The organism is Streptomyces sp. NPDC002537, assembly GCF_053594975.1.
Genome location: NZ_JBSFWT010000003.1, coordinates 52,032 through 165,325 on the forward strand (window position 1 = coordinate 52,032; position 113,294 = coordinate 165,325).

Genomic DNA, 113,294 nt, shown 5'->3' on the forward strand with positions numbered 1-113,294 from the left:
CTGCAACCCCCGTGAAGACATGGTCCAATTGCTGCGTAATGTGACTACGGATTTGGTCCTGTTCGGGGATGCCTACCTTGAGGTCGTCTCGATGCTGGGCGAGCCGGTCGCGCTGTACACCCTGGATGCCACGACGATGACCGTGGTGGCCGACCAGCACGGCGAGGTCTCCGGGTACTTCCAGGACGTCGACGGCGTCCGCCGGGCATCATTCGGCCCCGGGCAGGTCATCCACATTTCGCTCGACGCGCCACGCGGCGGCCTGTACGGGGTTTCCCCGGCGCAGAAGTGCTTGTTGCCGGTAACCGCTTGGCTTTTCACGATGGCGACGCTGAAGGAATGTTTCCGGCGTGGTGACCCGCCGCGCGTGCATGTGGATTTGCAGCATTTCCAGGACTCGGATGTACAGCAGTGGCGCGAACAGTACCGGGTATTCAATTTGGGCCCGAAGGCGGTAGGCGAGCCGCTGTTGACGACGGGCGGCGGCATGGTGCAGGTCCTCGACCAGCGTAAGGTGGCCGACTACCTCGATGCCGACCGACAGCTGCGGGACCAGATCATCGCCGCCTTCGGAGTACCGCCGGCGAAACTCGGCATCATTGAGAGCGGCAACTTGGGCGGTGGCACCGGGGAATCGCAGGATAAGACGTACCGGGTCAACACGATCATCCCGGTGGCGAACCTGATCCTGGAGAAACTCAACTTCCACCTCTTGCAGCAGGGTTTCGGGGTCGACAACTGGCATCTGGAGTTTACGGAGATCGACTACCGGGACTCGAAGGTGGTCGAGGAGATCCGTGAGATGCGGCTGCGCGCCGGTGCCTACTCCCTGAACCGGTGGCGTGCGGAGATCGGTGAGCCGCCGGTGGATGGTGGGGATAACCCGATCTTCATGGAGCGGACGTTCATCGCCGACTGGGCCAACATGCAGGATCTCGCGAAGAGTTTCATCGTCCATAACCTCGGCGGCACCGCAGCCCAGCAGCCAGGAACTCCCGCGCGGGACCCGAACGGCCTGGCTTCGCCACCTACCGGCCAGGGCCCCCAGGACCCTGAGGACAAGCCGGGCCTTGTCAAGGATGCGGCCCAGGGAATGCCGCCCCTGGAGGTGTGGGATGACCTCTACCGGCGGTGCCTGGACGAAGTCCTCGCCCGGATCTGACCCAGCTCTGGAGCATCTGTGAGGTCAGAGCCATTTTCTGTTTCCTATTCGAACATGAAACGGAAACCCCTGGCGCCTGAGACGACCTGGTCCTCACACTCAGCTCCATGCAGACCACCGTCATTCCCGGGCTCACCGTCGACGAGCCGATGTACGAAACCGCTGTGGAAGGGCTCGCCTTGCGCGTACCCAGCCTGACGCTCGCATGGGAGCAGTTCATCGCTCCCACGTCCTGGTGGCTGGTGCCGGACGAGTCCGGGCGTGCCAGCCGGGCCGAGCTCACCCTCCTCGAGACGCAGCAGTCCACGATCAAGATCAATATCTGGCTGCGCCCGGACCTGCGTGGTCCGGACGGCACTCCGCTCCCGCACTCCCACCCATGGGATTTCGACTCCTACATCCTGACGGGCGGGTACGACGAGGACCGCTACAGGCTGGCTGGCGACGGTCAGGTCCATGCCGACCCCGGCGTGGCACACCAGCACGGCGGTACCAATCACGTCAATCGCGCCCTCTACCACGAGGTCACCCACGTCCATGCCCCCGGCGCCACCATGAGCCTGATGGTGTGCGGACGCGGCGAGCGGGGCGCCTGGGGGTACCTTGACCTCTCCACTGGGCGACACCGGCCGGCCGCACCTGACCCGGCCTTCAGGGCAAAACTGCGGGCCCTGAACCCTCAGCACCGCTGACGGGCGTCCGAGCAAGGGGGAGCTCTATGGGATCCGGGCATCCGACACGGGCGCAGGACGTGCTGCCGCTGATCGCGAAGCGCATCGGCTGAGTCCCGGCACACCGACGGGACTCTCCGGCCTGCGGGAAGCATGTTGAGGCAGTGGGGCCAGGGCCCGGTCCTGTCCCCACGGGTTGAACAAGGCTCTCAGCTCCACCACTTGTGCCAGAGCGCGTTGTCGGAGCCGCGGACGAAAGTGTCCAGGCGGCCGCTGCTCCAGGAGGACACGGCCGGGGCGGAAGTCAGGCCGCCGCCGAGGGACTCCCAGCCGGACCACGCCTTCACGGTCGGCGCGGCTGTCGCCGCGGCAGGGGCGAGGAAGGAACCGAGGAACAGGAAGAACGAAGCGAGGAGGACGGGTAACGTCTTCGCATGCTGGACTCCTTTCCAGGGGAAGTACGGGCGGTCAGACAGTAGGGGAGCGGACGGCTGCCGGACAGGAGTGAACCAGCCCTCCCCGCAGAGCGCCGGGCAGAAGGCGCCGACCATACCGCCAGGCGGCCAACAGACGCCCGGACACCCCGCCCCGAGGCTGCGCGGCACTTTCGTCGGTGCGCCGCAGTCTGTGGAGTGGATCGTCTGGCGGAGCGGTCGTTCCGCTGTTTTCAGGTCAGAAGCGGTGCCGGATGCGGTCGAGGTCTGCGCCGAGGACGGCAAGGTCGGGGTGGTCTCGAAGCTGCTGCTCGTGCGCCCACTCGTCAAGGTCGGCTTTGTGCGCGGCCTGCACGTCGGCAAGGGTGGCGCCGGTCAGGGCGGCGAGAAGAGCCCGATTGTCGCGACTCAGGCCGTTGTAGCGGTTGTCGGGCGCGTACAGGGAGGCGATTCCGACAGGGTCGATGTGACCGGCCTCACCAAGTTTCTCGGCCAGCCATCGCCGGAATGGCGTGTCCTGTGACTTCCAGGCGGGGTCCCAGGTGTCGTTCTCGGGGTCGTCGGGGCCGGGGCCGGTGATGGGCATGGACGATCACTTTCCAAAGATCAGCTGGGGTATGCGAGTCTGCTTGGTCCCGGCATCCCGATCGTCCTCAACGGGGGGACCCTCACCAGACTCCGCACCGACCCCGCCCGTGCCACCCACCTCCTGCGCGCCCTGCTCGTCCTGACGAAAGTCGAAGTCAACCGCTGACAGACGATCTGCTCCGCAGATTGCCGCCCACGATCAGCACGAGTACCCAAGAGCCGGTCACACCAGCCCACTGACCTGCGACTTCAAGTTGGCGGAAGCTCCTTTGAGTTTCATCGGTGTCCTGTCCCGGGCTGGAGGTGGCCATGTCCGATGCCACCCTCCAGCTCGGGGACCTGCGAGGCGTCTGGCGTCCGGTGTATGCCCGTCGCCTGGCCCTGCACGCCACCGCCGACGCCGTGGTGCTCACCGCGTGGAAGGCGGACCTTCGCGGCATCGGCCTGGGCCCGGCGGTCGCCGCCTGGCGGCAGACGGTGGGAGAGACCTCGGACCCGCTTGGGCCACACCGGCGGCGGGCCGCGGCCGCCGCGGTCCTCGCCTGTCTCACCGCCTGGTCGTGGCCGCGGACCCGTAAGGCTCTGGCCGGTGCTGCGCAGCGCGCTCACCGGGCCGGGTGGGCGGCCGGCCACCACCTCATCACCCGTGATCACACCGACGATACGGGCTACGGGGAGCCGGGTCCCGGGCACCTCGCGCTCGGCTCGCCGGACATGAGCCCGGACACCGCCGGGGCCACAGCGACCGCCGTCCTCACCGCCGCCCTGGGCGCCGCAGCGACACGTGCGGGCCGGGCCATGGCGGACAGCAGCGGTGACCCGCAACATGATGCCGAGGACGTCCTCAACATCGGCCTTGACCTGGCCCTGGCCGCCGACGTCGCGGTGTCCGCCGCCTACGGTGCCGGACTCCTCGCCGCCTACGTAGGAGGGGACACCAGGGCGGTGATCTGGCTGTCAGCGGGCGACGGCAGGGTCTGCGAGCGCTGCTCCGGCGCTGAGGCCGGTGGCCCCTACAGCCTGCTGGCCGCGCCCCGCCTGCCTCAACACCCTCATTGCCGCTGTGTTCTTGCTCCTGCCTGACCTGGAGGTTCTGTGCCCACCAATCCGGTCTTCACCCCGGTCGACGGAACCGGCAATGTCATCGGTGCTGCTGGTAGCCCTTCGTCGGTGATCGTGTCGAATTCACCGACGGTCTTCACGGTGGTTCAGCCGCCGGTCGCCCTGTACTCCGAGGCATCGCAGTCCCGCACGGCGAACGGGACCACGACGGCGCAGACATGGACCAACAACGTCAGCCAGGCGATCGTCGGCGTGAACATCACGGCCTTCGCGGGCGGCACCAATCTGGTGGTGGGCCTGCAACAGCTGGATGCCAACGGCGCGTGGCAGACGCTCGGTTCGTCGACGGCCATGACCACGACGGGAACGGCCACCTTCTCCATCGGGCCCGGAATGGGAGTCGGCGCCGTGCTGGTGTCCGGCGGTTCCTACCGGCTCGCCTGGACCCTCACCGGCACGTTCACCACGCTCACCTTCCAGCTCTCCGTGCAGGGCAGGTGAGCGTGTACGAGATCCCGAAACGGGGGCACGCGCCCCGGGGCTCCGTGAGCCGCCGGGACGTCGAAGAAGCCGCGGCCCGGAAAGCGTTTGTCGAGGACCTGGTCCAGGCCGTCGAGACCGATCCCCGGGTCCGCGCCGCGATCCTGCGGCTGGCCGTCGGCACCCGGCGCGCGCCACGGCTCACGACGATGGCCTCTGTTCGCCGAGGAGGCGCGGGATGACACAGCGGATCGCAACCGTCTCCGGCACCATGCTCACCCCCGGGGTCAGCCGCAACGGCCGCCTCTACAGCCGCGAGTTGATCGCCAAGGCGGCGCGACGGATGCAGGAGCGGATCGCCGACCCGGGCGGGCTGCCGATCGTCATGCGCACCCACCACGATGCGGGTGATGACTCCCGGCTCATCGTTGGCCGGCTCACCTCCGTCACGGTCGAGGAGGACGGGTCCGCGCAGTATCGGGCGGATCTGTATGACACGGCGCCCGGCCGGGACATCGCCGCCCTGGTGACCGGCAGGGAGCCGGCGTTGCGGTCGGTGTCCATCCACGGCTACTGGCTCGGCCCGCTCCAGCGGGTGCAGCACGAGGGCGAGACAGTCACGACCGCTGATGACCTGGAGATCCATGCCGTGGACTTCACCGCCACGCCCGGGGTTGCCGGGGCGACGGTGGCCGCCGCCTCCTATACGCCGGACGAGGCTCCGGCCGCCGAGTCGGCGGGGCGCGTCCCGATCAGCGAGTCCGTCCAGGCCAGCGTCGAGCCGGTCGACGGACCGCCGGCCGGTGAGGCGTATTCGGCGCAGCAGCGGCGGGTGATGGCGGCCCGGGGCCAGGCGATGACCGACGGCGCGTACCCCATCAGGACCCGGGCCGACCTGCGCCGCGCGATCCGTGCCGTAGGCCGGGGCGGCGCGGATCACGACGCAATCCGGCGGCACATCATCCAGCGCGCCACCGCCCTCGGTCTGGCGTCGATGATCCCCGATACCTGGAACAAGGACGGTTCGATGAAGGAATCCGCCGGGCTCCGGCTCGGAGAGGTCCGCGAGTACTACCCCAACAGCCCCGAGGGCGGCGCCGGGTTCTGCATCGACGCCTTCAACGGGCCGCTCTCCCTGACCATGCGGGCCTGCGGGATCGACCCCGCCGAACTCCGGGCCATCACCCAGGCCGCCATGGCGGCTGCCGTCGACGCGCTCCAGGCCATGGACCCGGACATGGACGCCGACATCGACGTCCCCGGCGCACCCCACGCCGACACCGACGACGACAGCGGGTCGGAGGCCGCGCATGTCGTCGACGCCGTCGCTGAGACCACCCCGGCCGTAGTCGCCGAGGAGACCACCACCGAGAAGGAGTCCGCCGTGAGCGAGACCGCAGCCCCGGCCGCCGAAACGGCGGCCCCCGAAAACACCACTGGCCGCACCCTGACCGACGCCGACATCGCAGCTCTCGGTGCGCTCTTCGGCGCCGCGCTCCAAGAGAACCTCGCGCCGGTCGTCACGGCTGTCACCGAGAAAGAAACCAAGGCGGTGCCGGAGGAGACGGCCGAGTCCGTGGCACCGGCCGACAGCCGCAAGGCCGGCAAGAAGGCCGGGCGGGCCCTGAAGGAGAGCCTGCGGACCGAGATCGGCCAACTCAGGGAGCAGCTGCGCGAGGAACTGCGCACCCAGGTCCGTGACGAACTCCGCGAGGAGCTTCTCAAGGAGAATGGGCTCCCGCCCCGCCAGGGCTTCCGCGTCCACGAGAACGACAAGGCCACCGGACCCACCGGCGACGAGCTGTTCGACAACCGTGCCGAAGTCCTCCTCGGTTCCTTCGGCCGTACCCCACAGCCCGCCCAGTAGGCAGGCAGCACCTCCCCCAAGGCCCCGCCCTGGCGGGGCCTTTGCCATACCCGTCCCCAGCCAGCCCCGTCCGGTGAGCACCCGACGGGGTTTTTGCACGAGAGGAGGTGCCTCTCGTGCCCACCGAGCTCGAAGAGGCCATCACCACAGCGGGAGCCGTCTCCCCGCTCATACCCAAAGCAATCGACCCCGTCCTGCTGGAGTATCAGCGCCGTTACGCTCCGCTGCTCGCCGCGATCCCGTCCAAGCAGTGGAACTCGACCCAGTATTTCTTCAACCGGCGCGTCCAGCGGCCCGACTCCGGCGGTGTTGTCGACGGCGGTGCCCGGCCGGTCGGCAACTCGACCTACGAGCAGCTGGTCTACAACATCCGCCTCTTCCAGGCCGTCGGCTCCGTCACGGGCTACGCGCAGACCGTGACCCGGGACATTGTCGGGGACCTGCGTCAGCTCGAACTCGACGGCACGGTCACCTCGATGCTCTGGTCGCTGGAGAACAGCTTCATCTGGGGCCACGACGGCGCCACCGCGGCAGGGCTGTACCCGATCTGCTCCGGCCTGGACTACCTGGTGTCGAACTGGTCGGCCGGTACCGGATCGAACAACTACGTCAACGCCCTCGACATCAACGGAAACTTCGCGTTGCACTACCTCGACCAGCTCATCGACCTGGTCGAGACGAACGCGGCGATGCCGATCGGCAGCCAGTACATGTTCGTGATGAGCCCCCGCATGGCCAGCGCGGTCTCCCAGGCGTTCGTTGCCCAGCAGCGGTTCGCCGCCCCGACCACCGCGCTCGGCGCGGGCCTGAACGTGCCGACGTACAGGGACGTGCCGATCCTCAAGTCGAGCTTCCTGTCGCCCCGCACACAGCAGATGAGCACGGTGTCGACCGCGACCGCGACCACCGGCGGCACCCTGGCCGCGGCCACCTACTACTACCAGCTCTCGGCGGTCGTGGCCCGCTTCGGTGAGATCGCGGCCTCCACAGAAGTCTCCCAGACGACCACCGGCTCCACGAGCACGGTCACGCTCAGCTTCTCCACCCCGACGAACCTCCCCGACGGCGCCAGCCCGATCCTGTACAAGGTCTACCGGTCCACCGCGACCGGCACCGAGACCCTGATCGGCACCGTCGACGCCTTCGACACCACCGGCGCGGCCGTCACCAGCATCATCGACAACGGCACCAACCTCCTCACCAACAGCACCGTGAACACCGGTCCGTCGGCCTACCAGGGCAGCAACACCGGCGCCAAGCCCCGCGCCGCCTCCGCGACCGCGGGCCCCGAGGACGTCTACCTGGTGCCCCGCGACCCGAACTTCATGGTCCGCCCCTACACCCGCGACATGCAGATCCTGCCGCTCGCCCCGACGGTGACGGCGCCCGACACGCTCCCGTTCGCCGTGCTCACCGACACCACGCTCGCCATTCGCGGGCCCCGTTATGTGGGCAGATTGTCCAGGATCACCGCCGCTCTGTAGCCCGTCGTCCCGGTTCCTACGGGCCGGGTCGGCACCACCAGTTGGAATGGAGGCGGAGCCATGGCAGCCCGATGGTGCTGTGTGTGCTTGTTCAAGGACGGCACGGAGACGACGGCGGACACCACGGTCAAGGGCTACCGCATCTGCCGGAAGCACCTCTCCTACAAAGAGGACTTCTTCCGGGACTGGGAGTCGGTGCAGGACCCGAAGAAACAGCCGAAAGCGAAAGGATGACGATGTGGCTCCGTAAGACACGACAACTCCCCGGCTCGGCCCCCGGCGGCTATGCCTGGTCCACGCACGAGGACGTCGTCGAAGTCCCCGACGGCCTCGCCACTGACCTGCTGGCCATCCCCGACGCCGGGTTCACCGAGGCCGCCGCCCCGAGCGGACCAGCCACCGCGAGCGCTCCCGAAACCGGTGACGCCCAGGCGGCCAAGCGCCGCCCGGGGCGCCCCAGGGCCGCGATCAGCGAATAGCCGCCGCGCACGCCCGGCCGGAGGACAAGGAGGTGCGGACATGGCCGCCGATACTCCGACACCCCTGGCCACCGTCGCGTCGTTCACCGAGGGACCATTCGCCAACCTCGTCTCCGGCTTCTCCGCGCAGGCGCAGACGAACCTGATGCTCCAGGCCACCCGGGCATGCGAATCGGCCTGCGACCGCCGCCTCGCCGCCTTCACCGGGGTGGTGGAGACGCAGCGGGCGGACGCCATGGACGTCGAGGACGCCCTGGACGCCTACGTCCCCCTCGACCCGACCAGCCAGCTCGGGTTCTCCCGCGCCCAGTCGCTCGGCTCCACGCTGCTGACCCGGCACTTCTGGGTACGGGAACACCCGGCGCGCTACCCGGAGCTGTGGGCGGGCAGCGTCGCCTCGATCGCTCTGTACCGGTCGTACTCCGGCGCCCAGACGGTCGCGGTGGGCACGGTCCAGTTCGAGCCGGACACCGGGCATTGCCGGTTCCAGCTCGGCACTTTCGTCCCGCCGGGCACGACGATCCAGGTCACCTACTCCGGCGGGTACGCGACCGTGCCGGCGGACCTGGTGCAGGCGTGCCAGTACATGGCCGCGAGCATGGCCGTGAAGCAGCTCGACCCCGTGGACGGCCGGTCCGGACACGATCCGGACGCCCTGCGGACAGATGCCCTGGAAATGCTCGCTCCCTACACCCGGCGCTGACCATGCGCCGGACGCCAGCTGGGGCCCGTCGCCGAAGGCGTGCTCTCCCTGGGGCTGTCCGGACGAAGCTGTCCGCCCGGCTCAAGGCCCGCCACCCCCGGCACCGGATCACCCAGCGCCGCCGCCTGCCAGGCCGCCCGCACCGGCACGGTCACCCAGGCACCCGCGTCGGCCTGCGGCATCACCACCGGAGCCCGCGCGGTGTCCACTACGTCCGCCACCGCCCCCGCACCGGCCGCGCCCGCCACTCACACCTCCGGCTCCCGCGTGCTCGCTGGAACCCCGGGCAGCGGAAGGGAAGGAGGAGACGGTGAGTACAGCGGACGCCGTTGACCGGGAAGTCGCGTGGCTGACCACCAGCGGTGACGGACTGCCCGCGCTGCTGACGAGCGCTGGGGGCCCGTGGGGCAACGTGCAGGCCTACCAGCCTCGCACCCCCGGCAAGCGCGGCACCAACCTGTTCGTCCTGCGCCGCCAGATCCACGACAAGCGGTTCGCGAACGTCCGCCGCATGCCCACCTACGAGTTCGTGCTCAAGGCGGTCTGGCCGCTGTCCTCCGGCCAGGGCGCCGCCGAGGCCGACCAGAGGGCTTTCGATACCGCGATCGACAAGACCCTCACGCGCATCGACGGGTTCCCCGGCGACAAGAGCCACGGTGGCCGCTTCCGGTCGGTAGCCGAAGATCCGGCCTATGTGACCGTCCGGTTCACTGACCCGGAGCAGACCTTGCAGACAGGCGAATTCCACGCGGAAATTGTCTACTTCGCCGATGATTTCGAGACTACGGGATGAGGGGCCTCATGCCGGGACTCGCGCACGGGCTCACTGGGGTGGGGCATGCATGTGGCACGTAATCTCAGTGTCCCCCGAGACGTAGCAGCATGACTTAGGCCTCACGGCGGTGTCCGATCCGCCGTCCGCACGCTTCTGCCATCCATGCTCCGGCGAATAGGCTTCGGCCCACTTGCACAGCGATATGCGACCCGCCGCCGAGGTGGGGAGGCCCGCCTCCTTCAAGAAGCGGTGAGGATCGGCAAGGAGCTGTGCCATCTCCTCCGGTGTCGCGTCGAAGTGGTAGAGCGGCGGATCGCCCTCCAGCCCCGGGACACCTTTGCCGGCCAGCTTGGTGACCTTGACCATGACTACCTCCAGCCAAGACGGCCTGCCCCCGCCCTTCCAGTTCACTGCCGAAGTCTGTGTGCCGCAAATTGATCTCACCGGCTTCTCAGCTGGAGACGAATTCGCGCGCGGCGACATCACGGCCGGCCCGTCCCGGCTGTGGGACCCTGCCGCCCGCAGGCCAGCTCTTGTCCCCACCTCTTCAGCTCTTATGGCCTCTTCCTGCACGGAGGCCTTCCCGAACGTCCGGAGCCCCCATGCCGCTGCAGAAAAGCACCCACGAGGCCGCCGTGGACATCCCCGCGATCCCAGCCACTGTCCAGCCAGGAGAGACCATTAACTGGCCCGACCCCATAGCCGGGTTTGTTGTCATCGATACCGTTCCGCCGATGTCATCTGAGCGATCGCCGCACCCGTCGAAGAGGAAGTCCCTCAGTCCCCTTCAGCCTGCTGAGGAGGTGACGTCGTGACGCAGATCTCCCGCCTTGCCACCCTCGGCCTCGCCAAGGAGAGCACCGCCGGAACCTGGGTGGCGCCCACCATCGGAATCCCCTTCACCAAGGGCGACTACGAGGACATGTTCACAGAGATCAAGGACGAGAGCATCAGGGGCAACGACACGGTCCTGCAAGGCATGTACCAGGGCGTCGTCCACGCCGAATGGCAGCTCGACGTGCTGGCCTACCCGGATCTGCTCGGGCACTTCCTCACCGGGATCATCGGCCCGGACACTGTGACTCCGGCCACGGCCAGCACACTGTCGGCCTCCGTCACGGCCGGGGCGACGTCCATCCAGACCGTCGCCGCGCTGCCCGCGTCCACGGTGATCCGTATCGATACTGGGGCGAACACCGAGTACGCCTGGACCGACGGCACCGCCACCGGCACCGGACCGTACACGTCCAATGTGACCACGGTGCTCGGCAAGACCGGCGCCAACCGGGTCGGCCTGTCGCTCGCGCACGCCTCGTCCGCGGCCGTGACGACCACGACGACGCACACCTTCAAGCAGTCGACTACGCCGCTGCCGACGTACAGCCTGACCCTGTACGACACCACGCAGACGGTCTCCTGCTCGTACTGCCGTCAGTCGGATCTCCAGGTGAAGATCGACCCGAAGGGCGCAGTCACCGCCTCCGTGAAATACGTCAGCTTCCCCAGCGTGGTCCAGTCACCGCAGACCGAAAGCTTCTCGACCTTCGATCCGCTGCTGGGCTGGTCGTGGAACATGACCAACGCCGGGGCGAGTTCGACTCGCGGCCTGTCCTACGACCTGACCGTCAAGCGCGCCACCGAAGCCATCGCGTCCTCGGACGGTACTCAAGCCCCGCGCGAGGTCTTCGTTGGCCCCATCGAGGTCGACGGCACCTACAAGGCGATCTTCGAGAACCAGACCGATATGAACCTCTACCTCGGGTACGTACAGTCGCCTGCGACCGCGACCTTGCAGCAGCCCATTGCACGTGGCGGCCAGTCCCTCAGCCTGACCATGAGCAAAAGTGGCTGGTACAAGGGCAAGCGCGACTTCGGCAGTGCCTACCTGCAGGCGGATTTCAGCCTGTCGGGGATCTACAACACGGTCGACGGCGGCGCTGCCCAGGCGACTCTGTCCAACTTCCAGACCGCGGCGTACTGACCGGTCAGCGCGGCTGCTGCGTCAGGCGCGATGGGGCTGGTTCGTCATCGACCACCGTACTGCGTGGGCGGTTGGGCAGGGCCAGGTCACGCGGCACGTCGCGCACTGCCCGTCCGGACCGGCTTCGTGCAGGTGCGCCATCGCGTAGCGGAACTCGGTGGCGCTCTTGGGCCATCGCGAGGTGTTGAGCCAGAGCAGCGACGCTCCCGTGAGAAGTCCGCCGGCGCCGAGGATGGCTCCGGCCAGCGACTGGGGCAGGCCCTGGTCCCGGCACAGAGGCTGGACCTGCCTGTTCATCTGGTCGGTGCCGTAGCTCGTGTGCTCGGACAGCGCGGCGTAGATCGCAGGCCCGCATGTGCCGGTGGTGCCCAGAACACTGATGGTGACCGGCAACGCCCAAAGCACCCCTCCCATGGTGAAGGTCGCGATAACACTGAGAGCAGCGGCGAGACGACGCATGTATAGCTCCTCTGAGAAGGGCCTGGGTATCGTGCGGGGCGGTGCGGGATGGGCCCAGGCATGGCGCAACGGACAGTTCCCCTCCCGGAGGCCTGCGGAGCAGGGGGGCTCGCAAGCGCTACCGGTACCAGTAGCGCACGCCTCGGTGGCGCGAACAGGTCCCGCTGAAGCGTGCGCTATAGGAGTAACTCCCGTCCTTGCACTGCGCGGTGGCCCCGTGCGGATGCCGACTTCTGGCCTTGCATACACCCGTGGTGTGGTGGGCACACGCCGCGGCCGCCTGGGCAGCGTTCCCCGAGGCAATGGGCACCATCAGCACTCCCGCCGTCATCAGCGCAGCCGTGGCCGCACGCGTCCTCTCCAGCATCATGAGTCTCCCCTCGCGTCGTTGGGTGGGGAGATTCTGGCTGGCGATTCTCCCGGCCAGGCGAGTACACCGTGTTCGTCACCGGTCCGGGACGATCGGGCTGCGGCGGTGACGGAACGTTCGAACCGGGTCGCACATGCGGTCCATGCGACGGCAACCTCGCCGGAGCACTCCCACTCCCTGGCCGGGCGGCGTGTGAGGGCGTCGCGCCCGGCCGGGGAACCCACGCCCTCAACACCCTTGCCGCAAGGAGACCCCCACCCATGTCCGGCTACACGAACCGCGTGATCCTGCTCGAATTCCCCCAGCTCGGCGACAAAGTCTCCGTATTGCTGCGCAATCCGGTGCTGCTGCCGCCCGGGGAGTTGACCCCGGACGACGTCGCCACGGACGCCGATGGCAAGCCCGTGGACCCGCAGGCGGCCAACGCCGCGATGTACAAGGTCATGGCGAACCTGATTGTCGCCTGGCACGTGTACGACGCCAGCGCCACCGGGGTCCCAGTGACCATCGACCTCGACGCGGACGACCTCACCGCCCAGTTGGCGGCCCTGGAGGCTGCGGAGCAGACGCGCCTGGTGGAGGTCACCCCGGAGAATGTGGCCCGGCTGCCGATGGCGATCATCACCCGGATCGGTGAGGAGATCGGCCGGGTCGCGGACCCTTCCTAGGCCCCGGCTCCGAATACTACGAGGACGTGCTGCTGCCGGTTGAGTCAATCCTCGACGGCACCTGGGCGTCAGGGAGCCCGCCGCCCGAGTGGGCCGACTTCATTCTGATGCGCCGCATGCGCTGGACTTGGGGTGACCTTCAGCAGACCCCCTTGTATGTGCGCCGGTACTGCCTCGACTTCCTCGGCCTCATCTCCGAGCAGGAGGAACGGGAGAACGAGCGGGCGCGGCGTGAGGCCGATCGGCGCATGGGGTGATCCGGATGGGGGTGAGCCGCGGTGCCGGAACTCCGTCCGGGCGCGTTCGCCCGGCTGTTCGCCGAGATCGACCGCGATGCCCAGCTCAAGGCCCGCACCGTCCTGACCCGGCTGGCGGGGGCCGTCGAGCGCCAGGCGAAGGTCAACGCCAGCAGCGGCTCCCACGCTTACGGCACCCCGACCCCCGCTCGGCCGGGAACGGGCCCGGCGGTGATCTCCGGGACCTTGCGCCGCTCGCTCACCCACACTCCCGTCGTGCGGACGGGTGGCGGCTGGGAGACCAGGGTCGGCACCGCGCCCGGACTCACCCCGCCGTATGGCAAGGGCCGCACTCCGGCCAACAGGTACGGGATGTACCTGGAGCGTGGCATGCTCCGCAACGGAGCCTCTTACCCGTTCCTGCTGCCCGCCTTCCGGTTCGGCATCACGCATGTGGCACCGCAGCTGTACCGGAGCGTCTTCGGCGGCGGGTGGGTGCGGTGACACCGTGAGGGTCCCGGCGGCCGGGGCTGCCGGGACCCTCACGGTGTCATGACTTCGGCCGTCAGGAGGAACCCTTGCGGTCCCGCAGGCGCCTGCGCAGGATGAAGAAGGCCATCAGGGCGATCACCGGGCTGAGGGAGATGAGCGTGGGAATGCCTGACGCCAGGTCCTGGCCGACGGTCATCGGGAAGGTCAGCGCGAGGATGAGCGGCAGGCCGGCGTAGAGAACCGCGCCGGTCCATCGCCACGCTTTCTCGGCCCTGGGCCACCACGGCCGGGCCTGAGCCCGGGGCTCGGTATAGACGATGGCGACCGAGACCGGCCACACGAGCACGGCACCAAGGAGCGGTGAGAGCGTAACTCCCTTCCAGCTCAGGAGCTCCCGTATGAACGATGCTCCGGGGTAGGAGATCATCAGGAAGAACAGCACGTTGAACGTGCCGTATCCGATGGCTTCTTTCACCGTTCCCGGGCTGTCCTCACCGACGGGCTTTTCGAATACTCCTGGCATGGCCTTCCCCTTTCACCGTCCCGCATAGCCGCCGGGCATGACGTCAGCGTGTCAGGCGCACGCGCTGGCCACGCCGCCGAGGCCGCTGACGGCCATGACGAATTCCGCGAACTCCGATCCGGCCTCCGGCGGTGCGTAGCCCTCCTTGAGGTAACGCCAGGCGTACTTGGCGAACTTGGCGTAGCCGCCGACCTTGCCGACGATCCGGGCCACCTTGGCGACAGGGATGGCGTTCTCGGCGGCGAACTTGCCCACGGCTATGGTGCAGCTGAACCAGTTGAAGCCCACGACCTTGGAGGCAGTGCCGGGGCTGATGCCCTGGCGCTCCATCGCCTTGGTCAGCTGCTGGACGACCTCGGGGTCGTTGAGGTTCCTGGACTGCAGTTCCGCGGGGAGGTTCTGGATGGCCTGGGCGAAGATCTCCAGGGCCCGGACGGCCTCGGCGCCCCCGGTCGTTCTGAGGGCCGCGGGGGCGGCGGCAGCAGCCGTGACGGTGGTGGACTGCGCGCGGTCGAATTCCACAGCGGAGGCCGCCGGGGCGGCCAGGCCGAAGGTGAGGGCCGCAAGGGCCGATATGCCAGCGGTGCGCAGGGCGCGGCGATTCATTACACTCCTGAGTGCGTATGCGGGAAGACGGCATGCGGGAGCGCCGGTGTTTGGTTGCGAGCCCACCCGGTTCCCGTGTGTCGTCTTCTCGCCTTCTCCCGGCTGACGGAGGGTCAGAGCAGGGCGGACCATCCGACGCTAACGCCGCAGATCGGCACGCTCAACGCAAGATCAAGTGACAAGAGTCACGACCGCGTTGGCGTGAAATGCGGTTGCCTCGCGCGGGCAAATAAGGACCCTCGAAAGGAGAGTTGGAAGCAGATCAAGCCACCCAATACCCGGCTGTATTCCACTGCGGCGAAACGTTTGCCGCCGGGTTGATCACTTCGCTCGCGTTCCTCAAACAGCCGGTGTTTTCCGTCAGTTGAGCGGCCTGCCGTTGGCCTGGCCATCTACTCGCTTCGGTCGCCTTTGAGGCGGGGAAGGCGGTGGCAGGTGGCCGAAGTCGCCGATCTGTGGGTGACGCTCCGCGCCGAGACCGCCCCGTTCCGCCGTGGCATGTCCGAGGCCGCCGCCACGGGCGAGAGCTTCACCGCCAGGATGGGCGGTATCGGCGGCGTGATGACGAAGCTCGGCAAGGCCACTACCGCTGTCGGGATCGGCGTGGCGGTCGCCTCCGTGAAGATGGCCTCGGACTTCCAGTCCGCGACGGTCCGGCTGGTCACCTCCGCCGGTGAGACCAACGACCATCTCGACCTGGTCCGCAAGGGCCTGCTGTCCATGGCCGGTGAGGTCGGCGTCAGTGCGACGGACCTGGCCAAGTCGATGTACTACGTCGAGGCCGCGGGCTATCACGCCGGCGACGGCCTGACGGTCCTCAAAGCGGCCGCGCAGGGCGCGGCGGCGGAAGGCGCCGACACCACCACGGTCGCGCAGGCGCTGACGGATGTGCTGAAGGACTATCACCTCCAGGCGTCGGCGGCGGGTGACATCACCTCCAAGATGATCACCGCTGTGGCGCACGGCAAGGTCAACTTGCAGGACTTCTCTGCGGCGTTCGCCAACATCGTCCCCACGGCGTCGGCGGCCGGGATCAGCTTCAACGACGTCGGCGCGGCTCTGGCCGAGATGACCAATCACGGCTTCACCGCGCAGCGCGCCAGCCAGAACCTGGCCCAGGCCTTACGGTCGCTGCTGAACCCGACCAAGCCCATGTACGACGCGTTCAAGCAGTTCGGTGTCTCGTCTGATGAACTGAAGGCCAAGTTGCATGGCCCCAACGGGCTGACGGACGCCATGGAGTACCTGTCGCAGGCGGCGACGAAGGCGGGCAGGGAGGGCACGCCGGAGTTCGCCGCGGCTTTGAAGCGGCTCATGGGCACGGCCCCGGGGGCGAATGCCGCGCTGACGACGGTGGGCGCCAACTTCAAGGACACCTCGGACACGATCCGGGCCATGGGCGGCGCCACGACCGATGCCCAGGGCAAGGTCAAGGGGTTCGCGGAGGTGCAGCAGACCCTCGGGCAGCGGGTGAAGCAGTTGCGCGCGGGGTTCGACAGCCTGCTGATCCAGCTCGGGACGGGGCTGATCCCCATCGTGACGGCTGCGATCGGGTTCTTCACCCAGCACAGGACCGCGGCCGAGGCCCTGGCGGTCGCGATCGGCGTCGTCCTGGCCGGCGCGGTGGTGAAGTTCGCAACCGGTGCGGTGCTCGGGGCGGTCACGGGTGTGAAGGACATCGGCACCGGGCTCGCCAGCGCGGGCAGGGCGGTGCGGGCCTTCGCCACGTCGGAGAGGGTGGCCGCCGCCGCGGCACGGGTCATGGCGGTAGCGCAGGCCGCGCTGAACCTGGTCCTCGACGCGAACCCCGTCGTCCTGATCATCCTGGCGGTTATGGCCCTGGTCGGTGCGCTGGTCTACGCCTATACGCATTTCGCCTGGTTCCGCGCGGCAGTGCAGACCGCGTTCCACGCGATCACGGCGGCCGTCTCCTATGTGATCGACTTCGTGCGGGCCCACTGGCAACTGCTGCTGATCCTGCTGCTCGGGCCGGTCGGGCTCGCGATCGTCGGCTTGGTCAGGTACTGGTCCCAGATCCGCTCGGCCGTGACCACGGCGGTGTCGTTCGTCGTCGGCTTCGTCAAGGCGCACTGGCCGCTCTTGCTCGCACTCCTGACCGGCCCGGTCGGCATCGCTGCCCTGCTGATCGTCCGGTACTGGAAAGACATCGCCGACGGCTTTGCCGCGGCGTACCACGCGGTCGTCGGCGTCGCGAACAGTCTGGTGTCGTGGGTGTCCGCGCTGCCGGGCCGCATCCTGAACGCGCTGGCGCCCCTGGGCGGGCGCCTGTGGGCGTGGGCCGTCAACGCCTTCACTCGGGCGACATCGGGGGCAACCAGCTCCGGCAGCGGCCTGCTGTCGTGGGTCTCGGGCCTCCCGCACCGCATACTCGCCTCCCTCGGGAACACGGGCTCACTTCTCTGGAGCTCCGGCGCGAACTTGATCAACGGTCTGGTCGACGGTATCTACGCCGAGTCCGGGCGCCTGTACTCCTACGTGCGAAACCTCGCGAGCAGCGTCTCGTCGGCCTTCTCCTCGGTCCTGCACATCTTCAGCCCCTCCCGGGTGTTCATGGCCCATGGCACGAACATCGTGGCCGGACTTGTCCAGAGCCTGCGGGCCGGTGCTCGGGCAGTCGTCGGTGCCTCGCGCGGTCTGGCCACCGCCTCACTCGACGGCTTCGGGTCACCGGCCGCCGCGGTGAGCATCACTGGAGGACTCAGGAGTGCCACGGGCGGCGGGGGAGGCCCTGGCTCCGGACCAGTGGTGATCAATGTGACGGTACAGGGCAGCGTCCTGTCCGAACACGACCTGCGCGATGTGATCGAACGGCAGATGCTGCGGCTCGGCATGCGTTCCTCCACCAGCTACACCCCCTACAAACGCTGAGGAGGCGAAGGTGGCGATCAACCCCAACTGGCCGCTGGTCGCCGAGGAATGGGGACCGTACTGGAACTGCGCCGGGGGCGACAGCCCATTGGATCGGTACGTCGAGGTCACCCCCCGTACCCGCGGGCGCTCCAGCATCCAGCGGGGGCGGCAGTACGAGCTGGACCAGGTCCGCGCGGGCGAGTATCAGGTCACCCTCGCCAACACCGACGGCGTTCTCGACCCCCTGAACTCCAGCGGGCCGTGGGCCGGGCACATCATGGCCTACCAGCCCTACCGCAAACGCGCCCAATGGCCGCCGACGGCAAATCTGCTGACGCAGGTGCAGGCCACCGGCGGCGACCTCGGCGGCTACAGCACCGGACCCCTCGACATTAGCGGCTCCGGCCAGGACATCTTCTCCCTGACCGACCCCTCCGGCGGCGGGCAGATCGTCGCGGACGCCACCGCCTGGCAGGGCAGCCGGGTCCTCGCCTTCCAGGTCCCCTCCGGCAGCACCGCCCCGACGCGGGTCTTCCACATCCCGCAGGTCGGGGTGATTCCGGGGCAGACGTACATGATGCTCGTCCAGGTCCGCGACGCCACCTCCGGTACCGCGCTCCAGGTCCAGCCCTTCATCGCCTGGTACCAAGCCGGGTACGGCAACGGGCCGTTCGCCTTTTCCTACGGCACCACCGTCACCCTGACCGGCTCACCGACCGGGACCTGGACGCAAGTGTCGGTGACCGCCACCGCGCCCTCCTACGCGGCCGGAATGGACATAGGCGTCGCCCTGGCCGCCACCGCGACCGCGACATGCACGGTGCAGGCCGACGGCGCCTACCTCGGCAAGGGCACGAGCGGCGCCTGGGTCGCGCCGGGCGTGTGGTACCCGCTGTACGCGGGTTTCGTGGAGCGCTGGCCCTCCCGCTGGAACTATCACGGGACATACGGGACCGTGGAGCCCGTCTGCGTGGACGCGATGTCGCTGCTCTCCCAGGTCAAACTGACCGACCCGCTCACCGCAGAGATCAACAACCACAGCCCGCGCTTCCTCTACACCCTCGGCGACCCGCAGAACGTCACCTCGCTCACGGACACCACCGGCACGTACCCGGCCGCACCGATCGGGGTGTCGAAGTACGGCGCCGGCTCCGTAACCTCCGGCACCCAGATCACATCGGCCACGAGCGGCGGCACCTACACCGGCAGCAGCGGCACCGTCGTCACCGTCAGCAACGCCAACCCCGGTTCGAACCTGCCCAGTCCGGCGAACTTCATCAGCCTGACGGCCGCGGGCATCAAGGGCCCGGCGAGCCCGAGCGGGACGTGGTCGCGCATGTTCGCCTTCCGCTACACCGGCCCCACACCCTCCACCTCGGCGGTCATGTGGTCGTGCTTCGACATGCGCTCGGGCGGCGGGTCCTCCCTGTACTGGCAGATCAACTCATCCGGCCTGCTACAAATGGTCATGACCGGACCAGCGAACAACGGCTTCACCTACCAGCCGTCGACCACCTCCGTCTCCGACGGCAACTGGCACCTGGTCACTACCAGTTACAGCCACACGGCAGCACAGCTCATCATCAGCCTCGACGGCGCCAGCACCATATGGACCAGCGTCGACACCACCACCGAGCCGACCGGGCTCGTCTCCGACTCCGTCGGCGGCTGGGTCGACCCCTCAGTCGGCAACGGCACCGCGTTCAACTACAAGGGAGACCTGAGCTTCGCCGCGGAGTTCCCCACAGCGCTCACCGCCACCGACTGCACCAGCCTCTACACCGCGTGGAAATCGGCCTGCGCCGGCGAGTCCACCGACGCCCGCTACGCGCGCATCCTGCGCTACGCCGGGTACACCGGCATCTCCTCCATCCAGTCCGGCCTGACCACCAGCATGGGCCCGATGGCCACCGCCGGGCAGGACGCACTCTCCGCCCTCCAGGCCGTGGTCGACACCGAGAACGGCGAGCACTACGCCGACCGGTCCGGGACCATCGTGTTCAAAAGCCGCGCGGCCCGCTACAACTCCCTCGCCCCCGCCTACGTCTTCGGGGAGAGGCCCGATCTCGGCGAGTTCCCTTACGAGGACTGCCAGCTCGACTACGACGCCACCCACCTGTCCAACCAGGTCACCGTCACCCAGGCCAGCTCGAACCAGGCCTTCTACGCCCAGGACGCCTCGTCCATCGCGGACTATTTCCCGCGCACCCTGACCCGCACAGTCAATTCGAGCTCCGCACCCGAATGCCATGACGCTGCGGGCTACCTGCTCAGCAGGTACAAGAACCCCGCCACCCGCGTCGCGGCCCTGAAACTGCACCCGGCAGCGAATCCCGCGCTCTGGCCGGTGTGCCTGTCACTGGAACTCGGGATGCGGGTACGCGTCATGCGCCGCCCGCCAGGTGTCCCGGCCGACCAGATCGACTGCTTCGTCGAGCAGATCGCGATCAGCATGGACGACCAGGGCGACGCCGTCTGGACCCTCCAGTGCTCCCCGGTCGACCTGACGCCATATGGCGCGTTCGCGAGCTGGCACACCACCCTGGCCTCCAGCCTCGCCGCCGGAGTCACAACCATCACTATCAACGCCTCGGCCGACACCACCAACCCCCTCACGGCCCAGCTCGCTGCCGGCCAGCAGCTCGTCCTCGGGCAGAACACGGCCAACCAGGAGACCGTGACAGTGGCCACCGTTGGCGCGACGAGCCCCGGCTGGACATCGGCCACGATCACCCTCACTACGGCCACCACCAAATCCCACACGGCAGGGGACACGGTGTGCGAGCCGCTCCCGGCCGGGATCACCGACCCGACCACCTGGGACGCCGTCGACCGCTTCGACGCGGTCGCCTTCGCTTACTGACCACCGGCCCGACCACGGCCCGCCAACCCCTTTCCGGAGGTGAGCCGTGGCCCGTACTGTGCCGTCCGCGGCGACCGTCGCACCTGGTCAATACGTGACCGGCGCCCTGTGGAACGCCAACGTCCAGTACCTCTCGTCCTTCCTCACCGGCCCGCCGGTCTTCTCCGGCTACCAGGCCACCTCGCAGTCGATCCCGACCGCGACCTTCACCAGCCTGACCATCGACACCACGGTCGTCGACAGCGACGGCGGCCACTCCAACACCGTCAACCCCAGCAGGTACACGGCCACCGTGCCCGGCACGTACCTCGTGATCGGCACCGTCGGCTGGACCGGCGCCTCCTCCGGCTACCGCCGCTGCCGCCTCACCCTCAACGGGTCCGCCATCATCGGCACCGCGGTCGGCTCCGACGCCGTCAACAGCGTCTTGTGCGGCCAGTGCACGAGCACCGTGGTCGCCCTCAACGGGAGCACCGACTACGTCGAGGTGCAGGGCCAGCAGAGCAGCGGCAGCGCCCTGGCCACCTACGTCAGCTCGGACTTCACCTCATCCCTCCGCGTCTACTGGATCAGCCGCTAACCCTTGTCCCCGACCCGTACCGCCCCGGCCATACCGGGGCTTCCTCTTTGCGCCCGGAGGCACCCTTGCCTGCCCATGACCACAGGCCCGTCCCCGCCCACGACCAAGCTGTCACCCACCGGTACCGCGTCCACTACCCCGACCACGCGCCCCGCGAAGACGACCCGCACTACCACCTCTTCGAGGAATACCGGCGACGCACCAGGGACAGCGCCCGCTGCGCCATAGCCGTCCGCTACGACACCGCGGCCCACTGCTCCGGCGGCCTCGAACTCCACCACGCGGCCGTCGAATTCGCCGCGGCCAACGAAGTCGACATGGCGTTGGTGATGAAGGACTTCCCCGAGGTCCACGACAGCGAGAGCTTCGAGCGATGGCTGGAATCGGGGGAGTCGCAGCTGGTGTGGCTGTGCACCCACCATCACCGCGGCAGCGCTGGCGTGCACGTGGTCTCGGCGGCTGACTGGTCCGCCGCGCAGTATGTCCCAGGCTTCCTGCTGTGAACGAGCACCCACGGGTTCGGCACCCCCACGAGTCGCTGAACAACGAGATCGGTGACCAGCTGAACATGGTCTTCGGATCGATGAGGACTTTCTGGGCCCTGGTCATCTGGCAACTGGGATGGATGACACTCGCCACGCTCGGCGCGCCACTGTTGCGTTCCGACCCGTACCCCTTCACGTTCTGCCTCTTCCTCAGCAATCTCATCCAGTTGTGGGCCTTGCCGGTGCTGGGTAATACCGCCAACCGCGCCGATCAGAAGCGCTCCCTCAAGGCCGACGCGGACCACCAGGCCCTGACCTACCTCGCCCAGCGAGTCGACGCGATCGCCGCCCGCGTGGGCGCCGCGGACCAGACGGCCAACGGGGGTCTCTGATGGGCATCTACGGGCAGGACTGGGCCTCCTACCAGCCGTCGCAGCCCGACACGAGCGGGTTGTCCTTCGCCTTCGTCAAGGTCTCCGAAGGGCTCGGCTACGTGAATCCGCGCTGGGTCTCACAACGAGAGCACGCGAAGACTGACGGCCTGGTCTGGGGCGCGTACCACTACCCCCACATGGCCAACAGCCCCACTGGCGAAGCCGACTTCTTCCTCGCCCAGGTCAACTGGCAGCCCGGCGACCTCGTCGTCCTCGACTGGGAGGGATACGACGATGCCAACCGGAGCGTGCCCCGCGCTGACCAGGCCACGTACAAGGAATCCTGGCTCCGGTACGTGAAGCAGCGCCTGCCGCACAACCCGGTCGGCATGTACGCGAACCTCGACTACTGGCGGAACGTCGACACCACGGGCTTCTACGGGGATTTCCTGTGGATCGCCACGGCGGGACGCAACGCTGGCGATCCCGGGATCGCCGCGGACTGGCTGTTCCACCAGTACAGCGACGCAGGTGTCGACCGTGACTACTGCCGTCTCGACAGCGCCGGCGAACTCCGCACCTGGACGCTTTCCTTCCAGCCCGCCCCACCCTCCCAGGAGAACGACATGCCCCAATGGATCACCGGCCCCGTCATCCCCGGCGACCAGCCCACCGTGGTCCTGGTGCCGAACGGAACGGCCTGGAGCGCGTACCCGAACCGGCGCCTCCACCTCGGCATGGACCAGATCGCCGCCACGTCACCCAGCGGCAGCGTCCGCGTCGCCATCCACAACGGCACGAACTGGCGCACCATCCAGGCCGTGTCCCTCGCCTCCGCCAAGGGCACCGTCGACGTTCCGCTCACCCCGGGCGACGTCAAGGTCAGCCTCCAGACGACGACGCCCGGCATCACCTACGCGCTGGAGACCTGGTGACCCCCACGCCGGGCCCGACGCCCCGGTAACCCCTTGATCAGCACGGTGATTCCCCGCCTCACAGAACGGACTCGTCATGCCCCGCTTCCTCCTCGACCTCGCCGAGAGAACCGCCGCGACCTACCTCGAAGCGTTCCTCGGCCTCCTCCTCGCCGGTACCGTCACGGACCTGTCCACCGCGAAGGCAGCGGCCGTCGCAGCGATACCCGCCGCCCTCGCCATCGCCAAGGGCGCCCTCTCGGGACTCCTCAATAGGTCCGGCACGGCCAGCGCCCTGCCCGCGCCCAAGACCACGGCTGCCAAGCCGACCGGTCCGGCAGCCTCCTGAGCACCGGAGGCACTCGATGGCCGATGACCTGTCCGTCGGCGAACTCGGACGCACCGTCGACGCCCTCCGAAGGGAGTTCCAGGACGGCATGGCCGGCATCAACGCACGCCTGGACCGCCTGGTCTCCACCGAGGTCCACGCCCTCCAGTCCGCCCACACCGACCGGCTGATCACCACCCTCACCCAGGGCCTGCAAAAAGAAGTCGAAGCCAGGGAAGCCCTGGAGAACGAAGTCGAACGTCACCAGCTGGGCGAAGCCGAACGCCGCGAACGAGAACGCCAAGCGCGCCTCTACCACGCCATCGTCCCCGTCGCCCTCGGACTGATCGCCGCCGTCATCGCCATCTGGGGCGTGATCGGGAAATGACCGCCAAGGCAACGCCTCAAGCCCCGCCCTTGCCACCCGGCAGGGGCGGGGCCCTTTGCCATCCCCCGGTTCGCTCTACGGGCGCAGGCGGAGTTGGGGCAGGCCGCCAATGCGTTCGACGTGGCGTGGCCCGTTCATGAGAATCGGCCCATGAGTCTCCTCGTGCACACCTTTGTCTACGACGCAGATGGCGGCCACGACTTCTTGGAAGACCTCGAGTACGGCGATACCCTGGCCGGTTTCGAGAGCACCCGGACCCGGCTGTGGGGCTCCGAGGCGATCCGGGCCTTGAGCTCCCGGTTCTTCCCGCGGCTCGACGGCGCTGACCTCTTCGTGGAGCCGGACGAGATCGATGACTTCCTCGCCGAGTGTGAGGCACTCCGCCCTCACCTCGACCACCTTGCCGAACAGAGCGGCTACTACGCCGACTACGTCACCCAGCGCTTCGACAACATCGTTGCCGCCGCGCTGAGAGCCAAGGCCAAGGGCGGTGGGATCGTCGTCTGGTAGCAGTCGTCAATCGATGGGTGTAGCGAGCCGCACCCAGCCCCGCATCCAGCCGTGCTGGTCCCGAAGGCCCCAGCTCAGCTGGGATTAGCGAATCAGCGGTCGCGGGCACCGCCTCGCCGGCCATCGTCGCCATACGCACATACCGTCCTTGGAAGCGATCCGCACCTCGTCAGCGAGCTTGGCAAAAGCTCAAACGTGGGAGCGGTTCATGTCAGAAAATGAGGCTGAGCCTGAGCCCGTCTGCACCTCCAGCAACGGCATGCTGGCTCAACTTCCATCAAATGCCTCATAGTTCAACAATCCAGGAGATCCCATGCCGCAAGATGGACTTAGGTGGCTTCCCCACTCTTTCCGCGAGGGGTTCTGTGTTTCTTTTGTTCGGGGTGTGACCCCTGATGGACTTCTTTCACGGCTCGGAGGAATTACCGAAACAGCCAAGGATCTGACACGCGCCGAAGCAGAGGAGGCAGAACTTTTCGATGAGGCAGATGGCTCAGTAATCCGTGCAGGCTCGTGCGGGGAGTGGGCATACGCCATCGAAAACTGGGGGGCTCACGGCATACAGAGTGAGATAGCTGAAGCAATCTCCCGAGGCACCGAGTCGGTTGTGATCGCGAACACGGCCGATGGGAGCATTTTCTTTATTCACGCAACGAACGGGCACATCGTTTGTGCATTCGATCCGTCCCTGCCTCACTTGAGATCTGGCACAGACCCGGATCATCTGATCGCCGCGATGGAGAACGTGGGCCTCGCCTCGAATAAGGAACCTGGCGGCCATGCGCTTCAGGCAATTCTGCAACTGGCCGAGGAGGAATTCCAAATAAGCCTTCCTCGCCAGCAAGTCGAACATGACACCCTACTAGCCATGCGGATATCTTCCTGACATAGGAAATGAGGGTGGGCAAGCGCTGGCGCTTGTCCACCCTCATCCATGAGCGACTTCAGTTAACTCCGCGATGGGCGAAGCTGGATCTCGCCGATGGAGTTGGTGCAGCTTTAGAAGCCCGGGGCGTGAACCCAATAGGCGTCACCGTCGAGCAGTCGGAACTTTGTAGTGAACCTTCCGAGGTCACCACCGGCTCCCGTGTTTTGCCCCTTGGGAATGTTGGCGCGACCGCAGACCTCGTTCCAGGTCGGAGGGGCGTATCGGTCATCATCGTAAAGCCTCCACGAGCCGTCAGAGCCCTTACTTGTGTACATCTGCACGCACTCCTTGCCTGAACTGATGTTGAGCTGCCCTCCACTTTCCTGAGATTTCGCAAAAGGATATTCATCGCAGGACGTTTCTGGCGTGTCTGGGTGGGGCTCAAAGCTGGAATCGCAAACTTTGTCCCGGTTTTTTTGAGCCGCATCGTCGTCTGCCAGCCGGTGCAGCGGCTTGTTGTACTTTTCGCTACCTGGGTGGCTAGCGAGCTTCTCTTGGAGAATCCAGTAGTAAGCCGCTGCTGACGGATACTTTGCCGTGTTGAGCGTGAAGGTGGATGTGTGGTTCGGGAAAACGCAGCCAGACGAGGCGCCGACCTGGTTATCGCAGCGAATCTTGAAGTCCTGCGCGTCCCACTCGGAAGTCGTTGTCTGCCCTCTCGGAGTATTCGCCCACATCTTCCAGGAGAGAGTCATCTCGTCAGACGAGGTTCCGGTCCATTGATGGGATCGCCAGACCTCGGATGAATGCAGGTCGGTGGCCGAAGTGTAGGCCGGAGACCCAATCCATTGAGACTTAGTGTCTGTGCATTTCCCCTTACAGACTCCCTCCCAATCGAGAGTGAAGGGCCCAAGCGCGTCATCGATCTTCGTTGGGACGAAATACATGGACTCGCTGAAGCCTGATGAGTTCGGGTACAGCTTGATGTCTTGCCTGATGGCAAATGTGGCGCTACCCAGCGGCATGCCGTCCGCTGTCACGAGAGCGACAACTGCTTCGCCTTCCTGAATGCACCCCTCGTACCGAGTGAAATGCCTGCCCATATAGGTTGGGCACCAGGTAACGAACCCGTCCCCGGGTGCCGCAGCTGCAAGAGCTCTCCTGCCTTCTGCGGTGGGGCTGGTTTGGCGGAGCTCAATGCACAGCGACTTCTTGGTCTTGGGGTCGACCACGGTACAGTTCTTCGTTTTGGGACTCGCCAGTCCCTTCTTGCCGCTGGACGGGGTGGACGTCGGCTCATCCGGGAAGTCGATGTCGGGAGCGTTCGGATCTTCAGCCGGAAGCTTGATGTCGACGGTGTTTACGGCATAGTCACCCGGTGCGACTGCCACAGCATCGAAGGCGACGTCAGCGTCCCCGGTCCCATTTGCTGCAAGTGTGTCGAGCTGAACCTTTGGCGCTCCATCGAACTTGAAGGCGCCAAGCGAGACCCAGCCCCCATTGCCGTTCTGCTTAATGGTGCGACGTCTTTTGCCGCGGGCGGTGTCGATTACATAAGTTACCTGCTGGGCATAGGCGCCATGGTCAGGTATATGCACGAACACTTTAGCGGCACTGCTGATCTTGTCAGTGAACTCCCAGGTGCCCGTGACCTTCATCCGCTGGCCGTCAGCGTCATCCTTACGAGTATGAGCGAACCAGAAGTGGCCTCCGTAGCCAGCGCCAAGCTGCTGGAAGTCAATCTGTGCCGAGTCGGATGCAAAGTCCAGAGAGAACTTGCCGCTTGACTTCTTTGCAGGGGTGCAGCCTGGACGATGCGTAGGCGTGCTGTCCGGTACGTCGTCCACAATGAGCGCGTTACTGGGAAGCCCATCAGTGCTGCAGGTGGGTGGGTAGGCGTCGCCCCAGGCCTCCTCTACGTAGGTGTCGTTGAACCGGAGGGTTTCCTGTCCGCATTGCGCCCCTCGATCACAGTTCTTCCATGACGCTGGCTGATTCCACCAGCATTTGAGGTCATCGCGCGTGCAGGCTCCCAGACCGGGTTCATTCTTGTCGTTCGGGCCGATCTTCGACGGGTCGCACTGGTTGGCCGAGGTGCAGAAGGTCCCCTCGGGCGCCTTCATGGCCGTGCGGTCCTTAGGCGTGGTCCACCCTGCCTGCCGGAACCCGGAGACCATTTTGCCGGGCGACTCGAGGGCCTCCAGCGGCCTGGCAGCCCACCCCATGATCTTTTCCTGGTAGGGCCAGTCCTGGGGATGTGCAGCCTGTTTGTAGTCGTCCTTCCCATCAGGGGATTCGAGGAACGGTGTGCGGTTGGCCTTCCACAGGGGGTTCGCAGGGTTGTTGGTGAAGCCAACACCCCACATCCCTCCGTTCTTACCCGCCTCATCCTTCGGGTAGTACCCCGAGTTATAGGCCCAAAGGGCGAAGTACCAGTTCTCGATGTATTGAGGCTTACCGTTGTTGATGGTGAGCCCGTCTCTGCGGGTTTGGTTCCACTTGTCTGCCAAGATGCGGATGCCAGCAGAAATGTTGGTGGCGTAGTCCAGGGCGACAGCCTCCTGCTGCAGCCCCGTTAAGGCTGTCTCGCCGGGCTTTTCCTTGCCGTGCATGCGCATGCCATCAGTGACTTGGGTGACACCGTAACCACAGTCTGCCTTGTCCCAATTGATGCCCCACGGATCAGTCTGCTGGCCGTTGGCCGCATACTTGATGCCGTAGTAGTTACCAATCAGGGGGTTTCCGGCTACTCCTGGCACCACGACGCGAGATGCCTGCCACATGTTGGATTCCTGGGCAGTGACACCGAGCATCACCTGAGCGGGGATCCGCCCTCCTCCATCCAAGGGGACAGGAGGGAAGAGCGTTTGGGGTTGATAAGCCGCCATCCCCAGGTTTCGCCAGTTCTCCGGCCTCGAGATGAGCTTGTTGAGGTTCCCAGTGATTGCCTGGTCGACCGCCCACTCCACCTGCCGGGGCTTGGGTTGAATCGCTTGCTTGGCAGGGTCGTTGCGAGGAACCGAGCAGTATCGCTGGTCCTCGTCCGTGACCGCCGATCGACCGACACCTTGTTTCTTGACCGCGGAAGACTGCTTCAGGGCCGGCGAAGGCGCATCGCCCTGCGTCGAGTTTCCCAGGTTCGATGCGCCAGGGGTGATCCTGAATCCGGGTTCCTTGTCGGTACCGAGGACCTTGAGGTCAATCTGCACCGGACGCGTGGCAGAGACAGCTCCTGGCGCTCGGACTCGAGAGTCCTTGCCATCAGCCCAGGCGGTCTTCGAGACGAGCGCCTCGCCACGTGTGGTGGCGATGGACTCCTTCGGAACATCGGTCCGTCGTCTCACCACCGTAGGCATCTTTGACGCAGCCTTGGTATCCCCAGTGATGAACACCTGCCCGTCAGCACTGCTGGCGAGGTCCATTCGGGCCAGAGTGCCCTTCGCGAGCACCGCGGGCTTGGTTTTCCTGTCGTCTTCCCTTGCGAGGTCAGTGGCGCTGACCCGTTTGACCTCGCCCTGCGCGGCAAGGGGAGCGCCGTCTTTGGACGTCGGCCGGTCCATGTAGACGAGCCCGCCATCTGCGTCAGGTTTGAGGAGGAAGGGAATCTGGTTCGTGCGGGCGACTGATGTGCGCTGTCCAGACTTATTTATCTTCACCAGCCGGGCTGCGTCGGCGGCGACGATACTGCCGCCGACGGGCACGGCAGAGGTGACCTGCCCCTTCACCTCGATCGGCTGGTCCAGCCGGCCCGTCGCAGCATCTATGGTGATTAGACGTGTCGCGTTCTTGTCCTCGCCCCCGGCTACGGTGAACACTGCGTTCTCACCAGTGCCGCATCCAGGGCTGAAATAAGCCAGTGATGCCTGACGGTCCAGTTTCGTTACGCTGCCAGAAGAGAGGTCGACGACGGCAGTGAAGGCTCCCCGAGCCATCAGCTCGGGGTGATTGGTGAAGGTTCGTGGCGCGTAGGCAACGACGGCACGCTGGCCAGAACCAGTTACGCAGGCGTTACCGATCCACATGTCGGCGTCGAAGCCCGGTTCTTTCAGCGTTGCTGCGGTGCGCCAGGAGTAGCCGTCCTTCTTGTCGGCCACGAGTACATGGAATCCCTCTACGTCAGCAGAGGTGGTCCAGGCTCGGTCTTTGGAATTACCCCAGTCTTCGCCTAAGATTCGGCCGCGCTGCGTTAGGGCGACAGAATCTGAACCAGCGTTCTTCCTATCTGGCGTTGTGTCGGGTCCGCTGGCAACTGCAGCTCCTTGCGGCAGGGTCGCTAAGACCGCTCCTGCCGCTGCGGCGGCAAGCGAAACCCGTATCTTTCTTCGGTGCCTCACCATTCTCCTCCTATGTGAGAAGCCATGAATTTTCAGCGCGAACGGCGGCCGGCAGAGGGTTTAGCTTATGAATCTTCAGTGATTTCGCTCCGCGACTGCCGTGGGCCCAGTACAGCCTGACCCTAGTTGTGCGCTTTATCGCCACCGCAAAGGCGGGTTGGCGGATCCTGTATCAGGTCGCAAAATAACCCTGTGCTCTACCGGTGAAGGAGGGCGCAGGGTTACTTCTTTTGCAGGAGTCGGGGCGCGTTTCAGAAAAAACGCGAATTCCGCCGTGTCAGCTGCTTACGCTACATGAGTCCCTCTTGAGGTGCGGAACTCTGGGATCGCTAATAAGTCGCACTTTTAGGCTCTCCGATAGTCGCTCAGGTATCGACGCTGATGGGTGGCTTCCATTAAAGCGGCTGATTCGTGAGCCGGAATTCGGCGTATCTCGCTATTTAAGGTCGCTTGGATGAAGCCGCGGTGGCGCTTGCCAAGAGAGATTCCTTGCTCTTCTTGACTTGCGCGAGGGCGTCGCTGTTCTTCTGGATGAGCTGCTTCTGTATATCAACTTCGGCGGAGTGCCAAATTCCGACGAGGTTTACCGAAGTCTTGCAGGCGACATCAGCAGTTGCAGTCTTGATCTCTTCGGCTGAGGAAACATTTGAGGCGAAGCGGGGGTCGTCGTTGGCCTGCATAGGATCTGAGTAGGAGTAGCCCTTGGTCTTCATGCACTCAGACCACTTCCCAAATGCTTGCTTGACCCGAGGGTCCTTCATCGACGCGCGGTAACTTTCGCCATTTAGGCGCTGGACGATGTTGGGGATCACCTGCTGTCCACCAGTGAGCTTCGTGGCGGACTCACCGAGGCAACCTCCTTCTGGAACAGTCAGGCCGCTACGCAACTTTGGCTTCGCGCTGAGGCCCTGCCGGCCATCACTACGTTCTTTGGGAGTGCCGGTCAGCGCCAGCCATTCTTCGTCTGTGCGTTCCGGTTCCGCCGGCGGGTTGGCGAACTTGTTGCGACCGGAGGCGACGAAGTCTGGCTTGTACCCAGTTTTTGCGGCCTGTCCTGCGTTGTAAGTTCCGTAGCGGAGGTCGTCGAGCTCGAGCAGGTCGTCCGAGCCGGAGCCGCTCAACTGCGCGGCTGCAGGCTTGAAGTCACTGAATCCGAGCTCCTTCATGCATTGCTGTACAAGGGAGTTCTTAGCCTGTCCAACCTGAGCGAGTTCATTGCCCGAAAGTCTGTAGGACATGATGGGGAGTGAGAGGTCTGGAACATTCCCACCCTTGCGCGCAATGGTGTCCAGGTCTTTCGAAACCTCCGGGTTCGTGACCGCCTTATGCTCCGGGGTGGACTGTTCCGGACTGTGAGCAGGCGAGGGTGTGGAACACCCAGACAAAAAAACGGCTGCCGCGGCTGCAGACGAGAAAACGCCTGCTGCGCTCTTGCCTATTACTTTGCTCACGCCTGTCTCCTTCACTTGAAGATCGCCGCCTTTACGGGCTCGCCAGCACTTCGGTGTTCGACATTCGAGATGGCCTTGAAATGGCCACCTCCCCCTTCATGGCGTGGATAATAATTACTGGAAGCGTTATTGTTGAAGCTCGCTTCGGCGCCCAGGAGTGCCGTATTTGCATAAACAACGTCATAGGCGCCTTTAGACCACATGTTGGTGTGGATGCAGTAGCTCACACTCTCGGAGCGGTTGTCGGCCGAAGCCGCCGCCCTCCATATTTTCTCACCCTGACCATTTCCGGTGCCCGGGTTAAATACTTGAACATCGTGATTGTCTGCCCCTTGATGAAGAGGTGCCACGGCGCCCATCATGGCGCGATTGTAGTAAATGCACGCCATCCCCGGATAGCATCGCATCGACGGAAGCGTCGGTCTAGGCGGGTTGTCGGCCGAAGCGCTGACCGACGGAATCCCGGAGAATATGGCAGCCACACACAGGCCAACCGTGGCCATCCTTGCAATTTTCATTCGCTGCATGAACCTTCCTTGAGGCTGTCGATGGGAGCTTGTTTCCCATCGTGCATTGACTAAATATCGCACTTCCGATGGATCCGGCCAACAAGGTGGTAAAGAGAATGAGTTGCTCGGATTTGCGAGCGGCTCGCCAATCGTGAGCCGGGTAAGCGGCGTCGCAAATGTCTGAGCCGCAGCCATCTTGCGTCCCCCCGAAACGCCCCTTGTTGAGCCTCCCTGGACTCCGATCATCAGTCGGTGCCCGGCTGTAGATGCGGCGATCAATGTACAGAGAAGATAATTAGCTTGTCTATGGCTGCGCAAAGAAAAGCGACATTCTGGCCATCCAGTGGAATTTTACTGGTAGGGGTTGGCTAAAACTGCAGCCCAGTTGGCGCATTTCCTGGTTTCGGATGGATATTTCATGGGTAACGCTGGCCGAATTCGATTGCCGTTGCGTTATGGGCTGGTTGGGCAAGGCGTGCGCTGCTGGCACAAGGCTCGGGGTGGTGCCCGTAGCTGAGAGCCTGCCGGAATCATCAGGTTTGGGGTTGCTGACCTGGCCGTATCCGCCGAGCCTGGTACGCCGGGGTCGCTACCGCGTGCGGCCGGGCCGAGCGGCGCAGACGGGTTTTGCCCGTGCGGCTGGCGGTGTACTTCGTTCTGGGATTGGCCTAGTTTCGCTGGCACCCTATCTGGAAGTGCTCCGGCATCTGGTCAAGGGCCTGTGCCAGGCTGAGATGCTGGGACCGTGGCGGATTCCGGCCAAGTCGTCACTATTTCAGGCCCGGGAGCAGCTAGGCCCCGAGCCGTTGAGGATCCTGTTCGCCGTCACGGGCCGGCCGCTGGCCGACGAGGGGACGCCGGGTGTGTTCTGGCGGGGCCTGCAACTGGTGACGGTGGGCAGCACACAGTGCCTGCTGGGATGCGGCCAGTACGACTGAGAACGGGAAGGCGTTCAATCGGCCAGGCAACCACCGCAGCCCGGAGGCGGCGACGTTCCCGCGGGTACGGATGGCCGAATCTGGGCCATCTGCTGATCCATCACGCGCTCAGAGCCTTGGCCTGCGGAACCGCCGTAACACCGGGCGCCCTCCCCTGGACGGCTGGTCACTGCGCTGGTTCGGCTCCGCGACGACCTCCTGTCCCAGCTCCGGCCACTGCGCCGATTACGTACTCAACCCCGCATGGTGACAGGCAAGATGTCCAACCACCACCCGAATCGGGCAGTCTGGAAGTAGCGGCGGAACGTGGAGGCGACAACTCTCAGTCCGCCGACAGCAATGCGTCGGCCCCCGTGAGACGGGGGCCGACCATCGTTCTCCTGGGCCTTGCCCAGCGCTACCGTTCTGGTGTCACCGCAGAACGGAGTTCAGTATGCCCCAAGGCACTGACGAGCACATCGGTAAGCGGGTGCGCATCGCCCGGAACGCCGCAGGGTTCACGCAGGCAGAGCTGTCCGGACAGCTGGGCCGGACTGAGAGCTGGATGCAGAACGTCGAGGCCGGCCGCCTGCCCCTCGACCGCTACTCGGTCATCACCGCCATCGCGGACGTCTGCGATGTCGACGTCGTCTGGCTTCTCGGGCAGCCCTACCGGCTCCAGAGGGCTGGCGGCTCCGCGGCCCACGCCCATATCCCCGCTCTGCGAACAGGGTTGCGCCGAGCAGGGCTCATCCTCTCCGGCCACCCAGGGCTCGCACCCACCGGAGCCCGCGTCGGCATTCAGGCCGTTCGCAAGCAGTACGCCAGGGCGGCCGCCGCCCGCCAAGCCGCCAACCTACCGCTGGTCGCCCACGTCCTGCCCGCGCTCCTGGAAGACCTCAACTCCCTCCTCCTGTACCAAGGCGACGATTCCCGCGACGAAGCACTTCGGCTGCTCGTCGACGCCGCACGGACCGCCCGCATGTGCCTCAACCAGCTCGGATACCCCGACCTCGCATGGGTGTCAGCCGAGGTGGCCGCCGGTGCCGCCACGAAACTGGACGACCCCCTCACGAAGGCAGCAGTCGCCTGGGACCGGTGCGGAGCACTACTCCACCAGGCCACGATCCCGGAGATGCACGCCGTCGCGGAAGCCGCCCTCCGCGACCTGGAGCCCCTGGCGACGGCTCGGAAGCCGCGGCCTGAAGCGCTCTCTCTGCGCGGCGCGTTGATGCTCCGGTGCGCCGTGGGATCGGCCCGGAATTCCCGGCCCGGCGATGCCTGGGCCCGCATCAACGCCGCCCTGGAAGACGCCGACCGGCTCGGCCCCGAGTTCCACGACCTCGCCAATCACACGGTCTTCGGCAGAGGGACCGTCGCTGTGCACGCCGCGGAAGTGGGCGTGGAAGTGGACCAGCCCAGCACCGGCTTGAACGCGGTACCCGAGGCCAACATCGCGGCGATCCCGTCCCGCGAGCGCCGCACCCACTACGACATCGACCAGGCGCGCGCGTTCAAGAAACTCGGCAAACTCCCGCAAGCCGTAACGACACTACGCAAAGCCGCCTCCGGCGCGCCGTACTACGTCTACGCGGACCCGATGGCCAGGGCGCTCGTCTCGGACCTCGTCCGGGCCGGAGTGCCGTCGCAGGCCGCAGCCCTGTCCTCGCTCGTACGGAACATGGAACTGGTGCACTGAGAAGCTGCTGACCTGCGCAGGTCCGAGCCCGGAAAGCGCCCCCTAGAAATGCTAGGGGGCGCTACCCATTTCGTGGTCCACACTGCCTGTCTGTCACGGACGGCACGCACATGATCACAATGGGGTATGGATGTTCGAGCTTGTGCACAGTCGCGACGCCGCGGCCTGCGCCCGCGCCTACGCCACACTCGGATGGACCGTCAGGCCAGGACACCGTTACCGGCCGCGCGCCGGCTGCACATGCCAGGACTCAGGCTCAGCGGACCCTTGTCCTGCCCCCGGCGCCCACCCTCTGGACGAGCGGTCTCCCGGGCATCCGTCTGAGGTCGCCCCGGAGGATCTCAACCTCGTCCCGGGCGTATCCCTGATCGCCGCGACAGCAACGTTCGACGCCATCACGCTGCCCAAGCAGATCGCCATGGCTCTCATGATCAGCATCGACGGAGATGCCGGTGGAGAGGCAGCCACGCCCTGTCTCCTCCACGGCGAACACGCCACCCTCTTCACCCAGCCCGGCAGCGGACGGCAAGCGATCGCGAGGGCCGCCGCCTCAGTGACGGAACTCCACACCGGGTCGGCGGGCTGGGTGGCGCTTCCTCCTTCCCATGGTGCTCGCTGGGACACCCCGCCGTGGGACTACCGGACCGGACGGCCGATGCCCCTGCCTCACGGCTGCGACATCCGTCCGCATCTGCTCGGCGCCGCGCGACAGATCCTGGGTTCCATCACCCGCGGCGGTCCGGCGTGCCCGTGACGCGCCCCACCACCCCACACACCACTCCGGACTGCCGAGGCGGTCACCACCGGAGGTGCCCGGGAGCCATACCCATTCGCCGGGTCGGAGCGCTGCCCAACGCGACCCAGACCGAATCCCTCACCTGCACGTGCACTTGCCACCGAAAGCCGGGGACACCATGACTGCCACTCCACCGACCATCATCCTGGACGCCGAGGCGGTCACCAGAGGCATGAGCCGCGGACTCACCCCGCGGGACGAGGAGGCATTGCAGGCCTTGGAGGAGGGGCTCCGCGCCCTTATCGAAGCCCTGATCCCGCTCGTGGAGGCCGCGGCCGAGAACCGGAGGAGAAGCGGGTTCGGGGACGCCGCACTGCACAGCGCGGTGGCGTGGGGCCGCAGACTCCTCACCGACCGGACGATCAACGCAGACCCGTCCCCCGCACCTGAGGCCGTCGTCCACACGCTCACCCAGGCGGCCAAGTCCCTGCTCTACTACGCGAGGCCCCGGTGACGCCGTCATCGGACGGGGCTGCCGTCGACGGAGGCTCCTCTGCCGCCAAGTGGCTCTCTCAGGCATTGCTCGTCCCCACCCGGGGGTGGTGGCTCCGCGGCGACCCGGCACAAGTCCTGACAGGCGTCCTGTTCGACGTCGTACAGATCCCCGTCGAGGTGATCCACTCTCAAGCCGACTCGGACGGCCGGGAAGCGGTCGAGGCGGTCTTCCGGGACGCCGCGATCGACAGCGCCGTGATCGCGGACACGACGTACGGCTGGTGCTACGCCCTGGTGCCTCCAGGAACCGTGCGCTCGTGGAGCCCGCCCTACGAGTGCTTCGGGCCGTCCCACAGCATCGCCGTACCCGCGCCCCATCACACGGATCCGCCCGGCATCCACTGGCTGCTGGCTCCCCCGGACAGCGCCACATCGCTCTGCGAACCGGAGGCCGTGCGCAAGGTGACGGCAGTCACCGGGGTTGGCCAGCAGATGGTGAGTACCCCCTGTTCGGGGGTGGCGGATATTCGAAAGGAATATGCATAATCCTGAGCGTTGAACCGCGGCCGCGAGTGAGGCCGAAGGCGGTTCCGTTCGCACGGTAGAGACTCAGGGGGAGTCGTGTGTGAGTTCATTTCGAACATCCGCGTCGACGGCTCCCCCTCTGTCCCGTGTTCGTCGAGCTCGACCCGGCGCAGCCATCCGCACCCCGGCAGCGGTTGGCAAGCAGCCCGCGGCAGCAGCCCGGCTCCCGCCCCCACCGTCGCCATGGACGCGCTCCGCGGGTCCGGCCTCCCGTTCTTAGCCGACACCACCACTGGCTGAGGGAGAGGGCTTTGGGCGGCCTGGTGAGCCCTACGGCTCACCCATGAGACCGCCGCCTGCCGTCGCGCACCCCGATAGCGTCGGCAGGCGGCCACCGGCACCCACTCGCGGATCGCAGGTACCGGGAGTGGGCCGCCCGCCGCTCCCCAGGTCGCGCCCAATCAACCTCCCAAGTTGGCGGCCTGGGGAGCGGCGGGTTCACACCTCCCGCCCACAGGGGGACTGGGAAAAAAGTGGGAAATGATCACGACATTCCCCTGCGCTCACACACAGGGAATCGCATGCAAGCGCGATGATCTGCGAGCAGCCCGATACGAAGCGCCCAACGCCCCCATGCCCCTACGCCAGCGCCCCGACTCCGTGACGGAGCCGGGGCGCTGGGGTGAAACCGCTTTTGACCTGCTCGGAAGCCGTTACGACGCGGCGGCGGCCTTCGGCGGTTCCGGGACGGCGTGCGGGGTGCAGGTCACGTCCTTGGGGTCGACCTTGCCTTCGAGGAGGTAGGCGTCGACACGGGAGTTGATGCAGGGGTTGACGAGGCCCGTGACGCCGTGGGAGCCCGCGCCGTTCTCCGTGATCAGGCGGGAGCCCTGGAAGCGCTTGTGGAGTTCGACCGCGCCCGCGTAGGGGGTGGCGGCGTCACGCGTGCTCTGGACGAGGAGGGTCGTCGGCAGGCCCTTGTGGGTGGTGACCTCGACCGGGGTGCCCTGGGAGCCGTGCCAGGTGGCGCAGGGGAGGTTCATCCAGGCGTTCGCCCAGGTCATGAAGGGGGCCTTCTGACTGATCCGGGTGTTGTCGCGGTCCCACTTCTTCCAGCTGGTGGGCCACTTGGCGTCGGCGCACTCCACCGCGGTGTAGACGGCGTTGCTGTTCTCCGCGGTGATGTTGCCCGCCATGTTGGACAGGTCCGGGCCGGCCGCCGAGACCAGCGGCTTGCTGTCACCGGCGACGTACTTGCTCCAGGCCTCGGCGACCGGGACCCATGAGGAGTCGTAGTACGCGGCGCTCTGGAAGTAGTTGATGAGCTCGGCGGGGCCGACGACACCACCGATGGGGTTCTTCTTGGCGGTGGCTCGTATCTTCTCCCAGCCCTGCTGGACCTCGGCCTGGGTGGCGCCGAGGTGGAAGACGGCGTCGTGCTGGGCGACCCACTTCTCCCAGTCCTTGAAGCGGCCCTCGAAGGCGATGTCCTGCTCCAGGTTGGCCTGGTACCAGATGTTGTCCTGCGCCGGGTTGACGATGCTGTCGACGATCATGCGGCGGACGTGGTTCGGGAAGAGCGTGCCGTAGACGGCGCCCAGGTAGGTGCCGTAGGAGACGCCCAGGTAGTTGAGCTTCTTCTCGCCGAGGGCGGCGCGCACGACGTCGACGTCACGGGCGGTGTTGGCCGTCGTGAGGTACGGGAGCAGGTCGCCGCTGCGCTCGGCGCAGCCGTCCGCGTACTCGCGGGCCAGCTTGCGCTGGGCGCGCTTGTCGGCCTCGTCGGAGGGCACCGGGTCGGCCTTGGGGGCCGCCACGAACTTCTGCGGGTCGATGCAGGAGATCGGGGCGGAGTGGCCGACGCCGCGCGGGTCGAAGCCGACGAAGTCGTACGCCTTCGCGGTCTTCGCCCACAGCGGGCTCTTGGTGGTGACCCGCTTCGGGAAGCGCATGCCGGAGCCGCCGGGGCCGCCGGGGTTGTAGACGAGCGAACCCTGGCGCTCGTCGGCGGTGCCGGTCGACCGGGCCCGGTCCACGGCGATCTTGATGGTGCGGCCGTGGGGCTTGCTGTAGTCGACGGGAACCGTGACATAGCCGCACTCGATGGGCTTCTCCAGGCCCCAGGAGGCGGGGCAGTCCTGCCACTTGATGCCTGCCTTGGCCGCCGTCGCGGCGGCGACCTGCACACCGCGCGCCTCGGCGGCGCCGCCCGGCACGCGGTCCACGGCGCCGGCTGCCGGGGCGGTCAGGAACCCGGCCACCAGCGCGCCGGTCACCACGGTGCCGGCCGCGCCGAGTACTGATGTAGGTCTCACGTCGGAAATCCCCCTGCTGGATACGCCGCTTGGCGCGGCGATGATCACAATCCTGCAGCTCGGATCCTTCCGTCTCCCCTGCCATAAAGGACAGGCCGTACGAGTGTTCTTTACTAATCCGTAAGAATGACGAAACAAAAGACGCCACTTGTGCCACCGTTCACCCCTGGCACATCAAATCGCCCGCATAGCACCATCTGCCATAAATACCTCTGTTTCGAGCATTCTTCGAAGGTGCAGACCGTCGGCGGCGACCGCGCTCAGTACGAAGGCCGGTCCGGCGAGGGGTGTCACGGCCGCGGTCGGCCCCAGGGGGCGCGGGGCCACCGGGGCGTCCTCGAAGTCCGGGTCCACGACGAGGAGTTGGCCGACGGCCCGGTGGCCGCCCAGCACGGCGCCGCCGTCCCAGCCGGGCACCCCGTCCCCGTATGCCAGCTCCTGGTCGAGCAGCGGGCGGCCCGCCCGGTGGACGGTCAGCCGGCTGGTCAGCCGGCCCGGCCGCTCGCCCGCGCGGCCGAGGATCTGCTCCTCGCGGAGCACCAGCCGTGCGGTCGGGGCGAGTTCGACGCGGGTGGTCATCCGCAGATCGCTGCCCCGCGCGGAGATCAGCGGTTCGGGCAGCCAGTGCAGCGCGGCCCCGTCACAGACCCTGATCCGGGTGTCGTACGTGGCCGGGGCGCCCGTGCGGCCGGGCAGTGCGATGGTGGCCGCCGTGGTGGAGAAGTGCAGGTCGGCACCGTCCTCCACGGCGACGGTGAGGGTGAGCCGGTCGCCGCCGAGCGGCGCGCTCATCGCGCCGACGAGGGCGACCCGGGCCCGTTTCCCGTACGGCCGCAGCCTGCGCGGCGCGAAGGGGCCCGCGCCGTCGAGTACGGGCAGCGCCGTGCCGCCCCTGCCGTCCGCCGAGGCGACGATCGTGGCGGCGGCCCGGATGCCGGTGGCAGGCACGGGCGCGGGCGCGGGCCGTACGGGGGCGGTGGTCATCGCGGCCCGGCGGTCCAGGCCGCGAGCCGCTCGCGCACCCAGTCGGCGACCGGCCGTACGCCGTCCTCGGCCACGAGGGAGGTGAAGGCCACGGGCAGGTCGCCGCGCTGGGCCTTGGCGTCGCGGGCCATGCCCGCCAGGTCCACGCCGACGTAGGGGGCGAGGTCGGTCTTGTTGACGACGAGCAGGTCGGCGGTGGTGACGCCGGGGCCGCCCTTGCGCGGGATGTCGTCGCCGCCCGCGACGTCGATCACGAAGATCTGCGCGTCGACGAGGCCCTTGGAGAAGGTGGCGGTGAGGTTGTCGCCGCCGGACTCGACGAGGATCAGGTCCAGCGGACCGACCGAGTCCTCCAGGTCCTCCACGGCTTCGAGGTTGGCGGAGATGTCGTCGCGGATCGCGGTGTGCGGGCAGGCGCCGGTCTCGACGGCGGTGATCCGCTCGGGCGGCAGCACGGCGTGCCGGAGCAGGAACTCGGCGTCCTCGCGGGTGTAGATGTCGTTGGTGACGACGGCGATGGAGAGCCGGTCGCGCAGTTCCCGGCAGAGCGCGGCGACGGTGGCGGTCTTGCCGGAGCCGACGGGACCGCCGAGCCCTATCCGCAGGGCGCGGCGCGAGCCGTCGCCGCGGAGCGGGTGGGCTGCGCTGTAGGTGTGGCGGTGGGGGTAGGCGTCGGGGTGGTCGAGGTGCATTTTCCCTCCCGGGAGGTTGGTGGTGATGCGGGCATCGGCTGCGGGCCGGTTCGCCGCCTGCGGCGGAAGCGCTCTCCGGGCGCGTCCTCAATCACCGGACGGGGTGGATGCGCGGACCGTGGCCTTGTGCCTGTGCGAGCCCGGCAAGTCTGCGGCCCGGCCGCGCGATCCAGCCCGTCCGGCGATTGAGGACACCGCGCGGAGCACGTTTCGGAGAAGTCCCTACGTCGCGAACAGCCGCACAGGCCACGCCGCATGCACCTCCGCCGTGATGTCGAGCAGCGGCGCCGCGCACGCGGGAAGCGCGTCCAGGCCCTGGCTCGCCGCGTCGGCGGCTCGCGCCGCGACGGCGTCCAGCTCCGGGGCCAGTCCGGCCAGCACCCCCGTCGCTTCGAAGGGATCGAGGCCGAGCAGCCGTACGACCGCCGTCGCGGGGCCGCTGACCGACTCGTAGACGGCGGCGTACGCGGCGTCCAGCGGGGTCAGTCCGGCGGCGCGGGCGGCCAGTCCAAGGACGATGGGCTGGTGGGCCCCGCGCGGCCGGGCCGCCACCAGGGCGTCCAACTCGGGCGAGGGCCATGTGGCCCGTACGGCACGGGTCATCTGCCGCCCGAGCCGGCGCGCGGCGGCACGCAGGGCGGGCGAGGGGGTACGGGCGTCGGCGGCCTCGTCGAGGGCGAGCGGGTCGAGGCCCGCGGCCGCCGCGGCGGCGAGCCCGGCCGCGGTGAGCCCGGCGGTGTGCAGCCGTCCCCGGCAGAACTCCTCCAGGGTGCCCGCGTCCCGGACCCGGCCCGCCTTGACAGCGGCCTCGGCCCCGCCGGAGTGCGCGTGGCCTCCGGCGGGGAACCGCCCGTCGGCGAGGACGAGGAGGGCGGCACGGGTGGCTCCCATCAGAAGAGGAAGTAGCGCTGGGCCATCGGCAGTTCCGCCACCGGCTGCGGGTCGACGGCTTCGCCGTCGATGGTGACGGTGAAGGTGTCGGGGTCGACCTCGACGTGGGGCCGGGCGTCGTTGTTGCGCATGTCCGCCTTGGTGACACCGCGGGTGCTGCGGATCGGGACGAAGCGTTTGCCGAGTCCGAGCCGCTCGGGGAGGCCGTCGTCGAGGGCCCACTGGGTGACGAAGTTCAGGGAGTTGGCGGCGGGGGCGCGCCCCATGGCGCCGAACATGGGGCGGGGCAGGATCGGCTGCGGGGTGGGGATGGACGCGTTCGCGTCGCCCATCTGCGCGTACGCGATCTGCCCGCCCTTGATCACGAGCAGCGGCTTGACGCCGAAGAACGCCGGTTCCCACAGCACGAGGTCGGCGAGCTTGCCGGTCTCGACGGAGCCGATCTCGTGGTCGAGGCCCTGGGCGACGGCCGGGTTGATCGTGTACTTCGCGACGTAGCGGCGGGCGCGCCGGTTGTCGGCGGCGCCGTCCCCCGGCAGGGCGCCGCGCCGTTTCTTCATCACGTGGGCCGTCTGCCAGGTGCGCAGGACGACCTCGCCGATGCGGCCCATCGCCTGGGAGTCGGAGGAGATGATCGAGATGGCGCCGAGGTCGTGCAGGACGTCCTCGGCGGCGATGGTGCTCGGACGGATCCGGGACTCCGCGAAGGCGAGGTCCTCGGGCACGGCGGGGTTGAGGTGGTGACAGACCATCAGCATGTCGAGGTGCTCGTCGACGGTGTTGACGGTGTGCGGGCGGGTGGGGTTGGTGGAGCTGGGGAGGACGTTGGCCTCGGAGACGACGGTGATGATGTCGGGCGCGTGCCCGCCGCCCGCGCCCTCGGTGTGGTACGCGTGGATGGAACGCCCGGCGATCGCGGCGAGGGTGTCGCCCACGAACCCGGCCTCGTTGAGGGTGTCCGTGTGGATGGCGAGCTGGGCGCCGCTCTCCTCGCAGACCGACAGGCAGGCGTCGATGACGGCGGGCGTGGCCCCCCAGTCCTCGTGGATCTTGAATCCCAGGGCTCCTGCGCGCAGTTGGGCGCGCATCGAGTCGTAGGAGACGGTATTGCCCTTGCCCAGCAGGCCGATGTTCAGGGGGTAGCCCTCCATCGCCTCGAACATCCGGGCAAGGTGCCAGGAGCCGGGGGTGATGGTGGTGGCCTTGCTGCCCTCGGCGGGGCCGGTGCCCCCGCCGACGAGGGTGGTGATGCCGGAGGCGAGGGCCTCGTCCGCGAGCTGTGGGCAGATGAAGTGCACATGGGCGTCGATGGCCCCGGCGGTGAGGATCCTGCCGTTGCCCGCGATGACCTCGGTCTCGGGTCCGATCACGAGGTCGGGGTGGACGCCGTCCATGGTGTCGGGGTTGCCCGCCTTGCCGATGCCCGTGATCCGGCCGTCGCGGATGCCGATGTCGGCCTTGACTATGCCCCAGTGGTCGAGGACGACGGCGCCGGTGACGACCGTGTCGGGGGCACCCTCGGCGCGGGTGGTCCGGGACTGGCCCATGGACTCGCGGATGACCTTGCCGCCGCCGAAGACGGCCTCGTCCCCGGCGTGGCCGGGTCCGCCGCTGCGGTCCTCCTCGATCTCGATCAGGAGGTCGGTGTCGGCGAGGCGGATGCGGTCGCCCGTGGTGGGGCCGAACAGGTCGGCGTACGCGGCCCGGTCGAGCTCAGGCATCGAGCGGCCCTCCGCACTCGCCGCGCAGCCCCTCGACGACGCGCTTGCCGCCGATCGGCACCAGGGCGACCTCGACGGGGATGCCGGGCTCGAAGCGCACGGCGGTGCCCGCGGCGATGTCGAGCCGGCGGCCGCGGGCGGCGGCGCGGTCGAAGTCGAGGCCGGGGTTGGCCTCGGCGAAGTGGTAGTGGGAGCCGACCTGTACGGGCCGGTCGGCGGCGTTGAGCACGGTGAGCCGGGTGCGCGGGAGGCCCTGGTTGAGGGGCACGGGCGCGTCGGCGTGGAGGATCTCCCCGGGAATCATGGCGCGGCCCTCCGTCAGCCGATGGGTTCGTGGACGGTGACGAGTTTGGTGCCGTCCGGGAAGGTGGCCTCGACCTGGACCTCGTGGATCATCTCGGGGATGCCCTCCATGACATCGGCGCGGGTGAGCACCTTGCGCCCGGAGGACATCAGCTCGGCCACGGTCCGGCCGTCGCGGGCGCCTTCGAGGATGTGCACGGTGATCAGGGCCACCGCCTCGGGATGGTTGAGCAGCACGCCACGGGCTCGGCGCTTCTCGGCTACGTCGGCGGCCACATGGAGAAGCAGGCGTTCCTGCTCATGCGGGGTTAGTTGCATGCGTCCACCTCACTGACGAACCAGGCCCCATAGCTGAACCCACTGGGGTCACACAAGAGTTCTACACAGTGTTGACCTGGGGTTCTTCATGGAGCGACCAGGGATTGCAGATTAGGGCGCAAGCTTTTCCACCGCGTTAACTGACTCTTTGCGTATCCATGGCCAGAGGTGGCACGCGGTGCCCCCGCCCCGTACGGGGACACCGGGCGAAGATCACGGAGAGGGTCGGGGCCGCTCCGGATTCCGGTGCTCCGCCGCGATCCCGAACCGGCGGCGTTCGCCGGGAGCGGACGGCAGCGGGCGCGCCGTGGAGACCGTGCTGATCACCTGCTCCTCGACGGCCTCCTCCGCCGTCCCGCTCTCCTCGAGTCGCCGCAGGTCAGCGGCGGACACCAGGGCGACGAGCGGCTTCCCGTGGCGCGTGACGACCACCCGCTCACCGCCGTAGACGACGCGGTTGATCAGATCCGCCAGCTCGGCTCGGGCTTGCGTCACCGGAATTTCGTAGGCCATGCTCACATTCTAACGAGGTGTACGTACTGTACATTTTTTACAGAGGAAGAGGGCAGTCATGAACCGACCCGTCGCCCGCCACGTCCTGCCGGAGTTCACCGAGCGCCTCGGCGCCGTGACCCGCACGTCGGACCCGTACTCCAAGCTGCTGTCCGAGCGCATCGTCTTCCTCGGCACGCCGATCGACGACGCCTGCGCCAATGACGTGATCGTCCAGTTCATGCACCTCGAACACGCCGCGCCCGACCGGGACATCTCGCTCTACATCAACTCCCCCGGCGGCTCGGTGACCGCGATGACCGCGATCTACGACACGATGCGCTTCGTCGGCTGCGACGTGGAGACGGTCTGCCTGGGGCAGGCCGCCTCGTCCGCCGCCGTGCTGCTGGCCGCCGGCACCCCCGGCAAGCGGCTCGCGCTGCCGAACGCGCGGGTCGTCGTCCACCAGCCGTCGCTCGGCGGGGCGGTCGAGGGCCAGGTGGCGGATCTGGCGATCCAGGCCACGGAACTGCTGCGGACGCGGGACACTCTTGAGGAGATGCTGGTCCGGCACACCGGGCAGAGCGCCGAGCGAATCCGTCGCGACATCGAGCGCGACAGGGTCTTCGACGCCGAGGGTGCGCTGGCCTACGGGCTCATCGACCGGCTCACCGAAAGCCGCAAGCAGCAGGCCACGCTCCGCCGGCCGGCCCGGTGATCCGCCGTGCTCCCTCCCGAACTGCCGCCCCTGCCCGCCCTGACGCGGGCCGAGGGCGAGGTGATCGACTGCTATCTGCACGTACTGGATCTGCTGGGCCGGATCAACCCGGCCCGGCCGCAGGGCACGTACGGCGCGCTACGAGCGGCGCAGACCCTGGCCGTCGCCGCCGCCGGACTGCGGGACGCCCTCGCTGTGATGTTCGAGCGCGGTGAGCGGGAGTTGCACGGGGGCACCCTGACGCGGGCGATGCTCGTCCTGGACGGAGAGCGCCGGGCGCGTCGGGTCGCCATTCCGCTCGCGCTCCCGCCCGCACCCATGGATCGGGGGTCGGCGGGCGAATAAACACCGCTCCCCCATACGCCGGACGATGTCGTAGACGACGCGCGGTGATCGATTTCAGCCGGGCACGCACGCCACGCCGGAGCGCCGCGGACGGGCCGCAGGCCAGCGGCTCAACAGGGTCCTGCCGAACCGGACAATCCCCGCTGTGTCCAGCGGAATTGCCCAGAAGTGATCAGCCTCACATAGCTCTGGATCCACTCGGAATCCGTACCCGGGCTGCGCCAAGATCCCGGTCGACGACAAGACCCCGCCATCCCGGTGGGGCGGTCCAGGCGGACGCCGAACCCCGCCGCTGTCTGGATGCCGGGTCGACTGAATGCACCGGTGGGGATGGAGGACCCGAGCACGGTGGGACGACCAGAGTAATGCGGTCGGCCCTTGGGGTGAAGCCGTTGACACGGCCGGGCATTCTTCGCCTGCCCGAACCCGACAGGTCATCCTTCACAGGCGGCTGACGAAGGGTTGACACATGGGCGCGCACAAACGTCCGTCGATGATGTCCAGGGCCGGAGCCGCTTCCGCCCTCACGCTCGCCGCCGTCGGCGCCACGGTGCTCGTGCCGGGCGCGGCGACGGGCGCGGAGGCCTCGACCATCGCCACCAACGCACTGCACATCGCGGCCTCGAAGGCGGGCTCGCCCTACCAGTGGGGCGCGACCGGACCGTACCGCTTCGACTGCTCGGGCCTGACGCTCTACTCCTTCAAGCGGGCCGGCAAGACCCTGCCCCGCACCGCCGAGGAGCAGTACAACCGGACCACCCACATCGCCCGCGCCGCCCGGGAACGCGGCGACCTGGTGTTCTTCGTGTCCGGCCGGGGCGTCTACCACGTGGGCATATACGCCGGTGACGGCAAGATCTGGCACGCGCCCAAGACCGGCGCGGTGGTGCGCCTGGAGCGGATCTGGACCAACAGCGTGCTCTACGGCCGGGTGGAGGACTGACCCCCTGACGCGACGGCCGGGCCCCGTACGGCGTGCGGGGCCCGGCCCGCGCCTCAGCCCTCGGCGCTCAGGGCGGGCACGGTCCAGGGCAGCGAGATCCACACGGTCTTGCCGCCGTCGGAGGTCGGGGTGAAGAAGAGTCTTCCCCCGCGCTCCGCGGCCAGGCAGCGGACGATGACCATGCCGCGCCCGTTGTCCTGCTGGACCGCGGCGGGCAGCCGCCGGGGGAAGCGCGGATGGCTGTCCGTGACCCCGATCCTCAACTGCCGGTCGTGGTCGAGCAGGACGTCGACGGTGAAGGTGGGCGACTGCCCCCGGGTGTGCTGCACGGCGTTGGTGGCGAGCTCGGAGACGATCAGCCGTACCGTTTCAGCAGTGTCCGTACCGCCCGGCAGCCCCCAGTCCGCGAGCACGCCCGCCACATAGCGGCGTGCCGTGGAGACCGAGGCGGGGGCGCTCGGCAGGGTGACGGTGGCTTCTTGGTGGTCTGCCATGGCGCTGTCCCTTTCCCGCCGAGACCGGACTCCGACGCAATGCGCCCTGAAGTCGAGAGCGCTCTCGGGCGGCTCTGCGCGACAGCCTGCCACTGAAAAGGGGCGTGATGCGTGCGATCCCCCGAGATATGCATATATCTGTCGCTCGAAGCGGTGAACTCTACGACGAGAGACCGGATTTGGACGGCACACTGGTCTATTGACAAGAAACACCATGTTCACCTCGCCAGAGAGACGGACCCATGCGATACGGACCCGCGGTACGCCGCCGCAAACTCGGCGGGGAACTGCGCCGGCAGCGCGAACTGGCCGGGCTGACCAGCCTGGAGGCGGCACAGGCGGTGGGCTGGCACCAGTCGAAGGTCAGCCGCATCGAGACCGGCAGCAGCGGCGTGAAGTCCTCGGACGTGGCGCTGCTGCTGGACGCCTACGGCGTGTCCGACCCCGAACTGCGCGCGCTGCTGGGGGCGCTGTGCGGTGCGGGCACCGCCGATGCGGAAGGCGGACGGCGTGGCTGGTGGTACGCCTACCGCAATCTGCTGCCCCCCGCCTACCTGGACTTCATCAGCCTGGAGTCCGAGGCCTCGCGGTTACGGACCCTGGAGACCACCGTGGTGCCGGGGCTGCTGCAGACCCCCGCCTACGCCCGCGCCGTGACCCGGGCGGCGCTCGACGACCCGCCGCCGGAGCAGGTGGAGAAGCTGGTGCGGGTGCGCATGGCGCGGCAGTCGGTGCTCCGCGGCGACCATCCGCTGGAGCTGTGCGCCGTACTGGACGAGGCCGTGCTCCGCCATCAGGTCGGTGGACGGGAGGTCATGGCCGGGCAGTTGCGGCACCTGGTGGAAACGGGTTCGCTGCGTCATGTGCGGCTGCATGTACTGCCGTTCTCCAGCAGCGGCCATATCGGCATCACCGGGCCCTTTGTTATCTTCTCATTTCCGCGCATTGCCGATCTGGATGTGGTTGTTCTCGACCACTTGACGAGTAGCCTCTACTTGGAGCGGAAAGAAGACCTCCTGGCGTACGGCGCGGCATTCACCGCGCTCCGGGCGCACGCCCTCTCGCACGAGAACTCGCTGGATTTCATCGCCGGGATCAATGACGGCGCGTAAGGAGGCACCATGTCCGCAATGCCTCGGTACGTACCTTCCTCATCGGCCCTTCGCGGCGCAGTGTGGCGCCGCAGCAGCTACAGCACCGGAATGAACAACTGCGTGGAAGCGGCCGGCCTCGTCCCCGGACTGCTGGCCGTGCGCGACTCGAAGAACCGGGCCGCTCCCGCCCTGTTGTTCCCCTCCGTCACCTGGTCCTCCTTCGTCGGAGGGCTTCGCGGCGGTTCCTTCCGTCCCCTCGACCTCCCGTCCCGCGGGCCCTCACGCGGGAACTGAGCCTGCCCAGGCGGCCGGTGCGGTCCGCACGACCGTGCCGACCGCCTCCTCGATCTGCCGGTCCGACAGGTCCGCGCGGGCGGTCAGCCGCAGTCGCGAGACCCCGTCGGGCACGGACGGCGGCCGGAAGCAGCCGACCGCGAGCCCTCCGGCCCGGCAGTCGGCCGCCCAGCGCACCGCCGCCTCGGGCGAGGGCGCCCGCACGGACACCACCGCCGCATCGGGCCGGACGGCCTCGAGGCCCGCGGCCGTCACCCTCCGGTACAGCTCACGGGCCACCTGACGGGTGCGGGCGGCGCGTTGCGGCTCGCGGCGCAGCACCTCCAGGCTCGCGAGGGCCGCGCCCACGGCGGCCGGGGCGAGCCCGGTGTCGAAGATGAACGTACGGGCGTTGCTGACGAGGTGCCTGATCACCCGGGCGGGCCCGAGGACCGCGCCTCCCTGGCTGCCCAGCGACTTCGACAGGGTGACGGTGGCGACGACGTCGGGGGCGCCCGCGAGCCCCGCCGCGTGCACGGCGCCGCGCCCTCCGTCGCCCAGGACGCCGAGCCCGTGCGCGTCGTCGACGAGCAGTGCCGCGCCGTGGGCCCGGCAGGCTTCCGCGAGTTCCCGGAGCGGGGCGGCGTCGCCGTCGACGGAGAAGACGGAGTCGGTGACGGCCAGCGCGCGGCCGCCGTGGGCGTCCAGCGTCTTGCGCACCGCGGCCGGGTCGGCGTGCGGGACGACGGCCGTCTCGGCGCGGGCCAGGCGGCAGCCGTCGATGAGCGAGGCGTGGTTGCCCGCGTCGGAGACGACGAGGGTGCCGTTGTCGAGGGGCCCGGTGAGCGCGGTGACGGCGGCGAGGTTGGCGGCGTAGCCGGAGGAGAAGACCAGGGCCGCCTCGAACCCGCAGAACGCGGCCAGGGCCTCCTCCAGCCGGGTGTGCAACGCGGTGCTGCCGGTGACCAGCCGGGAGCCGGTCGAGCCCGCGCCCCAGCGGCGTGCGGCGTCGGCGGCGGCCCGGGTGACCTCGGGGTGGCGGGTGAGCCCCAGGTAGTCGTTCCCGGCCAGGTCGACGAGCGACGAGTCGGCGGGGCGGGGACGCAGGTCCCGCACCAGGCCCGCGGCGAGGCGGCGCTGGTGGTGCCGGTCGATCCAGTCGAACGGGTCCTTCGGCATCGGCCGTCCTTCGCGTTCCGTGGGGTGGGGATCAGGGAGGGCCGGGGGCCCGCTTTGTATGCAGTGCATAGAACGTAGTCCCCGGCGCGCCCGGTCATGGTGTGGCAATACACACACCTCAAAAGGACGCTGTTGTGCGATATCTCCATTGGCCCGGGGCGGTGGCGTGCGTAAGGATCTCCGCCATGGACCTGCTGAACACGCTGGTGGACAAGGGGTTGCGGCGGGAGCTGCCGACCCGTGAAGAGGCGCTCGCCGTGCTGGCGACCTCCGATGACGAACTGCTCGACGTGGTGGCCGCCGCGGGCAAGGTGCGCCGCAAGTGGTTCGGGCGCCGGGTGAAGCTCAACTACCTGGTCAACCTCAAGTCCGGGCTGTGCCCGGAGGACTGTTCCTACTGCTCGCAGCGGCTCGGTTCCGACACCGGGATCCTCAAGTACTCCTGGCTGAAGCCGGAGGAGGCGTCGCGGGCGGCGGCGGCCGGTGTCGCGGGCGGCGCGAAGCGGGTCTGCCTGGTGGCCAGCGGCCGCGGCCCCACGGACCGGGACGTCGACCGGGTCACCAGGACCATCGAGGCGATCAAGGAGCAGAACGAGGACGTCGAGGTGTGCGCGTGCCTCGGGCTGCTCTCCTCGGGCCAGGCCGAGCGGCTGCGCGCGGCGGGCGCCGACGCGTACAACCACAACCTCAACACCTCCGAGGCCACGTACGGCGGCATCACCACGACGCACACCTACGCCGACCGCGTCGACACCGTGCAGCAGGCGCAGGCGGCGGGCATGTCCGCCTGTTCCGGGCTGATCGCAGGCATGGGCGAGACCGATGCCGACCTCGTCGACGTGGTGTTCTCGCTGCGCGAGCTGGACCCGGACTCGGTGCCGGTCAACTTCCTCATCCCGTTCGAGGGGACGCCGCTGGCGAAGGAGTGGAACCTCACTCCGCAGCGGGCCCTGCGCATCCTGGCGATGGTGCGGTTCGTCTGCCCGGACGTGGAGGTCCGGCTGGCGGGTGGGCGCGAGGTGCACCTGCGGTCGATGCAGCCGCTCGCGCTGCACCTGGCCAACTCGATCTTCCTCGGCGACTATCTGACCAGTGAGGGCCAGGAGGGCAAGGCCGACCTGGCGATGATCGAGGACGCGGGCTTCGAGGTGGAGGGCGCGGACACCACGACCCTGCCCGCCCACCGCGCGGACGCCCTGGCCGGCGGCTGCGGCGGACACGGCGGCGGTGGCTGCGGCCCGTGCGGGGACGGCGGCGCCGCCGACGGGCCCGCGGTCACGGAGAACGTCGTCGCGGAGAACACCGGGAACACCGTCGCCGACGCGGCCGGCGCCGCCGAGGCCGGTGAGGTCCGTCCGGAGCTGGTCGCCGTCCGCCGCCGTGGCGCGGGAACGGACCTGCCGCCCAATGCCTGAGCCGCTCACCCCCGGTGAACTGCTCGCCCTCGACCGGCAGCACGTGTGGCACCCGTACGGCCCGATGCCGGGCCGCCAGGAGCCGCTGATCGTGGAGTCCGCGTCGGGGGTACGGCTGCGGCTCGCGGAACCGGCGTACGGCGCACGCGAGTTGATCGACGGGATGTCGTCGTGGTGGTCCGCGCTCCACGGCTACAACCACCCCGTGCTCAACGCGGCCGTCCAGGACCAGTTGGGGCGGATGAGTCATGTGATGTTCGGCGGGCTCACCCACGAGCCCGCCGTGCGGCTCGCCGCCCGGCTGGTGGAGATCACCCCCGAGGGCCTCGAGCACGTCTTCCTCTGCGACTCCGGTTCGGTGTCGGTCGAGGTCGCCGTGAAGATGTGTCTCCAGTACTGGCGCTCGCTCGGCCGGCCGGAGAAGCACCGGCTGATGACCTGGCGCGGCGGATACCACGGGGACACCTGGCAGCCGATGGCCGTGTGCGACCCCGACGGAGGGATGCACGAGCTGTGGTCCGGGGCACTGCCCCGGCAGGTCTTCGCGGACGCCCCGCCGCACGACTACGACACGGACGTGGTGCCCGCCTACTCGGCGCACCTCCGGGAGGTCGTCGCCCGGCACGCGCACGAGCTGGCCGCCGTGATCGTGGAGCCGGTGGTGCAGGGCGCGGGTGGCATGCGCTTCCACGACCCGGTGTATCTGCGGGTGCTGCGGGAGGCGTGCGACGAGCACGGCGTGCTGCTGGTCCTGGACGAGATCGCCACCGGTTTCGGCCGTACGGGCAGGCTGTTCGCGGCGGAGCACGCGGGGATCGCCCCTGATGTGATGTGCGTCGGCAAGGCGTTGACCGGCGGTTATCTCACGATGGCCGCGACGCTGTGCACGCCGCGGGTCGCGGACGGCATCTCCCGGGGCGAGGTCCCGGTGCTGGCCCACGGCCCGACCTTCATGGCCAACCCCCTCGCCGCGGCCGTCGCGTGCGCCTCCATCGACCTGCTGCTGTCACAGGACTGGCAGACGGAGGTCAAGCGCATCGAGTCCGCCCTGCGCGACGGGCTCGCCGACGCGGCGGCGCTTCCTTCGGTACGGGACGTCCGGGTGCTCGGCGCGATCGGCGTGGTCGAGCTGGACCACGAGGTGGACGTCGCGGCGGCGACGCGGGCGCTGGCGCGGGAAGGGGTGTGGCTGCGGCCGTTCCGGAACCTCATCTACACGATGCCGCCGTATGTGACGGGGGACGAGGATGTGGCCCGGATCTGCGCGGCCGTGTGCGCTGCCGCGCGGGTGGCGTAGGGGGTCCTTCCCTTTTTCTTCGGCCGCGGGCCGTCTTGCCGCCTGCGGCGGTGGCGGCCTGCGGCCGCGTCCTCAATCGCCGGACGGGCTGGATGTACGGGCCGTGGGCTTGAGCCTGCGGGTCTCGGTTTCGATGCCACGGTCCGCGGGACTCAGTCCGTCCGGCGTTTGAGGACGCGGCCCGGAGGCCGCCACCGCCGCAGGCGGCAGAACCGACAACGTAACGGAGGCAGAGAACATGACCGTCACGGTCGTCACCGGCACCAACACCGAAGTGGGCAAGACAGTCGTCACCGCCGCCATCGCGGCAGCGGCCCTGGCGGCGAGCCGCACGGTGGCCGTCCTCAAGCCCGCGCAGACGGGCGTCGCGGCGGACGAGCCCGGTGACATCGCGGAGGTGCAACGGCTCGCCGGCCCGGTCACCGGCGCCGAACTCGCCCGGTTCCCCGACCCCTTGGCCCCGGCGACCGCCGCCCGCCGGGCGGGCCGCGCGCCCGTACGGCCGCGCGAGGTGGAGCGGGCCGCGACCCGGCTCGCGGGCGATCACGACCTGGTGCTGGTCGAGGGCGCGGGCGGGCTGCTCGTCCAGCTCGACGAGGCCGGGTCGACGCTGGCGGACGTGGCGGGGCTGCTGGCCGCCCCCGTACTGATCGTGGCGCAGGCGGGCCTGGGCACGCTCAACGTCACCGCGCTCACCGCGGAGGCGCTGCGCGCCCGCGGCCTGCGCTGTCAGGGTGTCGTGATCGGCAGTTGGCCCGCGGAGCCGGACCTCGCGGCCCGCTGCAACCTCGCGGACCTCCCCGAGGCGGCGGGCGCCCCGCTGCTGGGTGCCGTGCCGGAGGGCGCGGGCCGCCTGCCCGCGGCGGACTTCCGCGCCGCGGCCCCGGGCTGGCTGGCGCCGGAGCTCGACGGCACCTGGGACGCGCACCGTTTCGCGGCGGCCCAGCGCGGCCGGTAGCGGCGGCGCCGCCGGGAACCGGGCGGCGCGCCGACGGTGCGGGTGGGCGGGGCGGGGTAAGAATCGCGGTAACCGCCGTATCCCCGGGGAGGGGTGTGCCATGCCGCTTCGGTCCACCACCACACCGCACGACACCGTGCACCATCCGGTGTTCGCCCGGTTCTACGCCAAGGTGAGCCCGGTCATCGACGAACGGGCCGGGGTCGGCGCGCACCGGCAGGAGCTGCTGGCCGGGCTGTCCGGGCGGGTGATCGAGATCGGCGCCGGGAACGGTCTCAACTTCGCGTACTACCCGGGCACGGTCGCCGAGGTGGTGGCGATCGAGCCGGAACGGCTGCTGCGCAGACGGGCGGTGGACGCCGCGGTGCGGGCGGGCGTGCCCGTCGACGTGGTGCCGGGGGCGGCGGAGGCGCTGCCGGTGAAGAGCGAGGCGTTCGACGCGGCGGTGGCATCGCTGGTGCTGTGTTCCGTACGAGACGTGCGGCGGGCGCTGGCGGAGCTGCGGCGGGTGCTGAAGCCGGGTGGCGAGCTCCGGTTCTTCGAGCACGGCCGGGCGGAGGGCGCGGTGCTGGGGACGGCGCAGCGGGCGCTGGACGGCACGGTCTGGCCCCTGTTGTTCGGCGGCTGTCACACGGCGCGGGACCCGCTGGCGGCGATCCGGGCCGCGGGTTTCGAGCTCGGCGCGTACCGGCGGCTCCGGGTGCCGGAGACCAGGTTCCCGACCCCGGCCTCGTCCTGTGTCCTGGGGGTGGCCCGGCGCCCGGCCGAACAGGGGCCGGCCGTGCCGGGCGGGGGTGCGGCGGCGTAAGGCCGGTCGCTAAACGGAGACAACCTCCGCTATGGTTCCGGGCAACCGGATGATCAAGGAGCCCGCCATGGCACGTCCCTTCCGCTTCGCCGTCAACATGCTCTCGCCCGGCTCCGCCGCCGAGTGGCGCGAGAAGTGCCGCCGCGCCGAGTCGCTGGGCTACGACGTGATCCTCGTCCCCGACCATCTCGGGATGCCCGCGCCGTTCCCCTCCCTGGTCGCGGCCGCGGAGGCCACGGAGCGGCCGCGCCTCGGCACCTTCGTCCTCAACGCCGGGCTGTGGAACCCCGCCCTGCTCGCACGCGAGGTGGCCACCACCGACCAGCTCACCGGCGGGCGGCTGGAGATCGGTCTGGGCGCCGGTTACGTGAAGGGGGAGCACGACAGGGCGGGGCTGCCGTTCGGTTCGCCGCGCGAGCGGGTGGACCACCTGGAGCACCTGGTCACCGAGCTGACCCGGCTGCTGGGCGACCCGGAGCACGTACCGCGGCCCGCGCAGGCGCCGCGCCCGCCGCTGCTGCTCGGCGGCAACGGCAAGCGCATGCTGCGGCTGGCCGCGCGGCACGCGGACATCGCGGCCTTCACCGGGGCCGTCACGACCGACTCCGGCGCCCTGCGGCTGCTGAGCCCGGCCGTCATCGAGGAGCGGATGGCCGCCTACCACGGCTTCGCCGCCGACCGCGGGACGCCCGCCGAGCTGAACTACCTGTCGCAGGTCGTGGCCGTCGGCGCGGACCGCCGGGCCACGGCGCGCAAGCTGGGGGAACACGCCCCGGACCTCACCGAGGACGAGCTGATCGAGCACCCGGCGCTGCTGGCGGGCTCGGTCAAGGACATCGCGGACCAGGTGCGCGGTCACCGTGAGCGGTTCGGCTTCACCTACTTCACGGTCCTGGAGCCGAACATGGAGGCCTTCGCCCCGGTGCTGGAGGAGCTGCGGGGCTGACGCCCCGGTCCGGCCGGGGGCGCTTCCGCCGGGCCCCGGCCATCGGGGGCGCCCCCTGACCACTTCCACTTTTGCTCATCCTTTACCATGGATGGTCACCCGTACCTCCATTACCCGAAAGGTGTGAGCGTCCGCCCATGGGCGAGCCTCCCAGTAGCCGACATCGCGTTCCCCTCTCCCCTGTCCGATCATGGGACGGAGGTGTGAACCGATGACCGAAGTGCTGCTCCTGGTGGTGGCCCTGCTGCTGACGCTGGCGTGCGCCGTCTTCGTCGCGGCGGAATTCTCGCTCACCACCGTCGAGCGCGGCGAGCTGGAGCGGGCCGCCGCGCAGGGCGACCGCGGCGCGCGCGGCGCGCTCAAGGCCGTGCGCGGCCTCACCTTCCAGCTCTCCGGCGCCCAGCTCGGCATCACCGTGACCGGCCTGGTCATCGGCATGATCTCCAAGCCGTCCATCGCGGCGCTGCTCACCGGGCCCGTCGAGGCCCTGGGCCTCTCGCGCGGTGCCGCCTCCTCTACCGCGCTGATCCTCGGCACGGTGCTCTCCACCGTCGTCCTGATGGTGATCGGCGAGCTGGTCCCCAAGAACTGGGCGATCTCGCGCCCCCTCCCGGTGGCCAAGAAGGTCGCCGGGCCGCAGCGCGCCTTCAGCGCCGCCTTCCGCCCGCTGATCAGGCATCTCAACAACACCGCCAACCGCAGCCTGCGCCGGATGGGACTGGAGCCCGCCGAGGAGCTGGCCTCCGCCCGCGGCCCGCAGGAGCTCGCCGCGCTCGCCCGCCACTCCGCGAAGGAGGGCGCGCTGGAGGCGGACACCGCCGAGCTGTTCATCCGGACGCTGAACCTCGCCGAGCTGACCGCGGAGAACGTGATGACCCCCCGCGTCCAGGTCACGGCGCTGGACGCGCACGCCACCGCCGAGGACGTCGTCAACGCCACCCGGGCCACCGGCCTCTCCCGCTTCCCCGTCTACCGCGGCAGCCTCGACTCCGTCATCGGCACCGCCCACGTCAAGGACGTCCTGGCGATACCGGCGGACCAGCGCCCCCGCCACCCCGTCACCGCGCTGCTGCGCGAGCCGCTGCTCGTCCCCACGTCGCTGACCGTGGACCGGCTGCTGGACCGGCTGTCGGGCCGCCGCACCATGGCCGTCGTCATCGACGAGTACGGCGGGACGGCCGGGGTGGCCACCCTGGAGGACATCGTCGAGGAGGTCGTCGGCGAGGTCCGCGACGAGCACGACCCCCACGAGCTCCCCGACCTTGCCCCGGCGGGCACCGACGCCGAGGGCAGACGGCTGTACGACGCGGACGGCGCGGCCCGCACCGACCAGTTGGAGATCATCGGGCTACGGGCGCCGGACGGCCCGTACGAGACCCTCGCCGGCCTGGTCGCCACCGAGCTCGGCCGGATCCCGGCCGAGGGCGACACCGTGGAGGTCGCGGGCTGGCGGATCGACGTCGTCGACGCCGCGGGGCGGCGCGCCGCCCGGGTCCGGCTCACGGCCCCGGCCCCCGGCCCGCGCACCGGCGAGGAGGCGGGCCGATGACCCTCGTCCAGCTCCTCATCGGCCTGGCGACCCTGGTCGTCAACGCCTTCTTCGTGGGCGCCGAGTTCGCGCTCATCTCGGTGCGCCGCAGCCAGATCGAGCCGTACGCCGACCGCGGCGACCGGCGGGCCCGCAGCGTGCTGTGGGGCCTGCGGCACATCTCGGCGCTGCTGGCCGCCGCCCAGCTCGGCATCACGCTGTGCACCCTGGTGCTCGGCATCGTGGCCGAACCGGCCATCGCGCACCTGCTGGAGCCGGTGTTCCACGCGGTCGGCATGCCGGACGGGCTGATCACCCCGGTGTCGTTCGTGATCGCCCTGGCCGTGGCGACCTATCTCCACATGCTGTTCGGCGAGATGGTCCCCAAGAACATCGCGCTCGCCGAGCCGGTGCGCACCGCCCTGTTCCTCGGGCCGCCGCTGGTGACCCTGGCGCGGGCCCTGCGCCCGGTGGTCTTCACCATCAACTCGCTGGCGAACAGCCTGCTCAAGCTGTTGCGGGTGGAGCCGAAGGACGAGGTCGCCGCGAGCTACTCCGACGACCAGCTCGCCCGGATCGTCGCCGACTCCAGCGCGGCGGGGCTGCTCGACAAGCGGGCGACCGAGCGGCTGCGGGACGCCCTGGAGCTGGGCACCCGGCCGGTCGAGGACGTCGTCACCCCGGTCGAGCAGGTGGTCTCCGCGCCGCTGGGGGTCACGCCCGAGGAGCTGGAACGGCTCTCCGCCGAGTCCGGTTTCTCCCGCTTCCCGGTGCTCGACGACACCGGCCGCCTCATCGGCTACCTGCATGTGAAGGACGCGCTGGACACGACCCCGCGCGACCAGCCGTTCCCGCTGCAGCGGATGCGCCGGATCGCGACCGTGCGGGCGGCGACGCCACTGGACGACGTGATCACGACGATGAGCGGCACCGGCACCCACCTCGCCGCGGTCATCGGCGCGGACGACCGGCCCGTGGGCCTGGTCACCCTGGAGGACGTGCTGCGCGAACTGGTCGGGCAGCAGCCGTAGCCGGGCCCTCCCCGGGGAGCCGACGGGCCCCTCCCCGGGGAGGAGTAGGATCGCCGCGCCATGCAGATGAATGCCACATACAGCAGTTTCGTCGCGGTCGGTGACTCCTTCACGGAGGGCATGTCCGACGAACTCCCCGACGGCTCGTACCGCGGCTGGGCCGACCTCCTCGCCGCGCGGCTGGCCGGCCGCGCGCCCGGGTTCCGCTACGCGAACCTGGCCGTGCGCGGCAAGCTCATCGGCCAGATCGCCGACGAGCAGGCGGCCCCCGCCGCCGCACTGGGCGCCGACCTGGCGACCCTGGTCGGCGGGCTCAACGACGTGCTGCGCCCGAAGTGCGACGTGGACCTGGTCTGCGCCCGGCTGGCCGAGGCCGCGGACCGGATCGCGGGCGGCTGCGGACAGCTGGTGCTGATGCGCAGCCCCGGGCGGCACGGTCCGGTGCTGGAGCGGTTCCGGCCGCGCATGGACCAGCTCTTCGGCTTCGTCGACGAACTCGCCGCCCGGCACGGGGCGATCGTCGTGGACCTCTTCGGCGCGGACGTCCTGGGCGATCCGCGGATGTGGGCGGAGGACCGCCTGCACCTGAACGCCGAGGGACACCGGCGGGTGGCAGAGGCCGTGTGGCAGGCGCTCGGCCACGAGCCCGAGGAGGACTGGCGCGCCCCGCTCCCGCCGTTCACGCCCCCCGGCTGGGCGGCCCGCCGCGCCTCCGACGCGCGGTTCGCCCGCGAGCACCTGCTCCCGTGGATCGGCCGCCGTCTGACGGGCCGCTCGTCGGGCGACGGACGGGTGGGGGCGCACTTCGACGCCGCCTCGGGCCGGGCCCGGCCGGTGGTCCTCAACCCGCCACCGGAGCAGGGCTGACGGCTCGTCAGATCTGGCGGCCCCGCCCGCCGCAGGGCCGCGGTCCGAGGGCCGACGACCGGTCGCGCGACCGGTCACCGGTGCGTACGGCCGAAGAACGGCCCTCGGTCAGCAGGACGCGTCCAGGATGACGCGGGCGACCAGCGCCGGGTCGTCGTTCATCGGCACGTGCCCGCAGCCGGTGAGCCGCAGGAGACGGGCGCCCGGGATCGTCTTCTTGGCCCGGATTCCCTGCCGCGGGATCAGCAGCCGGTCGCGGCTGCCCCAGGCGAGGGTCACCGGGATGTCGGGGATGTCATGGGTGAACCGCGTCGACCGCCCCTCGGCGAGGACCGCGTCGAAGCCGGTGGCCTCGCGCATCGCCCGGGTCTCGGCGATCACCGCGTCGGGCGAACGGCGCGCGGGCCGGGCGTAGATGGGGCCGACCAACATCGCCCGGCCCGCCGCCGTACGGGCCAGCCGGGACACCACCTGCGGGGGCATCGTCAGCGCGCCCAGTCGCATCCCGCGCAGCACCCCGACGGCATAGAGGCCCTCCGCCTCGTTCCAGAACCCCGCCGGGGAGAGCGCCGTGACGGAGCGCACGAGCTTGTCGTGGCCGAGCTGCAGCGCGAGCAGCCCGCCGAGGGAGTTGCCCGCGACGTGCGGCCGGTCCAGGCCGAGCGCCTCGAACAGGGCGCCCAGGACAGGGGTCACGCCCTGGAGGTCGTAGCGGATTCCGTCGGGCAGCGCCGGGGAGCGGCCGAAGCCCGGCAGGTCGACGGCGATGACGTCGCGCTCGGCGGCGAGGATGCCGGCCACCGGGTCCCACGCCTGGAGGTGATGGCCGATGCCGTGCAGCAGGACCAGGGGCTCCCCGCCACCGAGCCGTTCGTAGGACACCTCGACGGTCCGCTCTCCGGCGGCGGTGTCGATGGGGAAGGCGACCGTGTCGGCCATGGGGCGGCTCCTCGTCATCCACGGGTCACTGCTGAGGTATTGAGACAGGATGTCAGCAACGATTACCGATAGGTAGACCCTGTTCGATCGGGGTTCGTCCGGGGCGTCGGGCCGGGTATCGCACCGGGGCATCGCGCCGAGTGGGAGCCACCTCATATGGACAACTCCGCTCCGGTCACGGTGGGATGGGGAGCGTGACCGTACGTGATGCCGAGCCCGACGTCTTCGAGGCACACCGCGACGTCCTGACCGGCGTGGCCTACCGCATGCTCGGCCGCGCCGCCGACGCCGAGGACGTCGTGCAGGAGGCGTGGCTGCGCTGGTCCCGCGCCGACCGGGAGGACGTCCGCGACGTCCGCGGCTATCTGGTGCGGATCACCACCCGGCTGGCGATCGACCGGCTGCGGCAGGCGCGGTCCCGGCGCGAGACCTATGTCGGGCCGTGGCTCCCGGAGCCGGTCGCCACGGACTTCGGGGACACCGTCCCCGACACCGCGGAGCGCGCGGTGCTCGCGGAGTCGGTCTCGCTCGGCGTGCTGGTCGTCCTGGAGTCGCTCTCCCCGCTGGAGCGCGCGGTGTTCGTGCTCCGGGAGGCGTTCGCGTTCCCGTACCAGGAGATCGCCGGGGTGCTCGACCGTTCGGAGGCGGCCGTGCGACAGCTCGCCGCGCGGGCCCGCCGCCACGTCGACGAGCGGAAGCCGCGCTTCCGGGTGGATCCCGCGCAACAGCGGGACCTCACCGAGAAGTTCCTCGCGGCCGCCACCGGCGGGAGCATCGAGGGCCTGCTGGCGCTGCTGGCCCCGGACGTGCGGCTCATCGGCGACAGCGGCGGGAAGTCCAAGGCACCGCTGCGGGTCCTGGAGACCGCGGACAAGGTCGGGCGGTTCCTCTTCGCCGTGGCACAGTCGGGCGTGCCCGAGCCGGACTTCCGCTTCCTGGAGCTCAACGGGCGGCCCGCCCTGCTGGTGCTGTCCCGAGGGCGGCCCGACTCCGTCGTCAGCCTGGAGCTCTCCGCGGACGGGCGGATCGCGGCCGTCTACATCCAGCGGAACCCCGACAAGCTCACCGGGCTCGCGCCGTGACCCCGTGCGGCCTTTACAGCCCGCCCGCCACGCGCAGCACCGCGCCCGTGGTGTACGACGCCTCCGGCGACAGCAGCCAGGCCACCGCTCCGGCGATCTCCTCGGGCTCGGCGGGGCGGCCCATCGGCACCCGGTCGGCGACCCGCCACGGCCGCTCCGCGTCGCCCATCGCGGCGTGGATGTCCGTGAGGACCATGCCGGGCTGTACGGAATTGACGCGTATGCCCTCGGTGGCGAGCTCCTTGGAGAGCCCCGCCGTGATCGTGTCGACGGCCGCCTTGCTCGCCCCGTAGTGCACGTACTCGCCGGGGCCGCCCAGGGTGGCCGCGGCGGAGGAGATGTTCACGATGGCGCCGCCCGCGCCGCCGTGCCGGGTCGACATCTCCAGGGCGGCCCGCCGGGCGCAGATCAGCGCGCCCATCACGTTCACGTCGACGACCCGGCGCATCCGCTCGACCGGCGTCTCGGTGAACCGGCCCAGGAGACCGGTGATCCCCGCGTTGTTGACCAGCCCGGTGACCGGCCCCAGTTGCTCCCGCACAGTGGCGAACAGCCGGTCGACATCGGCCTCGTCGCTGGTGTCGGCCCGCACGGCCGCACAGGCGACGCCCTCGGCACGCACCTTGGCGGCCGTCTCCTCGGCGGCCTCCCGGTCCCGTTCGTAACCGATGCCGACGGCGTGCCCGGCGCGGGCGAGGCGCACCGCCACCGCCGCGCCGATCCCCCTGCTGCCGCCCGTCACCACGGTGACCTGAGCCATACGTCCGCCTTCCCCAGCACACTCCGATGATCGACGACCGTAACCGACCGGTCCGACAATCACGGCATTGGTCTTGACCAAGTCTGTGTGCCGCCTTATGGTCGCAGGCATACTGCAACAACCTTTAATAAAGAAGCGCGCGAAAAGCCTTTGCGGAGGATCAGGGTGGGGACCACGCAGCTGGACACGGTGCCGGAGCCCAAGTACTGGCACCTGAAGACCGTGCTCACCGACGCACTCGACTCCGAGTTCGCGGTGGGCGAGATCCTGCCGAACGAGCGCGAACTCGCGGCCCGCTTCGGCGTCGCGCGGGCCACGCTCCGGCAGGCCCTCGAACAACTGGAGCTGGAGGGGCGGCTGCAGCGGCGCCGCGGCGTCGGCACCACCGTCGCCCCGCCGCGCGTGGGCGTGGCCGTCGGCGACGCCGGGCACTCCTGGCCCGGTTCCGGCCCCGACGCCTGGCAGGCCGCCGACTGTGCCACGGTGGCCCCGCCCGCGGCCGTCGCCCGCCTCCTCGGCACCGGCGGCGGCGAGCCCGTGCACACCGTCCGCCGTACGCGCCGGACCCACGGCCAGCCCGTGGCCGCCGAGTTGCTGTACGTGCCGCTGAGCAGCGTCCCCGGTCTCACGGGCATCGACGCGCCGTCGGGCGCGGCCCGTGCCCGCGCGGTGCTCCGCGAGTTGCAGCGCCTGGAGCTCGACGGGCAGGACCGGGCCGTGGAGCTCGGCTCCGCCCGCGCCGACGACGCGAAGCAGCTCGACCGGCTGCCGGGCGCGCCCGTGCTCGTCGTCACCACCCGCTATGTCACGGAGGGCCGCACGGCCGCGCTGTCCGTGGCCACGTACCGGGCGGACACCTGCCGGCTCACCTTCGGCGACTCCGCGGAGCAGCTGCTCGCGGGCTGACCCGGGGCGGTCCCCGGGTGCCGCCCGTCAGCGACGTGCCGTCACCGTGCTCTCGACCGCGAAGAGTTGCTCCTCCACGTGGTCGAGAGCCAGGCGCAGCGCGCCCGTCGCCACCGCAGCCTCGCCCAGCAGCGACTGCGCCACCTTCGGCGGGCGCAGGCAGTAGCGGGCCAGTTCCGCGCGCAGGGGTTCCAGCACGCCGTCCAGGCCCGCGGCCCAGCCGCCCACCACGACCAGCTCCGGGTCGAGGGCCAGGACGAGCGCCGCGACGTCGTGCACGAGCCGCCGCATGAACCGGTCCACGGCCTCCCCGGCCCGCTCGTCGCCCTCCCGTGCGAGGGTGAAGACCCGCGCCACCTGTGCCTCGTCCAGCGGGTGCAGGGGCTCGCCCGTGGTGGACAGCACCTCTTCCGGGGTGGCCTCCCGGCCCAGCAGGTGCAGTGCGCCGATCTCCCCGGCGGCGCCCCCGTACCCCCGGTGCAGCCGGCCGCCGATCAGCGAACCGGCTCCCGGGCTCAGCCCCGCCAGGACGAAGACGATGTCGTCCGAGCCGGTGGCCGCGCCCTTCCAGTGCTCCGCCACGGCCGCCGCGTTGGCGTCGTTCTCGACCAGCACCGGGCAGCGGAACGAGCGCTGCAGCCGCTCCCCGAGGGGCAGTCCGGTCCAGCCCGGCAGGGCCGTGCCGAGACGCACGGTGCCGTCGGCCTCCACGATCCCCGGGCTGGCCACGCCCACGGCCCGCAGCCGGCTGCGGGGCACGCCGGAGCGCTCCAGCAGGTCGGCGACCGCGACCCGCACGCACCCCAGGCGCTCGTCCGCCGAGGCGGTCTCCGAGACGTCCAGGGACGCCGAGCCCATGACGCGCCCGCCGAGGTCGGCCATCAGCGCCGCGATGCGGTGCGGGCCGATCTCGATGCCCATGAGGTGACCGGCCTCGGCACGGAAGCGGAAGCGCCGGGCCGGCCGGCCCTGGCGCCGGGCCTCGCCCTCCTCGGCGGGCACCTCCACGACCAGGCCGGACTCCATCAGTCCCTCGACCACGCCCTCGACGGTCGGCCGGGACAGGCCCGTCACCTTGGTCAGGTCGGTGAGCGTGGGTGCGGCGGGCGGCGCCGCCGCGCGCAGCGCGTGGAGCACCACGGCCGAATTGATCCGCCGCAGCAGGGACGGGTCCCCGCCGGTGAGCCGCCCCAACGTGCCGCCTCCTCGCTTTGCGCGCTCTTTGCTGTCGGGTCGGATGGTATCCGGTGCGGTCGGGGGCGGCGAGCCTCGGGACCTCACCGGGGGTGACGGATCCCGGGCTCGTAGCTCGGCACCGACGTATGTCTTCACCGTCCCGGCGGCAGGCCCGTGGTCCCCTCGTCAGCCGGAGGCCTCGGTGGCGGCCCGCAGTCGGCCGAACTCCTCGGCCATCTTCGGGAGCGGCCAATGGGCATTGAGGCCGCTGGGGTTGGGGAGCACCCAGATCCGGGTGTCGCCGATGGTGCGCTCCTGGCGGCCGATCCGGGCGCGCTTGTCGTCGAAGGCGACGCGGTACGCGGTGACACCGACGACGGCCAGCCACTGCGGGCGGAGCCGCCGGACCTTCTCGGTGAGGACGATCCCGCCCTCGCGGAACTCCTCGTCGCTCAGTTCGTCGGCCCGCGCCGACGGGCGGGCGACGACGTTGGTGATGCCCAGGCCGTATGTGAGGAGTTCGTCCTGCTCGGCCGGTGCAAGGCGGCGCGGAGTGAAGCCGGAGAGGTGGAGGACGGGCCAGAACCGGTTTCCCGGGCGGGCGAAGTGGTGGCCGGTGGCCTCCGACATCAGCCCCGGGTTGATGCCGCAGAACAGCACGCGCAGATCCTGCGCGATCACGTCGCCTATCACTGTGCGCCCCTCCGTCACGTGCGGGGCTCCTCCCCCGTGCCCCGTACAGCCTAGACGGGCCGCGCACCGCCCGGCGCCGGCTGGTCCGTGCCGCAGTACCTGCACTTGCGCGCCGCTTCCGGGATGTCCTCGGAGAGGCAGGCCGGGCAGGTCTTGAGGGGGCCGGGCTCGCCGAAGACGACCTGGCCGCGCCGGGCCTGGACGTGCTTGTAGGGGACGACGATCAGGAAGTAGACGACGGCCATGAAGATGAGGAAGTACACGACCGCGGAGAGGAACGAGCCCAGGTCGAGATAGGTGGACCGGTTGCCCGGCCTGCCGAGCTGCCAGCCGAGCCCCATCGAACGGCCGCCCTGGGCACGCGTGATGACGGGGTTGACCACGAAGTCCGTGAACGCCTTGATGAGCGTGCTGAACGCGAGGGCGATGATCAGTCCCACGGCCACGGTGACGATGTCACCGCGCATGATGAAGTTCTTGAATCCCTTGAGCACGGCCGCCTCCTGGTGTCGGACATCCGATGAGACCACGCAGAACGGTACATTCCGGACTTCTTCCTCCGGTGGTACGGCGCGGCCGGGCCCGGAACGCGGGCCGCCCGTGGCGGTGTCCTCCCGGAGGAGGGCACCGCCACGGGCGGCAAGGGCGTGACCGAAGGGGTCGCCGGGGCTAGAGGATCGCGCCCGGCGTGTAGGCGGCCGCCTCCGGGTGCCGCTTGGCGATCTCCTCGATCCGGGCCACGACCAGGCCGACCTGGTCGGCGGCGGCGCCGCTGAAGGAGAGCTTGTCCGCCATCAGGGCGTCCAGACCGGCGCGGTCCAGCGGGATGCGGTCGTCGGCGGCCAGCTTGTCGAGCAGTTCGTTGCGCTCGGCTCCCTGCTCCCGCATGGCCAGCGCGGACGCGACCGCGTGCTCCTTGATGGCCTCGTGCGCGACCTCCCGGCCGACCCCGGCCCGTACCGCCGCCATCAGCACCTTGGTGGTGGCGAGGAAGGGCAGGTAGCGGTCCAGCTCGCGGGCGACGACCGCGGGGAAGGCGCCGAACTCGTCGAGGACGGTCAGGAAGGTCTCCAGCAGGCCGTCGAGCGCGAAGAACGCGTCCGGCAGCGCGACGCGGCGCACCACCGAGCAGGACACGTCGCCCTCGTTCCACTGGTCGCCCGCGAGCTCGCCGGTCATCGAGGCGTAGCCGCGGAGGATGACCATCAGGCCGTTGACGCGCTCGCAGGAGCGGGTGTTCATCTTGTGCGGCATCGCGGACGAGCCGACCTGGCCCGGCTTGAAGCCCTCGGTGACCAGCTCGTGCCCGGCCATCAGCCGGATCGTCTTGGCGAGCGAGGAGGGGGCGGCGGCGAGCTGCACCAGCGCGGTGACCACGTCGTAGTCGAGGGAGCGCGGGTAGACCTGGCCGACGGAGGTGAAGGCGTGCGCGAAGCCGAGGTGGCCCGCGATCCGCCGCTCCAGCTCGTCCAGCTTCGCGGCGTCGCCGCCGAGCAGGTCGAGCATGTCCTGTGCGGTGCCGACCGGGCCCTTGATGCCGCGCAGCGGGTAGCGGCCGAGGAGCTCCTCGAGGCGGCCGTAGGCGACCAGCAGTTCGTCGGCGGTGGTGGCGAAGCGCTTGCCGAGGGTGGTGGCCTGGGCGGCGACATTGTGCGAGCGGCCCGCCATGACCAGCTCGGCGTGCTCGCCGGCCAGCTTGCCCAGCCGGGCCAGCACGGCGACGGCACGGTCGCGGACGAGCTCCAGCGACAGCCGGATCTGGAGCTGCTCGACGTTCTCCGTGAGGTCGCGGGAGGTCATGCCCTTGTGGACGTGCTCGTGTCCGGCGAGGGCGTTGAACTCCTCGATCCGGGCCTTCACGTCGTGGCGGGTGACCTTCTCGCGCTCGGCGATCGAGGCCAGGTCGACCTGGTCCAGGACCCGCTCGTAGTCGGCGAGCGCAGCGTCCGGCACCTCGATGCCCAGGTCCTTCTGGGCGCGCAGTACGGCGAGCCAGAGCTTCCGCTCCAGCGTGACCTTGTACTCGGGGGACCACAGGACGGCCAGCTCGGTGGACGCGTAGCGGCCGGCGAGGACGTTGGGAATGCGGGGCTTCAAAGACGCAGCTGTCACGCGTCCAGAGTCTACTGGCGGTTTACGCAGGCCAGCGCCTCAGCACGGTTCGTGCGTTGCTACGAGACGGGGATCACCCGGCGGTGCGCGGGAAACCCGCCCGGACCGAGGGGTCCCCGGTCCTGGGTCCCGAAGGCGCTCCGGCCGGGGCGCGTCGGACGGTGACGCCGTCGCGGGCCGGTGGGAAGGTGGTGCCCACACCCGGGGACGCTAGCGGAGGTGCGGTGCCATGGCCGGACAGGTGGATGCCGAACAGGTGGATGTGGTCGTCATCGGCATGGGGCCGGGCGGCGAGCACGTGGCGGGCCGGCTCGCCGAGGCCGGGCTGGACGTGGTGGGTGTCGAGGCGGAGCTGGTCGGCGGCGAGTGCCCGTACTGGGGGTGCATCCCGAGCAAGATGATGATCCGGGCCGGGAACCTGCTGGCGGAGGGGCGCCGCATCCCCGGTATGGCCGGGGACGCGCGGGTGACGCCGGACTGGGCACCGGTGGCGGGACGGATCCGCGACGAGGCCACCGACGACTGGAACGACCGGGTGGCGGCCGACCGCTTCACCGGCAAGGGCGGCACGCTGGTCCGGGGCCGGGGGAAGCTGGCCGGGCCCGGCCGGGTGGAGGCCGGTGGCCGGGTCTTCGAGGCCCGCCGCGGGGTGGTGGTCGCGACCGGTACGAAGCCGTCCGTGCCGCCGGTGCCGGGCCTGGACGGTGTGCCGTACTGGACCAATCGCGACGCGATCGCCGCGAAGGAGCCGCCGGACTCGCTGCTCGTGCTCGGCGGCGGGGCCATCGGCCTGGAACTCGCGCAGGTCTACGCCCGGTTCGGCACCCGGGTGGAGGTCGTGGAGGCCATGGCGGGGCTGCTGCCCGCCGAGGAGCCGGAGGCGGGCGAGCTGCTGGCGGAGGTGCTGCGCCGGGAGGGCCTGACCGTCCGGACGGGCGCGCGGGCGGCCGGGGCGCGCCACGACGGGGACGCGTTCACGCTCGTGCTGGAGGACGGCGCCGAGCTGACGGCCCGTCAACTATTGGTGGCCACGGGCCGCCGGGTGGACCTCTCGGAGCTGGGCCTGGAGACGGTGGGACTCGACCCCGGGGCACGGTCGCTGAAGGTGGACGGCAGGCTGCTGGCCGCGCCCGCGCTGTGGGGCGTGGGGGATGTGACGGGGCACGGCGCGTTCACCCACATCGCGATGTACGAGGCGGAGATCGTGATCCGCGCGGTGCTGGGCGAGCCGGGGCCCGAGGCCGACTACCGGGCCCTGCCGCGGGTGACGTTCACCGACCCGGAGGTCGGCGCCGTCGGCCTGACGGAGCATCAGGCCCGGGAGCGGGGTCTGCGGGTGCGCACGGGCCTGGCGCGGGTGCCCTCCTCGACGCGCGGCTGGATCCACAAGGCGGGCAACGAGGGCCTGGTCAAGCTGGTGGAGGACGTGGACCGGGGGGTGCTGGTCGGGGCGACCACGGCGGGCCCGACGGGCGGCGAGGTGATGTACGGCCTCGCGGTGGCGGTCCAGGCGGAGGTGCCGGTCGAGGCCCTGCGTCACATGATCTACGCCTATCCGACGTTCCATCGCGGGATCGAGGAGGCGCTGGCCGACCTCCGCTCGGGCGAGGGCCAGTGAACGGCGATCGGTGAACGACGCCCAGTAAAGGTGCCCGGTAAAACTGGACAGTTGGCAACAAGAACGCACTTAACCCATCGGTCACAAGCCGTTCGTGATCACGCAACACCACTCGGTCAGGGTGGGCCCATGACTGACGAGACCCGTGCGAAGGGCGCTCACGCGCCGCACCGCTGGCGGCGGGATCTGGCAGAGCTGGCCGCCGTGTTCACCGCGGTCGCCGCCGCCGACTCCGTGGCCAACGCGGTCGCGCACGGCCCGGACGGTCCGGTCCTGCTGGTCGCGTCGGCCGCCGCGCTGCTGGCCACGACCGGCTTCCACACCTGGTGGGCGCGGCGGCACGGCCACGCTCCCCCGGCCCCGCCCGGCGGCACCCCGGCGACCGCGCCCGCCGCCGGACAGGACGGCGCGGGAACGGACACCGCCCTCTGGCGGATGCGCACGACCGTCCGCGACGAGCCCGGCAGCCTCGCCGCGCTGTGCGTGGCCCTGGCCCGCCAGGGCGTCGACATCCTCTCCCTCCAGACGCACCCGCTGGCCGACGGCGCCGTGGACGAGCTCCTGCTGCGCGCCCCGGGCGCGCTGGCCTCCAAGGAGCTGTCGGACGCCGCCACCGCGGGCGGGGGCAGCGGCACCTGGCTGGAGCGCGCCGACGCCCACGACCTCGTCGACGCCCCGACCAGGGCGCTCACCCTCGCCACCCGCACGGCCCTCGATCCGGCGGAGCTCCCGCTCGCCCTGCGGCAGTTGTTCGGCCGCTGCACCATCCGCTCGGTACCCGCGCGCGACGGCGGCCCGGACCCGGCGGTGCCGCCGGAGGGGCAGTGGGAGGAGACGGTGATGCGGCTGCGCGACCCGTCCGGCGGCTCGATCACCATAGAGCGCCCCTATCTGCCCTTCACCCCCACCGAGTTCGCGCGGGCCCGCGCCCTGGTCGAGCTCGACGCCCGCCTCGGGCCGCGCGTCCCGCCGCGCAGCGACGTGCTGACGCTGCCCGAGGGCGATGAGATCACCGTGCGCCGCGCGGGCCCGGAAGACCTCGCGGCCGCGCGGGAGATGCACGAACGCTGCTCCCCCCGGACGCTGTCCCTGCGCTACCACGGTCCGGTCGGTGACGCCGACCGCTATCTCCGCCACCTGCTGAGCCCCCGCTTCGGCCGCACCCTGGCCGCCTACACGGCCTCCGGCAGGCTGGTCGCCCTCGCGCACCTGCTGTGGGACGGCGAGGAGACCGAGGTGGCCCTGCTCGTCGAGGACGCGTGGCAGCGCCGCGGTGTCGGCGGCGAACTGCTCGGCACGCTGGTGGCCATGGCCGCCGAGGCCGGGTGCGAGAGCATCTACGCCGTCACCCAGGCCTCCAACACCGCGATGGTGGCGTCGATGCGCGCGATGGGCCTGCCGCTGGACTACCTCGTCGAGGAGGGCACGCTCGTCATCACGGCACGGCTCTCCCCCGCGCCGGTTCCGGCCGTCGCACGGACCCGCGCGGACAGGTCGGCGGACGACTGACCGGACCCCGCGCAGGCCCAACTGCCCACAAGCACCGACAATTCGGCCCCCGTCTCCCGATCCGGAACCGAGATGCCGATGACGCGACGGCCCCGGCCGTACGAGGATGAGCGCATGCCGAAGAACACCACTGAACTCCTCCCCCGTCAGGTCGCCGACGCCTACGTCGACGCTTTCGTCGCACTCGACCCGCTCACCGGCACCTATCTCGGCGTGGCGGAGTCCGCACAGCGGCTGCCCGACTTCTCGCCCGCGGGCCGGCGGGAGTTCGCGGACCTGGCCCGCACGACCCTCGACCGGCTCGCCGAGGCCGAACGGCTGCCGGGCGCGGACAGCGACGTCGAGCGGCGCTGCGCCCGGCTGCTGCGGGAGCGGCTGACGGCCGAACTCGCCGTGCACGAGGCGGGCGAACACCTGCGGGCGGTCAGCAACATCCACTCGCCGCTGCACGAGGTGCGGCACACGTTCTCCATCATGCCGACGGAGAGCGCCGAGGACTGGTCGGCGATCGCCGAGCGCCTGCGGGCCGTCCCGGCCGCGCTGGAGTCCTACCGCCGGTCGCTCGCCGAGGGCCTCGACCGGAAGCTGCCCGCCGGCCCGCGCCAAGTGACCACCGTCCTCGGACAGTTGGACGAGTGGATCGGAACGGACGGCGGCTGGTTCGCGGAGTTCGCCGCGCAGGGCCCCGAGGAGCTGCGCGGCGAGCTGCGGGAGAGCGCCCTCGCCGCGACGGCGGGGCTGGCCGCGCTGCGCGACTGGCTGCGCGACGTCTACGCCCCGGGCGTCGAGGGTGCCCCCGAGGTGGTGGGCCGCGAGCGCTACGCACGCTGGTCGCGCCTGTGGAACGGCACCGACCTCGACCTCGACGAGGCGTACGCGTACGGCTGGTCGGAGTTCCACCGCCTCCTCGGCGAGATGCGCGGGGAGGCGGAGAAGATCCTGCCGGGCGCGCGGACCCCGTGGGAGGCGCTGGCCCACCTCGACGCCCACGGCCCGCACATCGAGGGCGTCGACGAGGTCCGCGAGTGGCTGCAGGGGCTGATGGACGAGGCCATCGAGGCGCTGGACGGCACCCATTTCGAACTCGCCGAGCGGGTCAAGCGCGTGGAGTCCCGCATCGCGCCCCCCGGCGGCGCCGCCGCCCCGTACTACACCTCGCCGTCGGAGGACTTCTCGCGCCCCGGCCGGACCTGGCTGCCGACGATGGGCGAGACCCGGTTCCCGGAGTACGACCTGGTGTCCACCTGGTACCACGAGGGCGTGCCCGGCCACCACCTCCAGCTCGCGCAGTGGACGCATGTGGCGGACCGGCTCTCCCGCTACCAGACCACGGTCGGCCATGTGAGCGCCAACTGCGAGGGCTGGGCGCTGTACGCGGAGCGGCTCATGGACGAGCTGGGCTTCCTCACCGACCCCGGGCGGCGGCTGGGCTACCTGGACGCCCAGATGATGCGCTCCACGCGGGTGATCGTCGACATCGGCATGCACCTGGAGCTGGAGATCCCCGGGCACTCGCCGTTCCACCCCGGCGAGCGGTGGACGCCCGAGCTGGCGCGGGAGTTCTTCGGGATGCACAGCGGGCGCCCCGCCGCCTTCGTCGACAGCGAGCTGGTGCGCTACCTCGGCATGCCGGGCCAGGCGATCGGCTACAAGCTGGGCGAGCGCGCCTGGCTGGCCGGGCGCGACGCGGCCCGCAAGGCGCACGGTGACGCGTTCGACACGAAGGCGTGGCACATGGCGGCGCTGTCGCAGGGGTCGCTGGGCCTGGACGACCTGCTCGCGGAGCTCTCGGCGCTCTGACGCCGCGCGGGGGCGGGCCCCCGGGCCCGCCCCCGTCAGATGCGCCAGGTGCGGATGCGGTCGGCGCACTCGTAGACGTCGACGCGGTACTCCTTGATGTCGCGGGCGAGGTCCACTATGGACCCGTAGGGCGGGTCGATACCCTCGCCCGCGGCGGCCATGTAGGCGACGACGACCATGCAGGCGTAGAGGCTGCTGCGCACCGGCAGCGGCTGGAGCCGGACCAGGGTGTGCATCAGGGCGGCGGCGCGCCAGGCGGCGTCGGGCTCGTGGTCGAACTTCGCGACGTCGAAGGCGTGCCGGGAGACCGCGGCTTCGAGGGCGGTGTAGTCGTGGACGGCGGGCTCTTCGTACAGCTTCTGCTCCTGTACGCCCAGGAGCCAGGGCAGATCGATGAGCAGCGTCATCAGGCAGCCGCACCGCCCTCGGACTGAGGGGCCTCCTCGGGGAAGGCGGCGTCGAATTCCGCTATGTGTTCGTTCCAGAACTTGGCGGCACGCTCGACGAAGCGGCGTCGCTGCTGTTCGCGCACGGAGAGATCGTGCACATACGCCTTGATGCTCTTCCCGTCGGCGGCGGCGGCCTCACGGATCGCCGCGAGCTCCTCATCCGTGAATTCAATGCTGAGAGCCGGCATGGCTCCACGGTACCGGCCGGATACCGGCCACGGCAGGGTCCGGTCACGGCCGGTCCGTGTCGGACACACCTTGTCCTCCGGGCGCCGCCGGGCGGTCAGCCCGCGGCGAGCAGCACCGTGCCCACCAGCGCCAGCCCGGCACCGGCCGCCTGCACCGTGCGCAGCCGTTCGCTGAGTACGCCCCGGGCGGCCAGCGCGGTCACCACCGGGTAGAGGGAGGCGAGCACCGCGGCGACGGTCACCGGCCCGCTCCGCGCGGCCAGGTTGTACGTGCCGTTCGCCGCCACGTCCGCGAGTCCGACGAAGGCCAGCGCGGGCAGCGCGGCCCGCAGCGCCCCGAACCCCCCGGCCGGGAGGACCGTGTCGCCGCGCCGCACGGACGCCCAGAGCGCGGTGCCGCCCACCAGGACGTTGCAGACGCGCTGGACGAAGAGCGCGAGGAAGAGCCCGGTCAGCGTGGTCGACGCCTCCGCGATCAGGGCCATGACCGCGCCGAAGCCGAGGGCGGCGCCCAGGGTGAGCACCAGCGTCTGCCGCTGGACGGGCGCGCCGCCGCGCGCCGGGCCGCTGGAGAGGACGACCCCGCCGACGGCCACCGCGATCCCGGCGAACTGGAGGAATCCGGGCCGCTCTCCGACGGCGATGCCGACACCGACCGGGACCGCGACGCCGCCGAGCGCGCCGAGGGGCGCGACGACGCCCATCGGCCCGAGGGCCAGCGCGCGGTAGAAGGCGAGCATCGCCGCCGGGCCGATCAGGCCGGCGGCCGCCGCGAACCACAGCCGGGGCCCGGTCTCGGTCCAGCCGCCGGTGGCGACGACGACCGCGCCCAGCACGCCGACGGCCAGCAGCTGGGAGACGAGGACCACCGTCAGGGCGGGGATGCGGCGGGTGAGCAGCCCGCCGCCGAAGTCGGCCAGCCCCCAGAGGAGACTGGTGGTCAAGGCGAAGACCGCTGTCATGGAAGAGACCTCGCAGTACAGTGTGCTGAACAGTGCAGTACAGCGCACCGTAGTGCAATACATTCGACCACGCCAAGAAGATATTGAACTTAGGGACTCAGGGGAAGACTGGAGACGGTGACGGACCTCGATCAGCTCACACAGTCGCTCGCCCGCAACCTCAAGCGCTGGCGCGGCGAGCGCCACCTCACCCTGGACGCCCTGGCGGCCCGCTCGGGGGTCAGCCGCGGCATGATCATCCAGATCGAGCAGGCCCGCACCAATCCCAGCGTCGGGACGACCGTGAAGCTCGCCGACGCGCTCGGCGTCAGCATCACCACCCTCCTGGACCAGGAACGGGGAGCACGGGTCCGGCTGGTGCCCGGGGGCGAGGCGGTGCGCATGTGGTCGACGGCGGCGGGCAGCCACACCACGCTGCTCGTCGGCGCCCAGGGCCGGGGGCCGCTGGAGCTGTGGGACTGGCGCATCGTCCCCGGCGAGAGCAACGACTCGGACCCCCATCCGCCCGGCACGGTCGAGCTGCTCACGGTGACGGCCGGTGAGCTCACGCTCGTCGTGGACGGCGAGGAGTACGCCGTACCCGCCGGGACCTCCGCGACCTTCGACGGCGCGGTCCCGCACACCTACCGCAACAGCGGCACGGAGGACGTGACGATGACCATGGCGGTGGCCGTCGCCCCCGCCCACTGACCCCGCCCACCGACCCCGTACCGGTGGCCCCGTACCGGTGACGGCCCGGCGCCGTTGGTGCGCCGGGCCGTCGCCGCGTCAGCGGAGGCGGGGTATCTCGATCGCCGGGCAGCGGTCCATGACCATGTCCAGGCCCGCCGCGCGCGTGCGCTCGTAGGCCTCCTCGTCGACGACGCCCAGCTGGAACCAGACCGCCTTGGCGCCGATCGCCACCGCCTCGTCCGCGATCCCGCCCGCCAGCCCGCTGTTGACGAACACGTCCACCACGTCGACCGGGAACGGGATCTCCGCCAGGGAGGCGTAGCCCTGCTCGCCGTGGACCGTCTCGCCTCTGGGATGGACGGGCACGATGCGCTTGCCGTGACGCTGCAGCACCCCGGCGACGCCGTACGCCGCCCGGTCCTGATTGGCCGACAGACCGACGACCGCCCAGGTGTCGCCGGTCTCTTCGATGATCTTGCGGATGACCCCCGCCTCTGCATACATGACCCCCTCAACGAGCATCCCCGGCGGACCATTCCCGGCGTTGCGCATAGGGTTACGGGATGCACGACCAGTACCGGACAGTGGCGCGCGAGGGCGTGCACGAGATCGAGATCAGCAAGTCGCGCTTCATCTGCGCGCTCGCGCCCGCCGCGACCGAGGAGGAGGCGCAGGCGTTCATCGCGCGCGTCCGCAAGGAGCACCCCACCGCGCGCCACAACTGCTTCGCCTACGTGCTCGGCGCCGACGGCTCCGTCCAGAAGGCGAGCGACGACGGGGAGCCCGGCGGTACGGCGGGCGTGCCCATGCTGCAGATGCTGGTGCGCCGCGAGGTCCGTTACGTGGTCGCCGTCGTCACCCGCTACTTCGGCGGGATCAAGCTCGGCGCGGGCGGGCTGATCCGCGCGTACGGCGGTGTCGTCGGCGAGGCACTCGACGCCGTCGGCACGGTCACCCGGCAGCGCTTCCGGCTGGCCACCGTCACCGTCGGCCACCAGCGGGCGGGCCGGCTGGAGAACGACCTGCGGGCCACCGGGCGGGCCGTGCGCGGGGTGACCTACGGGGCCGACGTGCGGATCGAGGTCGGGCTGCCCGAGGCCGAAGTCGAGGGCTTCCGGGCCTGGTTGGCCGATACCACGGCGGGCACGGCGGGCCTCGAACTCGGCGGCGAGGCGTACGGCGACGCCTGAGACGCCCCGCCGGCGCGCGCCCCGCCCGTACCGCCCGTACCGTCAGACGTAGTCCTCCAGCCGGGCCAGCGCGAAGCCCTGCTCGGTCGCCGCGCGCAGGACCGTGCGCAGCATGTCCGGCATGGTGGCGTTCCACGCCTGGGGGCCGTTGAAGTGGGTGAGGATGATGTCGCCGGGGTGGAAGTGCGGGTCGTCCTCGCGCCAGTCGATCCGGTCGGGGAACGCCTCCTCGTTCCACAGCGGCGCGGCGCGGGCCCCGCACTCCTCGGCGGCGGCGAGGGTGCTCGCGTCGAAGTCGCCGTAGGGCGGGCGGAAGAGCCACGGGCGGACGCCGATCTCGTTCTGCAGGATGTCCTGCTGGCCGCAGATCTCCACGCGCTCCTCGTCCTCCGGGATCGTGATCATCTGCGGGTGGTGCAGGGTGTGGTTCTGGATGGACGCGCCGAGCCCGTGCAGGTCGCGGAAGTAGCCGTAGTCGTCGGCCGCCGACTCGTCGGTGAGGAAGGCCGTGACCGGGACGTTCAGGTCCTTGAGCATCTGAAGGAACGAGTGGTCCTTCGCGGCGCCGTCGTCGATCGTCAGGAAGACCACCTTCTCGGTGGTCGGCACGCCCGCGAACACGGGTATCAGCCCCGGCCCCTGGTCCGCCCATTCCGGCGTGGTCAGCTGCGGTTTGACCTTGGGCGGGGGCGGGGCCACGAGGGGCGGCCGGTCGAGCCCCCACTTCTGCGCGGCGGCCAGCCGCTGTTCCCGCGTCTGGTTCTGCGCCCGGTCCGGGCCCGCCTGCGCGTGCGCGTCGTCGTGGGTCTCGGTGGCGGGCAGCTCCCAGCTGGCGCACGCGGTGCCGCCGACGAGGAGCAGGGAGGCGGTCAGCAGCAGGCCGGCGGCCCTGCCGCCGCGGCGCCGGGCCGAACGGGTGGAGCATATGAATCGCATATTCCGGATCCTGGCAGCGCCGTCCGGCGGCCGCGCGCCCGGTTACGCCAACGGGGCCCGAGCACCGCGGCGGATTCCGCCGGCCGGCGCCGTCCGCCCCGCCCGCGGTGCGCGGACGGGACGGACGGGGCGGGTGCCCGGTGCGTCAGGCGCGCCGCCCGAGCAGGTCGAGGGCCTCCCCGAGGCGCTGGACCGCCTCGACGACGGTCGGGGTCCCGAAGGCCGTGAAGCACAGCCGGAAGTAGCCCGGTTCGGGGCAGGACAGGGTCTGGCCCGGGAGCAGCAGCACATTGGCCTGCTCGGCGATGTAGCGGCGCAGCCACTCCTCCGCGCTGCTGATGTCGGAGAACAGCACCGGCAGGCCGCTCGCCCCGGGCTTGCCGGTCTCCGTGGCGAGCCGCTCCGGGACGCGCTCGGCGTCGGGGAAGTGCGGCCCGAGCCCGTAGGGGATCTCCTGGGCGTCGCGCGGCAGCCAGTCGCGCAGGTCGAGCCAGAAGAACTGCGCGGAGTTGGCGCCCTCGCGGTGGAGGTACGGGACCTTCGCCGTGTCGAGGGCGGTCCGTACGGTCCGGAACGCGGTGGTGAGGACGGAGCGGTACTGCTCCATCAGGGCGAGCGCGTAGCTCCTGCCGTCCTCACGGACGGCCAGCAGTTCACCGATGACGAAGTGCTTGAGCGAGTCGAAGGGGCTGAACCAGGAGGAGGTCTCCCGGGTCGGAGTGCCCTTCATCGCCTCCTGGACCGCCGGCGACCTGGAGATCACGACGCCGGCCTTGAACCCGGAGAGGCCGAAGTCCTTGGCGAATCCCCACACCACGTGGACCCGGTCCTTCGCCGCCTCCAGCCGGTAGGCGTCCAGCGCCAGCGCGCTGACGAACGGCGGCGCGGCGTCGGTGAGTTGGGAGTGGGCGTACATCTCGTCGGAGATGATGTGCATCTCCGTCTCCTCCAGCGCCCAGTGGTGGATCCGCTCCAGGAGCTCCTTGTCGTAGTTGACGCCGAGCGGGTTGTTGGGGTTGGTGAGGACGAGGAGCCTGGGCGGCTCCGGCTGCTGGTGGTACGCGCGCTGGAGGTCCTCCAGCGTGAGCTCGAACCGTCCCGCCCCCTTGGCGGTGAGGGCCACGGGCACGCAGACGAGCTCGGGCCGTTGCTCGAAACACCACTTGAAGCCCTGCCAGAACGGGGCGGGCAGCAGCACCCGGTCCCCGCTCCGCAGGGGGTTGTCCTTCCGGTCCTTCAGCGCGAAGGCGAGGCACTCCAGCGCGGCCGACACCCCGGACGTGCCGAAGATGTCGTCGTGGTCGAGGGACGGGGAGAGGACCGGGCGCAGCATCTCCCCGATCTCCAGACGCAGATGGTCGGTTCCGTAGGCCGTCGCGTAGCGGACGTTCTCCTCCGCGATGGTGCCGAGCTTCGCGAAGACGTGTTCCCGCAGCGACGGGTAGAGGAGCACGTTCTCCGCGGTGGCGAGGTTGAGGGCGTCCGGGAAGAGGTCGGCGTGGGCGGCCAGGCGGCGCTCGGGGTCGGCGATCGCGGCGAGCAGGCCGGTGATCTGGTCCGGGGTGCGGGCGGCGCCCTTCGCGCTCTTCGCGTCCTTCGCGTTCTTCGCATGCGAAACCATGGGTTTCCTCCCTTTGCGGGTGTTTCCACCGAGGGGGACGATTCTTCGCGCCGCACGCGGACGACGACAGGGCGCCGACCGGCCAAGGTCACCGGCCCGGGGGCTCAGACCTCCAGATCCGTCTCTATGCGCTTCAACTGGTGGCGGGCCATCGCCAGATTGGCCCGCTGGGAGTCGAGCACGAGGTAGAGGAAGAGTCCGTTGCCGCCACGACCGGTGAGCAGCCGTATCAGGTGGTACTGGGAGCCGAGGGTGATGAGGATGTCCTCGATCCGGTCCTGGAGATTGAGCATTTCCATGGCCCGCAACTTGGCCCGCACCACATCGGTGTTGGCCGCCGCGGCGACATTGAGGTCCAGCGACTGGGATCCGCCGAGGGTGCCGAGCGCCATGCCGCTGCCGTAATCGACGAGCGCCGCCCCGAGGGCCCCCTCGATCGAGCTCATCGCGTCCTTCAGTGCCATTTCGGTGTTCGCCATGACAATTCCGTTCCGCTTTCGCTGTCGGTGATGCTTTCGCTGTCGGTGTGGTGCCGGCGGTGCTGGATGCGGTACTGGATGAAGGCGTGCGGGCGTACGGTCACGCCTGCCGTCGGCGCTCCATCGCGCCGTCGATCAGCGCGGCGATGCGGGGGCAGGCCCTGCGGGCCTCCAGGTTCAGCCGCCCCACATTGGCGTCGGCGGCGGCCAGCAGCGTGAGCACGCTGGAGGACCCGGCCGCGTAGGTGGCCACATAGCCGAACTCGCCGCCGACCAGCAGCTCACGGAAGCCGCCGTGGCCCACGGCGTCCGTCAGCCGGGCGCCCACCCCCAGCGCCGCGGCGGTCAGCGCGGCCACCCCGTCGGGTTCCGCGCCGGGCAGAAGGTGCGCGATCACCAGTCCGTCCGTGCTCGCCACCAGCGAACCGGTCAGATGCGGTACGCGGACGCGTAACTCCTGGAGCTCCGCGAGCACTTCGGGTGGAGCGGACGTCATCGACTGTCTCCTTCCGGCGAACTGCCTCAAGGCACGCCTCATCATGGGATCGGTCGGGATTCGCGGCTGCACGGCACGGTCACATTCCTCTCGGGCCCATGGGCGATTACCAGTGGCGTGTCCGTTGCGACGGAAGGTAACCGATCGCGGGGGCGTGACGGGAGAGTTTCGGCATTTCCCGCTGGCACATGTACGCGATGTCCGACCCGGGTGCGAAAATGGCCGGGGCGGCACCGGCCGGGGGCGGCCAGGGCGGGACGATCGGCGCGGGATGCCTACCCCAGAGCTGGAGGAATGAAAGACATGCAGGTCGGAGTCGCGACATGAGAATGCTGCACACCTCCGACTGGCACCTCGGGCGGTCCTTTCACCGCATGAGCCTGCTCCGGGCGCAGCGGGAGTTCATCGATCACCTCGTGGCCGCCGTCCGCGAGCACGAGGTCGACGTCGTGCTCGTCGCCGGGGACGTCTACGACCGCGCGGTGCCGCCGCTCGCCGCCGTCGAGCTGTTCGACGAGGCCCTGCACCGGCTGGCCGAGGCCGGGGTGCCCACCGTGATGATCTCCGGCAACCACGACTCGCCCCGCCGCCTCGGCGTGGGCGCCGGGCTGATCGGGTTGGCCGGAATACATCTGCGCACCGACCCGGCGGCTTGCGGCACCCCCGTCGTCCTCGCCGACGAGCACGGCGACGTCGCCTTCTACGGCCTGCCCTATCTGGAGCCCGCCCTGGTGCGCGAGAAGCTCGGCATTCCGCGCGGCGGGCACGGGGCCGTGCTGACGGCCGCCATGGAGCGGGTCAGGGCCGATCTCGCGGCGCGGCCCGCCGGTACCCGGTCCGTCGTCCTCGCCCACGCCTTCGTCGCGGGCGGCGCCGGCAGCGACAGCGAGCGGGACATCACGGTGGGCGGGGTCGCCTCCGTGTCCCCGGCCGTCTTCGACGGCGTCGACTACGCCGCCCTCGGTCACCTCCACGGCTGCCAGAGCATCACCGAGCGGGTCCGCTACTCCGGCTCCCCGCTCGCCTACTCCTTCTCCGAGGCCGACCACCGCAAGACCATGTGGCTCGTCGACCTCGGCGCCGACGGGGCCGTGACCGCCGAGCGGCTCGACTGCCCCGTACCGCGCCCGCTCGCCCGTATCCGCGGCCGCCTCGACGAGCTGCTGGAGGACCCGCGCCTCGGCCGGCACGAGCAGGCGTGGGTCGAGGCCACCCTCACCGACCCGCACCGGCCCGACGAGCCCATGGCCCGCCTCGCCCGGCGCTTCCCGCACGTGGTGAGCCTCGTCCTCGACCCGGACCGGGCGCCGGAGGACCCCCTCGCCTCGTACGCCCAGCGGCTCCGCGACCGCACCGACCACCAGATCGCCGAGGACTTCGTGGCGCACGTGCGCGGCGGCCGGGGTCCCGACGCCGCCGAGCGCGTGGTGCTGACCGGTGCCCTCGACTCCGTACGGCTGGCGGAGGCCGTCGACGAGGAGGCCCGATGAGGCTGCACCGGCTCACGATCGACGCCTTCGGCCCCTTCGGCACCGCCCAGCACATCGACTTCGACGAGCTGTCGGCCGCGGGGCTCTTCCTGCTGCACGGGCCCACCGGCGCGGGCAAGACCTCCGTCCTCGACGCGGTCTGCTACGCCCTCTACGGCGGGGTGCCCGGCGCCCGGCAGGGCAGCGGCCTCGCCCTGCGCAGCGACCACGCCGACCCCGACACCGTCACCCGGGTGACCCTCGACCTCACCGTCGGCGGCAGGCGGCTGGAGATCACCCGGCTGCCCGAGCAGCTCCGCCCGAAGAAGCGGGGCGAGGGGTTCATCCGCGAGCGGGCCCAGAGCGAGCTGCGCGAGCGCGGCGACGACGGGCAGTGGCAGGGCCTCAGCCGCTCCCACCAGGAGATCGGCGAGGAGATCGGCCAGTTGCTCGGCATGAGCCGGGAGCAGTTCTGCCAGGTCGTGCTGCTGGCGCAGGGCGACTTCGCCCGTTTCCTGCGCGCCGAGGACACCGCCCGCGGCAAGCTGCTGGGCAAGCTCTTCGACACCAGCCGCTTCGCCGCCGTCGAGGAGCACCTCGCCGAGCTGCGCCGGGGCGCCGAGAAGCGGGTCCACGCCGGGGACGAGCAGCTCCTCGCCCTCCTCCACCGGATGCGGCAGGCCGTGGGCGATCCCTCGCTGCCCGCCCCCGCGGCCGTGCCGGAACAGCGCGCCTCCTCCCGTACGGCCGGGGCGCCCCTGTCCCCCGGCGACGCCGGGCTCGTCGAGGCCGTGCTGCGATGGGCGGCGCTGGCCCGGTCGAGCGCGCGGGAGCGGTACGACATCGCGGCCGTGGCCCTGCGCACCGCCGAGGGCGCCCACGGCGCGGCGCAGCGGCACGCCGAGGCCACTCGCGAACTGGCCGCGCTGCAGCGCAGGCACGCGGCGGCCCGGCAGCGGGCCGCCGAGATCGACGGGCACCGCGCCGAGCGCGAGCGGCTCGGCGAGCGTCTGGAGCGGGCCCGGGACGCGGCGGCCGTGGCCCCCGCCCTGGAGCTGTCCGACGAGGCCGGGCGCGCCCACCGCGCGGCGGCGGCCGCCGAGCGGAAGGCCCGCGGTCTGCTGCCCGCCGTCCACCGGGACGCCGGCGCGGACGGGCTCGCCGCCCTGGAGCGGAAGCAGCGCGAGGAGCTGGGCGGGCTGGCCGCCGCCCGGCGGGCCGAGCGGCGCGCCGCCGAGATCGTCGCCGAGCGGGCGGCCCTGGAGCGCGAGGCCCGCGCCGACGAGGAGGCCCGCGCCGAGGCCGCCGAGTGGCTCGCCGGCTGGGAGTCCCTGCACGCCCGTCACCAGCGGCGCGTCGAGGATGCCCAGGAGGCGGTCACCCGCGCCGCCCGGCTGGAGGGCGAGCTGGCTCCGGCCCGGCGCCGTCTGGAGTTCGCGCGGGAGCGCGACCGGCTGGCGGGCCGGGCCGACGAGGCCGGGGCCCGGCTGCTCGGCGCCCGCGAGGACGCCACCGCAGCCCGCGAGCGCTGGCTCGATCTCAGGGAGCGCCGCCTGCTCGGTATCGCGGCCGAGCTCGCGGCCGGACTCGGGCCGGGCGAGGCCTGCAAGGTGTGCGGGGCCGTCGAGCACCCCGCCCCCGCCCGCACCGCGGCGGGCCACGTCGACCGCGCCGACGAGGAGCGGGCCCTCGACGCCGCCCAGCACGCCGACGCGGCCCGCGAGCGCGCCGAGCGGGAACTCCAGACGCTGGGCGACGGCCTCGCGCACGCTCGGGCCGAGGCGGGCGAGGCGACCGTCGCCGAACTGGCCGCGGCCGCCGAGGACGTCCGCCGTTCCTTCGCCGAGGCCCGCGCGGCGGGGGCCAGGGCCCACGCCGCCCGGGAGGCCCTGGAGAGCGCCGAGCGGGAGTACGAGCGCAGGCGCGCCGGACAGCAGGCGGCGGAGCTGCGCATCACCGCCCGTACGGCTCGCGGCGAGCACCTCGACGGTGAACTGCACACCCTGGAACAGGAGTTGACCAAGGCTCGCGGCGGCGCGGAGAGCGTCACCGCGCACGCGGCGCTGCTGGAGCGCCGGGTGACCCTCCTCGCCGACGCCGCCGAGGCCGTACGGGCCGCGGAGCGCACGGCGGCCGCCCTGGAGCAGGCCGGGGCGCGGCTCGACGCGGCGGCGGCCCGCGCCGGGTTCGCCACGCCCGCCCTCGCGGCCGCCGCGGTCCTGCCGGACGCCGAACGGCAGGCGCTGCGGTACCGCCTCGACGCGTGGCGGAGCGAGGAGGCCGCCGTGGCCGCCGAGTCGGCCGACCCGCAGCTCGTGGCCGCCGCCGCGCGGCCCGCCGCCGACCCGGCCGCCGCGGACGGGCTGCTCGCCGCCGCGACCCGGCGGCTCCGCGACGCCTCCGCCGTGGAGTCCGCCGCCCGGACGCGCTGCGAGGAGCTGGACCGGCTGTCCGCGGAGGCCGCCGCCGATGTGCGCCGCCTCGCGCCGCTGCGCGCGGATCACCACCGGGTCGCCGGCCTCGCGACGCTCGTCGCGGGCACCTCCGCCCAGAACGAGCGGAAGATGCGCCTGGAGTCCTATGTGCTCGCGGCCCGGCTGGAGCAGGTCGCGGCCGCCGCGAGCGTCCGGCTGCGGAAGATGTCGTCCGGGCGTTACACCCTCGTCCACTCCGACGCCCGCACCGGCACCCGCCGTTCGGGGCTCGGGCTGCACGTCGTCGACGCCTGGACCGGGCGCGAGCGCGACACGGCGACGCTCTCCGGCGGGGAGACCTTCTTCACCTCGCTGGCCCTCGCCCTCGGGCTCGCCGACGTGGTCACGGAGGAGGCGGGCGGCGTCCGGCTGGACACCCTGTTCATCGACGAGGGCTTCGGCAGCCTCGACGAGCAGGCCCTGGACGAGGTCATGGACGTCCTGGACTCCCTGCGCGAGCGGGACCGCACGGTCGGCATCGTCAGCCATGTCGCCGACCTCCGGCAGCGCGTGCCCGCCCAGCTCCGGGTGGTCAAGGGCAGGTCGGGTTCGACCGTGCAGCACCGCACGGCCGGGGCCGGCGGCTGATCCCGCGTGGTGTCCGGCAGGCCGTGGCCGTGGAACGGCTCGCGGTTCCCGCTCTCCGGCAGGCGTGCATAGCGCCTGCCCGGCCATATGTGGCGACGCCGCCGAACAATGACATACCGACGACGCGCCGCCCGCATTCGCGGGCCGCTCCCGGGAGAGGAAGCGGGCGGTCCAATTCCGGCCGCACGGTTCCGCCCTTTGTGTCTGTTTCCGCTGTGTCCGTTTCCGCGCCTTACCCCGTCTCCCGTTCCCGTGGACTATTCAAGTCAGCCCGCCGGGCCAGGCAAGAGCCGGGATCCAATCGACGAGAGGCATGCCATGATCAAGCTGACGACGTCCAACTCCTCCTCCTATGTAGGCGAGAAGAACGGCGTCTGCGGGCACGGGTGCTGATCCGCTAGCGGAGCGGATCTCCCGCGCGGTATGCCGCGTGACGGCCTTTCACCTGTCCAGGCGTGACGCTGTCACGCGGTAGCGGAGCCTGTCGGAGGACCTCATGTCGTTGCCGGAAACGGCACCAGCGACCGCCCTTGAGCGCGTGAGCGATTACGTGCGGATGAGTGGGCGTACATATCTGCACGACGGCACTCAGCGCATGCGCATGCTGTACGCCACCCGCACGGGCTCGATGGTCTGCGTCCCGGAAGAGGCCGCGGCACGGCTGGCCGAAGGGCGGCTCGAAGGGATCGACCCCGAACTGCTGGAGGGGCTGAGAGAGATAGAGGCGGTGGTCGACGCGGGCCCGGACGCCGCGCCGGAACTGGACGTCGTACTCGCCCGCCAGCGCGCCGCCTCGGCGGACCGCGGCGCCCTCCGCTATGTCCTGCTCCCCACGACGTACTGCAACATGGGTTGCTCCTACTGCGGCCAGGAGCACACCCGGGGCCGGCTCTCGGGGCGGCACCGGGACGCGGTCGCCCGGCGCGTACTGGCGGGCATCGAGGCGCAGTCCACCCGTTCCGTGGTGGTCAGCTGGTTCGGCGCCGAGCCCATGGTCGGCTATCCGATGATCCTGGACCTGAGCGCGCGGTTCACCGCCGCGGCGCGGGACAGGGGTGTCGAGTACGTCTCCCGCATGGTGACCAACGGTTCGCTGCTCACCCTGGAAAAGCTCCGGAGGCTGCGGCGGGAATGCCAAGTGGTCAAGTTCGACATCACTTTGGACGGGCCCGCCCGCATACACGATGCCCACCGGCCGCTGCGCAACGGGAAGAAGTCCTTCGACCGCACCACGCGACTTCTGCTCGAAGCGCTGCGGGACGACGACCTCGCCGATGTGCTGTTCATTCTCCGCACCAATATAGATGTGGAGAACATGGAATGGGTCGACGAATATCTCGACACCATGGCCGGCCTGGGATTCTCCCACGAGCAGGTGCTCTTCAACCTCGCTCCGGTGTATCCCTGGGGCAACGATGTGTCACGGGTCGAGATCGACCGGCGCGTGTACGCACGTCATGAGGTCGACTGGATGCGGCGCATGAACCGGCTCGGCCTGCGTTTCACGGCCCTGCCGAACGAGCCGGAAGGCGTGCTGTGCGCCGCCGTATCCCAGTCCGTGGAGATCCACAGCAGCAGCGGCGCGATGTTCTCGTGCTCGGAATATCCTTTGGTGCCACAGCACGAAAAGGGCGGCGGCCTCGGCCTGATCGAGACGCTGCCCGTGGGCGCGCCACGCCCGCTCGGACCGTTCGACGACTGGCACGACGCCGTGGCGACCGGTGAAACGCCCTGCCACTCCTGCTACTTCTTCCCCGTCTGCGGCGGTGCCTGCCCCAAACAGTGGCGTGAGGGCGCGGTCCCCTGCCCACCGTACAAGTTCACGCTGGAGGAGCGCTTCGACCTCGTGGCCGAGATGAACGGGCTGACGCCCACGGCGTGTTGACCGACGGCATGCTGATCAACAGAAGCTTCCGGCTGCTCTGGGCAGGGCAGGCCCTCTCCCTGGTCGGCGACTACGCCTTCGGCACCGCGTTGCTGCTGTGGGTGAGCACGGAGCTGCTGCGCGGCGAGGCCTACGCCCCGGCCGTGACGGCGGGGCTGCTGACGACCATGTACGTCGCGGGGATCGTGGTCGCACCGCTCGCCGGAACCCTGGTCGACCGGTGGCACAAACAGCGGACCATGCTCCGGTCCGAGCTCTTCCGGGCCGCTGTCATCACGGGCGTGGCCCTGCTGACCTTTGCGCCCACCGGGTCCCTGCCGCCCTTGGTGCTGCCGCTCTGTCTCGGCGGGGCGCTGGCACTGACCGCCGCGGCGGCACAGTTCTTCCGCGCCTCACGATTCGTCATGATCAGCGATGTGGTGCCCGCGGAACAGCACGGCCGGGCGTTCAGCTACACCCAGACGGCTTCGGCGCTGGCGGGGATGGCCGGGCCGGCGGCGGCCGCGCCGCTGGTGATGACGTTCGGGGTGCGCTGGGTCCTCGTCTTCGACGCGCTGACCTACCTGGTGTCGTACGGGGCGATCCGGGCGGTGCGCTACAACGAGCCGGAGCGGGCAGCGCACCCGCGGGCACCGGACGGGCACGCGCCCACGGGGCGGCCCCGGGTACGGCGTGAACTGCTGTCGGCGGCACGGCTGCTGTTCGGCAACCGCGTGCTGCGGACCATCCTGACCACCGCCGCTCTGATGACCGCCGGCACCGGGGCGCTCAACACCCTGGAGGTGTACTTCGTCCCGGAGAACCTGCACGCCTCGCCCAGTTGGTTCGGGACGCTGGAGGCGCTCTTCGGCGCCGGTACGGCCGTCGGGGCGCTGCTCGGCGGACGGCTCGGCGACCGGGCCGGACACGCCCGGGTCTTCCAGGGCAGCGTGCTGCTCTTCGGGCTGCTGCTCGTCGCCTACTCACGGGCGACCGGCATCCTGACCGCCGCGGCCGTCTCGCTGCTGTTCGGACTGGCGCTCGGCGCGCTCAACGCGGTCTCGTCGCCGTTGATCATTCAGCAGAGCCCGCGCGACCATCTGGGACGGATCATGTCGGTCTTCGACCCGGTCGCCCAGCTCGCCTCGCTCGTCTCCGTCGCACTGTCCGGGGTGCTCGCGGGGACCGTGCTCGACGGCTTCCACGGGCACTGGGCGGGCATGGACTTCGGCCGTATCGACGTCGTCTTCCTGGTCGGCGGAGTGTGCACCGTGGCGACCGGCCTCTACACACTGATCGCGCTCCGGCGCACGGTGGCGCCCGCCGCACCCCCGTCACCCGTGCCCTCGGGGAGCCCACCCGGTGCGCGGGACGAGAGCCTCCCGACCCACCGGTCCGGCGATCAGGCGGGCTGACGTCCCACGGCGCAGGGGCTACCGGGGCCCGGGCCCGGAAACGCGCGCCGGGGGCACGTGATGCCCACCGGTGATCTCCGTCGCTCTTCGGACATCCTCCGGGTCGCAGAGCGACGCCGCGCTGTCCGGTGGCGTCAGGAGCCAGTGGATACCGGGTGGGCCCGTGCGGTGGGGTGGGGGTACGGCGATGCTGTGGGACGGCCCGAGGCACTCGAGGGGCGGTCTCCATTCGCGTGCGGTGCCCGGAGGGACGAGGGCGTAGTACCAGCCGTGCGATGGTTCGGCGATGACGGCGCTGGTGATCGCGGCCTTCCGGAAGGCTCTTTCGACGGCGCCGCGGTCGCCCGAACCGGCCTGTGCGTGGATCACTTCGGCGGGGATCTCGACGGCGTCGAAGAGGACGCCGGTAAGGACGTGCGCCGGGTCGCCGCGGAGCCACCAGCCTTTGGTGGGGACGAGTAGCACCTGGGAAAGCCACTTGGCGGCCGTGAGCGTCATCGGATGTCCGCGTAATGGAGGAGCGTCCTGGCCGCTCGGGCGAGCGTGAGGACGGCCGACTCCGGCGCCGGGGGCGGCCCCACGCCGACCATCCGGCTGTCGAGGAGCCGACGACCGCACGCCACCGCGACGTCCCGTACGACGTCCCCGAACTGGCCGCACGTTCTCAGCTTCTCGGCTGCGGCCGCCACGAGTGGGATCAGGGCTTCGATGACGGCGCAAAGCGTGTCTTCGAGCTCCGGCACGTCACGCTCGTCGCACGGCGCGAGTCCTTGATTGATCACGGTGACGATCGCCTCGACGTTCGTGATGTCACACGGTGGCGTGGTGGTCATGGTGTCCCCGTCTTTCGGTGGCATGCGCACGTGCAGGTGAGGGATTCGGTCCGGGGTGTGTGGGGCGGTGCCCCGATCCGGCGGATGGGGGTGGCCTTGGGGCACTTGCCGTGATGGCCGACCCGGCACTCCGCCGTGGTGTGTGAACGGGACCTTCTGATCACGGGCACGACGCATTCCGGGGGACATCAGACAGTACGGAGAGCAGTACTTGCGGGTCGACGAGGTCCCGTCCCGACGGGCAGCAGGTGAGCCAGTAGGGGCCCGGAGGGGCTGTGCGGCCTTGCCCCGGAAGCGCCAGAAAAGATCCTTGGCCCAACGCGCGGGTGCCCGGCAATGCCCAACGGGCTGCTGCGCCCACAGGTACCAGAACGTACAAGCGGCGGGCGCCCGGATCGACGACGACGCTCCCGACGGCGTCCCCGAGGCGACCGACCGCCAGCAGCCCAAGGTACCGGGGCAGACGTACGGCATCCCAGTCCCGGCCGACTGAGGTGATTCTCATGCTCGTGGTGTCCATGTCGCGTCCTCGTCGTCGGATTGCGGGTGACGACGACGCTAAGAGCCGGGATTCCGAGGAACCCGGTCTGTCAGACCGGGTTCCTCGACAGACCGGGTGGTTCGTCGGTGCCGAGACGGGCAGCAAGGTCTTCTACTTGGTGCCGATAGGTCGGCCGAACCCTTCGGCGTAGATCGCACACCATCCGCCGCGCAAGACGGCTACGGGTCAGATCCTCCGGGGCGAGCTGTTCGATGTCGAGAAGGTGGACGAGGACAGCAGCGTCTTCTCGTCTGAGGTCGTAGCACCTGGCCACATCGAGCAAGAAGGTGAACTGCCTTTCCACGGAGGGCACACGAGTGATGTCGATCTGGTCGGCGCGGCGCAGTCCCTCGCCGGCCTCCCCCGCGAGCATCTCGACACCGAGGGCGTGCAGACGGACGTTGGTCGGTCCGAAAACTGTCCACTGAATGTTGCCTTCACCGACTTTCCGTGCCCTGGCTTCGACTTTTCCTTCAAGACGCTCGCGAGCAGCCCACCAATCCCGGCGGCGTGCTGCGGCTGTCGACCGGACCAGTTCGAGGGCACCGATCAGGGCCTCACGTTCCCTACCGGAGGGGACATCGGCAAGAGCCTCGGCTGCCTGCGCCGTGACCTGCTCAGCCCCTTCCGGATTGTCCTGGGCCAAAAGCACATGGCCGAGGTTCCATTGCGCGGCAGCGATGCGCAGAGGGTCATCCGCATCTTCGGCGGCTCGGACGGCTCGGTCAGCCACGAGGAGGGAGAGATCGACTCGACCCGTGCGTCGGCAGTAAGAGCGCAGCAGCCCGTACAGGTCCGCAGCGGTACGAAGGGTCTCCCGTCGCGTTGGGATGTCAGCGCCAGAGCGGTGCACTCGTACAGCATGTTCAACATCGGCGAGCAGAGCGGGCAACAGCCGGGTGGTGTCGGTGTATCGCTGCGGTGAGGTCTGCCAGATACGCCAAGCTTCCTCAACCCGTTCGCGAAGGGCCTCCGCGGATGCCGCCCCGCATGCACTCGGGGGCGAGTAGCCCATCAGGACGTGCGCGACATCTGATGAAGTGCGCTGAGCCGGTTGCTCCGTAGGCGGTTCGGAGTCGACCAGGGCCGCGACAGGCACACCGATCTCCCGCGCCAAGGCGACGAGGACGTCCAGAGCAGGGGTCTTGCGTCCCCGTTCGATCTGTGAGAGGTAGTCCTCGGTGATCCCGCACAGCCCTGCTACGGCCGCCTGGGACCGGTTGCCGTTGCGGCGGCGCCAGTAGCGAATGCGCTCGCCCACACGGAGTTCGCTTGCCATCATCATCCCTTTGCTGGACAGCGAGTTCACCGTACGCCGTGGCTGCGGTAGCAGGCAGGCTCTCGTAGCCGATCGTGTGACAGCCTGTGGGCCAAAGCTTGGGAGGGAGCCGCATGGGCTTGCGCCGGATCGTGTTGTGGGACATCGATCACACCTTGATCGATACACGGGGAGTAGGCCGAGAACTGTCCGCTGTCGCGTTCGAGCGGACGACAGGCATGCGCATGGAGCGGCAAGCCAAGATCGACGGCATTACCGAGCCTGTGATCTTCCGGGAGACAGCCAAGCTGCACGGGCTCCGCACCGACCGCCAAGACTTCGAGCGGTTCGCCCAGGCACTTACCGAAGCACACGCGCTGAGGGCCACGGACCTACGCGAGCAGGGGCACGCCTTGCCGGGGGCCGCAGCCGTGCTGGACGCCGTGGCGGCCCAAGCGGGTTGGGAACAGAGTGTGGTGTCCGGCAATGTGCGAGCAGTAGCCGAAATCAAGCTCCAGACCTTCGGCCTTGACGGGCACATCCGCTGGGCCCTCGGAGCGTACGGCGAAGACGCCGACGAGCGCGCCGACCTCGTCCACCTGGCCCTGGAACGTGCGGGGTTGTCGGCGAAGGACGCCGTGATCGTCGACGACACCCCTGCGGGTGTCAAAGCCGGCACGGCTCACGGGGTTCGGACCGTCGCGGTCGCGACCGGGCGAAGCGGCATCGAAGATTTGAGGGCGGCCGGGGCCGACGCCGTTCTGGCCGATCTCACGGACACTTGTCGGGTCCTGGCCGCCCTTGACGGACAAAGGGAGGCTCAAGGCCGCTGATGTCGGGGTCGTGCGCGGCGTCGAGCGCCGGCTCTTGCAGTTCTGGCCTGCAGGGCTCGGCAGTTGCGCGCGACTCACCAGCTCTCCACCGCATAGGCGACACCCGCCACCGTCGTCTGAAGGCTGACCTTGACGTCGTCCGGGGCGAGCGGGACGTCGACGATGCCTCTGGCGGCGGCGAGTTCCACGGACTGGATGCTGCGCCAGCTCGTGCCGTTGTGGATGGCGACGCGGACCGTTCCCCCGGGTGACGTCGGGGCTATCTGGTCCATGCCGAGGTGGAGGCGCCGGTTCGGGTAGGCGCTCCAGGCCGTTCCGCTGGGCACCAGGACCACGGTGGGCTGGTCGCCGGGTGTGATCTGGCCGCTCTGCCATTGGGGCATGTCGTCCTCCGGGGAGGGTGGGGCGGGCTGGAAGGAGAGCGCCCAGGCGCGGAGTTCGCCGGCGCTGTCGAGACGGCAGTAGTCGCGGTCCACGCCGCCGCTGTCGCTGTACTGGTGGAACAGCCAGTCGGCGGCGATCCCGGGGGATCCGGCGCGCCGCCCGGCGGTGGCGATCCAGAGGAAGTCGCCGTAGAAGCCCGTGGTGTCGACGTTCCGCCAGTAGTCGAGGTTCGCGTACATGCCGACCGGATTGTACGGAAGGCGGCGTTTCACGTACCGCAGCCAGGTCTCCTTGTAGGCGGCCTGACGGGCGCGCGGCACACCCTGGTTGGCGTCGTCGTACCCCTCCCAGTCCAGGGTGACGAGGTCACCCGGCCGCCAGTCGACCTGGGCGAGGAAGAAGTCGGCCTCGCCGATGGGGCTGTTGGCCATGTGGGGGTAGTGGTACGCGCCCCAGACCAGGCCGTGCGCCTTGGCGTGATCGCGCTGCGCGACCCACTTCCGGTTGAGGAACGACAGGCCCTCGGTCACCTTGACGATGGCGAACGAGAGGCCGCCGACATCCGGGGCCGAGGATTGGTAGTCGGCCCAGTCCTGTCCCCATATGCCCATGCCGGTCCTCCTCACAAGCCGGGCGGCCGACCGGCTGTGCGCCCAGCATCGGCCCGGTCGGCGCGGTTGCCCATACCCTCGGCGGCCCGGACCTCGCCGCGGTCACTGCTCCAGGGACAGGAGCTGCTCCGGAGTGACCCCTTCCGGGATCGGCACCGGTGCCGGGGTGCGCAGCGGGGGGATCCAGCCCGCTTCGGGGTCCCAGTGGCGGACCACCTTCGCCGGGGCGCCCGCCACCACGGAGTGGTCCGGGAACTCGCCGCGGACGACCGCGCCCGCCGCGACGACGACGTTCCGGCCGAGCCGCGCCCCCGGGAGGATCACCGCGCCGGTGCCCAGCCAGCTGCCCGACCCGATGGTGACGGGCGCGCTGCGCGGCCACTGGCGGCCTATGGGCTGGTCGGGGTCGTCGTAGGAGTGGTTGTCGCTGGTGACGTAGACGTACGGGCCGCAGAACACGTCGTCGCCGAAGGTCACCGGCTGGGAGGCCACGACGTGGCTGCCCCGGCCGAGCACCACGCCGTTGCCGAGGCGCAGCACGGGTTCGGGCCCGAGGTCGAGGCCGGGCATCATGCCCGCGGTCAGGGTGACCTGTTCGCCGATGATGCAGTGGTCCCCCAGTTCGATCCACCGCTCGCCGAACACGGTGCCCAGGGGGAACGCGAGGCGGGTGGCGGTGCCGATCCTGGCGAAGCGGTACGGGCCGGGGCGGTCGGCGGTCACCGCGCCGGCCTGCTGGATCCACCGCCAGCCGCGGTGGACCGCACGCGACGCGGCGCGACGCCCCCAGGCCCTGAGGGCCGGAGGGGCGTCGAATGAGAACGTGTTCCGGTTCTTCGGCACCCGTTCACCGTACTCAGCCGGGTCCGCCCCGGAGCCGGCGGTGGCCTGTGATCTTTCCCCCACCGCCGCCTCCAGCGCCGCGGGTCACGCGCGCAGGGCCCGCCGTACCTCCTCCGCCAGCAGCCCGGTGTAGTCGCGCGTCCAGCGCTCCACGGTGGCCCGGTCCCAGAGGTCGTCGCTGTACTCGGCGAATCCGGTGAGGGCGGCCCCGGCGGGGACGAGCCCGAGGCTGAGCTCCGCGCGGGACGCGGAGGGCGCGAGGTCCTCGACGGCGACGGTCACGCCGGGCAGTTCGATGTCCGTCTCCAGGGAGTTCTGGTAGGCGAAGCCGAGCGGCAGCCGGGCGGGCACGTCGGCGCCGAGCCGTTCGCGCAGGGCCGTCGCGACGGCCGCGGGCGGCAGGAGGTGGTCGACGCCCCGGACCGCGGTCCGGCCGACCCGGTCCACGAGGTCGGCGAAGCTCCCGTCGGTGCGGACCCGCAGGGCGAACGACAGGACCGTGCAGGCGACGAGCGCTTCGTGCTCGTGGCGCTCCCGGTTGGCGTAGGGCACGTTGAGGACGACGTCGGTGCGGCCGGACTTCCCGGCGAACAGCAGGGCCGCGGCGGCCGCGGTGACCGCGAAGGGCGTCGTGCCGCGGGCGGCGGCCAGCCGGTCCACGTCCGCCCGTACGTCGGCCGGGACGGTGAACGTCACCACGCCGCCCCGCCCGCTGAGCGCGGCCGGGCGGGGCCGGTCGAGCGGGAGGGCGTGCCGGAGCGGGGCGCCGTCGAGTTCGTGCAGCCAGTACGCCGTCCTGGGCGCGGTGTCCGTCTCCAGGGCGTGCTTCCGTTGCCATCGCGCGTAGGCGGTGGGCTGCGGGGGTGCCGCCGGGAGGGTGTCGGGCGCGCCGGTCGTGGCGGCGGTGTAGAGGGCGGCGAGCTCCTTCAGCAGGACGCTGACCGCCCATCCGTCGCACATGGTGTGGTGGAGGACGAGGAGCAGCGCCCATCGCTCCGTGCCGGTGCGCAGCAGCCGGAGGACCGGTGCGGTGCTCCGTGCCGGGTCGAAGGGGGTGTTCGCGGTCCGGGCGGCGATCCGCTCCGCTTCGGCGGCGCGGGCCTCGGGGGCGTACGGGGTGAGGTCCTCGACGGGCAGGTCCACCGGCCGGGGGCGGAGCACCTCCTGGTGGGTCTCCCCGGCGTGTTCGGCGTAGCGGGTGCGCAGGCCCTCGTGGCGGGCCACGAGCCGGGTCAGCGCGGTGCGGAGCGCGGGTACGTCCAGGGTTCCGGTGAGGGTGACGCGCAGGGCGACGTTGAACACCTGGGGCAGGGCGTGCTGTCGGTGTGCGGCGAGGTGGGCGGTCTGCTGGACCGTGACCGGCGCCCGCCCCTCGACGTCCTCGGCGTCCTCGGCGTCCTCGCCACCGTCGTCCCCGGACAGCCGGGTGGCCATGGCCCGGAGGGTGGGTTCCCGGTAGAAGTCGGCCATCGGGTAGTCCGTGCCGAATTCCGCGCGGACCCGGTTGAGGAGCCGGATGGCGGTGATCGAGTGCCCGCCGAGGTCGAAGAACGAGGCCTCGGGCCGGACGCGTCCGGGGTCGGCGGCGAGCTGGTCGGCCCAGAGGGCGCGCAGCCGTGGCTCGATGCCGGGGAACGGCCCGGGAACGGGGCCGGGTTCGGAGACGGTTTCAAGGATGGTTTCGGGGACGGGTTCGGGGGCCGGGGCTCCCGTCGTGAGGTCGGCCGGCGGCAGGGCCGCCCGGTCCAGCTTGCCGCCCGGCGTGTACGGCAGGGCGCCGAGGACCGCCCACGCCCGCGGTACGAGGTAGTCCGGCAGCCGCGCGGCGAGTTCGTCGGCCATGAGGTCGGCGAAGGCCTGCCGGTCGGCGGCGGTCTCCCCCACCGGGTCGGCGGGGACGGCGAAGGCGGCGAGGTGTGCCTCGCCGCGGCCGTCACGGCGGGCCAGCACGGCCGCTTCCCGTACGCCGTCGAGCGCCTTGAGCGCGCGGACGGTCTCCTCCGGCTCGACCCGGAAACCGCGGATCTTGACCTGGTCGTCGGCGCGGCCGCGGAATTCCAGGCGCCCGTCCTCGGTCCACCGGACGAGGTCGCCCGTGCGGTACACGCGCCCGGCCACGGGGTCGGTGCGGAAGCGCTCGTCCGTCGCCGCGGGCCTGCCGAGGTAGCCGCGGGCGACGCCCGGTCCGCCGACGTACAGCTCCCCCACGGTGCCGACCGGGACCGCGTCGCCCGCCTCGTCGAGCACCCGCAGGCGGACGTTGTCGACGGGGCGGCCGATCCCGATCTCGCCGTGGCCGTCGGGGGCGACGGTCTCCGTCGTGCACAGCACGGTGACTTCGGTGGGCCCGTACACATTGACGGTCTCGTACGGTGTGCCCGGTCGTGGGCGGGTCCGGAGGACGTCGCCGCCGAGCAGCAGGTGGCGCAGGGGCGGCTGGTCGTCCGGGGCGAGCTCCAGGACGGTTTCGGCGAGGGCCGTGGGCAGGACGGAGAACGTGACGTTCTGCTTCCGGTACCACCGGGCCAGGGCGAGGGGGTCCTTGCGCACGGCGTCGTCCTCGGCGACGGCGACGGAGGCGCCCGTGGTCAGCGCGGGCCAGATCTCCATGACCGACGCGTCGAAGCTCTGGCTGCACACGGCGGCGCTGCGGTCGGCGGGGGTGAAGGCGAAGCGCCGGCGGTGCCACTGGCACAGGTCGAGGACGCTGTGGTGGGACACAGCGACACCCTTGGGGCTGCCGGTGCTGCCGGAGGTGTGGATGACGTAGCAGAGGGACTCGCGGCCGGTGGTGGCCGGAGCGGTGGCGCCGGTGCCGGCCGGGGTGTCCTCGGGGGTGACGACGGCGACGCCGTCGGGCAGGCGCAGCGCCGCGGTCTCCGCCGGGGCGCCGATCACCGCCCTGGTCCCGCACTCCGCGATGACGGCTTCGGCGCGGGCCCGCCCGAGGGCGGGGTCGAGCGGCAGGTAGGCGCGGCCGCTCTTGAGGACGGCGAGCATCGCGACGACGAGGTCGGTGGAGCGGGGCAGCCACAGGGCGACCGTGTCGTCGGGACCCGCGGGGCCGGTGCGCTCCAGGATCACGGCCGCCAACTGCTCGGCGCGCGCGTCGAGTTGACGGTAGGTCAGTACGGTGTCGCCGCAGACCACGGCGGTGCGGTCCGGCCCTTCGGCGGCCTGGCGGGCGACGAGCCCGTGGACGGTGGTGCCGTCGTCCAGGGGGCGGGCCGGGCCGCGTTCCCAGGACTCCGGTACGGCGTCGCCGTGCGCGACCGGTGCGGCGAGCCGGGACAGCGGGGTCGCGGGCGCCTCGGCGGCCGCTTCGAGGAGCGCGCGGAAGGTGTCGAGGAATCCGTCGACGGTCTCCGCGTCGAACAGGTCGGTGTTGTACTCCACGTGGCAGCGGATGCCCTCCGGCCGGTCGGTGAAGTAGACGGCGAGGTCGGTGAGGGCCTTGTCGGGGCCCTCGTCCAGCGGGGTGGCCCGGATGCCGGGCAGGTCGAAGCGGAACGGCTCGTCGCGCTCGAATTCGGCGAGCGTCTGGAAGACCGGGGTGCGGTCGGTCGCGCGCGGCGGCGCGAGCTCGCGGACCACGGTCTCGAAGGGCACGGCGGCGTGGTCGTAGGCGTCCAGGGCCACGGCGCGCACCCGGTTCAGGAGGGTGCCGAAGGCCGGGTCGCCGGAGAGGTCGACGCGCAGGGCGAGGGTGTTGACGAAGAAGCCGAGCAGGTCCCCGGCGTCCTGCGGCCGGTTCGACATGGGGGTGCCGATGACGATGTCCTCCTGCCCGGTGATCCGGTGGAGCAGCGCCGCGTATCCGGTGAGCAGGGTCATGAACAGGGTGGCGCGGTGGCCGCGGCCCAGCTCCCGCAGCCGCGTGGACAGTTCCGCGTCGAGGGTGCGGAAGACGGCCCGGCCGTTGGAGGTCATCGTCGCGGGCCGCGGCCGGTCCGTGGGCAGGTCGAGCACGGGCAGGTCGCCGCCGAGCGCGGTGCGCCAGTACGCCAGGTCCTCGGCGGTGCCGGACGGGGCCGCGAGCTGCGCGCGGGCGTGGTCGGCGTAGCTCCGGGCGAGTTCGGGGAGACCGGCGGGGGTGCCGTCGCGCTCGGCGCGGTAGAGCGCGGACAGGTCCCGGGCCAGGACGGCGGCGGAGGCCGCGTCGACGACGATGTGGTGGAGGGAGAGGACGAGGACGTGCCGCTCCTCGTCCTGCCGCACGAGGCGGGTGACGAACAGGGGCCCGTCCACGAGGTCGAAGCGGCGTGCGCTCTCGGCGGCCAGTACCTCGCGCACGGCGTCCCCGGTGCCCGTGCCGTCGACGACGGCGAAGTCCGGTTCGCCCGGCTCCCGTACGAGCTGCCGGGGCTCGCCGTCGATCTCCCGGAAGACGGTGCGCAGCCCTTCGTGGCGGGCGACGAGGCCGCGCAGCGCGGCGCGCAGCGCGGGCACGTCGAGCGGCCCGTCGAGGCGGACGGCCTTGGTCTCGTTGTAGGCGGTCCGGCCCGGAAGCAGTTGTTCCAGGAACCAGACGCGCTGCTGGCCGGGCGAGAGCGGGGCGTGTTCGGCCCGTGCCGGTTCCCGGTAGCGGCGGCGCAGCGCGTCGAGGCGGGTGAGGGAGGCCCGCAGGGCGTCGGGGGCCACCCCGAAGTCCACGAGCGAGACGATCTCGTCGGCGCCCGCGGCGGTCACCGCGTCGATCACGGGTGAGACGGTGTCGACGGTGCCGATGAGCGCGCGCTGGTCGCAGTAGCGGCCGTAGGCGCGGCGGAAGACGGTGTCCAGGTCGTCCTCGTCGAGGGCGGCCAGGTCGACGTTGTGCCCGAGGCTGTTGGCGACCCCGCCGAACAGCGACAGCGACGCGCGCATATAGCGCGACAGGGGCGCGTAGGCGTCGGCGCGCGCGGTCTCGTGGCTGTCGGCGAGGTAGGTGTGCAGGAGGACGGCCACCCGGCCGGTGTCCGGGTCCAGGCCGTGCGCGGCCCGGGTGCGGCGGTAGCGCGCGATGTTCTCCCGGAGCTGGTCGACGGTCTGGGTCATCAGATTGGTGACGATGCCGAGGCCGTGGCGGGCGGCGAGCTCGTACGAGGCGGGGTTGCCGACCACGGCCGTGTACATCGGCGGGGCGTCCTGCACGGGCCGGGGGAAGAGCCGTATGCCGGTCTCGCCGTCCCCGGTCCTGCGGGTGAGGCTCTCGCCGCGCCAGAGCCGCCGGACCTCGTCCAACTGCTCGTACATCGCCTCCTTGTGGCGGCCGAAGCGGTCGGGGAAGAAGACGAAGTCGTGGGCGTGCCAGCCGCTCGCGACGCCGATGCCGACCCGTCCTCCGGAGAGGTTGTCGGCCATCGACCACTCCTCGGCGACCCGGATCGGGTCGTGGAGGGGCAGGACGACGGAGCCCGCGTTCAGCCGGATCCGCCCGGTCTCGCGGGCGAGGGCGGCGGCGAGCACGGCGGGGTTGGGGAAGAGCCCGCCGAAGGAGTGGAAGTGCCGCTCGGGCATCCACAGCGCGTGGAACCCCTGCCGGTCGGCGAACCGGGCGGCCTCCATGAGCAGTTCGTACTTGCCGTGCCGGGGGGACTCGTCCTGGGGGTAGTCCCCGAAGAAGTAGAGGCTGAAGTCGGGGGCGGTGTCCCTACGGGGAACGGGGGCGGCTGCCGCCGCGGGTCCCGTAAAGGGTGCGCTCGCGGCTGACGCTGCAGGTTCCTCGCTGGGGGCTGCCGCCTGCGCGGAGCCGTTCCACGGCATGGCCGTGACAGCGCCGGGCGCCTCGACGGGCGCGGCCGTCACGAGAGATGCCGACGGTCCGACGGCCGCGGCGAACACCACGGGCTCTGTACGGGACGCGCTCACGGCTGACGCCGCAGGCCGCGCGGGGGCGGCTACCGCCGCCGGTCCCGTACGGGGCGCGCTCACGGCCGACCGCGTGGCCCGCCCCGTGCCCGGGAAGAAGCCCGCCCCGCGGAGTTCGCGCAGCGAGCTTCTGACGGCGTCCGCGATGAACTCGAGGTCGCCGTCCGTGTGCGCGGTGGACAGGAAGAAGTTGCGCCACTCCCAGACGTGGACGCCGCGCAGCATGAGGTGGTGGTAGAGCAGCTCCATGTCGGCGCGGTGCTCGAAGCGGAACTGCGAGCCGAAGTGGCTCATCCGCAGCGGGAACTCCTCCTCCTCCTCGAAGAAGCCGTTGAGCTCGGCCGCCAGCCCTGCCGTACGGGCGTTGAGCCGCTCCTGGAGGGTGGGGCTGTGCTCCTTGAGGTGGGTGAGGACGGCACGGGCGGCGACCATCGACACCGGGTGCTGGATGTACGTGCCGCCGAAGAAGGTCGTGTCGGCGGGCGGGTAACTGTCGTCGCCGTACTGCCAGAAGCCGCCGTCGACACCGTCCATGATGTCCGCGCGGCCCGCGACGGCGCCGATGGGGAAGCCGCCGCCGAGCAGCTTCCCGTAGGTGGCGAGGTCGGGCACCACGCCGTAGAGCTCCTGGGCGCCGCGGGGCGCCGGGCGGAAGCCGGTCAGCATCTCGTCGAACATCAACACGATGCCGTGCCGGTGCGTCAGCTCGCGGAGCCTGCGGACGAACTCGGCGGGCCGGAGCTCCGGATGGCGGCTCTGGACGGGTTCGACGACGACCACGGCGATGTCGGCGGCGTGCCGTTCGATCGTCTCCAGGCTCGCCTCGGCGCCGTAGTCGAGCACGAGGAGTTCGGCGACGGCGCTGTGCGGGATGCCGCTGGACACGGGCACGGTGCCACGGTCGGCCTCCGGTCCGGCGGCGCGCCCGAGGACGGTGTCGGCGTGGCCGTGGTAGGCGCCGTTGAAGATGACCATCTTGTGGCGGCCGGTGGCGGCGCGGGCGAGGCGGATCGCGGCGGCGTTCGCCTCCGTGCCCGAGTTGGCGAAGGCCACGCGCTCCATGCCGGTCAGCTCGGCGAGCAGGCAGGCCGCCTCACCGGTCTCGACGGTGCGGGGGCCCAGCTGGATGCCGCGGGACAGGTGCTCGCGGACGGCTTCGGTGACGAAGTCCGGCTCGTGGCCGAAGAGGAGCACGCCGAAGCCCATGGTGATGTCGACGTAGTGGTTGCCGTCGATGTCCTCCAGCCGCGATCCGCTCGCGCGCCGCCCGGCGATGGGGTAGAGCATCTCCTTGGTGCCGCTGCGGAACCCGACGACGGCCCGGCTGTCGGCGAGCACCCGGCGATGGCGCTGGGCGATCTCCTTGGACGTCGGGGTGCGGGCGGTGTAGCGGCGTACGAGGTCGTCGAGGTGCTCCTGCTGCGAGCGGGGGGAGGCGCCCTGCACCATCCCGGCGGTGCGCGGGACGTTCACGCGGGGGCCGTGCACGCGCCGCGGCTCCGCCGCCTCGGGGGTCTCCAGTTGCCGGGCGATGCGCCGGGAGAGTTCGGCCATGGCGGCCAGGTCCTGGTCGAGGGCCGCGGAGGCGGCGGCGAGCCCGGTCACGCGGTGGCCTTGCCGTTGGCGGCCCCGTTGAGCGCGGTGGTCGCGGTGGTCACGGTGGCCGTCTGGAGCGCGAGCAACTGCGACAGCTGGGACATCATCTGGAGCTGTATCTGCGCTATTTGATGCAGTTTGCCAGCGAGGTCCTCCAACTCGTCGCGGGTGGCGTAGGCCGGTGTCCCGGCGGCCGCCGGGGGCTGGGGCTCGGGCAGCGGTACGGGGCCGGTTGTCCGCTCAGGAGCCGCCGGTGCGGGCGCCGGCTCGGACACGGCCGTGTCCGCCGGGGCGTCCGCGGCGAACCCCTCCGCCGGGCCGCCCGCCGGGGCGATCCGGCCGGCGATCAGTTCCGCGAGCAGGCGCGGTGTGCCGGTCTCCTCGAAGAGCTCCCGCATCGAGATCCTGACCCGGTGCTCCTGCTCCAGTTCCCGCAGCACGCTGATCATTTGCAGCGAGTCTGCGCCGAGGTCGAAGAAGGACGTCTCCCCGGTGATCTCGTCGGGGTCGTGGCTGAGATACCGGGCGGTGAGTCCGACGATGTGCCGGAGCACCCGCTCGACCGCTGCCTCGTGCTGTACCACTACGGTTCCCTTTCTCACTGTGGTGCCGGACCGGACTGCCGCCGGCCCCGGTCCCGTCCAGTAGTCCTTGTGCCGGAACCGGTAGCCGGGCAGCGGGATCCTGCGCCCGCCGCTGCCCGCCACCAGCGTCCGCCAGTCGATCTCCGCGCCCGCGCAGTGCAGTTCGGCGACCGCCGACCACAGCGCCCCGAGCCCCGCGCCGCGGCGCAGCGTGGGCACGGCCCGGACGTCCGGAAGGGCCCGCCGCGCCAGGCCGCTGAGCGTGGTGTGCGGGCCGATCTCGACCAGGACGTCCGCGGTGATGCCGCGCAGGGCCGCGTCGAAGCGCACCGGTTCCCGGGTGTGGCGTACGAGGTGGCCGGTGTCGGGGGTCCAGCCGGGCGGGCGCGTCCGTCCGTCGAGGCCGCTGACGAGGGGGACGGTCACCGGCCGGAACGTCACCGTGTCGAGCGCCGCCCTGAGGGGCTCCAGCACCGGGTCCATCAGGGCGGTGTGGAAGGCGTGGGCCACGGGCAGCCGCTCGCCCCGGATGCCGCGCTCGTCCAGCAGGGCGCACAGCCGGTCGACGGCCGCGGCGGGTCCGGCGAGGACATGGCTCGACTCACCGTTGGCCACGGCCGGTTCGACGCCCGGCACCTCGGCGGCCAGCGCCTCCGCCGTCGGGCGGTCGACCGGCACCGCGACCATCGCGCCGGGGGCGCAGTGCCGCCGCATCAGCCGCCCGCGTTCGGCGGTGATCCGCAGGCCGTCCTCCAGGGACAGCGCCCCGGCGGCGTGGAGGGCGGCGTACTCGCCCGCGCTGTGGCCGGTGACGGTGTCCGGTACGACCCCGGTGTCGCGCCACAGGTGGACGAGCGCGCACTGGAGCGCGAACAGGGCGGGCTGGGCCGTGTCGGTGGGCCACACCTCCCGCGCGTCGGTGTCGCCGAGCAGCCGGTCGAGCAGGGTGCCGCCGTGGAGGTCGCGGTGGAGGCGCTCGCAGGCGTCGAGGGTGTCGCGCACGACGGGGAAGCGTTCGTACAGCGGGCGTGCCATGCCGGGGTAGGGGGCGGCCTGTCCGGTGAACTGGAAGCCGGTGCGGAGGGCTCGTTCGCGAGGCGGGGTGCCCGTGGTGACGGTGGCGGTGCGGGTGTCCGAGAGCCAGGAGCCGAGGGCGTCGGCGAACTCGGAAGGGGTGCTCCCGAGGGCGGCCAGCCGGTGTCGGCCGTGGGTGCGTCCGAGCGCGGCGGTGGTGACGAGGTCCGCCGGGTCCGGTACGGGCCGCTGGCGTAACCGGTCGCGGAAGGCGCGGGCGTTGGCGGCGAGGGCCTCCCCGGTGCTGCCGGAGAGCACCAGGACGCCCGGTGGCGCGGTGCGGCCGGTACGGGGCGCGGGCGCGGGGGCCTCTTCGAGGACGAGGTGGACGTTGGTGCCGCCGACGCCCAGGGAGGTGAGTCCGGCGCGGCGCGGGGTGTCGCCCGCGGGCCAGGGCGTCGCGGTGCGGGGGATGCGGAAGGGGCTGTCGTCCAGGGCGAGCAGGGGGTTGGGCCGGGTGAAGTTCGCGAGCGGGGGGATGATGCCGTGCCGCAGGACGAGCAGCGTCTTGATCAGGCCGGCCAGTCCCGAACAGACGTCGAGGTGGCCGATGTTGGCCTTGACGGAGCCGAGCGCGCAGTAGCCGGTCCGGTCGGTGTCCTCGCGGTAGGCGGCGGTGGCGCCGTCCAGTTCGATGGGGTCGCCCTTGAGCGTGCCCGTGCCGTGGGTCTCCAGATAGCCGATGGTGCCGGCGGTGACGCCCGCCCGGTCCAGGGCGCGGCGGATGGCGTCGCGCTGGCCGCGCGCGCTGGGGGCGGTGTACGCCTTCTTGTCCGCGCCGTCGTTGGTGACGCCCCAGCCGCGGATGACGCCGTGGACGGTGTCGCCGTCGGCGAGGGCCCGGTCCAGGCGTTTGAGGACGACCGCGGCGACGCCCGTACCGCCGACGGTGCCGTCGGCCGCGGCGTCGAAGGCCCGCAGGTGGCCGCTCCTGGAGAGGATCGAGCCCTTGACGTAGTGGTAGCCGAGGACTTGGGGGACGTGGACGGCGGTGGCCCCGGCGAGGGCGATGTCGCAGTCGCCCGCGGCCAGGGCCTGCGCGGCGAGCTGGACGCCGACGAGGGAGCTGGAGCAGCCGGTCTGGACGTTCACGGCCGGCCCGGTGAGGCCGAGCCGGAAGGCGGCGCGGGTCGCGGTGAAGTCGGCGTAGTTGCCGACCATGGTCTGCATCCTGGAGAGCCAGTCGGCGCCGGGCGAGCCGGGGAGGACGTTGTTGAGGAGATAGCTCTCCATGGAGTACAGGTGGTGGCCGGTGCTGGCGTAGACGCCCACTCGGGTGCCGTCGCGTTCCCCCGGGTATCCGGCGTTCTCCAGGGCGTGCTGGGCGCACTCCAGGAACATCCGGTGCTGCGGGTCGGTGAGCTGTGCCTCGCGGGCGCTCATGCCGAAGTGCCGGGCGTCGAACCCGGCGATGTCGTCGAGGATGCCGGAGGCACCCACGAAGTCCGGGGCGCGGTACCGCTCGGCGGGCACCCCGGCCGCGGCGAGTTCGTCGTCGGTGAACCGGGTGACGCAGTCCGTGCCGTCGCGGACGACGCGCCAGAACTCCTCGGGCGTATCGGCCCCGGGGAACCGGAAGGCCATGCCGATGACGGCCGTACGGGGGTCGGTCGGGGAGCTCATGTGCTGTGTCCTTCCGCGGTGGGGACGTCCCGGCCCGGCGTCTCCCGCGCCGCCGCCGGCCGTGTCGGCGCGCCGCCGCGCCGGAACAGGACGACGAGGAGGGCGACGCACAGGGCGATCGCGAGGCCGTGGAAGAGGGCGACCACCGGCAGGGGCGCGAAGTGGTCGAGCAGGGCGGCACTGACGATCATGCCGAGGCCGAAGCCGGTGTTCTCCGCCGAGGCCGACAGCCCGAAGAGGCGGCCGCGCTGCGCGTCGGGAGCGGCCTGGAGCCGTGACACGTAGACGATCTCGGTGAAGCCGTCGGCCGTCCCGGCGACGAGCGCGGCCGCGACGGCGGGGGCGGTGGGCAGGCCGGTGAAGACCACGATGAACGCGGCGGACATCACGCAGGACCCGACGGCGAACGCCCGCTCGCCCGGGGTGCGGCCGGGGCCGCGCAGCAGGCGGCCGCAGACCTGCTGCGCGACGATGTTGCCGATGGCCCACGTCGCCCAGAACTGGCTGACGAACGTGGCGGGGTGGCCGGGGTCCAGGCCGCTGGAGTAGATCGGCAGGGCGACGTTGTGGGACGAGGAGCCCAGCCCGTCGACCGACCGGACGGCGATCATCACGGCCAGCAGCGGCGCCGTGCGCAGCAGGGTCCGGTAGCCCCACCGGGCGGTGCCGCCGTCCTCGGCGTCGTCCCCCGGTGCGGCCGCGCGGGTGCGGAGGGGGAACAGGAGGAGGATCGCGGCGGAGATCACGAAGGTGACGGCGTCCAGCGCGAAGGCGGTGGCGTAGCCGAACCGGGCGACGATCACCCCGGACGAGGCGAAGCCCGCGATCATGGCGAGTGAACGGCCGGTCACCAGGAGTCCGTTGGCGCGGGTCCGGTGCTCGGCGCCGACGATCTCCGGGACGCTGCTGCGGAGCGCGACCTGGGAGAGGGTCGAGCAGCCGCCGGTGACGACGGCCAGCGCGAAGAGCAGCGGGACCCGGGCGCCGCCGGGCGCGAGCAGGAGGAGCAGCAGGGCCGCGGCCTGGGTGAGGTCGGCGCCCGCCATCAGCTTCTTGCGGTCACGGCGTGCGACGAGGCGGCCGCTCACGAAGCCGGACGCGACGTTGGTCAGCAGCCGTACGGCCATGAAGAGTCCGGCGGTGAGCGCGCTGCCCGTCACGTGGTAGACGAAGACGTTGAGGGCCACCATGTTGAGGTAGCTGCCGTACGCCGAGACGCCGTTGCCGATGACGAGCAGCCGGAAGTGGCCCATGCGCGTGCGTCTCCTGTCGGCAGCCGGTTCGCCGCCGGGGGGGGGCAGCGGTGGACGCTCTCACAGTCGCCCGGTTCGAAGCGGTCCTGGAGCCACGCGAGTTGGGGACTTGACAGTGGAACGCCGTTGCCCGTGGAGCGTCGACCGGCCAACTATGGCGAGAATGCCCTCTTTTTTGCTTGCATTTCACCGGCTTCATGATTAGATCCCCTTGTGCGTCAGGTGGGGATGTGCTTCACCCGCGGCTGTTTCCGGCCCTGCCGCGTGTTACGCCGTCACGCCTCCTGGAGTAGAGATGTCCGGCCACAGCGTCGTCGAGAGCGGGTCACCGAGCCTGTCGCCGCGCGAGCGCGAGGTGCTCGCCCACATCGGCGCCGGGTTCACCTACCACCAGATCGCCAGGCGGCTGGGCATCAGCGTCCACACGGTGGGCACGTACACTCGCCGTATCCGGGCCAAGCGCACGGCACCGACGCTCGCCGATCTCGTACGGCTGAGCATCGCCCAGGACGGCGGCTGACGGCGCACGCGAAAACGCCGGGCGGGCTGGAATCCTCCAGCCCGCCCGGCGTTCGGGGACGAAAGGGTCCCGGGTCAGTCGACCGTCGCGACGGCCTCCGTCTCGCTCTTCGGCTCGGCGGCCTCGTCCGTCTTCGCCTTCTTGGCGCGGATCTTCATGACGAGGAGCGAGCCGAGGCCGAACAGCACGGCGGCGAGCAGGCCCAGGTAGGAGAACTGCTTCAGCCACTTCTCGGCGACCTTGCCGACGGTGTAGATCACGGCGACGGTGCCGCCCGCCCAGACGATGCCGCCGAGGACGTTCGCGATAAGGAACTTCCAGTAGGGCATCTTCAGCACGCCCGCCAGCGGGCCGGCGAAGATCCGCAGCAGGGCGATGAAGCGGCCGACGAAGACGGCCCACATGCCCCACTTCGTGAAGGACGCCTCCGCCTTGGCCACATGGTGTCCGCCGAAGTGCTTGGGGAACTTCCGGCCGAGCCAGGCCAGCAGCGGCTTGCCGCCCTTGCGGCCGATCATGTAGCCGATGGAGTCACCGATGATCGCGCCCGCGATGGCGCAGGCGGCCAGCACATACGGGTTGATGTGGTCCTGCGTGGCGGCCATCAGCGTGGCGCTGACGAGGACGATCTCACCGGGGAGCGGGATACCCAGGCTTTCCAGCCCGATGACCCCGCCCACCAACAGGTAGACGGCGACCGCCGGTACTGTTTCGAGCCACTCCTGGATGTGCAACGCCGGTTCCTCCCCGGTTGACGACCTTTCCCGGCGTGCGCCGGAAGGGCGCACGCCGGGAAGCCTACTGGAGGAGAAGACTCCCCCGGCGGCCCGCGGGTTGCGAGGGATGGGCTGTTTGTTCGGGCCATCCCTTCGGGCCGCCTCTCCGGGTCGCCCTGGGGCACCCCGTCTCCACCCGGCATGGCGGCGCCCTCGGCGGGCAGAAGAAAACGCAGAAGAAGTGGAAGAGAACACAGAAGAAACACGGCCATGGAATCCGACGGGACGTGCGGCCGTGCTCCACGTCACAGATCCACGTATCTCAACGCACCACGGAGCGACGGCTTTTCGGACGCGGCTCCGGGACGCGGGGCGGAAGGCACCGGGCGGCTAAACGCCCGTTGAATACGTGTTTCGGCCGCCAGGAATCCGCCCACCCGGCCGGCGCGGCCCCGCCACGGGCCCGCGCCGTACCGCGTCACCTGCGACGTCCATGCCCGACAGGCCCGCGAGGTGACGCAGCACACACATCGGAGGGTTCGCGTGAAACCGTCTTCCCCGGATCGCGAGCCCTCTCCCATGACACACCGATAAACGACCGGCAAGTCCTCCGGTCGGCATTCCGGTTGAGCATTCCGGCCCGGGCGCGGTCACGGCATTTCCGAAAACCGACGGAACGGCACGGAGTTCTGTCGTTTTCAACAGCCTCATCTCCCCTCCGACCAGCCAGGACGACGGAGAGGTACAGCGGAATCCGGCCCCGCCCGCCGAAGTGATGCCCCTCGTCCCGGCCGGCGCGCGACAGTGACCCAGTGTGAGAACGGCGGCAGAATCCGGCCCAAGCTCGACAGGCACGCATAAACGACCAGGCACACGCTCCTGACCGGCCGTTCTTCATTCCGGCCAGACATGCGGAAGATCCGATGCCGCTTGACGTCAATAAGCGTTGCGCCCTTGCCCGGCCGTCAAGAACACGTTCATCACCGCAGCTCACCGATGTTTTCTGCCCGCCGCACAGGCCGGTCACCGGACACGGCGAGGGGCATGGAAATGCCGTGGCCAGTTGATCCGCTCTTGCCGATTCCCGGCTTTGACGCCCGAGTTCCGGCGACCGTACGTTTCTCTCCGTGTTCGGCGGTTCCCGTCGAGGACCCGCCCGAACGGGAGATCCGGCATTCACCCCCCGCCGCGGGAATCCGCCGAACACGCTCCGGTGAATGCACTTCACCTTCGCATTCCGGCGGAATATCCGCCGGCCGAAGTGAGAGGAAATTGCCGTGACAGATTTCGAGACCGCGCCCGCCGCCGCACAGGTCCCGCTGGCCGGGACCGACGGGCCGACCCCCGGCGGCTGGACCGGGGTCCCCTTCTCCGTGACGCAAGCGCCGGGGATTCTGACGTCGGCACGCGGCGGCGCACCCGTCTACCCGGGTGTGCGGCTGAAGGCCACCGCTGACGCGGTCCCTCCGCAGAACGTTTTCGTGTCGCTCCCGGGCGGCGAGGACCTGGCGTTCGACACCGCGAGCGACGGCCCGTGTCAGCTGACCGTGCAGGACTCCACTGGTGGCACGAAGTCCTACCCCGGAACCGTGCTGCCGGACCGCAAGGCCGCCGTCTTCCAGGGCGTCGACCTGGCCCTGCCGAAAAAGGGCGCGGTGTCGGCGGCCTGGGTCGCCGTGACGGCCTCCGGCGACACTCCGCCCGGCGACACGTATCTGACCTTCGCCCTGGGCGACCAGGCATCGCCTTCGGCCGTCATCCGCGTCGTGCAATACATCCCGTTCTCCGTGTCCCCCGCGGTGACGCGCGTGCCGTTGCCGCGCGGCGGCAAGCCCGGCTACCCGGGTGTGGTGGTGCTGGCGGCCAACAGCGGGACGGTCTCACCGCAGGACGTCTACGTGGCGCTCCCTGAAGGCAAGGGCCTGGCATTCGTCAACGAGGGCTCGCTCGGGGACTGCCAGCTCACCGTGCTGCACGACAAGAACACGTACCACTACCCCGGCACCCTGGCACAGGACGGGCAGGCCGTCTGCTTCACGGGCGTCGATCTGCACCTGACGAACACGGGCGCGAAGCCGGTGACGTCGGCGGTATGGGTCCCCGTGAAGGCGGCCAAGGACGCCCCGATCGGCGGCACGAGCCTGACCTTCGCCGTGGGCGACCAGGCGTCTCTCTCCGCAGGCATCGACATCCAGGCCGCAACGGCCGCCTGACCGTCGGGCCTTCCCGCCGGAGGGGCGCCACGAGAGAAACCCGCCCGCGCGGCTCGCGAGCCGCAGGGAGAGCCCGGCTCGCGAAAAGCCGCGCGGGCGGGTCAGGCAACGGCGCCCCGCCCTTCGTTCCCGTCACGTTCTCGTACGCCCCGTCCCGAAGGAGACCCACGCACGTGGACACCGTGACATCCCGCCCCCGCAAGCACCCGCTGCCCGCCCCCACCAGGTCACGGACCATGTCCATCGTGGCCCGGGTGTACGGATACCCGCCGGCCCACAACGCGGGCTCCGAGTGGATGCTCCACTCGATGCTCCGCCCCCTGGCCGCACGCGGCCACCGGGTGACGGTCTGGCTCTCGCACCCCGGGAGCATCCCGAAGAGTTACGACATCGACGGGGTACGGGTCGTGCCCTATCAGGAGGGCATCGACTTCTCCACCGCCGCGCAGGAGGCGGACGTGCTCCTGTCCCAGTTCGAGAACGTCCCCATCGTGTCGGGACTCGCGCGGGCCCGCCGGATCCCGGTGGTCGTGATCTGCCACGACAACTTCGCCACCAGCTTCCACAACGCGGCGGGAGCCGACCTCGTCGTCTACAACAGCGAATGGATCCGCCGGGACGGCGAGATCCACTACGGGCAGTACCCCGACGAATTCCTGCCCGGCCGCACCATCGTGGTCCGCCCTCCCGTGATCGCGGAGGACTACCGCACCACGCCCGGCGAGCACGTGACCCTGGTGAATCTCAACCCCGACAAGGGCGGCGACATCTTCTGGCAGATCGCCGCGTGGGCGCCCGAGTGGAAGTTCCTCGGTGTCCGGGGCGCCTACGGGCAGCAGGTCGCACCGCCGACGCGGCTGCCCAACTGCGAAGTCGTCGACGGCGTACCCGGGAACGAGATGCGCGAGCACGTGTACAGCCGCGCGCGCGTGATGCTCATGCCCAGCCTGTACGAGTCCTGGGGGCGGGTGGCGGTGGAGGCCATGGCGTCCGGCATCCCGGTGATCGCCCATCCCACCCCCGGACTGGTCGAGTCCCTCGGCGAAGCCGGCGTCTTCGCTTACCGGGACGACCTCAACGCCTGGCTCAACGCGCTGAGTTCGCTGAAGGACCCGAAGAACTGGGCCCGCGCCTCCCGCCGGGCGAAGGCCCGCTCCGCCGAGCTGAGCGCGACCCCCGATCTCGACCTCTGGTGCGACACCGTCGAGTCGCTCCACGACGCGAAGCGGCGGAAGTCCTTCCATGTGGCGGGCGCGCCGCGCTCGATGCCCCTCCCCGCGAGCTGAGCGACTCGTCCGGGAGAGAAGCCCCGCGAGGCGGCATGGGAGTCGCCCGCGCTGTCCGACGAAGGAGAAAACCCGTGACATCGACTTTCCCTGTTCTGCAGACCCCCACTGCGGACAGTGGCAACCCCAACCCCAACCTGGTGAGGGACGGGGGATTCCAGGACGCGCCCAAATTCCTGGAGCCCGAGTACGCCTACATCAACGCGGTCGCACACGCCGGAAACGTCTACCTCGCCCAGTGGGACTACGGCAGCAGCGGCAACAACCTCGGCAACGACCGGGGGCCGCGCGAGAACTACATCGACATCCGCAGCCACGGCTACGCCTTCGACGAGAACCTGTGGCGGGACGCGTCCCACGGCAGCAACTGCGTCGACCTCATCGGCGCCGGCGACCTGTGGCACGGTTTCGTGGGGCAGCGCGTCTCCGGGCTGATCCCCGGTGCCCGGTACGACGTCGCCTTCCTGGCGGGAGCCGCGTTCGCCCAGGGCGGCCCTCATCCCGTACGGATGCAGTACAGCATCACCGACGGCTCCTCCCCGTACGCGGACAGGACCGCGGCGCTGGACAGGGATCTCGTCGAGGTCCGGCCCGCCGACACGGCGCTCGTCGGCGGCATTTGGGCGCGGTACTGGGAACAGCACCGGCGTTCCTTCACCGCTGTGTCGACGGAGGCCTACATCAGGTTCGCGGACGACACCCAGCTCGGGTTCTACTCCGGCGCACAGCTGGCGGACGTGTCCGTGCGACTGCACGACTCCGGCTTCTCCGTGTCACCGAGCGGGGACCCGATGACGCTGCCACGCGACGGCAAGACCTGCTACCCGGGTGTGCACCTGCAGGCCGGTGAAGAGGGCGACGTCTCCCGGCAGACCGTCCAGGTGTCCCTCCCGTCGGCGACGGGCCTGCAGTTCGTCCCCGAGAACAACAACCTGGTTCAGCTGATCGTGCGGGACGACTACAGGAACGAGTCGCGTTACGACGAGACCCTGCCGCGGCACGGCCAGACCGTCACCTTCGAGAACGTCGACCTGGCCTTGTCGGGGAAGGGCTCGAGTTCCCTGCTGATGATCGCGGTGAAGGCTCTCGCCCACGGTCCGGCCCGGGACGCCGGCCTGACCTTCCTCGTGGGCACCAAGAAGTCGGCTTCCACCCTCCTCCGGGTCCAGGCCGGATGACCCCTTCCGGAAGACCGTCGGAGCCCCGGAGCGCATCGGCGCTCCGGGGCTTCCCGATACCGGGAGACGGCGGACCGGCTCCGCGGGATCAACCGCGGGCCGGATCCGGAAGAACCGGTCACGATGTCCGATCCTCAGCCTTGCCTCCCCTTGTTCCGGACTGTCACCGTCGACGTGTGTCGTCGCCACGGCTGGTGACGACCGCACCTCCGGTGAGGACAAGGAGTGCTTGATGGAAGAGGTACGTGAGATCGAGATCGAGATCGAGGTCGTGGGCGGGGAGGAACTCCCCGAATACGCGCTCATGGTCGACCTCCCGGACGACGATTGACCCTCGGTCGACCGCCGGTGGCCGGGCCGCGCTTCGCCGGTCCGGCCACCAGTGAGGGCACACCGCTGGGACAACGCTTCAGGAGGGTGTGTGCGAATCGAACCGGATGCCGGACCGGCCGCGCGTGACGAGAACCGTTTGAGCGATCTGGTGGCCGGGATCCTCACGTCGGCCGGCTGCGCCGCCGGCACGTGGCAGCGGGACGACCTGCGCTACCCGGGGCTGCATGCCTTGGCCCACCGGTTGCAGCGGGCACGGCGGGAACGTCCGTCGCCCCCGGACCGGGAGCGCGCTGCGGAGCAGGTACGCACGGTCGTGCTCCGGGCCCGCCGCAGCACGGCACGGGCCCGGTGCACGGCCGAGCGCACCGGCTGGGCGGTGGACCTGGCGTCTCCCGGAGAGCAGCACGTGGAGGAGAGCGTCCTGCGGGCGCTGCGGCAGGCTCCGGAACCGGCCGCCGGGGCCCATGGACAGCCCGGCGGGCCCGGCGGGACGCGTACGGATGACGGCTCCCCGGCCGCGCGCACGGTGGCGGTGGTCGACTGGAGCGTCGGGCAGCGCGGGGTGCTCGAAGAGGCGTGGCGGACGCTGCGCGCGGTCTGGCCGCAGATGGCCGCGGAACTCGATGTGACGCTGCGCCAGGTGGTACTTCTCGGTGGCTGGGGAATCGACGGGTTCACCGACTTCACCGTGCACGGCGCCGTTTTCGTCAACAGCCGGCGGCTGACCGGCCAGGAGCCCGACGGGCCGGCCGGCCACGTCCGGCTCGCGGAGGCACTGGTGCACGAGGGCACCCACAACCGATGCGATGCCGCCGCTTCCGTTCCCTTCCTCCGGGCGTCCGGTGCCGACGAACTGCTGAGCACTCCGCTGCGCGCCGACCCCCGCCCCTTGTCCGGCTTGTTCCAGCAGGTCGTGGTGCTGGCCCGCAGCGTGCTGCTGTACCGGCGGCTGCCGGAAGGACCGGCCGTACGCGCCCGCCACGCCCTGCTGCTGGACCGGGGCAGGCGTGGCGCGGCGACCTTGCGCAGCAGGGACGGGGTGCTGACGGATACCGGCCGGGAACTGCTGGAGCAGGCCGAGGCGGTCTTCGCCGCGGGGTCCACGGGCGGACGGCTGCCTGCTCCGGACGGCCGCGCGACCACAGAGGACGAGCCGATGCCCCTGTCCGCCCACCACATCCCACCGGCAGGGCTTCGCGACTGGCCGGTCCAGACATTTCAGCCGTTCCCTGACGCGCCCTGGTTCGTGCTCGGCAGAACCGCCGCGCGCAGTCGCGCCTTCACGGCGAACGAGGCGGCCGGCGGACAACCGGTGATCATCGGGTCGGCCGCCGGCACGGATCGCGCGGACGTCGTACGGCGGGCCCGGGGCGAGCTGTTGGAGCGGACGCACAGCGTTCTCGCCGGGCACCGGGCACGGGAGCGGGCCGTGGTCGCGTCGTACGCGTCGCTGCGGCGGTGCGGCAGGCCCGCCCTGGACCCGTGGGCCTGGCCGGAGTTGCGACCGCTGGCGGAGGTGCGGGAGGCGACGCTGCCCTGGGTGGTGGGAGAGTCGCTGACCGGCGGTGGCCAGGTGCTCGTACCGGCGTGTGCCGTCTATCTGGCACACCGGCCGCCCGTCGGCTGCCCGGCGCCGTTGCGCCCCGGCTCCACCGGGCTCGCGGCGCACCTCACGGCCGCGCGGGCGCGTGAGCACGCCGTGCTGGAGATTCTCGAACGCGACCTGTTCTGGCACGCCTGGTACGACGACGCACCCCGCCTGACGCCGCCCGGACCGGCGCCGCTCGGCGATGAGCTGCGACGGGCGCTGGCCGTGCTGCGCCTGCGGGAACGCTGCCTCGTGCTGCCCGGTCCAGGGGGTACCGCGTGCGTGGTGGCGTGTCTGCGCACGGACGACGGCACGCGGCAGAGTTTCGGCGCCCGTGCCACCGCGGGGGACCCGGCGTCGGCCGCGGTCTCCGCCGTCCACGAGGCGTTGATGGTTCGCTGGAGCATGGGCACCGCGAGCGCCCGCGCCGCATGGGGCCGGATGCGGGAGCGCGGGCCGGGGCGGCTGCCGAGCGGCCCGTTGGAACACGCGCTGCACGCCTTCCACCGCCAGGACAGTCTCGCCGCTCTCCTGCGCGGGGCCACCGCAGCGCCCTGGCCGACGGCGGCTCCGGTGGCGGAGGGGCTGCCGCGCCTGCTGGCCGAGCGCACCGGCGAGGACGTCGTCGAGGTGGACTCCTCCGCTCCTGGAGCGGGGTACGGCGAGCCGGCGGTGGTGCGCGTGGTCGCCCCCGGTGCCCGGCGTCTGCCCGCGAACGAACCGGACCCGGCGGCGCTGCCTCGTGGAACGGCCGGGCGGCGCCTGCCGCACCCGCTCGGCTGAACCGCGGACGGCCTCGTGCCCCGGCTCTTCCTCCCGCCGACCTCCCCCGACGCCCCTTGGAGAAGCCCGTGTCCGCATCCCCCGAGTCCCCCGCGTACACGCGGCGGTTCGCCGACCGCTATGACGCCTGGTTCGGCAAGGAAGCTCAGACCGATGACACCGTCGGCTTCCTCGCCCGGCTCGCCGGCTCCGGGACCGCGCTGGAACTGGGAGTGGGCACCGGCCGGATAGCGCTGCCGCTGGCCCGGCGCGGCGTTCAGGTCGAGGGGGTCGACGCCTCGCCCGAGATGGCGGCGCAGTTGGCGGCCAAGCCCGGCGGCGACCGGATCCCGGTGACCATCGGGGACTTCACCCGGCTGCCGGCGGACGGGCGCACCGTCGACGTGGTCTTCGTCGCCGGCGGAACCTTCTTCGAACTCCCCTCCCAGGAAGATCAGTTGCGCTGCTTCCGTCATGCGGCGAGCCTGATCGGCGCCGACGGCGTGTTCGTCCTGGACGCGATCGTCCCCGAGGTCCTGATCGGTGCGCAGTGGTCGGGCGGCCGCGTGATGCCCCATCAGGACGGGGATCTGGTCGTGCGCTACCGACGGTTCGACAGCGCCCGTCAGCGGTACCACTCGCACTACGCGGTCACACCGGCCGACGGGAGCGGCAGTGTGCACATCCAGGTCTCCTTCCGCTACGCGGGCGTCGGCGAGCTGGACCTGATGGCCCGGTTGGCCGGGCTGGAGCTGCGGGAGCGGTACGGGAGTTGGGCCGGGGCGCCGTTCCGCGACGGTTGCCCGTATCACGTATCGGTCTACCGGGCCGCGCGCTGAACGGGGGCCGGACCGTGCCTGCCTGGGCCGCCATCGCGCTGACCGCCGCTGCGGTGGCGCTGCTGGCCGTGTTCGTCGTGTGGGGAGCGCGGATCTCACCGAACCGTCCGTTCTCCTGGGGCATGTACTCCGGGTCGTCCAAGGGCTACCTGTGGTCCGGGCCCGACGAGCGCACCGTGCTGCCCCCGCACCGGCTGCTGATCGCCCCCACGGGCCACCACCTCACCGTCCTGGAGCTGCGGAACCTGCTCGCGGGCGCCGGCTTCGACATGCCGCTGCACGGTCTGATCATCGGCTCCGAGGGCGGCTGGCAGGTGCACTACGACCCCGCCCGGCACCGCATGCGGGTGGCCCGGCTGCCCGCCGGGCAGGAACTGCGCGTCCTGGCCGACGCTCTGCGGGCGGCGCCGTGAACACCGCGGTGCCCGGCGCCGGACTGCTGCTCGCCGTCGCCATGGTGTGGCATGCCGGCGTCGTCATGGCCGACGCCCGCGCCGTCGCCCGGCACCACCCCGACGGCCGGGTCTACCGTCCCGGCCACGGCTGGACGCCACCTTCCTTCTTCACCGGCTACCGCCGTCTCGCCTGTGCCATGCTCGCGACGGGAGGGGTGCTGGCGTTCGCGTGCGTCGGCGCACGGCTCGCCCCCGGGCGCGGTACGGCGGCGGCCCTCGGCGGATGCGCCGCAGCCGTCCTGGCCTTGACGGTCGCCAACCGGCGGTACGGCAGCGTCCGGTACGCCGGGGTGTGCCTGGCGCTCCTCGCCGGGTGCCTCACCGTGGCGGGCGCGGCCCGGTCGGTGGGCGGCCCGGCGTGGACGGCGGCGGGCGGAGCACTCGCCTCCTTCTTCGCCGCACAGCTGTACCTGGTCGCGGGCCTGCGCAAAGTGCGGTCGCGGCACTTCATGAACGGCGGCGTCCTCGTCGACAACCTGGCCTACAACGCCGCCCAGGCCGCCGCCGGCAACCACGACTTCCTGCCCTGGCCGCGGCAGACGGCGCTGAGCGCGCTGCTCCTGCGGCCCGCACCGCGCGCCGCCTGCCGTGCCGTCGCCGTCGTCACGGCCGTCGGCGAACTCCTCCTCGGGCTCGCCGTGCTCGGCCTGCTCCCCGCGCCCGCCGTTCTCGCCCTGGCCGTCCTGTTGCACGCGGGCTTCCTGCTGATCAGCCCGCTGCGCATCGTGCCGTTCGCGGCGGCCGCGACGGGGCTGGTCCTCCTCGCCACGTCCCACCCGATGCTGTCGGCGCTGCTGTGACGTGGCCGGGTGGACGGGGCATGCACACCCGCCGGCCACTTTCCGCCAGTGTGTGTCCGTGGCCGCGCCGGAGCGGAGGATCGCGGCCGGGCCGCCACGGACATCTCGCCGGTAGGTATCGGCACCATCACCGAAGCGGCAGTGTGACCCGAATGTGCCCTGCGGAAGCGCCAGATCGGCGTCTCCACAGGTCAGAGGTCATGAATTGGGCCGCAGCGTCCAGACGACCGTCATCTCGCCCGTCACGTCGCCGTCCTCGCGGGTGATGGCGATGTGCACCGGGAACTCGGGGCGCCCGCCCGCGTCCAGTTCGGCGACGACCTCGGACGCGGGGCGGCCCAGCTCGGCGGTGGCGGTCACGGGGCCCTTGGCGAGCTTCTTGTAGCGGATCTCGGCGCTGACGGCCAGGGGCACGGCCCGGGAG

At 70.6% G+C, this 113,294-nt stretch carries 107 protein-coding genes and 1 riboswitch (2 of these 108 cut by a window edge); of the genes, 62 read left to right on the forward strand and 45 right to left on the reverse strand.

All coding sequences use genetic code 11. The features are described from left to right. On the forward strand, positions 1-1,162 hold the 3' portion of the coding sequence (locus tag ACWD4A_RS02100; RefSeq protein WP_451188130.1) for a phage portal protein. The gene continues 362 nt to the left of window position 1, outside the view; 1,162 of the gene's 1,524 nt are visible here — the last part of the coding sequence; its start codon lies off the left edge, out of view; the stop codon is at positions 1,160-1,162. A gap of 107 nt (positions 1,163-1,269) precedes the next feature. Then, positions 1,270-1,854, forward strand: a complete 585-nt coding sequence (locus ACWD4A_RS02105) for a hypothetical protein (protein ID WP_451188132.1) — start codon at positions 1,270-1,272, stop codon at positions 1,852-1,854. 188 nt (positions 1,855-2,042) lie between these two features. On the opposite strand, the gene ACWD4A_RS02110 is transcribed toward ACWD4A_RS02105, so the two are convergent. Both ACWD4A_RS02110 and ACWD4A_RS02115 read right to left on the reverse strand, forming a co-directional pair. After that, positions 2,043-2,384 carry a hypothetical protein gene (locus ACWD4A_RS02110; RefSeq protein WP_451188134.1) on the reverse strand — a complete coding sequence of 114 codons (342 nt, stop codon included), beginning with the start codon at positions 2,382-2,384 and terminating at the stop codon, positions 2,043-2,045. Positions 2,385-2,505: 121 nt separating this feature from the next. Further along, positions 2,506-2,853, reverse strand: a complete 348-nt coding sequence (locus ACWD4A_RS02115; RefSeq protein ID WP_451188136.1) for a hypothetical protein — start codon at positions 2,851-2,853, stop codon at positions 2,506-2,508. A 311-nt stretch (positions 2,854-3,164) separates the two neighbouring features. Between ACWD4A_RS02115 and ACWD4A_RS02120 the strand changes: the two genes are divergently transcribed. The 7 genes from ACWD4A_RS02120 to ACWD4A_RS02150 all read left to right on the forward strand — a co-directional run bounded on the left by ACWD4A_RS02120 (position 3,165) and on the right by ACWD4A_RS02150 (position 8,930). Beyond that, the gene (locus ACWD4A_RS02120) at positions 3,165-3,938 is read left to right on the forward strand and encodes a hypothetical protein (RefSeq protein ID WP_451188137.1); all 774 of its coding nucleotides are present in this window, start codon (positions 3,165-3,167) and stop codon (positions 3,936-3,938) included. A 12-nt stretch (positions 3,939-3,950) separates the two neighbouring features. Next, positions 3,951-4,418 (forward strand): hypothetical protein, encoded by a 468-nt coding sequence (locus tag ACWD4A_RS02125; protein ID WP_451188139.1) that lies wholly within the window; start codon positions 3,951-3,953, stop codon positions 4,416-4,418. Positions 4,419-4,635: 217 nt separating this feature from the next. Then, on the forward strand, positions 4,636-6,264 hold the full coding sequence (locus ACWD4A_RS02130) for a hypothetical protein (RefSeq protein WP_451188141.1): 1,629 nt from the start codon (positions 4,636-4,638) through the stop codon (positions 6,262-6,264). A gap of 116 nt (positions 6,265-6,380) precedes the next feature. Then, complete coding sequence (locus ACWD4A_RS02135) at positions 6,381-7,748, forward strand: hypothetical protein (RefSeq protein ID WP_451188143.1); 1,368 nt, start codon at positions 6,381-6,383, stop codon at positions 7,746-7,748. A 60-nt stretch (positions 7,749-7,808) separates the two neighbouring features. Further along, complete coding sequence (locus ACWD4A_RS02140) at positions 7,809-7,982, forward strand: hypothetical protein (protein WP_451188145.1); 174 nt, start codon at positions 7,809-7,811, stop codon at positions 7,980-7,982. 2 nt (positions 7,983-7,984) lie between these two features. After that, entirely contained in the window at positions 7,985-8,227 is a 243-nt protein-coding gene (locus tag ACWD4A_RS02145) for a hypothetical protein (protein ID WP_451188147.1), read from the forward strand. Positions 8,228-8,267: 40 nt separating this feature from the next. Then, on the forward strand, positions 8,268-8,930 hold the full coding sequence (locus ACWD4A_RS02150; protein ID WP_451188149.1) for a hypothetical protein: 663 nt from the start codon (positions 8,268-8,270) through the stop codon (positions 8,928-8,930). On the opposite strand, the gene ACWD4A_RS02155 is transcribed toward ACWD4A_RS02150, so the two are convergent. Continuing rightward, positions 8,915-9,151, reverse strand: coding sequence for a hypothetical protein (locus ACWD4A_RS02155; protein ID WP_451188151.1), 237 nt, complete (start codon positions 9,149-9,151; stop codon positions 8,915-8,917). The two genes, ACWD4A_RS02150 and ACWD4A_RS02155, sit on opposite strands and share 16 nt — an antisense overlap. A gap of 89 nt (positions 9,152-9,240) precedes the next feature. On the opposite strand from ACWD4A_RS02155, the gene ACWD4A_RS02160 reads away from it, so the two are divergent. Then, a complete protein-coding gene (locus ACWD4A_RS02160; protein WP_451188152.1) occupies positions 9,241-9,723 on the forward strand; it encodes a hypothetical protein in 483 nt (160 codons plus the stop codon). 30 nt (positions 9,724-9,753) lie between these two features. Here ACWD4A_RS02160 and ACWD4A_RS02165 read toward each other — a convergent pair whose 3' ends face one another. Continuing rightward, on the reverse strand, positions 9,754-10,116 hold the full coding sequence (locus ACWD4A_RS02165; protein ID WP_451188153.1) for a hypothetical protein: 363 nt from the start codon (positions 10,114-10,116) through the stop codon (positions 9,754-9,756). A 400-nt stretch (positions 10,117-10,516) separates the two neighbouring features. On the opposite strand from ACWD4A_RS02165, the gene ACWD4A_RS02170 reads away from it, so the two are divergent. Then, positions 10,517-11,686 carry a hypothetical protein gene (locus tag ACWD4A_RS02170; protein WP_451188154.1) on the forward strand — a complete coding sequence of 390 codons (1,170 nt, stop codon included), beginning with the start codon at positions 10,517-10,519 and terminating at the stop codon, positions 11,684-11,686. Positions 11,687-11,707: 21 nt separating this feature from the next. Here ACWD4A_RS02170 and ACWD4A_RS02175 read toward each other — a convergent pair whose 3' ends face one another. Together ACWD4A_RS02175 and ACWD4A_RS02180 are read right to left on the reverse strand one after the other, a co-directional pair. After that, a complete protein-coding gene (locus tag ACWD4A_RS02175) occupies positions 11,708-12,145 on the reverse strand; it encodes a hypothetical protein (protein WP_451188156.1) in 438 nt (145 codons plus the stop codon). Positions 12,146-12,263: 118 nt separating this feature from the next. After that, entirely contained in the window at positions 12,264-12,515 is a 252-nt protein-coding gene (locus ACWD4A_RS02180; RefSeq protein WP_451188158.1) for a DUF3761 domain-containing protein, read from the reverse strand. A 260-nt stretch (positions 12,516-12,775) separates the two neighbouring features. Between ACWD4A_RS02180 and ACWD4A_RS02185 the strand changes: the two genes are divergently transcribed. The 3 genes from ACWD4A_RS02185 to ACWD4A_RS02195 are packed head-to-tail and all read left to right on the forward strand — an operon-like array spanning position 12,776 to position 13,923. Next, on the forward strand, positions 12,776-13,183 hold the full coding sequence (locus tag ACWD4A_RS02185; protein ID WP_451188159.1) for a hypothetical protein: 408 nt from the start codon (positions 12,776-12,778) through the stop codon (positions 13,181-13,183). Positions 13,184-13,209: 26 nt separating this feature from the next. Continuing rightward, positions 13,210-13,440: a hypothetical protein gene (locus ACWD4A_RS02190; protein ID WP_451188161.1), complete on the forward strand. Its 231-nt coding sequence runs from the start codon at positions 13,210-13,212 to the stop codon at positions 13,438-13,440. Between the two features lie 21 nt (positions 13,441-13,461). Further along, a complete protein-coding gene (locus ACWD4A_RS02195; protein WP_451188164.1) occupies positions 13,462-13,923 on the forward strand; it encodes a hypothetical protein in 462 nt (153 codons plus the stop codon). A 61-nt stretch (positions 13,924-13,984) separates the two neighbouring features. Here the strand turns inward: ACWD4A_RS02195 and ACWD4A_RS02200 are convergent, their stop codons facing one another. Both ACWD4A_RS02200 and ACWD4A_RS02205 read right to left on the reverse strand, forming a co-directional pair. Further along, entirely contained in the window at positions 13,985-14,434 is a 450-nt protein-coding gene (locus tag ACWD4A_RS02200; RefSeq protein WP_451188167.1) for a hypothetical protein, read from the reverse strand. Positions 14,435-14,485: 51 nt separating this feature from the next. Further along, positions 14,486-15,040 carry a hypothetical protein gene (locus tag ACWD4A_RS02205; RefSeq protein ID WP_451188169.1) on the reverse strand — a complete coding sequence of 185 codons (555 nt, stop codon included), beginning with the start codon at positions 15,038-15,040 and terminating at the stop codon, positions 14,486-14,488. 435 nt (positions 15,041-15,475) lie between these two features. On the opposite strand from ACWD4A_RS02205, the gene ACWD4A_RS02210 reads away from it, so the two are divergent. From ACWD4A_RS02210 to ACWD4A_RS02255, 10 genes are all read left to right on the forward strand, one after another. Then, entirely contained in the window at positions 15,476-17,929 is a 2,454-nt protein-coding gene (locus tag ACWD4A_RS02210) for a phage tail tape measure protein (protein ID WP_451188172.1), read from the forward strand. 10 nt (positions 17,930-17,939) lie between these two features. Further along, on the forward strand, positions 17,940-20,774 hold the full coding sequence (locus ACWD4A_RS02215) for a hypothetical protein (RefSeq protein WP_451188174.1): 2,835 nt from the start codon (positions 17,940-17,942) through the stop codon (positions 20,772-20,774). A 46-nt stretch (positions 20,775-20,820) separates the two neighbouring features. Then, a complete protein-coding gene (locus tag ACWD4A_RS02220; protein ID WP_451188177.1) occupies positions 20,821-21,354 on the forward strand; it encodes a hypothetical protein in 534 nt (177 codons plus the stop codon). A 65-nt stretch (positions 21,355-21,419) separates the two neighbouring features. Beyond that, positions 21,420-21,857: a hypothetical protein gene (locus ACWD4A_RS02225; protein ID WP_451188180.1), complete on the forward strand. Its 438-nt coding sequence runs from the start codon at positions 21,420-21,422 to the stop codon at positions 21,855-21,857. Continuing rightward, a complete protein-coding gene (locus tag ACWD4A_RS02230) occupies positions 21,854-22,231 on the forward strand; it encodes a DUF1003 domain-containing protein (protein WP_451188182.1) in 378 nt (125 codons plus the stop codon). The genes ACWD4A_RS02225 and ACWD4A_RS02230 overlap by 4 nt, the downstream gene beginning before the upstream one ends. Continuing rightward, positions 22,231-23,148, forward strand: a complete 918-nt coding sequence (locus ACWD4A_RS02235) for a glycoside hydrolase family 25 protein (protein WP_451188184.1) — start codon at positions 22,231-22,233, stop codon at positions 23,146-23,148. Before ACWD4A_RS02230 ends, ACWD4A_RS02235 begins: the two co-directional genes overlap by 1 nt. A 76-nt stretch (positions 23,149-23,224) precedes the next feature. Beyond that, positions 23,225-23,476: a holin gene (locus tag ACWD4A_RS02240; protein ID WP_451188185.1), complete on the forward strand. Its 252-nt coding sequence runs from the start codon at positions 23,225-23,227 to the stop codon at positions 23,474-23,476. Between the two features lie 16 nt (positions 23,477-23,492). Continuing rightward, positions 23,493-23,843, forward strand: a complete 351-nt coding sequence (locus tag ACWD4A_RS02245; RefSeq protein WP_451188187.1) for a hypothetical protein — start codon at positions 23,493-23,495, stop codon at positions 23,841-23,843. Between the two features lie 150 nt (positions 23,844-23,993). Further along, positions 23,994-24,353 (forward strand): hypothetical protein, encoded by a 360-nt coding sequence (locus ACWD4A_RS02250; RefSeq protein WP_451188190.1) that lies wholly within the window; start codon positions 23,994-23,996, stop codon positions 24,351-24,353. A 313-nt stretch (positions 24,354-24,666) separates the two neighbouring features. Then, complete coding sequence (locus tag ACWD4A_RS02255) at positions 24,667-25,239, forward strand: DUF6461 domain-containing protein (protein WP_451188192.1); 573 nt, start codon at positions 24,667-24,669, stop codon at positions 25,237-25,239. A 113-nt stretch (positions 25,240-25,352) separates the two neighbouring features. Here the strand turns inward: ACWD4A_RS02255 and ACWD4A_RS02260 are convergent, their stop codons facing one another. The 3 genes from ACWD4A_RS02260 to ACWD4A_RS02270 form a co-directional block, all read right to left on the reverse strand. Continuing rightward, a complete protein-coding gene (locus tag ACWD4A_RS02260) occupies positions 25,353-29,315 on the reverse strand; it encodes a golvesin C-terminal-like domain-containing protein (protein ID WP_451188194.1) in 3,963 nt (1,320 codons plus the stop codon). Between the two features lie 680 nt (positions 29,316-29,995). Beyond that, entirely contained in the window at positions 29,996-31,006 is a 1,011-nt protein-coding gene (locus ACWD4A_RS02265) for a hypothetical protein (RefSeq protein ID WP_451188197.1), read from the reverse strand. Between the two features lie 11 nt (positions 31,007-31,017). Continuing rightward, positions 31,018-31,533 (reverse strand): hypothetical protein, encoded by a 516-nt coding sequence (locus tag ACWD4A_RS02270; protein WP_451188200.1) that lies wholly within the window; start codon positions 31,531-31,533, stop codon positions 31,018-31,020. 389 nt (positions 31,534-31,922) lie between these two features. Between ACWD4A_RS02270 and ACWD4A_RS02275 the strand changes: the two genes are divergently transcribed. From ACWD4A_RS02275 to ACWD4A_RS02295, 5 genes are all read left to right on the forward strand, one after another. After that, complete coding sequence (locus tag ACWD4A_RS02275; RefSeq protein ID WP_451188203.1) at positions 31,923-32,453, forward strand: transposase domain-containing protein; 531 nt, start codon at positions 31,923-31,925, stop codon at positions 32,451-32,453. Positions 32,454-32,886: 433 nt separating this feature from the next. Further along, on the forward strand, positions 32,887-34,131 hold the full coding sequence (locus ACWD4A_RS02280) for a helix-turn-helix domain-containing protein (RefSeq protein ID WP_451188206.1): 1,245 nt from the start codon (positions 32,887-32,889) through the stop codon (positions 34,129-34,131). Between the two features lie 418 nt (positions 34,132-34,549). Continuing rightward, positions 34,550-34,885 carry a hypothetical protein gene (locus ACWD4A_RS02285; protein WP_451188209.1) on the forward strand — a complete coding sequence of 112 codons (336 nt, stop codon included), beginning with the start codon at positions 34,550-34,552 and terminating at the stop codon, positions 34,883-34,885. Positions 34,886-35,045: 160 nt separating this feature from the next. Continuing rightward, complete coding sequence (locus ACWD4A_RS02290) at positions 35,046-35,381, forward strand: hypothetical protein (protein ID WP_451188212.1); 336 nt, start codon at positions 35,046-35,048, stop codon at positions 35,379-35,381. Between the two features lie 65 nt (positions 35,382-35,446). After that, complete coding sequence (locus ACWD4A_RS02295; RefSeq protein ID WP_451188215.1) at positions 35,447-35,908, forward strand: hypothetical protein; 462 nt, start codon at positions 35,447-35,449, stop codon at positions 35,906-35,908. A 692-nt stretch (positions 35,909-36,600) separates the two neighbouring features. Here ACWD4A_RS02295 and ACWD4A_RS02300 read toward each other — a convergent pair. The 8 genes from ACWD4A_RS02300 to ACWD4A_RS02335 all read right to left on the reverse strand — a co-directional run bounded on the left by ACWD4A_RS02300 (position 36,601) and on the right by ACWD4A_RS02335 (position 43,624). Then, the gene (locus tag ACWD4A_RS02300) at positions 36,601-38,202 is read right to left on the reverse strand and encodes an alpha/beta hydrolase (protein ID WP_451188218.1); all 1,602 of its coding nucleotides are present in this window, start codon (positions 38,200-38,202) and stop codon (positions 36,601-36,603) included. Positions 38,203-38,376: 174 nt separating this feature from the next. Next, a complete protein-coding gene (locus ACWD4A_RS02305) occupies positions 38,377-39,186 on the reverse strand; it encodes an urease accessory protein UreD (protein ID WP_451188221.1) in 810 nt (269 codons plus the stop codon). Then, complete coding sequence (gene ureG / locus ACWD4A_RS02310) at positions 39,183-39,878, reverse strand: urease accessory protein UreG (RefSeq protein WP_451188224.1); 696 nt, start codon at positions 39,876-39,878, stop codon at positions 39,183-39,185. Before ureG ends, ACWD4A_RS02305 begins: the two co-directional genes overlap by 4 nt. Positions 39,879-40,100: 222 nt before the next feature. Next, complete coding sequence (locus ACWD4A_RS02315) at positions 40,101-40,769, reverse strand: urease accessory protein UreF (protein ID WP_451188227.1); 669 nt, start codon at positions 40,767-40,769, stop codon at positions 40,101-40,103. After that, positions 40,769-42,490: an urease subunit alpha gene (locus ACWD4A_RS02320; RefSeq protein WP_451188230.1), complete on the reverse strand. Its 1,722-nt coding sequence runs from the start codon at positions 42,488-42,490 to the stop codon at positions 40,769-40,771. Before ACWD4A_RS02320 ends, ACWD4A_RS02315 begins: the two co-directional genes overlap by 1 nt. Then, on the reverse strand, positions 42,483-42,794 hold the full coding sequence (locus ACWD4A_RS02325; RefSeq protein ID WP_451188233.1) for an urease subunit beta: 312 nt from the start codon (positions 42,792-42,794) through the stop codon (positions 42,483-42,485). The genes ACWD4A_RS02320 and ACWD4A_RS02325 overlap by 8 nt, the downstream gene beginning before the upstream one ends. A 14-nt stretch (positions 42,795-42,808) precedes the next feature. Next, entirely contained in the window at positions 42,809-43,111 is a 303-nt protein-coding gene (locus ACWD4A_RS02330) for an urease subunit gamma (RefSeq protein WP_451188236.1), read from the reverse strand. 213 nt (positions 43,112-43,324) lie between these two features. Then, a complete protein-coding gene (locus ACWD4A_RS02335; RefSeq protein WP_451188239.1) occupies positions 43,325-43,624 on the reverse strand; it encodes a type II toxin-antitoxin system Phd/YefM family antitoxin in 300 nt (99 codons plus the stop codon). Positions 43,625-43,682: 58 nt separating this feature from the next. Here ACWD4A_RS02335 and ACWD4A_RS02340 point away from each other — a divergent pair, with 58 nt between their 5' ends. From ACWD4A_RS02340 to ACWD4A_RS02350, 3 genes are all read left to right on the forward strand, one after another. Further along, a complete protein-coding gene (locus ACWD4A_RS02340) occupies positions 43,683-44,321 on the forward strand; it encodes an ATP-dependent Clp protease proteolytic subunit (protein ID WP_451188242.1) in 639 nt (212 codons plus the stop codon). A 6-nt stretch (positions 44,322-44,327) separates the two neighbouring features. Continuing rightward, a complete protein-coding gene (locus ACWD4A_RS02345; RefSeq protein ID WP_451188245.1) occupies positions 44,328-44,666 on the forward strand; it encodes a hypothetical protein in 339 nt (112 codons plus the stop codon). 291 nt (positions 44,667-44,957) lie between these two features. Beyond that, positions 44,958-45,132: riboswitch (cyclic di-AMP (ydaO/yuaA leader) on the forward strand. Positions 45,133-45,135: 3 nt separating this feature from the next. After that, entirely contained in the window at positions 45,136-45,609 is a 474-nt protein-coding gene (locus ACWD4A_RS02350; protein WP_451188248.1) for a C40 family peptidase, read from the forward strand. Between the two features lie 53 nt (positions 45,610-45,662). Here the strand turns inward: ACWD4A_RS02350 and ACWD4A_RS02355 are convergent, their stop codons facing one another. Beyond that, positions 45,663-46,103 carry an ATP-binding protein gene (locus ACWD4A_RS02355; protein WP_451188250.1) on the reverse strand — a complete coding sequence of 147 codons (441 nt, stop codon included), beginning with the start codon at positions 46,101-46,103 and terminating at the stop codon, positions 45,663-45,665. A gap of 242 nt (positions 46,104-46,345) precedes the next feature. Between ACWD4A_RS02355 and ACWD4A_RS02360 the strand changes: the two genes are divergently transcribed. Both ACWD4A_RS02360 and ACWD4A_RS02365 read left to right on the forward strand, forming a co-directional pair. Further along, positions 46,346-47,215, forward strand: a complete 870-nt coding sequence (locus ACWD4A_RS02360) for a helix-turn-helix domain-containing protein (protein ID WP_451188253.1) — start codon at positions 46,346-46,348, stop codon at positions 47,213-47,215. A 9-nt stretch (positions 47,216-47,224) separates the two neighbouring features. Continuing rightward, positions 47,225-47,491, forward strand: coding sequence for a DUF397 domain-containing protein (locus ACWD4A_RS02365; protein WP_451188256.1), 267 nt, complete (start codon positions 47,225-47,227; stop codon positions 47,489-47,491). Here the strand turns inward: ACWD4A_RS02365 and ACWD4A_RS02370 are convergent. Further along, a complete protein-coding gene (locus ACWD4A_RS02370; protein ID WP_451188259.1) occupies positions 47,477-48,649 on the reverse strand; it encodes an 8-amino-7-oxononanoate synthase in 1,173 nt (390 codons plus the stop codon). The two genes, ACWD4A_RS02365 and ACWD4A_RS02370, sit on opposite strands and share 15 nt — an antisense overlap. A 185-nt stretch (positions 48,650-48,834) precedes the next feature. On the opposite strand from ACWD4A_RS02370, the gene bioB reads away from it, so the two are divergent. From bioB to ACWD4A_RS02410, 8 genes are all read left to right on the forward strand, one after another. Then, on the forward strand, positions 48,835-50,064 hold the full coding sequence (bioB, locus tag ACWD4A_RS02375; protein WP_451188262.1) for a biotin synthase BioB: 1,230 nt from the start codon (positions 48,835-48,837) through the stop codon (positions 50,062-50,064). Beyond that, positions 50,057-51,361, forward strand: a complete 1,305-nt coding sequence (locus tag ACWD4A_RS02380) for an adenosylmethionine--8-amino-7-oxononanoate transaminase (RefSeq protein ID WP_451188265.1) — start codon at positions 50,057-50,059, stop codon at positions 51,359-51,361. The genes bioB and ACWD4A_RS02380 overlap by 8 nt, the downstream gene beginning before the upstream one ends. Positions 51,362-51,599: 238 nt before the next feature. Beyond that, the gene (bioD, locus tag ACWD4A_RS02385; protein ID WP_451188268.1) at positions 51,600-52,319 is read left to right on the forward strand and encodes a dethiobiotin synthase; all 720 of its coding nucleotides are present in this window, start codon (positions 51,600-51,602) and stop codon (positions 52,317-52,319) included. 100 nt (positions 52,320-52,419) lie between these two features. Then, on the forward strand, positions 52,420-53,127 hold the full coding sequence (locus ACWD4A_RS02390; RefSeq protein WP_451188271.1) for a class I SAM-dependent methyltransferase: 708 nt from the start codon (positions 52,420-52,422) through the stop codon (positions 53,125-53,127). 67 nt (positions 53,128-53,194) lie between these two features. Then, positions 53,195-54,073 carry a TIGR03621 family F420-dependent LLM class oxidoreductase gene (locus tag ACWD4A_RS02395; RefSeq protein WP_451188273.1) on the forward strand — a complete coding sequence of 293 codons (879 nt, stop codon included), beginning with the start codon at positions 53,195-53,197 and terminating at the stop codon, positions 54,071-54,073. A gap of 211 nt (positions 54,074-54,284) precedes the next feature. Beyond that, entirely contained in the window at positions 54,285-55,622 is a 1,338-nt protein-coding gene (locus ACWD4A_RS02400) for a hemolysin family protein (protein ID WP_451188276.1), read from the forward strand. Next, the gene (locus ACWD4A_RS02405) at positions 55,619-56,632 is read left to right on the forward strand and encodes a hemolysin family protein (RefSeq protein ID WP_451188279.1); all 1,014 of its coding nucleotides are present in this window, start codon (positions 55,619-55,621) and stop codon (positions 56,630-56,632) included. The genes ACWD4A_RS02400 and ACWD4A_RS02405 overlap by 4 nt, the downstream gene beginning before the upstream one ends. 60 nt (positions 56,633-56,692) lie before the next feature. Next, positions 56,693-57,499: an SGNH/GDSL hydrolase family protein gene (locus ACWD4A_RS02410; RefSeq protein WP_451188281.1), complete on the forward strand. Its 807-nt coding sequence runs from the start codon at positions 56,693-56,695 to the stop codon at positions 57,497-57,499. A gap of 108 nt (positions 57,500-57,607) precedes the next feature. Here the strand turns inward: ACWD4A_RS02410 and ACWD4A_RS02415 are convergent, their stop codons facing one another. Continuing rightward, positions 57,608-58,438, reverse strand: a complete 831-nt coding sequence (locus ACWD4A_RS02415) for an alpha/beta fold hydrolase (protein WP_451188284.1) — start codon at positions 58,436-58,438, stop codon at positions 57,608-57,610. 194 nt (positions 58,439-58,632) lie between these two features. Here ACWD4A_RS02415 and ACWD4A_RS02420 point away from each other — a divergent pair, with 194 nt between their 5' ends. After that, positions 58,633-59,520: an RNA polymerase sigma-70 factor gene (locus ACWD4A_RS02420; RefSeq protein ID WP_451188287.1), complete on the forward strand. Its 888-nt coding sequence runs from the start codon at positions 58,633-58,635 to the stop codon at positions 59,518-59,520. A 13-nt stretch (positions 59,521-59,533) separates the two neighbouring features. Here ACWD4A_RS02420 and ACWD4A_RS02425 read toward each other — a convergent pair whose 3' ends face one another. Continuing rightward, positions 59,534-60,280 carry an SDR family oxidoreductase gene (locus tag ACWD4A_RS02425; protein WP_451188290.1) on the reverse strand — a complete coding sequence of 249 codons (747 nt, stop codon included), beginning with the start codon at positions 60,278-60,280 and terminating at the stop codon, positions 59,534-59,536. Between the two features lie 165 nt (positions 60,281-60,445). Between ACWD4A_RS02425 and ACWD4A_RS02430 the strand changes: the two genes are divergently transcribed. After that, the gene (locus ACWD4A_RS02430; RefSeq protein WP_451188293.1) at positions 60,446-61,186 is read left to right on the forward strand and encodes a GntR family transcriptional regulator; all 741 of its coding nucleotides are present in this window, start codon (positions 60,446-60,448) and stop codon (positions 61,184-61,186) included. A gap of 27 nt (positions 61,187-61,213) precedes the next feature. Here ACWD4A_RS02430 and ACWD4A_RS02435 read toward each other — a convergent pair whose 3' ends face one another. The 4 genes from ACWD4A_RS02435 to purB form a co-directional block, all read right to left on the reverse strand. Beyond that, on the reverse strand, positions 61,214-62,380 hold the full coding sequence (locus ACWD4A_RS02435) for an ROK family protein (protein WP_451188296.1): 1,167 nt from the start codon (positions 62,378-62,380) through the stop codon (positions 61,214-61,216). 168 nt (positions 62,381-62,548) lie between these two features. Next, on the reverse strand, positions 62,549-63,073 hold the full coding sequence (mug, locus tag ACWD4A_RS02440; protein WP_451188299.1) for a G/U mismatch-specific DNA glycosylase: 525 nt from the start codon (positions 63,071-63,073) through the stop codon (positions 62,549-62,551). 32 nt (positions 63,074-63,105) lie between these two features. Beyond that, entirely contained in the window at positions 63,106-63,549 is a 444-nt protein-coding gene (locus tag ACWD4A_RS02445; RefSeq protein ID WP_451188302.1) for an MscL family protein, read from the reverse strand. A gap of 175 nt (positions 63,550-63,724) precedes the next feature. Further along, on the reverse strand, positions 63,725-65,167 hold the full coding sequence (gene purB / locus ACWD4A_RS02450; RefSeq protein ID WP_451188304.1) for an adenylosuccinate lyase: 1,443 nt from the start codon (positions 65,165-65,167) through the stop codon (positions 63,725-63,727). A 229-nt stretch (positions 65,168-65,396) separates the two neighbouring features. Between purB and ACWD4A_RS02455 the strand changes: the two genes are divergently transcribed. The 3 genes from ACWD4A_RS02455 (at position 65,397) to ACWD4A_RS02465 (ending at position 70,094) form a co-directional block, all read left to right on the forward strand. After that, positions 65,397-66,785 (forward strand): dihydrolipoyl dehydrogenase family protein, encoded by a 1,389-nt coding sequence (locus ACWD4A_RS02455; RefSeq protein ID WP_451188307.1) that lies wholly within the window; start codon positions 65,397-65,399, stop codon positions 66,783-66,785. A gap of 129 nt (positions 66,786-66,914) precedes the next feature. Then, on the forward strand, positions 66,915-68,294 hold the full coding sequence (locus ACWD4A_RS02460) for a GNAT family N-acetyltransferase (RefSeq protein ID WP_451188310.1): 1,380 nt from the start codon (positions 66,915-66,917) through the stop codon (positions 68,292-68,294). Positions 68,295-68,408: 114 nt separating this feature from the next. Further along, on the forward strand, positions 68,409-70,094 hold the full coding sequence (locus ACWD4A_RS02465; RefSeq protein WP_451188313.1) for a DUF885 domain-containing protein: 1,686 nt from the start codon (positions 68,409-68,411) through the stop codon (positions 70,092-70,094). 35 nt (positions 70,095-70,129) lie between these two features. Here the strand turns inward: ACWD4A_RS02465 and ACWD4A_RS02470 are convergent, their stop codons facing one another. The 3 genes from ACWD4A_RS02470 to ACWD4A_RS02480 form a co-directional block, all read right to left on the reverse strand. Next, the gene (locus ACWD4A_RS02470) at positions 70,130-70,501 is read right to left on the reverse strand and encodes a toxin Doc (protein ID WP_451188316.1); all 372 of its coding nucleotides are present in this window, start codon (positions 70,499-70,501) and stop codon (positions 70,130-70,132) included. After that, positions 70,501-70,731 (reverse strand): hypothetical protein, encoded by a 231-nt coding sequence (locus ACWD4A_RS02475; RefSeq protein WP_451188319.1) that lies wholly within the window; start codon positions 70,729-70,731, stop codon positions 70,501-70,503. Before ACWD4A_RS02475 ends, ACWD4A_RS02470 begins: the two co-directional genes overlap by 1 nt. A 95-nt stretch (positions 70,732-70,826) precedes the next feature. Then, positions 70,827-71,693, reverse strand: coding sequence for an EamA family transporter (locus tag ACWD4A_RS02480; protein WP_451188322.1), 867 nt, complete (start codon positions 71,691-71,693; stop codon positions 70,827-70,829). A 117-nt stretch (positions 71,694-71,810) separates the two neighbouring features. Here ACWD4A_RS02480 and ACWD4A_RS02485 point away from each other — a divergent pair, with 117 nt between their 5' ends. Continuing rightward, positions 71,811-72,383: a helix-turn-helix domain-containing protein gene (locus tag ACWD4A_RS02485; RefSeq protein ID WP_451188325.1), complete on the forward strand. Its 573-nt coding sequence runs from the start codon at positions 71,811-71,813 to the stop codon at positions 72,381-72,383. A gap of 78 nt (positions 72,384-72,461) precedes the next feature. On the opposite strand, the gene ACWD4A_RS02490 is transcribed toward ACWD4A_RS02485, so the two are convergent. After that, positions 72,462-72,869: a CoA-binding protein gene (locus ACWD4A_RS02490; RefSeq protein WP_451188328.1), complete on the reverse strand. Its 408-nt coding sequence runs from the start codon at positions 72,867-72,869 to the stop codon at positions 72,462-72,464. 59 nt (positions 72,870-72,928) lie between these two features. Here ACWD4A_RS02490 and ACWD4A_RS02495 point away from each other — a divergent pair, with 59 nt between their 5' ends. Further along, on the forward strand, positions 72,929-73,555 hold the full coding sequence (locus tag ACWD4A_RS02495) for a YigZ family protein (RefSeq protein WP_451188331.1): 627 nt from the start codon (positions 72,929-72,931) through the stop codon (positions 73,553-73,555). A gap of 42 nt (positions 73,556-73,597) precedes the next feature. Here ACWD4A_RS02495 and ACWD4A_RS02500 read toward each other — a convergent pair whose 3' ends face one another. From ACWD4A_RS02500 to ACWD4A_RS02515, 4 genes are all read right to left on the reverse strand, one after another. Beyond that, positions 73,598-74,491, reverse strand: a complete 894-nt coding sequence (locus tag ACWD4A_RS02500; protein WP_451188334.1) for a polysaccharide deacetylase family protein — start codon at positions 74,489-74,491, stop codon at positions 73,598-73,600. Positions 74,492-74,636: 145 nt separating this feature from the next. Further along, entirely contained in the window at positions 74,637-76,112 is a 1,476-nt protein-coding gene (locus ACWD4A_RS02505; RefSeq protein WP_451188337.1) for a pyridoxal phosphate-dependent aminotransferase, read from the reverse strand. A gap of 104 nt (positions 76,113-76,216) precedes the next feature. Further along, positions 76,217-76,591, reverse strand: a complete 375-nt coding sequence (locus tag ACWD4A_RS02510; RefSeq protein WP_451188339.1) for a hypothetical protein — start codon at positions 76,589-76,591, stop codon at positions 76,217-76,219. A gap of 100 nt (positions 76,592-76,691) precedes the next feature. After that, on the reverse strand, positions 76,692-77,129 hold the full coding sequence (locus tag ACWD4A_RS02515) for a roadblock/LC7 domain-containing protein (protein ID WP_451188476.1): 438 nt from the start codon (positions 77,127-77,129) through the stop codon (positions 76,692-76,694). Positions 77,130-77,410: 281 nt separating this feature from the next. Between ACWD4A_RS02515 and ACWD4A_RS02520 the strand changes: the two genes are divergently transcribed. The 4 genes from ACWD4A_RS02520 to ACWD4A_RS02535 all read left to right on the forward strand — a co-directional run bounded on the left by ACWD4A_RS02520 (position 77,411) and on the right by ACWD4A_RS02535 (position 84,897). Continuing rightward, positions 77,411-78,577, forward strand: coding sequence for an exonuclease SbcCD subunit D (locus ACWD4A_RS02520; RefSeq protein WP_451188341.1), 1,167 nt, complete (start codon positions 77,411-77,413; stop codon positions 78,575-78,577). Further along, the gene (locus ACWD4A_RS02525) at positions 78,574-81,618 is read left to right on the forward strand and encodes an AAA family ATPase (protein WP_451188344.1); all 3,045 of its coding nucleotides are present in this window, start codon (positions 78,574-78,576) and stop codon (positions 81,616-81,618) included. The genes ACWD4A_RS02520 and ACWD4A_RS02525 overlap by 4 nt, the downstream gene beginning before the upstream one ends. Before the next feature lie 538 nt (positions 81,619-82,156). Beyond that, positions 82,157-83,503 (forward strand): radical SAM protein, encoded by a 1,347-nt coding sequence (locus ACWD4A_RS02530; RefSeq protein WP_451188346.1) that lies wholly within the window; start codon positions 82,157-82,159, stop codon positions 83,501-83,503. An 8-nt stretch (positions 83,504-83,511) separates the two neighbouring features. Next, complete coding sequence (locus ACWD4A_RS02535; RefSeq protein WP_451188349.1) at positions 83,512-84,897, forward strand: MFS transporter; 1,386 nt, start codon at positions 83,512-83,514, stop codon at positions 84,895-84,897. Positions 84,898-84,915: 18 nt separating this feature from the next. Here ACWD4A_RS02535 and ACWD4A_RS02540 read toward each other — a convergent pair whose 3' ends face one another. The 3 genes from ACWD4A_RS02540 to ACWD4A_RS02550 all read right to left on the reverse strand — a co-directional run bounded on the left by ACWD4A_RS02540 (position 84,916) and on the right by ACWD4A_RS02550 (position 87,580). Then, positions 84,916-85,395: a hypothetical protein gene (locus ACWD4A_RS02540; RefSeq protein ID WP_451188352.1), complete on the reverse strand. Its 480-nt coding sequence runs from the start codon at positions 85,393-85,395 to the stop codon at positions 84,916-84,918. Next, the gene (locus ACWD4A_RS02545; protein ID WP_451188355.1) at positions 85,392-85,730 is read right to left on the reverse strand and encodes a hypothetical protein; all 339 of its coding nucleotides are present in this window, start codon (positions 85,728-85,730) and stop codon (positions 85,392-85,394) included. The genes ACWD4A_RS02540 and ACWD4A_RS02545 overlap by 4 nt, the downstream gene beginning before the upstream one ends. A 590-nt stretch (positions 85,731-86,320) precedes the next feature. Then, positions 86,321-87,580 carry a helix-turn-helix domain-containing protein gene (locus tag ACWD4A_RS02550; protein WP_451188357.1) on the reverse strand — a complete coding sequence of 420 codons (1,260 nt, stop codon included), beginning with the start codon at positions 87,578-87,580 and terminating at the stop codon, positions 86,321-86,323. Positions 87,581-87,663: 83 nt separating this feature from the next. On the opposite strand from ACWD4A_RS02550, the gene ACWD4A_RS02555 reads away from it, so the two are divergent. Continuing rightward, positions 87,664-88,362 carry an HAD family hydrolase gene (locus tag ACWD4A_RS02555; protein WP_451188359.1) on the forward strand — a complete coding sequence of 233 codons (699 nt, stop codon included), beginning with the start codon at positions 87,664-87,666 and terminating at the stop codon, positions 88,360-88,362. Between the two features lie 74 nt (positions 88,363-88,436). Here the strand turns inward: ACWD4A_RS02555 and ACWD4A_RS02560 are convergent, their stop codons facing one another. From ACWD4A_RS02560 to ACWD4A_RS02580, 5 genes are all read right to left on the reverse strand, one after another. Beyond that, entirely contained in the window at positions 88,437-89,357 is a 921-nt protein-coding gene (locus ACWD4A_RS02560) for a glycoside hydrolase family 25 protein (RefSeq protein ID WP_451188362.1), read from the reverse strand. 102 nt (positions 89,358-89,459) lie between these two features. Continuing rightward, the gene (locus ACWD4A_RS02565) at positions 89,460-90,200 is read right to left on the reverse strand and encodes an acyltransferase (protein ID WP_451188365.1); all 741 of its coding nucleotides are present in this window, start codon (positions 90,198-90,200) and stop codon (positions 89,460-89,462) included. An 84-nt stretch (positions 90,201-90,284) separates the two neighbouring features. Next, positions 90,285-97,655: a MupA/Atu3671 family FMN-dependent luciferase-like monooxygenase gene (locus ACWD4A_RS02570; RefSeq protein ID WP_451188368.1), complete on the reverse strand. Its 7,371-nt coding sequence runs from the start codon at positions 97,653-97,655 to the stop codon at positions 90,285-90,287. Further along, the gene (locus ACWD4A_RS02575; protein ID WP_451188371.1) at positions 97,652-100,927 is read right to left on the reverse strand and encodes a type I polyketide synthase; all 3,276 of its coding nucleotides are present in this window, start codon (positions 100,925-100,927) and stop codon (positions 97,652-97,654) included. Before ACWD4A_RS02575 ends, ACWD4A_RS02570 begins: the two co-directional genes overlap by 4 nt. Next, positions 100,924-102,180, reverse strand: a complete 1,257-nt coding sequence (locus ACWD4A_RS02580; RefSeq protein WP_451188373.1) for an MFS transporter — start codon at positions 102,178-102,180, stop codon at positions 100,924-100,926. Before ACWD4A_RS02580 ends, ACWD4A_RS02575 begins: the two co-directional genes overlap by 4 nt. Positions 102,181-102,475: 295 nt before the next feature. Here ACWD4A_RS02580 and ACWD4A_RS02585 point away from each other — a divergent pair, with 295 nt between their 5' ends. Beyond that, the gene (locus ACWD4A_RS02585; RefSeq protein ID WP_451188375.1) at positions 102,476-102,700 is read left to right on the forward strand and encodes a response regulator transcription factor; all 225 of its coding nucleotides are present in this window, start codon (positions 102,476-102,478) and stop codon (positions 102,698-102,700) included. A 74-nt stretch (positions 102,701-102,774) separates the two neighbouring features. Here ACWD4A_RS02585 and ACWD4A_RS02590 read toward each other — a convergent pair whose 3' ends face one another. Continuing rightward, positions 102,775-103,434, reverse strand: a complete 660-nt coding sequence (locus ACWD4A_RS02590; protein WP_451188378.1) for a DedA family protein — start codon at positions 103,432-103,434, stop codon at positions 102,775-102,777. A gap of 1,259 nt (positions 103,435-104,693) precedes the next feature. On the opposite strand from ACWD4A_RS02590, the gene ACWD4A_RS02595 reads away from it, so the two are divergent. The 7 genes from ACWD4A_RS02595 to ACWD4A_RS02625 all read left to right on the forward strand — a co-directional run bounded on the left by ACWD4A_RS02595 (position 104,694) and on the right by ACWD4A_RS02625 (position 112,870). Then, entirely contained in the window at positions 104,694-105,629 is a 936-nt protein-coding gene (locus ACWD4A_RS02595; RefSeq protein ID WP_451188381.1) for a hypothetical protein, read from the forward strand. A gap of 236 nt (positions 105,630-105,865) precedes the next feature. Continuing rightward, a complete protein-coding gene (locus tag ACWD4A_RS02600) occupies positions 105,866-106,915 on the forward strand; it encodes a glycosyltransferase family 4 protein (RefSeq protein WP_451188478.1) in 1,050 nt (349 codons plus the stop codon). Between the two features lie 74 nt (positions 106,916-106,989). Next, positions 106,990-108,093 carry a hypothetical protein gene (locus ACWD4A_RS02605; RefSeq protein ID WP_451188385.1) on the forward strand — a complete coding sequence of 368 codons (1,104 nt, stop codon included), beginning with the start codon at positions 106,990-106,992 and terminating at the stop codon, positions 108,091-108,093. A gap of 421 nt (positions 108,094-108,514) precedes the next feature. Further along, entirely contained in the window at positions 108,515-110,797 is a 2,283-nt protein-coding gene (locus tag ACWD4A_RS02610; RefSeq protein ID WP_451188388.1) for a YcaO-like family protein, read from the forward strand. Between the two features lie 68 nt (positions 110,798-110,865). Continuing rightward, positions 110,866-111,615: a class I SAM-dependent DNA methyltransferase gene (locus ACWD4A_RS02615; protein WP_451188390.1), complete on the forward strand. Its 750-nt coding sequence runs from the start codon at positions 110,866-110,868 to the stop codon at positions 111,613-111,615. A gap of 14 nt (positions 111,616-111,629) precedes the next feature. Continuing rightward, on the forward strand, positions 111,630-112,028 hold the full coding sequence (locus ACWD4A_RS02620) for a hypothetical protein (protein WP_451188393.1): 399 nt from the start codon (positions 111,630-111,632) through the stop codon (positions 112,026-112,028). Next, positions 112,025-112,870: a hypothetical protein gene (locus tag ACWD4A_RS02625; RefSeq protein ID WP_451188396.1), complete on the forward strand. Its 846-nt coding sequence runs from the start codon at positions 112,025-112,027 to the stop codon at positions 112,868-112,870. Before ACWD4A_RS02620 ends, ACWD4A_RS02625 begins: the two co-directional genes overlap by 4 nt. 198 nt (positions 112,871-113,068) lie before the next feature. Here the strand turns inward: ACWD4A_RS02625 and ACWD4A_RS02630 are convergent, their stop codons facing one another. After that, positions 113,069-113,294, reverse strand: the final stretch of a protein-coding gene (locus tag ACWD4A_RS02630) for a DUF4442 domain-containing protein (RefSeq protein ID WP_451188399.1). The gene runs 227 nt beyond the window's last position; only the last 226 of its 453 coding nucleotides appear in the window; its start codon lies off the right edge, out of view; it ends in the stop codon at positions 113,069-113,071.

Coding starts and splice junctions, on each gene's coding strand:
- ACWD4A_RS02520 (WP_451188341.1), top strand. CDS start 77,411: ATGAGAATGCTGCACACCTCCGACTGGCACCTCGGGCGGTCCTTTCAC.
- ACWD4A_RS02320 (WP_451188230.1), bottom strand. CDS start 42,490: ATGCCTGAGCTCGACCGGGCCGCGTACGCCGACCTGTTCGGCCCCACC.
- ACWD4A_RS02470 (WP_451188316.1), bottom strand. CDS start 70,501: ATGACGCTGCTCATCGATCTGCCCTGGCTCCTGGGCGTACAGGAGCAG.
- ACWD4A_RS02255 (WP_451188192.1), top strand. CDS start 24,667: ATGCCGCAAGATGGACTTAGGTGGCTTCCCCACTCTTTCCGCGAGGGG.
- ACWD4A_RS02405 (WP_451188279.1), top strand. CDS start 55,619: ATGACCCTCGTCCAGCTCCTCATCGGCCTGGCGACCCTGGTCGTCAAC.
- ACWD4A_RS02395 (WP_451188273.1), top strand. CDS start 53,195: ATGGCACGTCCCTTCCGCTTCGCCGTCAACATGCTCTCGCCCGGCTCC.
- ACWD4A_RS02315 (WP_451188227.1), bottom strand. CDS start 40,769: ATGGGAGCCACCCGTGCCGCCCTCCTCGTCCTCGCCGACGGGCGGTTC.
- ACWD4A_RS02415 (WP_451188284.1), bottom strand. CDS start 58,438: ATGGCCGACACGGTCGCCTTCCCCATCGACACCGCCGCCGGAGAGCGG.
- ACWD4A_RS02365 (WP_451188256.1), top strand. CDS start 47,225: ATGTCCGCAATGCCTCGGTACGTACCTTCCTCATCGGCCCTTCGCGGC.
- ACWD4A_RS02275 (WP_451188203.1), top strand. CDS start 31,923: ATGGATATTTCATGGGTAACGCTGGCCGAATTCGATTGCCGTTGCGTT.
- ACWD4A_RS02290 (WP_451188212.1), top strand. CDS start 35,046: ATGACTGCCACTCCACCGACCATCATCCTGGACGCCGAGGCGGTCACC.
- ACWD4A_RS02495 (WP_451188331.1), top strand. CDS start 72,929: ATGCACGACCAGTACCGGACAGTGGCGCGCGAGGGCGTGCACGAGATC.
- ACWD4A_RS02555 (WP_451188359.1), top strand. CDS start 87,664: ATGGGCTTGCGCCGGATCGTGTTGTGGGACATCGATCACACCTTGATC.
- ACWD4A_RS02455 (WP_451188307.1), top strand. CDS start 65,397: ATGGCCGGACAGGTGGATGCCGAACAGGTGGATGTGGTCGTCATCGGC.
- ACWD4A_RS02150 (WP_451188149.1), top strand. CDS start 8,268: ATGGCCGCCGATACTCCGACACCCCTGGCCACCGTCGCGTCGTTCACC.
- ACWD4A_RS02575 (WP_451188371.1), bottom strand. CDS start 100,927: ATGAGCTCCCCGACCGACCCCCGTACGGCCGTCATCGGCATGGCCTTC.
- bioD (WP_451188268.1), top strand. CDS start 51,600: ATGACCGTCACGGTCGTCACCGGCACCAACACCGAAGTGGGCAAGACA.
- bioB (WP_451188262.1), top strand. CDS start 48,835: ATGGACCTGCTGAACACGCTGGTGGACAAGGGGTTGCGGCGGGAGCTG.
- ACWD4A_RS02380 (WP_451188265.1), top strand. CDS start 50,057: ATGCCTGAGCCGCTCACCCCCGGTGAACTGCTCGCCCTCGACCGGCAG.
- ACWD4A_RS02270 (WP_451188200.1), bottom strand. CDS start 31,533: ATGCAGCGAATGAAAATTGCAAGGATGGCCACGGTTGGCCTGTGTGTG.
- ACWD4A_RS02145 (WP_451188147.1), top strand. CDS start 7,985: ATGTGGCTCCGTAAGACACGACAACTCCCCGGCTCGGCCCCCGGCGGC.
- ACWD4A_RS02330 (WP_451188236.1), bottom strand. CDS start 43,111: ATGCAACTAACCCCGCATGAGCAGGAACGCCTGCTTCTCCATGTGGCC.
- ACWD4A_RS02460 (WP_451188310.1), top strand. CDS start 66,915: ATGACTGACGAGACCCGTGCGAAGGGCGCTCACGCGCCGCACCGCTGG.
- ACWD4A_RS02175 (WP_451188156.1), bottom strand. CDS start 12,145: ATGCGTCGTCTCGCCGCTGCTCTCAGTGTTATCGCGACCTTCACCATG.
- ACWD4A_RS02110 (WP_451188134.1), bottom strand. CDS start 2,384: ATGGTCGGCGCCTTCTGCCCGGCGCTCTGCGGGGAGGGCTGGTTCACT.
- ACWD4A_RS02305 (WP_451188221.1), bottom strand. CDS start 39,186: ATGACCACCGCCCCCGTACGGCCCGCGCCCGCGCCCGTGCCTGCCACC.
- ACWD4A_RS02355 (WP_451188250.1), bottom strand. CDS start 46,103: ATGGCAGACCACCAAGAAGCCACCGTCACCCTGCCGAGCGCCCCCGCC.
- ACWD4A_RS02515 (WP_451188476.1), bottom strand. CDS start 77,129: ATGAGGCGTGCCTTGAGGCAGTTCGCCGGAAGGAGACAGTCGATGACG.
- ACWD4A_RS02475 (WP_451188319.1), bottom strand. CDS start 70,731: ATGCCGGCTCTCAGCATTGAATTCACGGATGAGGAGCTCGCGGCGATC.
- ACWD4A_RS02245 (WP_451188187.1), top strand. CDS start 23,493: ATGGCCGATGACCTGTCCGTCGGCGAACTCGGACGCACCGTCGACGCC.
- ACWD4A_RS02505 (WP_451188337.1), bottom strand. CDS start 76,112: ATGGTTTCGCATGCGAAGAACGCGAAGGACGCGAAGAGCGCGAAGGGC.
- ACWD4A_RS02425 (WP_451188290.1), bottom strand. CDS start 60,280: ATGGCTCAGGTCACCGTGGTGACGGGCGGCAGCAGGGGGATCGGCGCG.
- ACWD4A_RS02580 (WP_451188373.1), bottom strand. CDS start 102,180: ATGGGCCACTTCCGGCTGCTCGTCATCGGCAACGGCGTCTCGGCGTAC.
- ACWD4A_RS02280 (WP_451188206.1), top strand. CDS start 32,887: ATGCCCCAAGGCACTGACGAGCACATCGGTAAGCGGGTGCGCATCGCC.
- ACWD4A_RS02180 (WP_451188158.1), bottom strand. CDS start 12,515: ATGATGCTGGAGAGGACGCGTGCGGCCACGGCTGCGCTGATGACGGCG.
- ACWD4A_RS02525 (WP_451188344.1), top strand. CDS start 78,574: ATGAGGCTGCACCGGCTCACGATCGACGCCTTCGGCCCCTTCGGCACC.
- ACWD4A_RS02535 (WP_451188349.1), top strand. CDS start 83,512: ATGCTGATCAACAGAAGCTTCCGGCTGCTCTGGGCAGGGCAGGCCCTC.
- ACWD4A_RS02390 (WP_451188271.1), top strand. CDS start 52,420: ATGCCGCTTCGGTCCACCACCACACCGCACGACACCGTGCACCATCCG.
- ACWD4A_RS02235 (WP_451188184.1), top strand. CDS start 22,231: ATGGGCATCTACGGGCAGGACTGGGCCTCCTACCAGCCGTCGCAGCCC.
- ACWD4A_RS02410 (WP_451188281.1), top strand. CDS start 56,693: ATGCAGATGAATGCCACATACAGCAGTTTCGTCGCGGTCGGTGACTCC.
- ACWD4A_RS02205 (WP_451188169.1), bottom strand. CDS start 15,040: ATGAATCGCCGCGCCCTGCGCACCGCTGGCATATCGGCCCTTGCGGCC.
- ACWD4A_RS02480 (WP_451188322.1), bottom strand. CDS start 71,693: ATGACAGCGGTCTTCGCCTTGACCACCAGTCTCCTCTGGGGGCTGGCC.
- ACWD4A_RS02490 (WP_451188328.1), bottom strand. CDS start 72,869: ATGTATGCAGAGGCGGGGGTCATCCGCAAGATCATCGAAGAGACCGGC.
- ACWD4A_RS02115 (WP_451188136.1), bottom strand. CDS start 2,853: ATGCCCATCACCGGCCCCGGCCCCGACGACCCCGAGAACGACACCTGG.
- ACWD4A_RS02585 (WP_451188375.1), top strand. CDS start 102,476: ATGTCCGGCCACAGCGTCGTCGAGAGCGGGTCACCGAGCCTGTCGCCG.
- ACWD4A_RS02560 (WP_451188362.1), bottom strand. CDS start 89,357: ATGGGCATATGGGGACAGGACTGGGCCGACTACCAATCCTCGGCCCCG.
- ACWD4A_RS02600 (WP_451188478.1), top strand. CDS start 105,866: ATGTCCATCGTGGCCCGGGTGTACGGATACCCGCCGGCCCACAACGCG.
- ureG (WP_451188224.1), bottom strand. CDS start 39,878: ATGCACCTCGACCACCCCGACGCCTACCCCCACCGCCACACCTACAGC.
- ACWD4A_RS02335 (WP_451188239.1), bottom strand. CDS start 43,624: ATGGCCTACGAAATTCCGGTGACGCAAGCCCGAGCCGAGCTGGCGGAT.
- ACWD4A_RS02120 (WP_451188137.1), top strand. CDS start 3,165: ATGTCCGATGCCACCCTCCAGCTCGGGGACCTGCGAGGCGTCTGGCGT.
- ACWD4A_RS02140 (WP_451188145.1), top strand. CDS start 7,809: ATGGCAGCCCGATGGTGCTGTGTGTGCTTGTTCAAGGACGGCACGGAG.
- ACWD4A_RS02250 (WP_451188190.1), top strand. CDS start 23,994: ATGAGTCTCCTCGTGCACACCTTTGTCTACGACGCAGATGGCGGCCAC.
- ACWD4A_RS02400 (WP_451188276.1), top strand. CDS start 54,285: ATGACCGAAGTGCTGCTCCTGGTGGTGGCCCTGCTGCTGACGCTGGCG.
- ACWD4A_RS02130 (WP_451188141.1), top strand. CDS start 4,636: ATGACACAGCGGATCGCAACCGTCTCCGGCACCATGCTCACCCCCGGG.
- ACWD4A_RS02105 (WP_451188132.1), top strand. CDS start 1,270: ATGCAGACCACCGTCATTCCCGGGCTCACCGTCGACGAGCCGATGTAC.
- ACWD4A_RS02325 (WP_451188233.1), bottom strand. CDS start 42,794: ATGATTCCCGGGGAGATCCTCCACGCCGACGCGCCCGTGCCCCTCAAC.
- ACWD4A_RS02285 (WP_451188209.1), top strand. CDS start 34,550: ATGGCTCTCATGATCAGCATCGACGGAGATGCCGGTGGAGAGGCAGCC.
- ACWD4A_RS02350 (WP_451188248.1), top strand. CDS start 45,136: ATGGGCGCGCACAAACGTCCGTCGATGATGTCCAGGGCCGGAGCCGCT.
- ACWD4A_RS02340 (WP_451188242.1), top strand. CDS start 43,683: ATGAACCGACCCGTCGCCCGCCACGTCCTGCCGGAGTTCACCGAGCGC.
- ACWD4A_RS02500 (WP_451188334.1), bottom strand. CDS start 74,491: ATGCGATTCATATGCTCCACCCGTTCGGCCCGGCGCCGCGGCGGCAGG.
- ACWD4A_RS02185 (WP_451188159.1), top strand. CDS start 12,776: ATGTCCGGCTACACGAACCGCGTGATCCTGCTCGAATTCCCCCAGCTC.
- ACWD4A_RS02370 (WP_451188259.1), bottom strand. CDS start 48,649: ATGCCGAAGGACCCGTTCGACTGGATCGACCGGCACCACCAGCGCCGC.
- ACWD4A_RS02540 (WP_451188352.1), bottom strand. CDS start 85,395: ATGACGCTCACGGCCGCCAAGTGGCTTTCCCAGGTGCTACTCGTCCCC.
- ACWD4A_RS02510 (WP_451188339.1), bottom strand. CDS start 76,591: ATGGCGAACACCGAAATGGCACTGAAGGACGCGATGAGCTCGATCGAG.
- ACWD4A_RS02545 (WP_451188355.1), bottom strand. CDS start 85,730: ATGACCACCACGCCACCGTGTGACATCACGAACGTCGAGGCGATCGTC.
- ACWD4A_RS02360 (WP_451188253.1), top strand. CDS start 46,346: ATGCGATACGGACCCGCGGTACGCCGCCGCAAACTCGGCGGGGAACTG.
- ACWD4A_RS02465 (WP_451188313.1), top strand. CDS start 68,409: ATGCCGAAGAACACCACTGAACTCCTCCCCCGTCAGGTCGCCGACGCC.
- ACWD4A_RS02200 (WP_451188167.1), bottom strand. CDS start 14,434: ATGCCAGGAGTATTCGAAAAGCCCGTCGGTGAGGACAGCCCGGGAACG.
- ACWD4A_RS02240 (WP_451188185.1), top strand. CDS start 23,225: ATGCCCCGCTTCCTCCTCGACCTCGCCGAGAGAACCGCCGCGACCTAC.